This is a genomic window from Providencia sp. PROV188, assembly GCF_027595165.1.
GTDB lineage: Bacteria > Pseudomonadota > Gammaproteobacteria > Enterobacterales > Enterobacteriaceae > Providencia > Providencia lanzhouensis.
This window is the reverse complement of record NZ_CP097291.1, coordinates 1,499,458-1,614,800: the sequence shown is the minus strand read 5'-3', so window position 1 is coordinate 1,614,800 and position 115,343 is coordinate 1,499,458. Positions and strand designations below refer to the sequence as shown.

Sequence of the window (115,343 nt, the reverse complement as noted above, 5' to 3'; positions counted from 1 at the left end):
TTCTATATTTTCTAACTCGGTACAATTATCCGATGGCATCATCATTAAAATTGATGACCGTTATTACCGTATTCATTTAAGCGTAGATCAACAAACTTACAGCTTAGAAAAAGTTTGGTTAACAAATCCCGAAATTAAAATCATAAAAAAATAAGGCATAAAATGATTATTTATACACCTATTATTATAAAGCTTGGATTAGGGATCCTATGCCTGATTGTTCAAATAAACCTCATGGGCAAAGGAAATTTAGCCCCTTCATCCGCAATGGATCAAGTTCAAAACTATGTTCTAGGCGGTATTATTGGTGGTGTCATTTACAATGAATCAATAACAGTACTGCAATTTATACTCGTGTTAATCATATGGACTTTACTTGTTTTTGCCCTTAAATTTTTAAAAGAGAATAATCCCTTTATTAAACGAATTATTGACGGCAAACCTATAACCTTGGTACATAATGGCAGCGTTAACGTTAAAGAATGTCTAAAAAACGGTGTTTCCGCTAATGATTTGATGTTTAAACTAAGATCAAATGGCATATACGAAATAGAGCAACTAAAACGCGTTGTTCTCGAACAAAATGGGCAATTGACTATTATCCAAAGTGGCGATGAGAATATACGTTATCCAATTATCGTCGATGGCTTAGCTAACCATGACTTACTCGAAATCATCGGCAAAGACATTGAGTGGTTAGAAGACAATATTTCGAAACAAGGTTTTAATAAAATCAGTGAAGTATATTTAGGTGAGTATTTGTCTGGTAGGATTAATTTATATGGATATGAAAGAAAGAATAACGCAGATTAAGTTAGATTCGCACCTTGTATAGCACTAACAGAACAGTTACCGCTTTTGGTATTTGGGTCATGCCCTGAAACCAAAATTGCTCGAAGCCTTGTCTTGCGGCTGTTTCATTGATAAATCAGGATATTGCCCTATTATCATCCTACTTAACTTACCTTCAAATCGGTAAGAGTATGACCATTAGATAGAACCTTTTTTGCTTACTAGTATCGAAAGCCCCCTACCATCTGCTATCATTACCGGCTTAGAGATTTCTTTACCATGAATGTTTTTTAGCTTTTTGTCTGTGAGTTTATTAATTTCTGACATATCAGTCTTATCCAATGTCTAGAATCTTATACAAAGTCTTATACACGAGTCAGTATAAGACTGGGTTAATTCAGAAAAAACGAGAACGACAAAAAACAAAAAAGCATATATATTTCAAAAATTTAAATAGCAATCAGAAACAAGAAAGAACAACCGAGAATGACGACTAATAAAGAACAATACAACTTAAACAAACTCCAAAAAAGAATCCGCCGTGATGTTGGGCAAGCCATCGCCGATTTTAATATGATCGAAGAAGGCGACCGTATCATGGTCTGCCTGTCTGGGGGGAAAGATAGCTATACTCTGCTGTCTATTTTGCAAAGCCTGCAAAAAAGTGCCCCAATTTCATTCTCTTTGGTCGCTGTTAACTTAGACCAAAAACAACCAGGCTTCCCTGAACACATCTTGCCAGCTTACTTAGACGAACTCGGTGTTGAGTATAAAATTGTTGAAGAAAACACCTATGGCATCGTAAAAGAAAAAATTCCTGAAGGAAAAACCACCTGTTCCCTGTGCTCTCGTTTACGTCGCGGCATCTTATATCGCACGGCGACAGAGTTAGGTGCGACCAAAATAGCGCTCGGTCATCACCGTGATGATATTTTACAGACCCTATTTTTAAACATGTTCTACGGCGGTAAATTAAAAGGTATGCCACCAAAATTGATGAGTGACGATGGCAAACACATTGTTATCCGCCCTCTCGCCTATTGCCGCGAAAAAGATATTGAGCGTTTTGCTGAAGCAAAAGGATTCCCTATCATCCCTTGTAACTTATGTGGATCCCAGCCGAATTTACAGCGCCAAGTCATTAAAGAGATGCTACGCGATTGGGATAAACGTTACCCAGGGCGCATTGAAACTATGTTTAGAGCGACTCAGAACGTTGTATCATCTCACCTATGTGATACTGAACTATTTGATTTTAAAAATATTTCACATGGTGATGCCGTGATCAATGGTGGTGATATGGCTTTTGACCGTGAAGAATTGCCTGCTCAGCCAATGATTGATGAAGATGATCAACCAGACTACAGTGCTGACCGCTTAGATGTGATTGAAGTTAAGTAAGATAATAAAAATTGGTCCGCTACCTCTGGGCAAACTCAGGGGTGGCATCAGATTTTATGCAAAAAAAAGCCGATGTAAAATACATCGGCATTACAGTGGTCAATTATTCTGTATAAGAACTCAATATGAGAAAAACTACAATTATGGAGCACAACGTTCATCGCTCAACGTTGCATTCACCTGCGGGAGTAATATTGCCTTAAAACCCTATACCCTTTATTGATTTATCTCAAACTAGCACCCATTATCCAGAACAATTCACCTTTCTTATAGCCATCGACTTCTTTTTAACCACCAAAATACCGTAGCAATTAAGCAGGCGAGTAATAAACAGAACGCACTAAAGGCAAACTTGAATTCATTTCCAGGGATACCCCCTAAGTTCACACCAAATAAACCGGTTAAAAATGTGGTTGGTAAAAATATCATCGCCATTAATGACATGGTATAGATTCGACGATTCATCATTTCCGTCATCATATTCGTAATTTCATCAGACATAATGGCGGTACGTGCAATAAAACCATCTAAATCTTCAATACAGCGCCCTAATCTATCTGATATTTCTTGTAAACGACGTCTGTCATTATCATCTAGCCATAATAATTTTTCAGCGGTTAATCGAGAAAACATATCCCGCTGCGGTGCCATATAACGGCGCACGACAATAATTTGTTTACGCAGTAAGGCTAATTCCCCACGCTCAGGAATTTCGCCATGTAATATCAAATCTTCCATTTCAATAAGACGTTCGTGAAGAGAGTCGGTGAAATCACTAATTTCATCGGTCATTGCATCCGTGACATCGGCAAGCCATTCACCGGTACTCTGCGCACCGACGCCTTGTTTAAGATCATCAATAACAGAATCTAATGAGTGAACACGTCGGTGACGGCATGAAACAATCAAACGGCTATTCATAAAGATACGAAATGCCACCAATTGCTCTGGGCGCTGCCCTGCGGTGTTATTCAGGGTTTGTAGTGTCAGCAGAACGCCATCACCAATACGCACCATCCGCATACGATTCATTTTACCCGTCAATGATGACTTCACTTGGTCATTAAACAAATCAGTCTGTTGGATCCAGCTAGACGTCTCTTTATTTTTATAATCGTAATGCAGCCAAAATGGAGATTGCTGTGTTGCAGTGGCATTTAAATCGATAGGAAGAACACCGCCATCTCCATCTAACTGAAAGGCATGAACGGGGTTAGAGTGTTGAAATTGCGATCCATAGGTCGACGCCATGCAATTATCTCCTTAAATTGAAAAGTAAGGTATTTTTAGTTGATTAAAGGGAATATTGCAATGATTTCAATAACAAAATCAAAATACAAAGTTTAAGTAGGTGTTAAGCAAAGGAAAATAAAAGCATAAAAATAAGATGTTATGCAAGATTTATAGCCCAATGAAATTTCTCAATTTTTGCTAGAGAGATCCCATTTGATTGACACAAATTAGCAATAAAACCGCAAAGTTTTTTCCTATTATTAGCGCTGTAGTGTTTATTCCTTTTTGGTCCTCCTTCTGACTCTCCAGTGGAAGGAGTTTTTTTTATTTTGGGTCTCCCAAAATTTAGCCAGCACACCTGCACTGGCTAAATTTCATTCTTAATGCTTAATCATATAGAAGCTATGGCTGTATGCCACATCCTCTGGATTTTCAATCGGATAACCTTTTAACCACGGTTTAATCAAACGCGCATTCGTATATTGATAGATTGGTGCAATTGGTGCTTCTTTTGCAATAATGGCTTCCGCTTGGTTGTAATACACATTACGCTGCGCATCATTCGTTTCAATGCTAGCTGAAGTCATTAGTGCGTCATATTGCGGATTATTAAACTTAGGAATATTGCCACTGTGTTGAGAAGTTAGCAGTGATAAGAATGTAGATGGTTCATTAAAATCACCAATCCAAGAAGCACGGATTACATCAAAATTTCCGGTGTTACGGCTATCAATATATGTTTTCCACTCTTGGTTAACTAACTTAACTTGCACCCCGAGTTTTTTCTTCCACATGGAAGCAATCGCAATAGCAATTTTTTGATGGTTTTCCGAGCTGTTATACAGCAACGTTAATTCCAAAGGATGCGCTTCACTGTACCCAGCCTGCTTTAATAACGTTTTGGCTTGTTGGTCTAACTCTTTTTGTTTATGAGTCTGATACAGCCCTTTTTCCGGCTTAAAACCTGCCGTCACATCAGGTGTAAAATAATTAGCGGGTTTTTCCCCTGTCCCTAAGACTTTGCTAGCAATCAATTGGCGGTCAATTGCCATTGATAATGCCTGTCGAACCCTGACATCATTGGTCGGCGCGCGCTGGGTATTAAATGCGTAGTAATAGGTACCGAGTTGATCCGGCGTAAAAACTTCGTTAGGAATATCTTGTAATAATTTTTGATAGCGCTGCTTAGGAAAGGATTCCGTGATATCTAAATCCCCAGCCAAATAACGATTAGTCGCGTGAGATTCTTGGTTGATAGGGACAAAAGTCACTTTGGTGATCACCGTATTTTTATGATCCCAATAGTGCGGATTTGGTGTTAATACGATTTTCTCATTAACAACACGGTCATTAAGTTCAAATGCACCATTTCCAACTAAATTACCGACTTTAATCCAGTCTGTGCCATATTGTTCAACGGTTCCGCGATGAACAGGAAATAAGCTGAAGTTTGCGGTTAATGACGGGAAATAAGGAACTGGCTTATTTAACACAATTTTCAGCGTGTGTTTATCGACAGCTTCCACCCCTAACTGTTCTGGTGGCAACTTACCATCGATAATATCCTGCGCATTATTAATTCCCGCTAATGCTGCAAACCAAGCAAATGGCGAAGTATTGGCTGGCGTGACTAAACGACGCCAACTATAAACGAAATCGTCAGCGGTAACAGGCTCACCATTCGACCATGCCGCTTCAGGGCGTAACTGAAAAATCCAAGTTCGATTGTCATCAGTGTGCCAATTTAGTGCGACACCCGGTATCGGCTTTCCATGATTATCTTGATTAACTAGGCCTTCAAACAAATCACGCATCACTTGAGCTTCAGTCAACCCAACAGATTTTATCGGATCTAATGATGCTGGCTCATCTTTCAGATGGCGTACAACTTCTTGATTTTCAGCTAAAACAGTACCAGCAGGAACCGTCGCACTGATAACCGGTGTAGAAAGGAAAAGTGATGAAATGAATACAGCTAAAGAGGTCAATGAACGTTTATGCATATTATTATTTCTATCTATTAATCAAAAAGAGGATCGCTCAGCGTTATTCGCTAAGCTTTGATGAATTAACCCATTACAAACTGCTAAATTGATATTTGACATGCCAAGGCATTAGCCGTGATAGGCGAATAACTCATTGACTTGATTGTCAGTTTAAAATTAGCTTTCACTTCATCATATAACAAGTAAAACACGGCACAAAGCGCTCTTTTTATCGTGTTGAATATGGTATTTTAGGATGATACATAATAAAAAACATAAACTCTTAATAGGGCTTATTACTTGTATAATGCAGCGTAACCTTCTTACTTATCATGCCGAGAAGGCAACAATGCAATTCGGTCAATAATAGGATTTAAAAACAGAAATCTCAGAATGTGAAACTGGTAATAATTTGATTTTAAAAATCATTTAATATTTTCATCTTCTGTAACTCAACCTATAAACGGGAGAAAAACACATGTCACAGACAGTAAAACTCAAAGGCAATAGCATTTCACTTGCAGGTACTTTTTTACAAGCTGGCTCACAAGCTAAACCTTTCACTTTAGTTGCTAAAGATTTAAGTGAAGCAACCTTAGAAACATTCCAAGGCAAACGCAAAGTTCTGAATATTTTCCCTAGCGTAGATACCGGTGTTTGCGCCGCTTCTGTGCGTAAATTCAATCAATTAGCCAACGGTTTAGACAACACTGTTGTGTTATGTATCTCTGCTGACTTACCTTTTGCTCAAGCTCGTTTTTGTGGTGCAGAAGGCTTAGACAATGTGGTGACATTATCTTCATTCCGTAGTGATTTTGCCCAAGATTACGGCGTTGAAATGACCACCGGTCCATTAAAAGGTTTAACGGCTCGTTCCGTCGTTGTATTAGATGAGAATGACAAAGTGATTTACAGCCAATTAGTGCCTGAAATTACTGAAGAACCTGATTATGACAATGCGCTAAATAGCCTGAAATAATCGTATATTATGAAGAACCACAATCACCGATGCTTTCGGTGATTGTGGCTTCATTTGATAGGGGTTGAGGGGTTATCAATCATGCTTTTAATCAACATAAGCCCAAAATAGTGGTTTATGATTTTTCGCATTGACCACATTTGTAAAAATCATATTTCCTTTCATCATACTCACTAACGAATGCGACAACGTGCTTAATATCCGTTGAGCCTGCTCTTGGGTCACAGGGCAACAAGACGTGAGAATATCAATAATCAAATCCCTTGGTTTAACGCCATTTTTGACTAATACATCCCACGTAAAACGATTTTTTTTCGCTAAATAATTCGCAGCTGCCTTATTCATTAAATAAAGTTCTGCGGCGGTATTCGCGGATTCAAACATATCACCTTGGTAGTGACATTTAGACATATATTCACGTAGCTTGAAATTGACAATAAAATTAATCGTAAATTGTTCCATTGCAACTCCTTAAAGGTATAAAACCCGCGTTGCTAATATTAATAATCAATGCACAACTTAAGCATTTTTTTATCGTTAATTTAAAAATTGAAGCTTTGCTCACCATTTTTATAGCAGAAAAAACAACCAATCCGCAATGATCAGGACGTCGTTTTACGATGAAAAATATGTAAATTTAGTTTAATCGAGTAAGCTCACTCCATTCTTTTAACTGATTTTGAATGAGTGAGCTTATTTATCTGGCATGTTTCATTGGAACTAACTGAATGGGCGTTAGTCAGGAAAATATCTTATTTCGAGCGAAGTGCCTTTATTATTTTGAATAAATTGGAGGTACGTTTCTCCCCCTGGAAAACTTTGCTCAATTTCTAGTTTTTTGTCCCCACTCCATCGATAAATAATAGACGGACAGTTATCATCCGAGCAAATCACTTCTTTGTTTTTGTTTGGTTCTAACTTAGCTTCTAAAAACTTTTTATCATCACCAAGCAGATTACGATATTCTTGATAAGCACTTAGTAGCGAGCTATTAGGGAAATGACACTGAGTTAATGCGCCATTTTCATACACATCTTCCATGGATTGCTCTGCATTTTTACAGAGTTTATCAATCAACTTATTATTCGGCTTTTCTTGTGCAACAGCACTAATACTCACACTCATTAATACGCTAAGTAGACCCAATTTAAACAGCTTTTTCATCATGTTAATCTTGCTCTTTCTTGGCACTGAGCCCGTATTCTCGCAATTTGTTCGCAATAGCGGTATGAGAAATATCTAAACGTTTAGCCAATTTACGCGTACTCGGATAATCACGATATAATCTCGCCAACACCGAGGCTTCATAGCGTTTGGTTATTTCATCCAGTGACCCATTTAATGTATCTAAAGCAATCGCAGGCGCGTTAACTGCATCAGGAAGTTGAATATCATCAACATCCAGAATATTGCCACTAAATTGCGACAGCCCCTGATATAACGCATTGCGTAATTGTCTAACATTACCCGGCCAATAATAAGAATTGAGTGATTCAATTAATGCCGGTGAAATTTTTGGCTCATCAATGTTCAATTCTTTGGCAAAATTAGACACAAAGACTTTCGTGAGCGGTTTAATATCTTCGCTTCGTTCTCTTAATGGTGGGATCGTGAGAGTTATAACATTCAAACGGTAATAGAGATCTTCACGGAATTTTTTCTGTTCCACTAACTCAGGTAAATTTTTCTGTGTCGCACAAATCACACGCACATTGACTTTGACTTCATGCTCTTCGCCAACACGTCTGAAAGTTCCATCGTTCAGAAAACGTAATAGTTTAATTTGCATTTGAGGGGACATTTCAGCAATTTCATCCAGCAAGACGGTACCGCCATTAGCTTGCTCGAAAAAGCCTTTTTTCCCTTCAACCGCATTTGGATAAGCCCCTGCTGCATAACCAAATAACTCACTTTCAACGACATCATCAGGCATTGAAGCGCAGTTCAATCCTAAAAATGGCGCATTACCACGAGCACTGTGTAAATGGCAGGCTTTTGCCAGAATGTCTTTACCCGTTCCAGTTTCCCCGACAAGCAGCAACGGTTCATCCAGCATAGCAACACGTTTAGCTCGCTCAACGACTTGGATCATCGCAGGACTGACCGCCACAATCTGGCTAAATCCACGGTTTTCAATATCAACTTCAGCCACTTGCTTACGTTGATTTTCAAGAATTGCCACGGATTTGAGTAAGATCACCGCACCTGTACAGTGAGATTTCCCATCTTCATCGGCGAGAATAATTGGTGTGACCTGCATTAAATAATCGCTGCCTTTGACCGAAATGCGTTCGGTGTAAGGTTCTGGTGACTCACGTTCAAACCAGCGGTGTAAACCATGGTTAGGGATTAACTGGGAGAAGGATTTCTGTTTGATTTTAGTTTCATCAACCCCAAAAAGTTGCAAGCTCATTGGGTTAACCAGCTCAATATTCAGTTTATTATCAATGGATAAAACTGGCTCAGGGAACGAATTCAGTAAAGCCCACACTGCTTTATGCTCACGTTCGGATGGCATAAAGTAGATACGACGAACATCAATTACCCCGTTTATGCGGCGGATCTCTGCCATTAGCGTACTGAAAACCTGAAAGTCTACAGGTGCAAAGTTCAGGTAAATTCGACGTTGAGCTGAAATTTCAATGCCTTTTAAGTCAATGTTTTGTAGAACTAAAAGATCAAGTAATTCACGCGTTAAACCGATACGGTCTTGGCAGGTCACTTCGAGGCGCATGATGAAACCTTTTGTAGAGAACATAATTACTCATATTTTAGCGTTAAACAGGACAGTAATACAGAGCCGTGTCACATATTGTTGACACTCGTCTAGTTTCTAATAAATATCAGCAACATTTCTTTCTTTAATATGAGGATTGTTGATTAATTCGGCAGGGTATTACCCTTTTAGACATGACTGGCAGAATGATTAAAACTGTCAACTCATCCTGCCAGTCAAATTTACAGCTTATGGATTCTCTTTTTTTGAGGGAATGGCATTTTTCAGCTGGCCAATTAATTGACGGCGAAAATCACCCAATTTCGGTTTGTCTTCTATCCAAGGTAATGGACGGCATAGCTCCATCGCCTTAATGCCTAATCGAGCGGTCAGAAGCCCAGCGCCGATTCCTTGTGCCGCGCGTGTCGACAACCGTGCGGTAATATCCTGAGATAACCAATCCATCCCGACTTCACGAATAAGTTCAGAAGCGCCAGCAAATGCAATATTAATCAGCACCATACGGAATAAGCGGATCCGACTATAGTAGCCCAGTTCGATGCCATAAATGGCTGCAATGCGGTTGATTAAACGAATGTTGCGCCACGCGATAAATGCCATGTCAACAATCGCCAATGGGCTGACCGCTATCATCAAGGCAGATTCTGCTGATGAACGGCTGATCTCTTTACGCGCTTGCTCATCCAGGATCGGTTGAACTAATTTACTATACAGTTCAATAACCTCGCGGTCATTATGCGAATCATGAACCGTGGCTTGCCAGCTTTGTATCGCAGGATGTTGCATCGGTAATGCAGACTGTTTGGCGAGCTTTTCACAGAATGCTTTACCCTGCCCCATGCCGTGGCTATGAAGCAATTCACGTGCAAAATCACGCTCCTCTGCACGTTCTCTGAGCCGATACAAGCGACGCCATTCGCCGATGACCGAACCCACACCAGCGACCACAATTAATCCCCCCGCTGCTGCGGTGCCTAACGCTGTCCAGTCTTGGGTTATCCATGATTGATGGATCCAAAGCCCTAATTGAGCGACAACGCTCACCCCAAAAATGCCTGCGGCAGCACCAACTAGCTTGCGCCAGAAACTGCGTTTAGGTTTTAAGGCCTCGTTGATAAGACTTTCAACTTCGCCATCTTGGCTATCTTGTTCTTCTTGTATATCAACCGGCACAAATTTTTCAAACGCTTTCTCATCAAAGGTTTGCGCTTGTTTTAATGGCTCCATGGCTGGCTTATCGGCTTTAACGGCAAAGTCTACGCGCTGTTTTAGAGGTTCACTCATTTCAGTTTATCTCCTAACAAAAATTCCAAAGCACTGTCCATGCGAATATGTGGCAACGGTTGATCTAACGGTGTTGGCCGAGGGCGGAAATTTTCAAATTGAAAGCCTTGCTGTTGCCAAAACTGTTCATTAGGTAAACGCTTAGGGACATCCCCTGGGTAGAACGTTAAGGGTTGCCCATCGCTGAGTCGCTCACCTTTTAAAGCAGGTAATTTTTCACCCTTATAGTCCACAATACCGCTTTCCGTCGCTTGAATAGACGCCAGCCCTACACAGTCCATGCTGATCCCTTCAAATGCTGCATTTTGCCAAGCATCTTGGACTAACTGCTGCAATAATGAGACTAAGTTTGCATGTTGATCGGGTGTGACGTGATCCGATTTACTGGCGGCAAAAAGTAGCTTATCAATACATGGAGAAAACATGCGTCTGAGCAATGTGCGTTTTCCATAATGAAAGCTGCGCATTAACTGCGTTAGCGCCATTCGCATATCATTGAAGGCGTCTGCGCCACTATTTAAAGGCTGCAAACAATCCACCAGCACAATTTGTCGGTCAAAACGCTGGAAATGATCCTTATAAAACCCTTTCACCACATGGTCACAGTAGTATTGATAGCGACGCTGTAATGCGCCGATATTGGTGTTTTTATCCGCTTGCGTTAACTGTTTTTCACCATATTTTTCGATGTTTGGCCATGGAAAGAATTGTAATGCAGGCGCTCCAGCTAACTCTCCAGGTAAAACAAATCTACCAGGTTGAATAAAGTGCTGTCCTTGTTGCTTACATTCATGCAGATATGCGGTGTAAGCATTGGAAATTTCAGCTAAGAGATTTTCATCGACAGGAGCTAATGGATCACATTTTTGGCAAAGTTGTAGCCATTCATTCGCGAGCTCCCCACGCTTACCTTTAAGTAGCACTTTCATTTGGCTAGACCATGTTAAATAATTCAGATCTAGCATCGGTAAGTCCAGTAGCCACTCCCCCGGGTAATCGACAATTTCTAAGTACAGGGAGGAGTTATCGACAAAATGGCGAACAAACGAATCATTTGAACGGTAATGAATTTTCAAGCGAATTTCGCTCACTCCACGGGTAGGCGTCGGCCATTGCGGCGGGTCGCCATAAAGCGATGCAAGTCCTTCATCATAAGCGAAACGCGGAATTGACATATCGCGCTGTGGAATGCGTTTTACCCCTAGGATCCGTTTATCTCTCGCCGCTGAAAATAGCGGAAGGCGCGCCCCCGTGGTGGTGTTAAGAAGTTGGTTAACGAGAGAGGTGATGAATGCGGTTTTTCCACTGCGACTTAATCCAGTGACAGCAAGCCTTACATGGCGGTCAACGCTACGGTTCATTAAGTCAGTTAATTCATTTTGTAGCCGTTTCATAATGCTCCTAGTTCTCGCTCTCCCAATAAAAATATAAAGGGAATACAGTCATTAAACTCTATTCCCATTTATGTGATGGTGCAAATCAGTTGTTATAGATGACGAAACTTGCTGTTCACGGCATAAGTGTCCGAAGTGACATAGCGCTCCATTTGGCGCAGTTTCATTTCCCCAGCTTGTAGCTGAGCATCAATTTGGTTTAATAGTGTTGTCACTTCTGGTCCAATATCCTGTTCGCTTCGGTAACCGCTTGGCGCAGCTTCCACAAAGAAACACATCACCACATAGACAATCAAGGTCAATCCAAAACTCATAAACAGGGCAAGTACAGCTAATGCTCTGACCAAAGCAACCGGTAACTCTAAATATTCAGCGAGACCGGAACAAACACCACCAAAAACACGTTTATCCGTTAAGCGATATAACTTGCGGTTGCGTAGATTAGTCATTATTTTTGCCTCCAATTTGGGTGCTCGGCATCTAAAATATCTTCCAGCGTTTTGATGCGCTGCTGCATACGCGATGACTGCTCTGCCAATTGCATCAAACGTTGCACTTCATTTTCAGTAAGCTGACTTCCCTGCCCATTATTTTTCTTACTATAATGGAGCCACAACCAAATCGGCAGAACAAAAATGACAAAAATGATTAATACGAGAGACAGTAAAACGTAGCCCATCACATTTCCTTATTTATGGTTATTTAGCCTAGCGCACTGGCGCAATGAAATCACTGCGCCTTGCGTGTTGAATATTATTCGTCTTTATTGATTTTAGCTTTAAGCGCGGCTAACTGTGCACTAATTTCATCATCCGCTTTTAACTCAGCAAATTGCTGTTCTAAAGAGCGTTGTTTACCAATACCGTAGCTTTGCGCTTCGCCTTCCATATGGTCAATGCGACGTTCAAACTGTTCAAAACGCGCCATTGCTTCATCCAGTTTACCACTGTCTAACTGGCGACGAACATTACGGCTTGATTGTGCCGCTTCTAAACGTACGGTCATTGATTGCTGTTTTGCACGCGTTTCTTGCAGTTTATTTTCTAATTCCGTGATTTCGCCTTTTAAGCGAGTCAGCGTTTCATCAACAATAATCAGTTCATGTTTTAGCGTATCGACCATGGCACTGACTTTTTGTTTTTCAATCAATGCTGCGCGAGCTAAATCTTCTTTATCTTTGATTAATGCCAGTTCCGCTTTTTCTTGCCATTCGGCAATCTGTTTTTCGCCCATTTCGACGCGGCGCTCTAAACTTTTTTTCTCAGCTAAGGTACGTGCTGAGGTGGAACGGATTTCCACTAACATGTCTTCCATTTCCTGAATCATCAGGCGGATCATTTTCTGCGGATCTTCAGCTTTATCAAGCAGTGAAGCAATGTTGGCATTAATGATGTCGGCAAAACGTGAAAAAATACCCATAATTTATATCCTCTTGATGGATGTTATCTTTCTGTAGAGCCTCAACCCGATGTTGGCGTCCAACCAATACGTGATGCTCCATGAATATAAAATTGAAATTATTAAACCGATAATTATTTCAATCAAAATCTTTTACAACTCTAAGATAGCAATTGGCGTGCCAACTTTTTCAGAATGGCATAACCAACTAATAAATAACAAAAATATTATTTCGATATCTATCGACGGTTATTTGTACTATAGTTAACTATAGGTAAAATTAACCAAAACTTGGTAAAAATAACCATGAAAGAGACTAACAATACTATTCTTGGTGTATCGAGTAATTTCCTTGATGTCCTAGAACGTGCTTCCGAACTTGCTAAGCTAAATAAACCTGTCCTTGTTATTGGCGAACGAGGAACAGGTAAAGAGTTAATCGCGGATCGCCTTCACTATCTATCTCCCCGCTGGCAAGAGCCTTTTATCTCCTTAAATTGCAGCGGACTCAATGAGAACTTGCTGGATTCTGAATTATTTGGACATGAAGCAGGATCGTTTACTGGGGCCCAGAAACGCCATCAAGGTCGCTTTGAACGTGCAGATAAAGGCACATTGTTCCTTGATGAACTGGCAACCGCGCCGATGTCTGTACAAGAAAAACTGTTACGTGTGATTGAATATGGCGAATTAGAGCGTGTAGGCGGAAGTCAGTCATTAAAAGTCGATGTTCGTTTGGTCTGTGCCACTAACGCCAACCTTCCAGAATTGGCTCGCCAAGGACTTTTTCGCGCTGACCTGCTAGATAGAATTGCCTTTGAAGTGATTCGCATGCCGCCATTACGTGAACGTGTTCCTGACATTCTGTTATTGGCTGAGCACTTTGCCATTGGTATGGTACGTGAGCTAAAGCGTGATTATTTCACTGGGTTTTCTGACAACGCCCAGCAGACACTGATGCACTATTCTTGGCCAGGTAATATTCGCGAACTGAAAAATGTTGTCGAGCGTTCAGTTTATCGGCATGGGGAAAGTGACTTACCAGTGGATACGATTATTTTAGATCCCTTTGGTGAGAAACTAGCAGAGCTTCATGAGATACCCGCAGCATCATCAGAAAACTCCAAATTAGCACCCGTTTTTCCCTTTGACTTACGACAATGGCAATTAGAATCGGAAAAACAATATGTTGAAGAGGCGCTACGCCAAGCCAATTTTAATCAGCGTAAAGCAGCTCAATGCCTATCACTGAGCTATGACCAATTTCGAGGATTAATTAAAAAACATCATATTAGCTTGGAAAGCTGATTTTTATGCAAAAAAAAAGCCAGCACCCGAGCTGGCTATATAACTAAAACACTGAAAGCAATAAAACACTGGAAGCAATGTGAGCAATGTCATGCCTTGTCTGCTAAAGCTAAGCACTCAAGAGACTGAGTTAATGATAATAGTTATTAGTATCATTTGTAAAGCATTTTAATGCGATTATTTCTCATTAAGATTAAATTAAAAATAATAGCAACCATTACAATTAGATACAACCTTGTTGATTCTCATTTACAGTTAAAAATCTTCACTACCCACAGCGCTATGTACAAAATATCACCACAAATTTTGCTTATACCCTGTTACCCTATTTTTACGCTACAATAAGGTAATTCAGGTCAACGATATTAGCTCTATGCGCCTTTTAACTCTTTGGTTTTTATTTACTGTTTCTCTTTCAACATTGGCAGAGCAAACAGACATAAGCTACAAAGACACCATTGCCAATGATGTCCCAGCCGATATTCGCCAAAATGGCTTTATTTACTGCGTCAATGGCATTGTCACCACATTTAACCCACAACTCGCCAGTAGCGGGTTAATTATTGATCCCCTAGGCGCACAACTGTATGACCGCTTACTGGATGTTGACCCCTTTACATATCGCCTGATCCCAGAGTTGGCTTCCCGCTGGGAAGTTTTAGATAATGGTGCGACCTATCGGCTACATCTGAGAAAGGACGTTAAGTTTCAAACCACACCTTGGTTTACACCAACGCGTAATATGAATGCAGATGATGTGGTATTCAGTTTTTCCCGCATGTTTGAAACCAGCAATCCTTACCATTTCATTAATGGCGGGCGCTACCCCTATTTTGACAGTTTGCAATTTGCGAGCAGCGTCGAAAGTATTAAAAAACTGAATAACTACACCGTTGAGTTTCGATTAAAATCCCCAGATGCCTCATTTTTATGGCACTTGGCGACTCACTACGCGCCCGTTTTATCTGCCGAATATGCGGATGAGCTTTCGGCTAGCAATCGCCAAGAGATGATTGATTGGCGCCCTGTAGGTACTGGACCATTCTATTTTGATGATTACCAAGCTGGACAGTTTGTCCGTTTATTGCGTAATAAAGATTACTGGAAAGGTGAACCACGCATGGAAGAAGTGGTGGTGGATATGGGAGCGGGTGGTACAGGACGCATTTCTAAGCTGCTCACTGGTGAGTGCGATGTCCTCGCCTACCCAGCCGCAAGTCAGTTAAAAGTGCTACGTGATGACCCTCGCCTGCGTATTTCCATGCGTTCGGGAATGAATATTGCGTATCTTGCGTTTAATACAAGCAAGCCGCCTCTCGACCAACTCAAGGTTCGCCAAGCAATTTCTTATGCCATTAATAATGAGCGACTCATGCAGTCCATTTATTATGGTACCGCAGAGACGGCATCATCGATTCTCCCCCGTGCATCTTGGGCATTTGATAATCAAACAAAAATAACCGATTACAACCCTGAACTTGCCAAACAAATGCTGCAGGAAATGGGGTTAGAAAAATTAAAATTGGAATTATGGGTCCCTGTCTCCTCTCAGTCTTACAACCCTAGCCCATTGAAAATGGCGGAATTAATTCAAGCAGACCTAGCCCAAGTGGGTATCGTCATGAGTATCCGTTCGGTGGAAGGTCGCTTCCAAGAAAATCAATTAATGGATCGCTCCCATGACATGACATTAGCGGGCTGGACAACGGACAGTAATGACCCTGATAGTTTCTTCCGCCCACTGCTCAGTTGCGCTGCCATTGGCTCACAAACCAACTTAAGCCATTGGTGTGATTCTAAATTTGATGACGTTTTGCATAAAGCATTACTGACACAAGAGCTGGCAGACCGCATTGATTACTATCATCAAGCACAACAAATTCTCGCGGAAGAACTGCCTATATTGCCATTAGCTTACTCGCTGCGTTTACAAGCTTATCGTTTTGATATGAAAGGATTGGTGATCAGCGCGTTCGGCAATACTTCATTTGCTGGCGTTTATCGCGAAATGCAGGAGCCGAAAAAAGCACCACCTCGGCAGCAGGAGCCGCAACTATGATCATCTACTCACTGAGACGATTTCTGCTATTGCTGGTGACGGTCTTCTTTTTATCACTGGTCAGTTTCAGCTTAAGCTACTTCACGCCCAATGCGCCTCTTAGCGGTGCATCACTCATTGATGCATATATCTTCTATTTTGATGGCTTACTGCATTTCGATTTCGGCGTCTCTAGCATTAACGGAGAACCTATCACCGACCAACTAAAAGACACATTCCCTGCCACCATGGAATTGTGTATTCTCGCCTTTTTATTTGCGTTGTTTGTCGGGATCCCGCTAGGGATGATTGCCTCATTTTGGCGAAACAAACCCGTTGATATTGCGATCAGCACTTTCGCCCTATTGGGCTTTTCCGTGCCTGTATTCGTTTTAGCGTTAATACTAACCCTATTTTTCTCGCTTCACTTAGGATGGCTGCCCGTTTCTGGGCGAATCGACCTACTTTATAACCTAAAGCCAGTAACAGGCTTTGCCCTTGTGGATGCGTGGCTTTCGGATTCGCCATACCGTAAAGATATGATTATCAATGTGTTAGAACATATGATCCTGCCAGTACTCACACTCGCCTTAGCGCCAACCACAGAAGTCATTCGCTTAGTCCGTATTAGTACGGATGAAGTGGCTAGCAGTAACTATGTTAAAGCCGCTGCTACTCGTGGGCTTTCTCGCTTTAAAATTATTCGCCGCCATATTTTTCATAACGCAATACCGCCAATTATCCCGAAATTGGGGCTACAATTCTCCACGATGCTAACATTAACCATGGTGACAGAATTAGTATTTAACTGGCCGGGATTAGGTCGCTGGTTGGTCACTGCAATCCGTCAAGGAGACTACTCAGCGATTTCTGCTGGCGTGATGTTAATTGGCGCATTGGTGATCACCGTGAACGTGTTATCCGATATTTTAGGCGCAATGATGGACCCGTTAAAACATAAGGATTGGTATGTCCTCAGATAATTTTTATCGTGAACAGAAAATGCCATCCCCGACACGGGTGGTGTGGAATATTTTCTCCTCCGACATACTGGCAATGATCGGCTTTTTTGGGGTGATTTTTTTAATCGTCCTCTGTTTTGCGGGCCCTTATTTAGCACCTTATGCCATCGACCAACAATTTTTAGGTTACCAAATTACGCCACCATCATGGTCACACTATGGTGAAGTGGCTTTCTTCTTTGGTACGGATGATTTAGGACGTGATATTTTAAGCCGTCTCTTAATTGGTACTAAATCCACATTCGGCTCAGCCTTGTTGGTCACTGCGATTGCGACAATAATCGGCTTAGTGTTAGGTTGCCTTGCGGGTATGACCCGTGGACTCAAATCCGCTGTCTTTAACCACGTTTTGGATACCTTGCTATCGATTCCTTCTCTACTATTGGCGATCATCGTGGTAGCATTTATGGGTGCCAGCTTAACCAATGCGATGCTTGCGATTTGCCTCGCGCTGATCCCCCGTATGGTGCGTACTATCTATGTTGCCGTGCATGATGAGCTAGATAAAGAGTACATCGTGGCGGCACGTTTAGATGGCGCATCAAACATCTTTATTTTGTGGTACACGGTACTGCCAAATATCACCCCTATTTTGGTCACTGAATTAACCCGCGCCCTCTCCATTGCAATTTTGGATATTGCGGCATTAGGCTTTTTAGATTTAGGGGCGCAACTCCCATCATCTGAATGGGGTGCGATGCTAGGCGATACGTTAGAGTTGATTTATGTGGCACCGTGGACAGTCATTTTGCCCGGCGTTGCGATTATGTCGAGTGTCTTATTTGTGAACTTACTGGGTGATGGACTGCACCGAGCGATTAATTCGGGGGTGGAATAATGCCATTACTTGATATTCGTAATTTAACTATTGAGTTTATGACTGCTAATGGTCCCGTCAAAGCCGTTGACCGTGTCTCCATGACCTTATCTGAAGGAGAAGTTCGTGGCTTAGTGGGTGAATCTGGGTCAGGTAAAAGCTTAATTGCTAAAGCCATTTGTGGGATCACCAAAGATAATATCCGCGTGACTGCTGACCGTTTTCGCTTCCAAGACATTGACCTATTAAAACTCAGTCCACGTAAGCGTCGTCGCCTGATTGGTCATAATATTTCGATGATTTTCCAAGAACCGCAATCCTGTCTTGATCCTGCTGCCGATATAGGAAAACAGCTGATTCAATCTATCCCAGGCTGGACATACAAAGGGCGTTGGTGGCAGCGTTTTAATTGGCGAAAACGCCGCGCAATTGAATTATTGCACCGTGTGGGTATCAAAGATCACAAAGACATTATGCATAGTTATCCGTACGAGCTGACGGATGGTGAATGCCAAAAAGTGATGATCGCCATTGCGATTGCCAATCAACCTCGCTTGTTGATTGCGGATGAGCCCACCAACGCGATGGAATCCACCACGCAGGCACAAATTTTCCGTTTATTAGATAAATTAAATCAAAACAATAATATGGGAATTTTGCTGATCAGCCACGATATGGAAATGATGTCTAAATTGGTTGACCGAATTAATGTCCTGTATTGCGGTCAGACTGTAGAAAGTGCCACACCGAATGATATTTTGCAGCGCCCCCGCCATCCTTATACTCAGGCACTGATTCGCTCTATTCCTGATTTTGAAAGCCCGATCCCTCATAAAGGTCGTTTAAATACACTCCCAGGAGCTATCCCTTCATTGGAGCACTTACCGATTGGCTGCCGTTTGGGACCCCGTTGCCCTTACGCACAACGAACCTGTATTGATGCACCACCACTACGCAGCATTAAGGGGCATCTGGTTGCCTGTCATTATCCATTGAATACCGAGGAACAACCCTAATGGAAACGTTACTTGAGGTACGTAACCTGACAAAAACGTTCCGTTTTCGTGAAGGGTTATTTCGTCGCCATGAATTACAAGCCGTCAAGCCGCTGAGTTTCAACCTACAAGCAGGGCAAACTTTAGCCATCATCGGCGCTAATGGTTCAGGGAAATCCACGCTTGCTCGTATGTTGTCTGGGGTAACGGAGCCTTCTGGCGGAGAAATTTTGATCCGTGGCCAACGGTTAAATTTTGGGGATTATAGCTACCGAAGCCAACGTATTCGCATGATATTTCAGGATCCAAGTACTTCATTAAACCCGCGCCAGCGTATTGGTCAAACCCTGGAATTGCCCTTAAAACTGAATACTAACCTTACTGGTATTGAGCGGGAAAGACGCATTATCCAGACATTACGCCAAGTAGGATTACTGGCCGATCACGCAGAATATTACCCACACATGCTAGCATCGGGTCAAAAACAACGGATCGCCCTCGCCCGCGCGTTAATTCTGCAACCAGAAATTATCGTGGCTGATGAAGCACTTGCCTCGCTAGATATGTCGATGCGTTCGCAGATAATCAACTTAATGCTCGATTTACAAGCTAAGCAAGATATCGCTTATATTTACGTCACCCAACATTTAGGCATGATGAAGCATATAAGTGACAAAATGCTCGTGATGGATAAAGGCGAAGTCGTTGAGCGAGGAAATACAGCGGAAGTTTTAGCGGCTCCGCTTCATGACGTGACGCGTCGTCTGATTGAAAGCCATTTTGGGGAGCCATTATCCATTGATGCGTGGCGACAAGATTTGTAATGTTCAAAAGACGGGGAAATAGTCTCCGTCTTTAACAAAAAGTTCGTGGCTAGCGCGCTATGGATACACAACTTTTTATGTGTTTGAGATGCACCACAATCGTGAAAGTCACGATCACCAGTAACGACCATGCCCCCCATTTCCCCGCATGTACCATTGACCATGCTCCGATTTGATTCGGATATTGCCAAACACCAAAGAACGTTCCGAAGTTTTCCGCCAGCCAAATAAAGAACCCTATCAGCATAAATGCAAGCAATAGCGGCATTTTACGTTCTTTATCTAATGGAGTATAAAACACCACACTGCGAGCATACAAACCAAATATAAACGCCGTTAAGTACCAGCGATAATCATCAATATAGTGATGGCTGAAAAAGTTAATATAAATGGCTAAAGCCACTAATGTCGCCATCCAATAAGGTGGATAATGTTCAATTCTGACATTAAAAAAACGCCATGATTGGATGATATAGCTACCAACTGCCGCATACATAAACCCAGTAAACAGTGGAACTCCCCAAAGTTTGGTATACGCCTCATCAGGATATTGCCATGAACCAATTGTCGCAGAGGTTTTGAATAACTCCATCATAAAGCCCACTAAATGGAATACACAAATGGCTTTTAGCTCATCCCACGTTTCTAACTTTGACCATACTAAAAATGCTTGAAAAGAGACTGCGAAAATCAGCAAAACATCATATCGAGGAATACCTAGAATCCCTTTCGCTGGCACTAGGAATAAAGCCAAAAAGAAGAATCCAGCAAACAGACAAGAACGAGCGTTAATTAAACCAAAAAACCAAAATTCCAGAATAAAGCGTTTTAATCCTTTACTACTATTCGGTTTATGAGCCATTAAGATGGCATCTAGCTTGGTTAAGTAATTAAGATTGTTAAAAATGGATGCCATTTTGACAGCTCATAAAATGTGACTAAGGATTGAGAGAATAGCTCAATGAGAGACAAAATTATAACAGAATCCTCTCAGAGACCTCTCCTGTAACATTCTTAATTTTAATGAATTATCAATTAAATAGATAATTCCCCAAAGAAATACTCGTCTATCGTAAGCTTGCCATATATTAGTGTGATTTTAGATATTGAGAGCCATCCCGCATCCTTTGGCAATTCTCTTTTTAAATCTGGTGTATACTTGGAAGAACAATAACGATGACCATTCTATGACTTAGGAGTTTTATGATGAAATTGTATTACGCTCCCGGTGCCTGCTCACTTTCTCCTCATATCATTCTGCGTGAAGCAGGATTAGATTTCAGTATTGTTCGTGTTAACTTAAAAGAGAAAATCACAGAAACGGGTGAAAACTTCTTAGAAATTAACCCTAAAGGTCAAGTTCCTACTCTTGTTTTAGATGATGATGAGCAATTAACTGAAGGCGCTGTGATTGTCCAATATATTGCAGATCAAAACCCAAATAGAAACTTGATTGCCCTGCCTGGTTCAATGAAGCGCTACCATCAGCTAGAAGCACTAAACTTCATTTCTACTGAGTTGCATAAGAATTTTGGCCCATTATTTGCGCCAAATACCCCTGAAGAATATAAAGATGTTGTTCGCGCAAATTTACTGAAAAAATTCCAGTATGTGAATGATATTCTGAAAAATCAGCCTTATTTTGTCGCTAAAAGTGATTTCTGTGTTGCTGATGCGTATCTGTTTACCGTCACCAACTGGACTCGTTTAGTTGGCGTTGATATCAGCGCATTAAGCCATCTGAATGAATATTGTGAGAAGATTGCGAAGCGTCCAAAAGTACAAGAAGCATTAGAAGCAGAAGGGTTACTGAAAAAGTAATCTATTGTATGAAATGCATTTACAAAAACAGCGCCATTCGGCGCTGTTTTTTATTACTATATTTAATAAGTTACTACTATGCTCAATCAGTCTAACTGAGTAGAGCAGAATTTATGTTGGGGGCTAACCATCAAATCTTGGGCTGCAACTAACTGAAGTTCATACTCACCCATTTCTTTGGTTTTCAGCATCACTTCATAGACTGCTGCTGCAACATGCTCTAAGCCTTTATCAAGTGGCTCACCTTTTAAGATATTGACCAACATTAAACCACTCGTTAAGTCGCCGACTCCCACAGGCTGTTTTTCACCGAAATCCACTAATGGGCGACTAACATGCCAACTGTGTTCCGCAGTGACTAAGATCATTTCAAATCGGTCTGCACGATAGCCAGCACGGCTTAAATGCTTAACTAATACAGTTTTAGGACCTTGCTGACATAATTGACGTGCCGCTTGAACCGCTTGCTCTACCGTCGTGATTTTTTCATTCGCTAAAGTTTCTAACTCTAATAAGTTAGGTGCAATCACATCACTCGCCGCTAACGCTTGTTGGCAAAGAAACTCAGCGACACCTGGTGCAACGATGCATCCCTTCTCTGGATGTCCCATCACTGGGTCACAAAAATAGAGTGCCTGCGGATTCGCCGCTTTGACTTTTTGGACAATCGCTAGAATATCATTACCTTGCTCAGCAGAACCAATATAACCACTTAACACGGCATCACAGATTGCCAGTTTATGGATTTTTGCTAATCCTTCGACAATATCTGTCAAATGCTGAGCTGGAAATACTGAGCCCGTCCATTGTGGATACTGAGTATGGTTGGAGAATTGCACTGTATTAAGTGGCCACACATCTACGCCCATACGGCACATAGGGAATGCAGCAGCACTGTTTCCTGCATGGCCGAAAACAACATGGGATTGAATTGATAATACGCTTTTCATTGGAAACCCAGAGAATTGTTATGTCGAATGAAGAGAAATCAGTGAGTAGCCATTTGCCAATATGAATAGCCCGGAGATTTCCGGGCTATATATTACAAAGGTTCGTCAGAGCTATTTCCAGTTAACTAAGCAGTCATTTTTCTTACCGCGGCGGATAAGTGTATAACGACCAAATAAACGGTCAGCATCAGTGAATACATACATTGGTTCAGTTTGTTTCTGACCATTCACAGATACTGCATTTGAGCTGATTGCCGTTCTTGCTTGACCACGAGAAGGTACCAGTTCTGAATCAACTAATGCTTGCTGGAGATCTGCACCATCTTCTAGGGTGATGCACGGCATACCGTCTTGAGCTAACTGTTCAAAGTCAGCTTCAGTTAAATCAGATACTGCGCCAGAGAACAAACTTTCAGTAATGCGTTTTGCAGCCGCGAGACCCGCTTCACCGTGAACTAATTTAGTTACTTCTTCTGCTAATACATACTGTGCACGAGGCGCTTTACCGCTATTTTTATCTTCTTCTTCCAATGCGTCAATTTCACTTAATTCCATGAAAGTAAAGAATTTCAGGAAACGATAAACGTCAGCATCTGCTGTGTTAATCCAGAATTGGTAGAATTTATATTGGCTGGTTTTCTTCGGATCTAACCATACTGCACCACCTTCGGTTTTACCAAACTTGGTACCGTCTGTTTTGGTGATCAGTGGAACAGTTAAACCAAACACTTGGTTTTGATGCAGACGACGAGTTAAATCAATACCTGATGTAATGTTACCCCATTGGTCTGAGCCACCAATTTGTAACTCAACACCCATTTCTTTATTCATGTTCGCAAAATCGTAACCTTGTAATAGGTTATAGGCGAATTCAGTGAAAGAGATACCTACATCATCGCGGTTTAAACGCTGTTTAACAGACTCACGGTTGATCATTTGGTTAACGGAGAAATGTTTACCAATATCACGTAAGAATGTCAGCACATCCATTTTGCCAAACCAATCATAGTTGTTAGCTAGGCGTGCACTGTTATCACCACAATCAAAACTAAGGAATGGTGAGACTTGGTTACGGATTTTTTCTACCCACTCTTGAACGGTTTCTGTGGTGTTTAATTTACGTTCAGTAGCTTTAAAGCTCGGGTCGCCAATAAGGCCCGTTGCGCCACCGACCAACGCCACAGGCTTGTGCCCGGCTAGTTGGAATCGTTTTAAACACAGCAAAGGAACCAGATGTCCCAAGTGCAAGCTATCGGCGGTAGGGTCGAAGCCACAATAGAGAGAGATAGGGCCCTGCGCCAGTCTCTCTGCTAACGCATCCTCATCCGTTACCTGGGCAACGAGGCCCCGCTCTTGCAATTGTTTAATCAGGTTATTGCTAGACATCAATGACTCCATCGGTTGAATTTTGTCTATCTATTTTAATGTAGAAAATTGACAAAATAAGGCTTAGCTCAAAGGCTCGCCAGTATGATTTGTCAATTTTCTTAAACGAGGCTATAGCATAAAGCGCATATCAATTAAGCGCCAGCTAAAAAACCATTTATTACGGGGCTAATCGGTCAATTACCCAGCCATCCGCTTCTCTTTGGTATAGAAAGCGGTCATGCAGGCGGTGAGCGCCACCTTGCCAAAATTCGACACTGTTAAAAACAACGCGATAGCCCCCCCAAAAACTCGGTAATGGAACCTCACCATTTTGAAATTTCTGCTTAAGCTCTAAAAATTTCCCTTCTAAGATTCCACGCGCCGAAATCCGTGAAGATTGAGCTGATGCCCAAGCGGCGATTTGGCTATCTTTTGGGCGGCTATGGAAATATTTCAGTACTTCAATCGGGCTTAAACGCTCAGCAACACCTGTAAAATGAACTTGGCGTTCCAATTGATACCATGGAAAATGCAAACTGATTTTATTGTTATGCTCTAAATGCTGTGCTTTACGGCTTCCCAAATTGGTATAAAAGACTAATCCGTTTTCATCGAAGTGCTTTAATAATACGATCCGTTGATAAGGCTGCCCTGTTTCATCAACTGTTGCCACACACATTGCTGTCGGGTCAGTTAATCGCGCTTCACAGGCTTGCTTTAACCAGCGCTCAAACAATGGAATAGGATCTGGCGTTAAATCTTTGCGTCTCAATCCACCTTTTGTATATTCACGTCGTACCGCAGCAAGATCGATCTCTTCAAGTTCGTTCATTTTACTGTCCTTTCAAGCGGTTATTTTATATCAACATTCGCGGGGTATATCGCACCTAATATACTGTCTCTGCTTGCGCCCGTTACTGATGCAAGGCTACCTGATAAGCCTGAAACTGTGCGAGCGGCAAGCCAAGCAAATGCCAGTGCTTCCATATCATCACCACTCAGCCCATATTTATCACTTGGCGCGACTTCAATCCCCGGCAGTAATGTTGCTAATCGCAACATTAAGAATTTATTTTGAGCGCCGCCGCCACAAACAATTAATCGCTCGCAGCCACCACATAACTTAACTTGATCCACTATAGATACGGCAGTCAATTCACACAATGTTGCTTGAACGTCTTCAGGAGATAGCAATTTAAAATGCGCCAAATGCTGCTCTAGCCATTGCATATTAAAATATTCACGCCCAGTACTTTTAGGAGCTGAACGTTTAAAATAGCTATCATTAAGCATCGCATTTAATAATGCCTGATTCACCGTTCCCGTTTTTGCCCATTCACCATCTTTATCATACGCTTGTTGCTTGTTACGCCAGACCCAAGTGTCCATTAACATATTACCAGGCCCTGTGTCATAGCCTTTTACATATGCATTTGGCAGCAATGCAGTAACATTAGCAATCCCGCCAATGTTAATCACTATACGTTTTTCAGTCGGATGCCCTAATACGGCTAAATGAAATGCAGGAACTAGCGGAGCACCTTGTCCACCATAAGCCATGTCTCTGCGGCGAAAATCCCCCACAGTCGTTATTCCCGTTAATGCCGCTATGCGATTGTTATCACCAATCTGCATAGTAAATGGTGTTTCACTATCAGGTTCATGCCAAACCGTTTGCCCGTGACAACCAATCGCAATAATATCTTCGGGAGATAGACCCGTTTGATGAAGCAGCTGATTAATGGCATCGGCATATATTGTGCCAAGTTCTCTGTCTATTTTTCCCAATTCAGAAAGTGTTGTTTCTTGCCCTTGGCAAATATTGAGAATGCGCTTTTTCAGCTCAATCGGAAATGCGGCGCTCAAGCTAGCTTGCTCTGCAACAAACTTATCATTAATTGCAGCTAATACGACATCAACACCATCTAGGCTGGTTCCTGACATAACACCGATATAGCGACCCGATTTAATCATCATTATTCCCTTTAACGTGTCTATTCACTCAATGAGATAAACTAGGAAAGATTGTGCTTTTAGAGAAAAATTTGTCAACTGATCGATTCAATTTCTCGTAGCGCTTCGCAGGAATAATAAATAATTGATAGAAGAGATGAAAATAGTGAGCAAAATAGCAACAATGAGTCACTTTGCTATCTCTCATTTTTTTAAATTTGATTTATAATGGTTCATTCTGTAATTATCTGCTACACCTTAAGGTGAGTAGTTTTTATTACAGGTGAAAATCCCCTATTTAGCCTTTGCCATAAATTGATGTTCTAAAATAGTCAAAAAATAGATGATTCTTTAGCAAAGGGTGCCTTGAATTGGGATTTTGGGTGGAATTTGAGATATTTTACCTAGTGTTGATGAATTATTTAATTCAAAATTAGTAGTCTAGGCTCTGTTATCTAAAACAAATTTTTGATGTTGTTGTGCTTATGGTAAGAACAAATCTTCGATGCTACGTTACTGCCACGAACAGCAAGTCTCATAGGAGTTATTATGCTTAAGAAAGTTTTTGTAGGTGTTGCTGCGGTTGTTGCGTTATCTGGCTGTGTCAATACAAGTACGCTTTCTGGTGATACTATTTCAGCTCAAGATGCTAAACAAGTCCAAACTGTGACTTATGGTACCGTACTCAATGCACGCCCAGTTACCATTCAAGCGGGTGAAGATGGTAACGTAATTGGAGCAATTGGTGGTGCAGTTATCGGTGGTCTATTAGGCAATACCGTCGGTGGCGGTACTGGTAAAACGCTAGCAACAGCAGCTGGTGCAATCGCGGGTGGTTTAGCGGGTCAACAAGCACAAGGTGCCCTAAATAAAAGCCAAGGTGTGCAGCTTGAAATCCGTTTAGACAGTGGTAAAAACATTGTTGTGGTTCAGAAACAAGATCCTGCCGCTTTCCGTGTAGGTCAGCGTGTTATGATCGCAAACAGTGGAAATACAGTGACTGTGTCACCTCGATAATTTGACATAAGCTCAAGATAAAATGCGTTCACCGACTAATTAATCGATGAACGCATTTTTTATTTAAATCATAATTAGCGTTTTACTTTTTAGCTTATTAATAATGCTTTTTATCGAATCTGAGCTCTTTACTATCTTTTTGTCTATGAGTTCCATTGCGGGAATTTATTAAATTTTTGTGATTGATATCATTCAAGTAAAATCTAATTTATACAATTTGAATTCTCTATCTTTCTTGAGCCACATTTTTTATTCATATTTCTACACCTTAATATCCCATATATCTAAAAATTAACTCATAGTAGTGAAATACAAAGCCGCCTCACATAATAAAACCATGTAACTAGATAGAAGTACATATTATGTGAATGGTGGCTATAATTATTAGATTAATATATATTTATGCGAATTACATTCATAGAATGAAAAATCAATTATAAAATACAATTATTAGTCTATGAATCATTCTGTAAGCGTAGAATATTTTTCTCCAATCTTAGCAGTAATAAAGATAACTGACTTAGTTCATCATGACTAATATTACTTAAAATTTCTGTCCGAGTATTATTAATCACTTGATCAACCGTTTTGATGAAAGGCTCCGATTCCTCTGTGAGTTTGATTCTCTTAGCACGTCGGTCATTCGCACATGTATGACGAGAAATGAGCCTTTTTTCTTCTAATTGATCTAATGTTCTGACCAAGGAAGGTTGCTCAATACCAATTGCCTTTGCCAATTGAATCTGCGACTGCTCGGGCGGTAACTGGCTAATATTATGCAGTGTTACCCAATGTGTTTGCGTGAGTTTAAGTGGTTTGAGGCGATAGTCAATCAATGCTCGCCACATACGGACTACACGAGATAATTCAGTTCCAATTTGAGATTCCAATTTACCCTCCTTTATATAATTATAATGTCTAAAAAATATACCAAATACATATTATTTTTTGAATTATATATTAACTCCCTTTTATCTTTACAACCTTTTATTGAGCCAATACCTCATAAATACCTATATATAGTGAGCATCAATAAATCATTGAGTGATATACATCTTACTTTCCTCCATGATTTTTCATATAAAAACAATATAATCACTTAATAAGACAACCTATCAATTATCTTATTAATAAGAATAGCCTTACTCTTCTTTCGAATCTATCTATTTTAACCCTTATAGTAATTACAACTAACAATAAAAAATGCAATATCAAATAAACCCTTAAAAAACAAAGTAATATAGTTATTCTTAAAATTATGTCATTTACAGTTGATTTAAATGAACTTCATCATCATTTTGAATAAATAAAATTTTATTGAAATGTAACTATTGGAATTAATCTAAATGAATTAATTTTTGATTGAATTATCTTATTTTTAATAGTTTGATTATCAATCAAAATAGAGGTTGTTGAGGATCATTCATCTCTTCTTGAGCCACTTTCTTATTATTTAATCTTAAAAATCGCTGGCGACATAAACGGATGACATGACGTTTTTCTGCGTTAGTTAGCTGCAACCAACCAAAACGTTCATCTCGGGTTCGATAACAACCACGGCAATATCCCTGCTCGTTGGTCTGGCATATCCCACGGCAAGGGCTTGGAATATCAAAAAACTCAAGTTGTTCTGCCATCGTTAACCACCCGTAATATAAACATAAAATTATGATATACTCCCTCGAATTGAGTATAGCCATGATATGACTAAAAAATAAACCTCAATCGCTGTATTTAGTCATATTGCCACGTTATATTAATAGATAAATCGATTCGACTTTAAGCATTATTGCCTGAAGAATTTATAGGGAAACTACTATTATGCGCTTACTACATACCATGCTCCGTGTTACCGACATGCAACGCTCCGTTGATTTTTATACCAAAGTATTAGGTATGCGCTTACTGCGCACGAGCGAAAATACAGAATACAAATATTCTTTAGCGTTTGTCGGTTACAGCGATGAAAGTGAAGGTGCTGTTATCGAGTTAACTTATAACTGGGGCGTAACAGAATATGACTTAGGTAATGCTTATGGTCATATTGCATTAGGTGTTGATAATGTTGCTAAAACCTGTGAAGACATTCGTCAAGCAGGTGGAAATATCACTCGTGAAGCTGGTCCAGTCAAAGGTGGTACAACCGTTATCGCATTTGTTGAAGATCCAGATGGCTATAAAATTGAGCTCATCGAAAATAAAAGTGCGAGCAAAGGATTAGGAAATTAATCCCTCACATACATTTTATATTTTAGGTGGTGATAACCATCACCTAAAATATCTTCAGTATCTACCTGCAAAAATGCATTCCCTTTGGCATAATGAAAGCCAACCAGAAACTGTAAATTGAAAGCCTAATGTCTGAAAAAAATAACCCTAACTCACTGGTTAACCGCTTCCGGGGTTACTACCCTGTCGTTATAGATGTTGAAACTGGTGGGTTCAACCCTAAAACTGATGGTCTATTAGAGATAGCGGCCATTACACTCAAAATGGACAAAGATGGCTGGCTAGCCATTGATGAAACGCTGCATTTTCATGTAGAACCATTTGAAGGTGCGAATTTGGAGCCCTCTGCACTGGAGTTCACAGGCATTGACCCCACGAACCCCCTACGTGGTGCAGTGAGTGAATATGAAGCATTACATGCCATTTTTAAAACAATTCGAAAAGGTATGAAGAATACCGATTGCAATCGCGCGATCATGGTGGCTCATAACGCAAATTTTGATCACAGCTTTGTTATGAATGCGGCAGAACGCTCTGGGTTAAAACGTAACCCATTTCATCCCTTCGCAACCTTTGATACCGCCGCACTGAGTGGATTAGTTTTTGGACAAACCATTCTTGCAAAAGCTTGTGTCACCGCAGGTATTCCATTTGATGGCAAGCAAGCCCACGGTGCCCTATACGATACTAACCGTACCGCGCTATTATTTTGCGAGTTAGTCAATAAATGGAAAAAATTAGGTGGATGGCCACTACCTAGTGAGCCTCAATAACCTCGCCCCCTAAAAACAAAAAAACCGTATTAGTTTTAGGCTAATACGGTTTTCATCAATATAAGCATTAAAGCCTATTCAACCATTTAATTACTCAGTGATGGTTTCATCTGCTGGACGGTATTTGTCTGCAGTTTCTTTGATCAGAGCTTGTAATTCGCCGCGTTGGAACATCTCAACGATAATGTCACAACCGCCAACTAACTCACCATCAACCCATAACTGTGGGAATGTTGGCCAATTAGCATATTTTGGTAGCTCTGCACGAATATCTGGGTTTTGTAAAATATCAACGTAAGCAAAACGCTCACCGCAAGAAGACAGAGCTTGAACAGCTTGAGCAGAAAAACCGCAGCTAGGCAGTTTTGGAGAGCCTTTCATGTATAATAAGATTGGATTTTCTTTAACTTGGCGCTCAATTTTTTCGATAGTTGTCATTTTATATCCTAAAACGTGGGTGCTGATTTTGCAGTCACTGAGCCACTTTGAATCATTTGCAAGGCAACTCATTAGACAGAACACATTGACCGGTGTAATCGCCGGCATAGTCAAAACATCGCAAATTGTTCCGTGATTGTTTCATACAATATGCCAGTTTTATAAGGTGAATACTATAGCACTCCTATTTGCTGTACTCAAAAGGTGAAAAGCAAATAGCAACGTTTTCTTTTTACTATAAAAAATTCACTCTGGGTGTTTTTGCCGTGTAATCATGAGAGTTATTTGTTAATATATTAGCAAATTAATAACACTTGATGTATTTCCCTGCTCTTCAATGACAATAACGACACGCAGTGGAATAATTATTATGCAACTTACTAACAATTAAGGCATAAATAGCATCATGGAACAGGTTTTTTCTTACTGTAACCTGTATTCTGTTATGATAAATCATGACTTACAATGCGGCGCAATAGCTCACCACGGCTCGACGTCACTACACTAGAAGTAGATTAATTAATAGAAGTACATTTAATTTCGCTCATTTTACGAGCAAACACCCTAAACACTGAATAAAAGCAATCAAGGAGTACGCAATGTCTTTTGAATTACCAGCTCTACCTTATGCTAAAGATGCTTTAGAACCTCATATCTCTGCTGAAACCTTAGAATACCACTACGGTAAGCACCACAACACTTATGTTGTTAACCTGAATAACCTGATCAAAGGCACTAAATTTGAAGGTCTGTCTTTAGAAGAAATCATTAAAACTTCTGAAGCTGGCGTATTCAATAACGCGGCTCAAGTTTGGAACCACACTTTCTACTGGCACTGCTTGGCTCCAAATGCAGGTGGCGAGCCAACCGGTAAAGTTGCAGAAGCTATCAACAAAGCATTCGGTTCATTTGCTCAGTTCAAAGAGCAATTCACTGATGCCGCAGTTAAAAACTTCGGTGCAGGTTGGACTTGGTTAGTGAAGAAAGCAGATGGCAGCCTGGCTATCGTTAACACGTCTAACGCGGCAACACCAATTTCTGGTGACGATAAGCCAGTTCTGACTGTTGATATCTGGGAACACGCATACTACATCGACTACCGTAACGCACGTCCAAAATACTTAGAAAACTTCTGGGCGTTAGTTAACTGGAAATTTGTTGAAGAAAATCTGGCTTAATTTTAGTTCAGATCTAAAATGACTAAGGGCGAGTATAATACTCGCCCTTAATTATTTCTCATCCTTAGTAGATAGGATGGAAATGAAATCAGAAAATGTGCACAGCAAACAAAATAATTACAGCTAAAGAGCCAAACGCAGCTAGCAATCCATATTTAAAATCTGTATCCATGAGACCCTCTCATATAAAGAAATTGAATTATCAAATAACCATAAAATAAAAAGGTTATTTCAGTATACATGCACAAAAACGTAAAACCAGTGTCTATATCACATGTTATAACATCAATTATTTCTTTCGTTTTTGCGCTAGATCAGACAAAATCGACAACAAATCGCTAAATTATTGCCAGCAAAGGTACTATGCATCAATATGCAGGTAATTATTTAACTAGAATTATTTTAGAGACCAAGTTTTGGTTAGGAGTTTTTTCTTCTCATGGCAACAATTAAAGATGTGGCGAAACGTGCGGGCGTCTCTACCACAACCGTCTCCCATGTTATCAACAAGACGCGTTTTGTCGCTGATGATACAAAAACAGCCGTTTGGGCCGCCATCAAAGAGCTCAATTATTCTCCGAGTGCGGTTGCGCGTAGTTTAAAAGTCAACCACACCAAATCAATTGGTCTGTTGGCAACATCAAGTGAAGCCCCCTATTTCGCAGAAGTGATCGAGTCTGTCGAGAATAGTTGCTATGAGAAAGGCTATACTCTAATTTTATGTAACTCTCACAATAACTTAGGTAAGCAAAAAGCGTACTTGCAAATGTTGGCACAAAAACGTGTCGATGGGCTACTTGTGATGTGTTCAGAATACCCTGACACCTTGATAGGTATGTTGGAAGATTACCGAAATATCCCAATGGTCGTCATGGACTGGGGTACCTCTCGCGGGGATTTCACTGACAGTATTATTGATAACTCTTTCCACGGTGGTTACTTAGCGGGTCGTTACCTTATTGACCGTGGTCACCGTGAAATTGGCGTGATCCCTGGCTCTCTCGAAAGAAATACAGGTATTGGGCGTTTAACCGGCTTCAAAAAAGCCATGGAAGAAGCCAAAGTCACATTAAAAGATGAATGGATTGTTCAAGGGGATTTCGAGCCAGAATCAGGCTATAAAGCGATGATGCAGATCCTCAGTAACAAGCACCGCCCAACGGCAGTCTTCTGTGGTGGAGACATCATGGCGATGGGGGCAATCTGTGCGGCTGACGAGATGGGATTACGTGTCCCTCAAGATATTTCCATTATTGGTTATGATAACGTGCGTAATGCACGCTATTTCACGCCTGCATTAACCACAATTCACCAGCCAAAAGAGCGTTTAGGTCAAATGGCGTTTGCGATGTTGCTCGATCGTATTGTGAATAAACGCGAAGATGCGCAAACGATTGAAGTTCATCCGCGTTTAGTTGAGCGCCGTTCCGTGGCTGACGGTCCATTTATTGATTATCGCCGCTAAGTCTACCTCAGCACATTAGCTCGCAAACCACTCCGCGTTGAGCGTTTCGCTATCACCAAGATAGTCAAGAAGCCATCTCAACGCTGGAGATGTATCATTCTCAACCCACGTTAAGCAGCAAGGGCTTTCAGGAAACGGCTGTGCTAATTTCAGCTCAACAAGCTTGCCTTCTGCACACAATGGCGCTGCACGGTGCTCAGGAACCATTCCCACACACAGGCCATTTTCCAAACACGCTAAACCACTTTCCCAGTAAGGCACAACTAAGCGACGTTGGTTATCCAGCGCCCAAGTATCTCTTTTCGGTAAGCTTCTTGAGGTATCTTCTAAGCACAAACTTGGATATTCACGCATTTGATCATCTGTCAGTTTGCCCTGAATTTTTGCTAATGGGTGATCGGGGCTCGCAACACAACGCCATGACATAAAGCCCATATCACGGAAGCTATAGCGCTCTCCAATTGGTGAAGCACGGGTCGCTCCAATCGCAACATCCACACGTCCATCGGCTAAAGCATCCCAAACTCCATTAAACACTTCAGGGTGGATATACAGTTCAATATCAGGGAAATGACGATAAAAATCCAAAATCAGCTGTTCCGTACGCTGCGGTTTTACGATGCAATCAACAGCAATACTGAACTGTCCGCGCCATCCATTGGCGACTTGTTGGCATTGATGTCGAGTATCAATCATTTTTTTGATAACACTTCGACTTTCTTTAATAAAGATAGCCCCGGCTTCCGTCAATACCACATCACGGTGACGACGTTCGAATAGCGGAACTGCTAACCATTCTTCGACTTGTTTTACTGTGTAGCTGATCGCTGAAGGGACTCGATGCAGCTCATCCGCAGCACCACTAAAGCTTCCCGTTCGAGCAACTGCGTCTATGACTTCAAGTGCATGAGCTGACCACATTTTCTTTCCTTTCAAATTATTTGATAGCAGAGTCCAAATATTACCGTTTCACAACGTAAAAAAATAGCCTATACAATAAGATAACTATCAACATTATTTTAAATATAGATTAAGCAAAAACTATGACAAATACTGCGACAAAAAACTCCTCTGGATTTTTGATTTATCTTGCTGGCCTAAGCATGCTGGGGTTTTTAGCCATCGATATGTATCTGCCTGCCTTTGGTTCAATGCAAACAACCTTAAATACGACTGAAGGCGCTATCAGCGCATCATTAAGTATCTTTCTAGCGGGCTTCGCGTTTGCCCAGCTATTATGGGGACCCCTTTCAGATAAATTAGGACGCAAACCTATCCTCATTGTTGGGCTTTCGCTGTTCATTATTAGCTGTCTAGCAATGATTTGGGTCACCGATGCCACTCAGTTATTAATCCTTCGATTCTTGCAGGCCGTTGGCGTTTGTTCTGCTGCGGTTTTATGGCAGGCCCTCGTTATCGACCGCTATAACGAAGCTGATACCCAAAAAGTATTTGCCTCTATTATGCCTTTAGTGGCGCTTTCTCCTGCATTAGCACCACTTTTAGGTGCCTGGGTGCTTGAACACAAAAACTGGGAATTTATCTTCATCGTGCTGATGATGGTGGGCGTTTTACTCCTGCTACCGACTTTGATGCTAAAAAAAGTGGCACCGAAAGTCATCGCAGAAGAAAACCAGCCACAAACCAAAGTTTCCTTTGCTACCTTGCTAAGCTCCCCTGTTTTCAGTGGTAACGTACTTGTGTACGCAGCATGTAGCGCTGGCTTTTTTGCATGGCTAACGGGTTCGCCGTTTATTCTACGCAATATGGGATTTAACCCTGCGGATATCGGCCTGAGTTATATTCCTCAAACACTGGCATTTATTGTCGGGGGATACGGCTGCCGCTTCGTATTAGCTAAAGTTCGCGCTGAAACGTTGTTCCCAATCTTGCTAGCGGGTTATGCCGTTAGTATGATTATTCTCTTTGTGATGGCGATTTATACGCAGCCAACATTAACCATGATTTTGGTTCCATTTTGCTTTATGGCAGCAATGAACGGAGCATCATACCCAATTGCAGTCGCCAAAGCCCTCAATACGTTCCCATCTGCTAGTGGTAAGGCTGCTGCACTACAAAATGCGTTACAGTTAGGGTTATGTTTCTTAGCCAGTTTATTAGTGTCTGCTCTTACATTTGACCCTTTACTCGCTACAACTGGTGTGATGGCATTTACTGTAATCCCAATGATTATAGGCTATTTCATGCAGCGTTGTGCCAGCAAATCCAATAATGCGATTAAGCACACTGAATATCAGCATGACTAATCGTTAGTTAACATTATTTTTTGGCATCATAAAAATCAGTTCCGTTACTATTATTAATAACGGAACTGATTTTTAATAAATACGTTATTTGGTTAATATATCGTTTATAGAGTTAATTTTTTCCCTATAACACGCTATTATTAGCATATTCAATTATGACGTTTTGAAGAGCTATGCTGAAACAGTATTATCCTCCTGATGAATTAAAAGAATTTGTTAGTTCAGTTTTGATTATCAAGAAATTTACTGATGCTATTAAGATCTTCCCAGGCACAGGTGCTGAAATATGGGTTTCGACTGAAAATATCAGTATGTCGACTCACGAACATACATCCGTCAATCCATTTCAGTTAATCATCCCCAGAGTCAATATATTTACGGCTATCCCGAATAATGCCAGCGTGATGGTTCTACGTATTCGCCACGATGCCCTACGTTTTTTACTTCCCCAACGCACGTTAAATTATACGGATATCCCTACTCCGCTTAGCCAAGTTTGGAGTGATAACTGGTTTAAAGCATTGGCCAATTCTTCTTTTAAAGAGTTGAATTCGTGTTTTTATGTCACTAAAGCAACAAAAAAAAACCATTTTATTGACCAAGTTATCGATTCCCTTTATCGCAATCCAAATAAAAAAATTACCGAAATTGCCGATGATATTGGCTACAGCGCACGCTTAGTTCAAAAAGAGTTTTTAAAAGAATTTGGGATCACGCCAAAACGGTACCAGATCAATTGTCGCTTAGAGCAAGTGATGAAAACCATGGTAAAGGAACAAGATACTTATCGTTGGTTTGAAACGGGTTATTATGATCAATCCCACTTTTATCGCGATTTTAAGCGTTACTTTACCATGACACCGTCGGCGTTTTTAAAGTCAAATTATTCGCTTTTTTACAATACAAAAACAAAGTCTCCATTAAGATAGTTCTGAGTACATAAGGAGAATGGTATGAGTATTGTTGTATATGCCCAAATCACTACCGAAAAAAAGGACGGGTATTTAACGAAGAAAATCGTTAGCGAAATTGCCAAACGCAGCCGGATGGAAAAAGGATGTTTGCAGTATGACCTGATGGCAAAAGAAAATGGCTACATTGTGTTTGAAGAGTGGGAAAATGCACAAGCATTAGAAATGTATCAAAAAAGCGCTCATTTCAAACAACTTGTTGACGCGATTGAACGTGACAATGCCATTTTTTCGGTCAATTTTAGTGAGAAGTAATAGAATATTCCGGTGAATTTATTACCTACCGATTCAACAGATTATAGCTCTGCATAGAGCTATAATCTTATCAGGTCAAAACTAGATTGACGATTTTTCGCTATCTACTGAGTCATCACTCTCTTGTTTCTGCTTCAATAACATTTCTTGTTCTTTCTGATGCAAAACACGCTCAACAGTATCAACAATAGCTTGAGTTTGTGGGTCAATCTCAATGTTGACTTTATGACCCAGTCGTTTGCTACCCAGTGTTGTTCTCGCCAACGTTTCTGGGATCAAATGCACGCAGAAACGGTTGTTGATAACATCTCCGACCGTTAAGCTGATTCCATCAATCGCCACAAATCCCTTATGCAAGATATACTTCATCAAGGCTTTATCATAAATAGATAGCCAAACTTGATGATTATCTTCAGAGGTGAAAATCTTACTAATTTCTGCAGTGGTTACAATATGACCCGAAACCACATGTCCGCCAATTTCATCACCATATTTCGCAGCACGTTCAATATTAACCACATCCCCTTCTTTTAAGTCACCTAAATTAGTGAGGCGCAATGTTTCTTTGATTAAATCAAAGCTAACATTCTCCCCCTCAATTTTAGTCACCGTTAAACAGCAACCGTTATGCGCAACGGATGCACCGGTTTCTAAACCCACTAATAATTCTGGCGTGAATTTCATGACATGAGTACGGAAATTAGCTCTTTCCGTGATTGAGATAATTGGAGCGGTTCCTTGAACAATGCCTGTAAACATAATGACTCTCAGTGCAGTGAATTAATGAACTCAGTTTACCTAAGAATTTTCAGAGATCTATCTTATTTGAGTGGTTATATTTATGCTGCCATCACAAAACATTTAAACGGTTTCTATACTAATCTGCTGTTTTATTATTCTTATCTATAACTATGTTGGATTGGTTACATAAAAGAGATAGAATAAGGGGTTAGCATTAACTATCTGATTTTTTAGTAAATCATAGATTTTCATTCCGCTTTTTTCTTTTTTTAATTCGAAACTTATTGTGAAGGTGTATGCGTGCAGAAATATATTACAGAAGCGCGTAGCTTGTTGGCTCTCGGTATCCCTATCTTCTTTGCCCAATTTTCCCAAACCGCCATGGGGTTTGTGGACACCATCATGGCGGGAAGTGTTAGCGAAATCGAAATGTCAGCTGTGGCTGTTGGTTTTTCTATTTGGTTGCCTGCTATTTTATTAGGGCAAGGTATTCTCATGGCGCTCACGCCAATCATCGCTCAAATGAACGGTTCAGGTCGCAGAAACCTAATTGGCGACCAAGTTCAACAAGGCTTGTGGCTAGCCTTTATTTTAGGCGTTAGTATCATGTTACTGTTATATAACAGTAAATTGATCATTAGCAACATGCCTCATATTGACCAAGAGTTAGCCGATAAATCGGTTCGTTTCCTACACGCGATTATGTGGGGAGCCCCAGGTTACCTATTTTATCAAGTGTACCGTAGCCAGTGTGAAGGGTTATCAAAAACCAAACCTGGCATGGTTATTGGCTTTCTTGGCTTGATGGTCAATATTCCAGTGAACTATATCTTCATTTATGGTCACTTTGGAGCACCTGCCTTAGGTGGTGTTGGTTGCGGCGTGGCGACAGCAACGGTGTATTGGGCAATGTGCCTGATGATGAGATGGTATGTTAAACACGCACCAAATCAGAGAGATATTCGCCCTGCTCAGCCATTAGGCGCACCAAATCCAGATATCCTGAAACGCATTATTGTGCTCGGAACACCGATTGGATTAGCGCTGTTTTTTGAGGTTACCCTGTTTGCGGTTGTTGCCCTATTGGTCGCTCCTTTAGGCGTTGTTGCGGTCGCGGGTCACCAAGTAGCGCTTAACTTTAGTTCTGTGATGTTTATGTTCCCATTATCAATGGGTATCGCTGTCACCATTCGAGTTGGCTATAACTTGGGACGTCAATCTACCGATGCCGCAAAAGTCTCTTCCTATACTGGTTTAGCGGTAGGATTAAGTTTAGCTTGCTTAACGGCCATCTTTACCAGTACGTTCCGCGAACCTATCGCCATGATGTATAACAAGAATCCTGAAGTAGTTGTTTTAGCATCTAGCTTGATGCTCTATGCAGCGCTTTATCAGCTTTCAGATTCTATTCAAGTCATTGGTGCTGGTGTGTTACGTGGGTATAAAGATACTCGCTCAATCTTCTTTATTACCTTTACAGCATATTGGATTCTAGGTTTACCGTCTGGCTATGTTTTGGCGTTAACCGACTTCATTACCGAACCGATGGGGCCAAAAGGTTTCTGGTTAGGATTTATTATCGGGCTCACCGCGGCGGCTATTGGTATGGCAACACGAATTTTGTGGATCCATCGCCAACCTGACAGTGTCGTTTTATTACGTTCAACGCGATAATTGGCGTAATTTTCAGCATTTTATGGTAAGGCGGTAAATGTTTTTCTGCGAATAGTTTTAAATACGAGCAAACTCTCGCAAAATTACATTTTCCCCTTGCCAGATTGACAGCAGAACGTTAATATTCGTCCCCGTCGTTAGAGCAGTAATAATTGATATGCGTCCGTAGCTCAGTTGGTTAGAGCACCACCTTGACATGGTGGGGGTCGGTAGTTCGAGTCTACTCGGACGCACCATTTAAATTCATCACTAGCGACAAACAAAGTTTCACCTCAGTGCGTCCGTAGCTCAGTTGGTTAGAGCACCACCTTGACATGGTGGGGGTCGGTAGTTCGAGTCTACTCGGACGCACCATTTGAATTTGTTATCAGTGACAAACCAAAGCTTCATCTCAGTGCGTCCGTAGCTCAGTTGGTTAGAGCACCACCTTGACATGGTGGGGGTCGGTAGTTCGAGTCTACTCGGACGCACCATTCTACTTATTCCGAATCATTATTTATCCTGAGCCCTACTTACCCTGATTAAAGTGCTTTTTTCAAATATCATATTTATCTTGATTGTGATTTTGTTTTCCCTTATTTTGTTGCGCAACCCACTTTCAACTGAAAATCTCGCTGTTGTTTGATCTTAATTACTTCTGCATCAAATTTAGCAAAATTTGATTTGTCTCACAGTTTGATGTTGTTTATAATAACCCCACAAGCTGAAAGGTTTCAACAAAGACAAATCAGCATGTTAGCTTTAATGAAAAATGTCATCTACACTATAATAAGAGTCAAAAAGTGACGTTTTTTAAATAACCAGATTTTGAATACCAGACTGTCGCCTATTCTTATAAATGAGTTGCGCAACATAGACTATCTTGCGCATTAAGCATCGGCGGCAATACCGATTTCCTTTATAACCATTAGATAGACTGCCATGAAAAAAACCAAAATTGTTTGTACCATCGGTCCAAAAACCGAATCAGAAGAGAAATTAACTCAGTTATTGGATGCAGGCATGAACGTCATGCGCCTTAACTTCTCCCACGGTGACTATGAAGAACACGGTCAACGTATCAACAACCTCCGCTCTGTCTGTGCAAAAACCGGTAAACAAGCAGCTATTCTGCTGGACACTAAAGGTCCAGAAATCCGCACCATGAAACTGGAAGGCGGCAATGATGTTTCTCTCGTTGCAGGTCAAACTTTCACTTTCACAACAGATACTTCCGTTATCGGCAACCAAGAACGCGTTGCAGTCACTTACCCTGGCTTAACCAAAGACCTGAAAGTGGGTGACACCGTTTTAGTGGATGATGGTTTAATCGGGATGACCGTAACCAACATCACTGCAACTGAAGTCATTTGCCAAGTATTAAACAATGGCGATCTTGGTGAGAAAAAAGGTGTTAACTTACCGGGCGTTTCTATTGGCTTACCTGCTCTGGCAGAAAAAGATAAAGAAGACCTCGTTTTCGGTTGCCAACAAGGTGTCGACTTTGTTGCCGCTTCATTTATCCGTAAACGTTCAGACGTTGAAGAAATTCGCGCTCACCTGAAAAAACACGGTGGCGAGAATATTCAAATCATCTCTAAAATCGAAAACCAAGAAGGTTTAAATAACTTCGACGAAATTCTTGAAGCCTCTGACGGTATCATGGTTGCTCGTGGTGACTTAGGGGTTGAAATCCCGGTAGAAGAAGTTATCTTCGCCCAAAAAATGATGATTGAAAAATGTGTTAAAGCTCGCAAAGTCGTTATCACTGCGACTCAAATGCTAGATTCAATGATCAAAAACCCACGCCCTACCCGCGCAGAAGCTGGTGACGTTGCAAACGCCATCTTAGACGGTACAGATGCTGTTATGCTGTCTGGAGAAAGTGCGAAAGGTAAGTATCCAGTTGAAGCTGTGACTATCATGGCAACTATCTGTGAACGTACTGACCGCGTTATGCCAACGCGTATTGAAAATCAAAAACCAACCCAGCGCTTACGTGTGACTGAAGCTGTCTGCCGTGGTGCCGTTGAAATGTCTGAAAAACTGGACGTGCCATTAATCGTTGTCGCAACTTATGGTGGTAAATCCGCAAAATCAGTACGTAAATACTTCCCTACCGCACCGATTCTGGCTCTGACAACTAACGAAGAAACTGCTCGCCAGTTACTGTTAGTGAAAGGCGTTATTCCGATGATCGTGGGTCCTTTCGAATCCACAGATGATTTCTATCGTGAAGGAAAACGTGCAGCGTTGGAAAGTGGTTTAGCGGTTGAAGGTGATGCCGTCGTGATGGTATCCGGAGCATTAGTACAAAGTGGTACAACAAATACCTCATCAGTACATGTTCTGTAGTTGTCTTGCATCACAGTTGTCCTGCATAATCTAGCGTGACATTAACCCTATTGCTTCACGGCAGTAGGGTTTTTTATTATCTGGAATAACTGAAATTTAGCAATCCGTGCGAAACATAATTTCAATAAGTTACGTTATGATCCGCGAAGATATAATTCACCCAGATTTTGATTACAAAGCATTTACAAAATAAATCATAAAACGATAACCATTCGCTCAAATTTCAAACTAAATAACCCTTAATTGAAATTTTTATTCGTTTTCACCCTGTTAAATATAAAGTATTTCTAGCAAAACTTTGAATTACGTACTAGCATAAGACTTAGTAAGTACCATACCCTAATTTACATTAGGTTGTTTTAAAGGGATAGAGGTAGCTTTAAGATAACGCTCTTAAGTCTATTTTTTGGTTACTTGCTTTTATATTTTCAAGATAAATCAATCTAGAGGGTAAAATAATGATTCGTACTAAAATTGTACTGGGCTCTATCGTATTAGCTTCAGCATTACTGGCGGGTTGTTCTAACAGCACTGAAGTGCAAAAGCTCTCTTCAGACGTGCAAACTCTGAACGGTAAAGTTGACCAACTGAGCAACGACGTTCAGTCTCTGCGTTCTGATGTACAAACTGCACAAGAAGAAGCAGCTCGTGCAAACCAACGTCTGGACAACCAAGTACGTACTTACAAAAAATAAGTCCGGCTTGATGTTATCTAGAAAAGCTTAATAGCTGAATTATTGTTGAGGGCCTATTTTATAGGCCCTTATTTTTTACTTCAAAACTCATTTAAGGTAGGCAGTCATTAGCTTTTAAATGACTGATATTTGGCAGGAATTGAAGACTTCACTTCTCCTTCAAACACAGGTTGTGGTTGAGTAATCGTGAATGGCGCAATTGGTTTTAATTGCTGATAATCGCGTTTCATCGATTCTGAATCATCCCCAACATTAACCCTTACTGGCAATCCTGAACGTCTAGACAACTCTGCTTGAACTTTTGCTTTATCAATGCCTGGGTTACTCGCTAAAAACGCTTGGAAATCTTCAGTCAGCTTGATTGGCATTGTCTGTGGGTCATCACTGTCTTTACGTGACAATGGCTGATGCACCTCAATGTAATAGCTACCATCTGGCTCTTTTGCATATTTAACTGGCTGATCGATAACTTGAACGCGCGTTCCTTTTGGTACGTTAGTAAACAGTGCTTTAATATCATCTGGGCGTAGACGAATACAGCCAGAGCTAACACGCATACCAATACCAAAATTGGCGTTAGTACCGTGGATCAAGTATTCACCACGACCATAAGACAGGCGTAAGGCATACAGCCCCATCGGGTTTTCTGGACCAGCAGGTACCACCGCCGGGAGTGTGATACCCTGCTGTGCATAATGTTTACGGATATTGGTGGTTGGTGTCCATGTAGGGTCTTTAATCAATTGGCTAATGGACGTCACCATTTCAGGTGTATCTCGTCCTAGCTGACCAATACCGATCGGATACACAGCCACTTTATGGCTATTTTCAGGGTAATAATAAAGACGCATTTCCGCTAAGTTAATCACGATACCGGTACGCGGTGTCGAAGGTAATAACATTTGAGCAGGAATAATCAGTGGCTTACCCACTTCAGGTAAATAAGGGTCTGTTCCTGGGTTCGCCTCTAACATCGCCAACAAACCAATCTGATAGTCGCTTGCGATAGCTTCCAGTGGGCGCCCATCGTTAGGCACCACATAGGTGATATTTTCCCCGATCAGGCGTGTGTTGTTATTGGGTAATGGATAATCTTTAGCCTGCGCTGGTGCCAGCACCGCACTCATGACAAACAGACTTACCGCCGTCAAAACTCTTTTCATACCTACTCCAAGGAAAATAAGATTCATTACAAAATTCAAACAATATCGCTCATAATAGCAACTATCTCGAATATCTTTAATACTTAATAAATATTTTAGTCTGCTAATAATTTGAATGTGAGCTAACTTTGTCTCGTCATTGTTAGTTTAGCAATAAAATACAGTGAGTTACTTAGGTATATTTTCTAGGATAAAAATAATAGGAAGAAAAGAAAAGTGTGGGAAATTCCGACAATTTCCCACTGAGTACTTAAAGAAGTTGGTGAGCTCGCGCTAAAATCGACTTAATCATGCCATTTAAACCTTGAGTCCGAGAAGGCGTAAGATGCTGCTCAAGCGCCAATTGCTGGAAAAAGTGTTTTACATCCACAGCAAGGATCTGTTCAGGTGTTTTTCCTTGAAAGAGAATAATCACAATCGCCACTAACCCTTTAACAATAGCGGCATCACTATCTCCGGCAAGAACAACATGACCATCCGGTTGTTTTTGCATATCAATCCACACTTGGCTTTGGCAACCTGCTATCAAGTTATCATCCACCTGTTGAGCTTCAGATAACGCAGGTAATCGCCCGCCCAGTTCAATCATATACAAATAGCGTTCTTCCCAATCTTGGCAACGTGCAAAATTGCGTAATAGCTTCGCTTCATCGGGTAACGCCGACATAATATTTCCTTCTCTCTATCTGCTACAATCTCTATTTGCTGCAATACGGTGACTTCGATATACCATCGGTATCTAGCCAAGTAATTGTTTAACACGCAGTAACGCATTATACAAAGCATCGATATCCTGCTTAGTCGTATAAACACCAATAGATGCCCGACACATCGCAGGAACTTGATAATGTTCCATTAATGGCATAGCACAGTGGTGCCCAGTACGAATAGCAATCCCATATCTATCCAGAAATGCCCCAACATCATAAGCATGATGTTCACCTAAATTAAAGGCTATCACGCCTTCACGTTGGTCATTCCCATATAAATGAAGGGAAGGCACTTGCTTAAGCAAATCCGTCGCATATTGCATCAATTGCTTTTCATACGTAAAAGTTTCGCTTAATCCTAACTCATTGAGATAGTCTAAAGCTGCGCCTAACCCAATGATACCACTAATATTTGGGGTGCCAGCTTCAAATCGCCATGGAATGTCCGCAAATGTGACTCCTTTTTTCAGGCTGACTTGGCGGATCATCGCCCCACCCCCTTCCCAAGGCGGCATTTTTTCAAGCAATGCCTTCTTGCCGTAGAGGATCCCAATACCGGTTGGTCCATATAGCTTATGGCCTGAACAAACATAAAAATCGCAATCTAGCGCTTGTACATCCACCTGTTGATGCATCGCCCCTTGTGCACCATCCACGAGGATGGTCAGCCTATTTCCATACCTCCCTGCAATTTCACGCGCTTGTGAAATCAATTTTTTCACCGGATTAACGGTACCAAGCACATTGGAAATATGAGTGAAACTGAAGAGTTTTGTACGCACATCGATGAGTTGTGCGAGCTGAGTGGCATCGAGGGTACCATCCTCAAGGATAGGCAGGATTCTGACTTCAAAGCCACGCTCTTGCGCCAACATAAACCAAGGAACAATGTTCGCATGGTGCTCCATTTCAGTGATAATAATATTATCACCTTGCTGGATAAACTGGCGCCCAAAGCTATTAGCAACAAGGTTAATCCCTTCCGTCGTCCCTTTGACAAACACTATCTCTTCAGGGGAGGCCGCATGCAAAAAATCCGCGGCTTTTTGGCGAACATTTTCCACCAGCGTGGTGGCATTCGCGCTTAACGTATGAACCCCACGGTGCACTGCCGCGTATTGATGCAACGTAAATTGACTCTCTGCATCCACAACCTGCTGAGGCTTTTGAGCACTCGCCGCACTATCTAAATAGACCAATGGATGGTTATTCACGGATTGCGCTAAGGCAGGAAAATCCTGCCTGACCGATTCAACATCAAATAACATCGGTTTACACCTCCGCTAAGCGTTGATGAATATTCGCCATCACGGCCTGTTTTAACCCATCGATGGTAATAGATTCGGTTAATTCAGCTGCGAATGCATTGATAATCATCTGTTTAGCAGCTTGACTATCAATCCCTCTAGAGCGTAGATAAAAGAGTTGCTCATCATCGATGCGCCCAACCGTTGCCCCATGACCACACTTCACGTCATCAGCATAGATCTCCAGTTGAGGCTTCGTGTCAATTTCCGCTTTTTCACCCAGTAACAGAGTATTGTTAGTCATTTGACCGTCTGTTTTCAGCGCGTTAGGGTCAACTTTGATCATCCCGTTGAATACCGCTTTGCTGCTATCCATGGCGATCACTTTATGCAGCTGTCGGCTATTACAATAACCCGCATTGTGTTCAAGATAGCTGCGTGTGTCGGCAATTTCATTACCTTGCGGCAACAACAGGCTGTTTAACTCGAATTCCGTATTTTCACCGTCAAGACGGCTACTTGTATGATGACGGGTTAGCCCTGCACCTAATAAAAAGCAGCTACTTTTCACTTGGCTATCACGCCCCACCACAATGTCATTATGAGCAAAGTGCTGCGCCTGTGGGTTTTCTGTCATCAGTTTGAAATGGGTAAACTGAGCGTTATCACCCACTTCAACCGTTAAACGCCCACCAGTAAGATGCGCTTGGTCATCTAAACTGACAAAGTGTTCAATCACTTGAGACTGGCTATTGTTCCCCAGAGTCAAATGATAGCGATATTGGCTCATGTTCATTGAGCTTGGATCATGGCTACCACTGGAGATATTCAGTAAATAGAGTGGCTTAGTCGCAACTTTATTGGCAGCTAACTGGATGATAAGCGGTTGAGCCGCTAGGCATTCCGTTAAATGTAAGAAAATCTCGCTGTTCACCGCATCTGGTAGCCAGTCTTGGCTATCGAGCAGAGAAACTTGAAATTCCCCCGTATCGACAGAGCTCAGTTCCGCATTGTAGCGTCCATCCACCAACACAACACGATAGGCATCGATAGCTAATGCGAGTGCGTCACTTAGCGGTGCCTGCTGTTCTTGTGAGCTAAAACGGTAGTGGGTATTTAACACGCTGTTTAACGGAGTATAGTGCCAGTCTTCATGACGAAAAGCGGGCAGCCCTACGTGTTTAGCAAGGCTCCAATGGGTTTGAGCGTGCTGAGATTTTCCACCTAATCCTTGCTCATATAGCGTTTCAAAACGGCGCATTGCCTGCTGATTTAAAGCATCAACCGCAGCGCGTTTTTCCGCTCTTTCACTGTTGGTCAATAAGCCAGCCATAGCCTTGCTCCTCCAGTTTTTTCGCTAAACTGAAATCACCGGATTTGATGATTTTTCCTTGATACAGGACGTGAACAAAATCAGGTTTTACATAGTCCAAAATTCGCTGATAGTGGGTCACGATAATAAATGAACGCTCTGGTGTACGTAGTGAATTCACGCCATTGGAGACGATTTTTAGCGCATCGATATCTAAACCCGAATCGGTTTCATCTAAAATACATAACTTAGGCTCTAACGCTGCCATCTGTAAAATGTCATTCCGTTTTTTCTCTCCACCGGAGAAACCTACGTTAACTGAACGAGTAAGCAGGTCTTGTGGCATATCCAACAATTCGATTTTATCTTCGATAAAATCTTGGAAATCAAAGCGGTCTAACGCCTCTTGCTGGCGATATTCGCGCACCGCATTCACTGACGTTTGCAGGAAAAATTGGTTACTCACACCCGGAATTTCAACCGGATATTGGAATGCAAGAAAAATCCCTTCACCCGCGCGTTCCTCTGGATCTAACTCAAGTAAATCCTTACCGTTGAATGTCACTTCACCACTATCAATTTGGTAATCTTCACGGCCTGCTAGGGTTGCGGACAAAGTACTTTTACCCGAACCGTTTGGTCCCATAATCGCATGAACTTCACCCGGTTTAATTTCCAGAGACAGCCCTTTTAAAATTTCATTACCTTCTACACTTACATGTAAATCTTTAATACTTAACATATCAACATGCCTTTAGCGCTCAAGCGCAACTAAACTCGGTTAGGATCAGCCCACACTGTGTTCTAAGCTGATAGCCAATAATTTTTGTGCCTCAACGGCAAACTCTAGTGGCAATTCTGAGAAAACATCTTTACAGAAGCCGTTAACAATCATTGAGATAGCGTCATCTTCGCTGATCCCACGTTGCAAGCAATAAAACAGCTGGTCTTCACCAATGCGCGACGTTGTCGCTTCATGTTCTAATTGCGCGGTATTGTTCTTCACTTCCACATACGGGAAGGTATGAGCGCCACATTGGGTACCAATCAGCATGGAGTCACATTGGGTAAAATTACGAGCGTTATGGGCACTCGGAAGTATTTTGACGAGCCCACGATAACTATTTTGGCTTTTACCTGCCGAAATCCCTTTTGAGATAATCGTTGAGCGGGTATTTTTGCCAATGTGGATCATTTTGGTGCCCGTATCCGCTTGTTGGTTACCGTTGGTCAGCGCGACAGAGAAAAATTCCCCAACAGAGTTATCCCCTTTTAAAATCACGCTTGGGTATTTCCACGTAATGGCAGAACCTGTTTCGGATTGTGTCCATGACATTTTGGAATTTTCCCCTTCGCACAGGGCACGCTTAGTCACGAAATTGAGAATTCCCCCCGTTTCGCTATCACCACCCGAGAACCAGTTTTGAACTGTCGAGTACTTCACTTCGGCATCTTTATGGATAATCACTTCCACAACAGCTGCGTGCAATTGATAGCTATCCCTCACTGGTGCTGAACACCCTTCGATGTAACTCACATAACTGCCTTCGTCGGCAATTAATATTGTGCGTTCAAATTGCCCTGTTTTTGCCGCATTAATACGGAAATAAGTCGATAACTCCATAGGGCAACGCACCCCTTTCGGGATGTAAACAAAAGTTCCGTCCGATGCCACGGCTGCATTCAGTGCAGCAAAAAAGTTATCGTGACTCGAGACGACGCTACCTAAATATTTTTGAACCAGCTCAGGGTATTCTTGAATAGCTTCGCTGAACGAGCAGAAAATGATCCCGTGCTTGGCTAAATCGCCACGGTAGGTTGTTGATACAGAAACGGAGTCAAAAATCGCATCTACCGCCACTTTACTGCCTTCACGGACAGGCACACCAAGCTGATTGAAGGCATCTTCCACTTCGCTCGTCAGGTAATTCGCTTCTTCCGCAGCGCCTGTTGATTGTGTCGCGCCTGGCTGTGAACCACAGGCATCATCACACGACCCGCAAGATGGCGCGGAATAATAGCTATAATCTTGGTAATCCAAATTTGGATAATGGGCTTTCAGCCAGTGTGGCTCTTCCATGCCTTTCCAGTGATTAAAGGCATCAAGACGAAATTGCAGCATCCACTCAGGTTCATTACGCTTCGCAGAAATAGCACGAACCACCTCTTCATTTAGCCCTTTTGCCATCTCATCGGTGGCAACTTGGGTAAAAAAGCCTTCTTTATAACGTTTTTCATCAAGCCAGCTTTGAACATCTTCGCCAACTTCTACATTGCTCTGAGACATAATCTAGCTTCACAAGTTAAACGCCGAAGCTTTCACCACACCCACAGGCATGTTGAGCTTTCGGGTTATTAAATTTAAAAATATGGTTAAGCCCTTCTTGGACATAATCCACTACCGTGCCATCAATGAATGGCATTGCTTTTTTAGGCACATACAAGTGTGCGCCATCGAGTTCAAACACTAAGTGGTCATCGGTTGGGTTTTCAATCATCTCGAAGACGTATCCAAAACCTGCACATCCCGACTGTTTCACGCCGAGGGATAGACCTTTACTATTCGGTGTTTGAAGAACTAACTTATTGATCTGTTTAGCGGCACTTGGGGTTAGGCTGACGCCCTGCCATGAATTTTCATCCAATGAAAATGTTTCTACACCACCAGTCATATTGACCTCACTTTTCTTATGGTTTTTCAGCCTGTTATCAGCGATTTCTTCTCTATATGACATGGTAATGATTACCCATATGACTTCAACCATTTGTTTTAAGAGGTTATAGCGATGAGAACGGTTTACTGACAGGATTTTAGTTTATGGAAATATCTAACCAATTAATAATTAAGAAATAAATCTCATTCATGATAATGTTTTTTATGTATTATTGAGTACATAAAAATAACACAAATTAATAAAGTGATATTCGGTTTAGTACCACATTCATTGAATGAGAATGAATAAATTAGATAAGTTATAAAGAATTGATATGAAAGATAAATATAGGATTGATACCCTCAAATAAACTGAGGGTATCAGAAGAAACAAACTGCTGATTATTCAAACAATACGGCAGTTGTTAAACGGGAGGTGCAACACAGTTGGTTTTTCTCGTTAAAAATTTCGATATTCCACACTTGCTGACGGCGCCCTAGATGAATCGGTTTGCATACACCTCTCACCACACCTTCTCGCGCTGCACGAATATGGTTTGCGTTAATTTCCACACCAACTACACGTTGATCACCTTCACTGCATAGGTAGCCTGCGATTGAACCTAAGGATTCAGCCAATACAACCGAAGCACCACCGTGTAGCAAACCAAAAGGCTGTTTGGTGCGATGGTCGACTGGCATGGTACCTTCAAGGTAGTCATCACCAAAGCCTGTAATTTCAATCCCTATATGGCCTAACATACAGCTTTCAGCCATTGCCGCCATTTGTTGCAAGTTAAATTGACGCTTCCAAATCATGAAACAATCTCCAGTAAGGCTTGAATTGGGTGTTTGATTGCCGTTTTTTCCATTCGTTTTACTTGGCTACGACAAGAATATCCCGAACTTAAGCAGCGTTCTAGGGGTAGTTTTTCTATCGCAGGTTTCCACGATAGATTGTAAATACCTTTTGAATTCTCAAGGTTAGCGACTTCATGACCATAAGTTCCCGCCATTCCACAGCATCCAACACTCACATTAGTGAGTTTACGCCCGTAACGGGAAAACAGTGCAGCCCATTGGTTGGCGCTATTGGGTAATGCCGTTGATTCGGTACAGTGACCAAAGAGATACCAAGGCTGCTCATCAGTTCCGTCATTTTTGGTTTGTTCCGGTAATGAGATTAGCCATTCATGAGCCAGCATTACCGTAAATTGGCATTGCTCCTCACCTAAAATTTCATGATATTCATCGCGATAACACAGTACCAATGCAGGGTCGACACCCACCATCGGTAATTGCAGTTTAGCAACACGATTTAAAAAGTCTGATGTTTTACGTGCAGTTTTCGCAAAACGGCTTAAGAAACCTTTGATATGTTGTGCTTTGCCATTCGGTGAGAATGGGAGTAACACAGGCTTATAGCCTAACTTTTCGATCAGACGAACAAAATCCACCACCACTTTTGCATCATAGTAGCTAGTGAACGGGTCTTGCACCACGAGCACATGTTTTTCGCGCTGGCTAGCAGACATTCCTTCAAGTTGTTCTAATGTCAGGGAGGTCGCTGCATGCCCTGATAACTCCTGTTTCAGCGTCGGTTGAGAAAATAACGGTAAATCCACCATACCAATAGTGTGTTCGCTCAGTTTCTGAACCACCGTTTGACGCAAGAAGAAGTTAAAAACGCCCGGTGCTTTTGACATTAACGGAGCACTAGCTTCCACATTCGCCACAATATGGTCACGAACTGGTCGCAAGTAACGGCTATGATATAGCGCAAGAAATTTTGCCCGGAAAGACGGCACATCAATTTTAATGGGGCACTGAGTCGAGCACGCTTTACAGGCTAAACACCCAGACATTGACTCTTTTACTTCATGGGAGAAATCATAATCCCCTTGCTTCGCCCGCCATGAGTTACGCGTTTTTTCAATCAACCCACGTAACGATGGAGACTCGCTTTTCACGCCTTTTTCAATTTGCTCTGCTGTAACGCCCTGCTCCGCCAATAAACGCAGCCATTCTCGAACTAACGTTGCACGACCTTTCGGTGAATGCACGCGCTGGCGGCTAATTTTCATCGATGGGCACATTTGACTTTTTACATCAAAGTTGAAACAAAGCCCGTTGCCGTTACAATCCATCGCACCTCGGAACTCTTGGCGTATTTGAATTGGGATTTGACGATCGTATGTGCCGCGTTTGGTTGCATCCACCTGTTTCATTGGGGCATCGATACCCGCTGGTGGACAAATTTTTCCGGGGTTCAAACGGTTATAGGGATCAAATGCCGCCTTAATATTACGCAGCTCACCGTAAAGCACTTCACCAAAGAATTCTGGGCTATATTGCGCTCTGAAGCCTTTACCGTGTTCCCCCCACAGTAAGCCGCCATATTTTGCAGTCAAAGTAACAATTTCATCCGAAATTTGCTTCATTAACATTTCTTGCTGAGGGTCGCACATATCTAATGCTGGGCGAACGTGTAAAACACCTGCATCCACATGACCAAACATCCCATAATTTAGTTTATGGCTATCCAGTAGCGCTCTGAATTCCTCGATATAATCCGCAAGATGCTCCGGTGGTACACAGGTATCCTCAACAAATGGGATGGGTTTCGCGGCACCTTTGCTGTTACCCAATAATCCCACTGCTTTTTTGCGCATATTATAGATACGAGTAATATCAGCAAGGTCATGACAAACTTGGTAGCCAATCACGCCCGCTTGCTGACTCGCCATCAATTCATCAAGGCGCTGGCATAAGCTATCAGTCAAACGATTGATTTCATCTGCATCATCGCCACTAAACTCAACAATGTTCAGCCCAAGCATCTCTTTATTCGGTACATCGGTGATCAGCGATTTTACGGAGTGCCAAACAATATCTTCTTTCGCAAGATTCAAAACTTTCGAGTCGACAGTTTCTACCGAGAGTGCTTGCGCCTGCACCATAAATGGTGCGTTACGCAATGCGGATTCAAACGAATCATATTTGACGTTCACCAAACGGCGCACTTTCGGTAGCGGCGTAATATCCAACGTGGCTTCCGTAATAAACGCCAGCGAGCCTTCAGACCCTGTTAAAATTCGCGTTAAATCAAACTGAGTAAGGTCATCATTAAAAACATGGCGTAAGTCATAGCCCGTTAAAAATCGGTTTAGTTTTGGAAATTTTTCTTCAATTAACGGACGTTGCTCTAAGCAGCGTTCAAGTACAGTTTTATAGATACGCCCTTCGACTGAATCCTCTAACGCAATCGTTTGGGCGAGTTCGATAGGCATAGCGCGAGTATCAAGGCAAGCGCCACCCAAAACCATCGCTTTAACCCCTAAAACATGGTCTGACGTTTTGCCATACACTAATGATCCCTGTCCAGAAGCATCTGTGTTGATCATCCCGCCCAATGTCGCACGGTTACTTGTGGATAGCTCCGGAGAGAAAAAATAGCCATACGGTTTTAGAAATTGGTTGAGTTGGTCTTTAATCACGCCAGCTTCAACTTTTACCCATCCCTGTTCTGGGTTGATTTCTAAAATTCGATTCATATAGCGGGACATGTCCACTACAATCCCTTCGGTGAGTGATTGCCCATTAGTGCCCGTTCCCCCGCCGCGTGGCGTGAAACTTAATTCACGGTATTTGTCTTGCCCTGCGACGCGCGTAATGATTTGTACGTCAGCGCTGGAACGCGGGAAGATGACAGCTTGTGGTAATAGTTGGTAAATGCTGTTGTCAGTCGCCATGGATAAACGCTCAGCGTAGCTGGTGCCAGTATCACCAGTAAAACCTTGCTGTTGTAGCTCGTGCAGAAATTGGATAGCTAACTGACTAAGATGTGGTGCTTCAGATATACGCGGGATCATTATTAATCATGACTCTTGTTGTTGAGTAATCGCATTTGTCGTTATGTACTATCTTTAGTTTAAGTAGCACAATAGGCACAAGGTTTATTGGAGTGTTCCCTCGCAGCCTGTAAAGATAGCGCATCTGCCGGTGACATTGTCAGTAAAACCATATCACAATATCGTTTCTTTTAAGCATGAAAAATAATTACACTATTTTCACCTGTAAAAGCCCTAACCCCACAGAATTTTCATTTGTTAAGGATTGATCATTAATGGAAAAATCGCAAAAACGTTTGGATTTACCCAAACTCGTCCTTGGACTGCTCTCCATTATCTTTATGATAGCGACCTGTTTTTGGGTCTTAAGCCCATTTATTTTAGGATTCGTATGGGCGGGGATGATGGTGATTGCTACTTGGCCAATTCTCTTACGACTACAAGCACGCCTATGGAATAAGCGCTGGCTTGCTTCGCTGACCATGGTTCTACTGATCTTCCTTCTTTTTGTTATTCCAACCAGTATTTTGATTGGCAGCATTATTCAAAACAGTGCGCCGCTTATCGAATTGGCGAAGTCACCGGCCAGTATCACCTTGCCGGATTTAGAGTGGCTGAATCAAGTGCCTATGGTCGGAGAGAAACTGTATTACGCTTGGCACAGTTTAGTAGCAAGTGGTGGTAATGCGTTATTGGCTAAAGTACAACCTTATTTCGGTCAAGCCGCAGGATGGTTTGCAACGCAGGCCGTTAGTGCCAGCCGCTTCTTATTCCACCTCGTATTGATGCTGCTGTTTAGTGGGCTGCTCTATTATAAAGGCGAGCTGGTGACAATCGGTGTTCGTCACTTTGCTGTACGTCTTGCGGGCATCCGCGGCGATGCGGCTGTGGTACTTGCAGCACAATCTATTCGTGCAGTCGCACTTGGCGTAGTTGTTACTGCGTTAATTCAAGCCATTGTGGGTGGGGTTGGTCTTGCTCTATCGGGTATTAGCTATGCTGCCATTTTAACGGTCTTGATTTTTATCTGCTGTGTTGCACAACTTGGCCCACTATTAGTCATGGTACCTTCCGTTCTGTGGCTATTTTGGACGGGAGATACTACCTGGGCAATTATTCTCGGGGTTTGGGCGGCAGTGGTTGCCACTATGGATGGAGTGCTACGACCTTGGCTAATTAAAATGGGTGCAGATCTTCCTATGGTGCTTATTTTAGTGGGAGTTATCGGCGGTATCTTATCATTCGGTATGATTGGCTTATTCATTGGTCCTGTGGTGCTGGCTGTCTCGTATAGCCTGCTCAAAGCGTGGATGAATGAAGTGGCACCACCAAGTGAAAATTTAGAAGCCACCGAAAAATTCCTTGAAGAAGAATTCTTAATGAAGAAATAAATTTCATTTAATTCGAGAAAACATGTTTCATTTTGGACATGTTTTCTCGACTATCTATTCTCATTAATATTTAGAAACAATATTTAACACACTACTGTTAGTTTTTATCTTTAATTATGTTAATATTCTCCACATCGAATGAATAATCATTTGGGAACAATAAGTAATATGGTATTAAGAGTGTTCCGAGTGATTAACTTATTTAAACAGTTTAATATATCCCTGTTAATATCTCTTCGATAACGAATTAATAAGTTATGTTATTTAATTTCTAACGTGACTTACTTAACCAAATTGCTGTGTGTAGTCTTTGCCTGTCAGCCCATGATAGGCTTTTTTTTTATCTCTATCTCCCCCACACTCCGCTTCTCTGTTGCATAGTTAATATAATATTCCAATTACTCTCTCTATACGTAATTACGCATAATTAGAGTAATGGATTTAATGGTTTTAATTATTTAATAACTTTTTATTTAACATTAATAATGAATCCATTTATGAGACTATAGTTTTATTTTGCTGAAAATCTGAATAATATATTATGAATATTTACGTAAATTAAACTTACATTGAGTTTAATTCTATCGCTGTAATAGGTTGTCTCTATATATAAACAAAGGTCGGCAAATAATAATTATTTACCGACCTTCTTATAATGAACAATCTAAAAATGAATAATTAAATTATTGATTTCCAGCGATTGTTAGCCAAGTGTGCACTACTGTGTCTGGGTTCAACGATAAGCTATCAATGCCCTCATCCACCAGCCATTGTGCGAAATCTTGGTGGTCTGATGGGCCTTGCCCACAAATACCGACATATTTGTTCTGACGCTTCGCAGCCTTAATTGCCATTGACAACATTGCCTTAACCGCATCATTACGTTCATCAAACAATTCAGATACAACACCAGAGTCTCTATCAAGACCGAGGGTTAACTGAGTCATGTCGTTAGAACCAATGGAGAAGCCATCGAAATGTTCAAGGAACTGATCAGCTAGCAGTGCGTTAGATGGGATTTCACACATCATAATCACTTTTAAGCCATTCTCACCACGTTTCAGGTCATGTTTTGCCAGCTCAGCAACCACCGACTCGGCTTGTGCTACTGTGCGAACAAACGGAATCATAACTTCAACGTTAGTCAGACCCATCTTATTACGAACGCGTTTAACGGCTTCACACTCCAGTGCAAAACATGCACGGAAGCTATCTGACACATAACGCCCCGCCCCACGGAAGCCCAACATAGGGTTCTCTTCCTTCGGCTCATATTTATCGCCACCAACGAGGTTGGCATACTCATTGGATTTAAAGTCAGATAAACGCACGATCACGCGTTTTGGCCAGAATGCTGCAGCGAGTGTTGAAATCCCTTCCGTCAGCTTGCTAACGTAGAATTCAACAGGGTCGTCATAGCCGACCATCATATTGCGGATTTCTGCTTGTAATTCTGGCGTCTGAGCATCGAACTCTAGCAGTGCTCTTGGGTGAACACCTATCATGCGGTTGATGATAAATTCGAGTCTCGCTAAGCCGACACCTTCGTTTGGTAAACACGCAAAATCAAATGCACGGTCTGGGTTACCGACGTTCATCATGATTTTGACGTTCAAATCAGGCATGTCGTTCACTTCTGAACTGTGGATTTCAAACGCCAATTTACCGTCATAAACAAAGCCAGTATCCCCTTCAGCACAAGAAATAGTGACATCTTGGTCTTCTTTCAGGCGTTCAGTTGCATCACCACAACCAACAACGGCAGGGATACCAAGCTCACGCGCGATGATCGCCGCATGGCAAGTACGACCGCCACGGTTTGTTACGATAGCAGCCGCTTTTTTCATGATAGGTTCCCAATCGGGGTCCGTCATGTCCGTCACTAATACGTCACCCGGCTGAATTCTATCCATCTCACTTAAGTTATGGATGACTTTAACCGAACCTGCGCCAATGCGATGACCGATTGCACGACCTTCAACTAAGACCTGCCCTTGGTCTTTCAGTTTATAACGCTCCATAACCTGTTGGTTAGAACGAACGGTTTCCGGACGCGCTTGAACAATATATAGACGACCATTATGACCATCTTTTGCCCATTCGATATCCATTGGACGACCGTAGTGTTTTTCGATCTGTAAAGCTTGACGAGCCAGCTCTTCCACTTCGTGATCGGCTAAAGAGAAACGATTGCGTAGTGCTTCTGGCACATCTTCAATCTTCACTTGTTTACCGTGCTCTTTACTGTCGGCATAGACCATCTGCAATTTTTTAGAGCCTAATGTACGACGTACAATCGCAGGCTTATTATTTTGCAGGGTTGGTTTATGGACATAGAACTCATCTGGGTTTACCGCGCCCTGTACCACCATCTCGCCGAGACCATATGCGGAGGTAATAAACACGACTTGGTCAAAACCAGACTCAGTATCGATAGTAAACATAACGCCGGAAGAAGCGAGGTCAGAACGCACCATTCGTTGTACACCCGCAGATAACGCGACGCCACGATGGTCGTAGCCTTGGTGTACACGATAAGAAATAGCACGGTCATTAAACAGCGACGCAAATACATGTTTAATGGCAACCAATACCGCATCAATCCCTTGAACGTTGAGGAATGTCTCTTGCTGCCCAGCAAATGAGGCATCAGGCATATCTTCAGCGGTTGCTGATGAGCGAACAGCGAATGACGCTTCGGCTTCACCTTCAGATAATTGAAGGAAAGCTTCACGAATATCCTGCTCTAATGCTTGCGTCAATGGGGTATCAATCACCCATTGGCGGATCTGAGCACCGGCTGCCGCCAGTTGGTTCACATCATCAATATCCGTTTCATCTAGCAGGTTGTAAATACGCTGGTTTACACCGCTCTGCTCCAGAAAATCATTAAACGCCTGTGCGGTTGTCGCAAAACCGTTTGGTACGGATACACCAAGATCGGACAAGTTGGTGATCATTTCACCGAGGGAAGCGTTTTTGCCTCCAACACGGTCAACATCGTTCATCCCTAATTGGTTATACCAAAGTACATTACACGGAGTAAGGCCATTTGTGGACATTGAAAGCGATCCTTTTATAGCAATTTAGTGACAGACAACAAATCGTAAAAAATCTCGTTGGCGAAAATTCGCCTCGCGAATAGACTAGCACAGACGTTATGGGAAGATGGACTGGTGAATCGTTCCATCAATTAATAAAATTTTTTTGTTCTAAAAATTGTTCAAAATTTGTCTATACTTCCCCCCATAAATGATTTTTAAATGTTTATTCACTTACAATATTTTCCAAAACTCAGAAAAAATACGATAAAAAGAAGCCAGTTATGAGCGAATTAAATTCTATGAGTAAAAATGCCAGCCAAGTTCAACGTACCGTTTTTTTCATCTCTGATGGCACCGCAATCACAGCTGAAACGTTAGGGCACGCCGTCTTATCTCAATTTCCATTATCCTTTATTTCTTACACTTTACCGTTTGTTACCACGCAAGCACGAGCGCTTGAAATTAAACAAAAAATTGACACTATTTATGCTGAAACAGCCCTTCGTCCACTGGTGTTTTATTCAATAATTTCCTCAGAAGTGAAAGAAATCATCACTCAAAGTGCAGGATTTTGTCAGGATATTGTGCAAAGTTTGGTCGCCCCAATACAGCGAGAAGTCGGGTTAGAACCGGAGCCAAAACTCAATCGTACTCACGGGTTATCCATGCAAAATATGAACCAATATGATGCCCGTATTGCAGCAATTGAATATACCCTCGCTCATGATGATGGTATTTCATTACGTAACCTTGAACAAGCTCAAGTAATCTTAATTGGCGTCTCTCGCTGCGGTAAAACACCAACAAGCTTATATTTAGCGATGCAATTTGGCATACAAGCCGCCAACTACCCATTCACTGCCGATGATATGGACAATTTACAGCTGCCTGCCGCATTACGTCCCTATACCCATAAACTTTTTGGTTTAACTATCAGCCCTGAACGCCTTGCCGCAATTCGTGAAGAACGCAGAGAAAATAGCCGTTACGCCTCGCTTCGCCAGTGTCGTATTGAAATTGCTGAAGTAGAAGCGCTATTTAGACAGAATAAAATCAATTACTTAAATACTACCAACTACTCTGTTGAAGAAATTTCAGCCAAAGTGATTGATACGATGGGATTACAGCGTCGTATTTTTTAGCAAAATAAAATATAAAAAATTATTCATTCAACCCAAGTTGGTGGTTTGAATTTGAGCCAGTTTCGTTTATTGTGACCTTAGTCACTAATACGGCTGTACAAAAAGGCTCAGCCGAGTAAAAGTTTTGAGAAACAAAATGCATAAAACAGATGAGTTACGAACTCAGCGAGTGGACAGTTTAATTACGCCACAAACACTCGCTGAGGAATTTCCGATATCCCAAGCAATCGCCGATAACGTGACAGCGTCACGTAAACGAATTGAAAAGATCCTATCCGGTGAAGACCCGCGTTTGCTGGTGATTGTAGGTCCTTGCTCTATTCATGACATTGATGCCGCAATTGAATACGCTAATAAGCTAAATACGTTACGCCAAAAATATCAAGATCGCTTAGAAATTGTCATGCGCACCTATTTTGAAAAACCGCGTACCGTTGTGGGCTGGAAAGGTTTAATTTCTGACCCGCACCTTGATAACTCATGCCAAGTGAACACCGGCATTCGTTTAGCGCGCAAGCTTTTGATTGAAGTTAATCAATTAGGATTAGCAACCGCTACTGAATTCCTCGACATGGTGACAGGACAATATATTGCGGACTTAATTAGCTGGGGAGCGATTGGCGCTCGTACCACCGAAAGCCAGATCCATCGTGAAATGGCATCAGCGCTCTCCTGCCCTGTTGGTTTTAAAAATGGTACCGATGGTAATATCAATATCGCTATTGATGCTATTCGTGCCGCCAAAGCGCAGCATATGTTTTTATCACCAGATAAGAGCGGACAGATGACAATCTACCAAACCAGTGGTAACCCTCATGGGCATATCATTATGCGTGGTGGCAAGAAGCCTAACTATGAAGCGCAGTACATTTCACAAGCTTGTGAAAAATTAAATGAGTTTGGTTTAGCTGAGCATTTAGTGGTGGACTTCAGCCATGGTAACTGCCAGAAAATTCATCGTCGCCAATTAGATGTAGCGCAAGATATCGCTCAACAGATTAAGCAAGGCTCAACAGCAATTAGTGGTGTGATGGCAGAAAGCTTCTTAAAAGAAGGTAATCAAAAAATCTGTGCAGACCAGCCTCTAGTTTATGGTCAATCAATTACCGATCCATGTTTGGGTTGGGAGGACACTGAACAATTGATTGAAATACTGGCTGACGCAGTTAACTTCCGCTTTAAATAACCTTTTCATCCAAAAATGACACCTGCGCTTTAGCTTATTTTCAATCTAAAGCGCTTATTTTCATTTACCCTCTAAATAACTCACTGCAAACACATTCATCTAAAGAAATAATTAACTATTTATTTTGAAAAACTCAGTATTATTAACCAAAAAATACTTGATGCCGCCATTTTATTATCGATAATGATTCTCGTTTTTAACTATAAGCCACCTCTGATATTTTTTATTATCTCGGTAGCCAGAATCATATTACTCAGGAAAGGATTTCCTAATGGCGTTTACATTGAGATCAGCATCAACTTCAGATGCTTCACACAGCAAAGTATTTTCTTTATCAACATTAGCCGTCGCCCTTGCTATGACTGGATTCAGTACCTTAGCCGCTAACGACGTGATCCACGTAACCACTACCCCTCTAAATAACGAAAAATTTGCCGTTGCCGAACAATTTGAGGTCATTGATACTACGGCACCAGAACAACAAACTGCCTCATCTGCTCTCGATTTGTTAAAGGGTCAAGCGGGCATTTTTGTGACTGGAGCAGGTAGTACCTATGGGCAGTCAGTGCAGATGCGAGGCTACGATTCACGTGGCGTAAAAATTATGGTGGATAATGTTCCCCAAGATTTTTATTCGGGCTTATTTGATGCCACCTTCATTGATCCATCATTGATCAGCAAAACTTACATTCATAAAGGCGCGTCTTCTGTACAACATGGAAGCGGCGCACTGGCTGGAACTATTTCCATCAAAACGTTAACGCCATCGGATATTCTTAAGCCCGACCGAAAATTTGGTGGTCGTTTATTCGGTGGAATGAATCGCAATGACCCCAGTTATCATGCGGGAGCCACGCTTTTAGGGCGTTTAGGTCCACTAGATAGCGTAATCAGTTACACCCAACGGAAAAAACAGCTAGCTGGATCGCCTGTTTCCAATAAGTATGACCATCGAGAATCAGTGCATAACTGGTTATTCAAAACAACGTGGTATGCGCTTCCTGCCTATTCTATCGGTTTGCAGTACAAAGAATACCGCAATGATGCCATTGACTTGAAGCAACCCGAGGTCATTGACACCCGTCAACCTAAATTTAAAAACTCCCCTCATCAGAGGGAAACCATACAAAAAGACATTATCATTGATCAAAATTTCACACCTGATAATCCATTGAATTGGCAGGCAAATTGGTCACTTTATTACACCAACCTTCATCTTTCACAATTAGATTTACAGAAAAAATCAAACATTTTTACGTCATACAGTTATGACACTGAAACGCGTAATCAATACACCTATGGAAGTCAGTTTTCTAATGACTTTTCTATTCATACGCCACGTATAAGTCACCATATTCAAAGTGGAATTGATTATGTTCAGCAACATCAGAAGTCTAATGAATACGCTATAAGCTACCCTCCAGCCGAGATTTCGAATGCTTCTGCGTGGTTAATCGATGATGTAAGCTTAAAAAGCGTGCCTGTGACTTTGTCTGCGGGAACCCGTTTTACCCATTACAAAACTGCACGTGAAAATGTTGGCAAACAGCAGCACAATAATTGGTCATCGCGTTTTGCCGCTACCGTCACACCAACGAGTTGGGTCAAATTACATTCATCCTATGCCGAAAGTTATCGTGCCCCACGTCTCTCTGAACTCTACAATAACTCTAACCATTTTACTGTTCCCCTACTCGGTCTTGTCTCTGATTTCCGCCCATCACCCGATTTAAAACCGGAGACAAATAAAACGGTTGAGGCTGGATTCACTTTCAGTTTTGATAATTTTGTTTTGCAGGGTGATGAACTGCAAATTGGCTCAACTTATTTCCATACAAAGTCAAAAAATCACATCGTGACCAGTGGTGATTTTAAGAAGGTCAGTGGAAACTGGTTCCCATCGCAAATATTCTTGGAGAATATTCCATCTGCGACGATATCCGGGTTTGATAGCCACATTCGATATTCAAATGAGTGGTTTGACTTCAATATCAACCACAATATCACTGACGGGCGAGAAAATGATACGCATTATTCCCTATCGGCCATTCGCCCTGAAACACTGATAATGCGTTTCAATGCACCAATTGCAAACAGTGACGTCAACGTGGGTTGGTCCGGTGAATTTACCGCAAAAACTAAATTCATGGGGAACTCACAATATCAATCATCGAACCAAAATACAGAGAACGGGTTAGATCGCAAACACCGTGAAGTGATTCAATATGCAGGTTATGGCGTACATGACTTTTACGTAAACTACAAAGCCGACCAATTTGTCAAAGGGCTAAATACCACCCTGACCCTGAAGAATGCGTTTGATAGAAACTATGTCTCTTCTATGGGCGTACCACAGGAAGGTCGTAATTTTTATTGGAATGTGAATTATCAGTGGTAATTAATAAGTAACTACATATTGAAATCAGGTTCATTTACCCCAATCTTAAATTTCATGGGTAAATGAACCTTTCAATACATCGCACTATTGTTAAGAAAACAATTTACCTCGGAATTTCCTGTTAATTGTTATATTACCTTGAGTTATTTTGTTCATAATAACATCAAATAAAATTTCAATAATTTACTTGGTTAATAAAATAGAACAGCACCAACAATAAATTTGAATAAGTCTATTAACAGCCTAAATAAAGCTATTTTTATCCAGAAAAATAATCATAATCAATTGAATTAAAAGATAAATTAACATTCATCTATGTATGTTTAGTTTTTCGCATTTCAATGAAAACTATCGTAACAATAGTTATTCTCATTCAAAAACCGCACGATTAGCCTATCGATATATCGGAAAAAAAGGAAGAATAGACCATAATTTCATGAGTTATTATTAGTTATTAATGAACAATAGCCTACTAGAGTAGGAGGTAGATATGTCAGAAAGTGTAGTCAATGAAATCATTAGATGGCTTGAAAGCCAATTACAACGCAATGAAGGCATCAAAATCGATACTATCGCGGATAAAAGCGGATATTCGAAATGGCATTTGCAGCGTGTATTTAAAGAACTTAAGGGCTGCACGCTAGGCGAATATGTTCGTAAACGTCGCCTGCTAGAAGCCGCTAAATCATTACGTGAAGGCAACTTACCTATTCTAGATATCGCGTTGCAATATGGCTTTAGCTCTCAAGCCACATTTACGCGTATTTTCAAGAAACATTTTGATACTACCCCTGCTAAATTCCGTCAAGCGGGTGAGTTACCAGAATGCAAAACTTTTATGACTTGCAATTGCCATCATTAAGCGCACATTAGATTTTCGTTACACCCTCAAACACCCATTCCAACGAAATCTATATTTTGAGCCGATAATCATCGGCTCTTTTTTTATCTCAGTTCGTTAACGAGCCAGTTTTCTAAATCTGCAAACTGTTCCGTCAACGCGGGCCACAGCGTCTTCATTTGTTTCATTAACTGACGGATGGTTTCCGTTTGGTAAACTTGCCCCACCAATTGCTGACTTAACCATTCTAATGGCGATGGATCGAGACTGTCGGTGAAAAATTGGCAGCGCGTGATCACGCCTTTTTCAATATCAAAATGAAACTCAATACCGCCCCATGGGAATCGGGTATCCGCCATGTGACTAAAAGCAGGCGCTTGCCCAAAGTTCCATTCCCAGCTACTTTGCTTCGCAAATGTCTCTGCAAAATTAGGTAAATCAGGGAGTTTTTCCGGTGAAATATATTCCGGTTCGACGGTTTCACCATAATAACTAAAGAAGCTATTTATGATCCCTTCGCACACTTTTTCATGAGAAATATCCGGTACTAGCTCATTTAAGTTGGCAACGCGAGAACGTACTGACGTAATCCCTTTGGCTTGCAGTTTTTTAGGATCAGGATTGAGGTAATTTGCTAAACGACTTAAATCGGTATTAATCAGTAAAGTACCGTGGTGAAAGCCACGATCTTTAGTTTCACGGTAGGCTGAGCCTGAAATTTTTCGTGGACCATTTTCAGTTTCGAGTACTAAATCATTACGCCCAGAAATTTCAGCGTGGATCCCGACTTTTGCCAGCCCATCCACAATAATTTGCGTTGAAATGGTTTTATCATATTCCGGTTTCCCTGCCATAAAGGTAAAACAGGTATTGCCTAAATCTTGAAATACAGCCCCGCCACCACTGCTACGACGCGCTAATCGAACATTATCTTGTTCCATTTTACGAGTGTTACACTCTTTCCATGGGTTTTGAGCGCGACCGATGACCACCGTATCGGCATTCCGCCATAGGAACATCACGCGTTGATCAGCTGACATTTGACGAAAAATGGTTTCTTCAACCGCTAAATTAAACCAAGGATCGAAGGATTCAGAAATAAATAAACGTAATGTAGACATTCGGCTATCCTAAAAGCAAAACTTGCTCCTAAGATAGCATAATCACTGAAGAATTAATGAGGAATGAAGCGAAATTAGATGCGCCGTGCCTGCCAAAACACTTTTCGCCAATAGCTATTATCCATCGATGAACGCATCACACCTTTACTAGTAGATGCATGGATAAATGTGTTATCAGTATCGTAAATCCCAACATGCAGACCGTTTTCCCCTGATCCCGTTTTAAAAAATACAAGGTCACCCGGCATTAAATCCGATTTATCAATACGCGTACCTAAACGCGTTTGGTCAACCGTCGTACGCGGGACTTCAATCGCAAAGCGATCACTGAATGTTCGATAGACAAAACCCGAACAATCCACACCATTTTGGCTCATGCCGCCATAGTGATACGGCGTGCCATACCACTGGCTTAGCTGGTCTTTGAGCTGCGCGATAGTCATTATGGGATCAGACAATTGGGTTTTCATTGGCGGTGCTGACGTCCGTTTTACGGATGAAGAGCAGCCAATCAACACGAGGCAACACAGCAATGGTAGGTATTTGAGATTCACTATCATAGCGTACCTTATAGATAACCAGCGGGCATAGATAACCCCAAAATAATAACCTTAAGTGATATCTTAATACGCGAGACTATAATGTACAATGATCAACAGTGCAGCGCATAAAAAATAAACACCTAAGGCTAATTATCTGATGCTATTTAGCTTTTTTCGTTAAAGGCTTAGAAGGTCGACTGATCAGCCATACGCCTAGCAGAATAAATGCAATCCCCGCCGCTTTTAACGCCGTTGCGGGTTCATTGAACCATGGCAACACCACCGCCAATATGTAAACGAAAACATAGCTGAGGCTGATAAGCGGGTAGGCTTTATTAAGCGCGATATATTTTAACGCAAATAGCCAACACAGCATCGATAACGCATAGCAGACTAACCCGACAAAGATAACCCCTAAACTTGCCGCATTATCTGCCAGCCATTCTAGCTGCAACCAGTGCCAACCTAGAGAGAACGATGGAAGCTCAACAACTCCCGCTTTCAGGCTGAGCTGTGCGACGGTGACTAATAGCGCACTACCGAGTACCCATAAGTATCCTTTATTCATACACTTATACTCATCAGTAGTATTCCCATCATGATTGAGGCAACCCCGAGCCAGTGGTTTAGCCCCGTTTGCTCATGGTAGACAAATTGCCCTATCAATGTGACCAAAACGAAATTAATACTGAGCATCGGGTAGGCAATACTGAGTGGCATTGTTTCCAATAACTTTAGCCAAAACAGCATTCCCAATCCCAACATTAATACCGCCAGCACCAGCCAACGAATGGCGGATGCGGCTTTATTATGTTTGTCTCCTTGCCAAACGACGACCGCTTGCTTTTGGGCTATTTGCCCAATGCAAGTCAACACACTGACAAGAAGTAATAGAAGTAATTGCGCTATCATTGTTTATGGTAAACCACTATCGCCATACGGGAATTCTTAATGACTTCATCCGGCTTCGGAATGTCTGGCAACCCTTCTTTTTTACCTAACAAGAACACCACGGTGACCTGCCCTTCTTGGCGAGCTTTTGCCAGCCATGCAGCAAATTCATCCGGTTTAACCAAACGATGCGCACTGTCTGGGTATTCCAAGCCATAAGTTAATTCACCGCTGCTATTATAGAGATAAATATTGGAATTTTTGGTTTCCCATGCCAGCCCCGCAGCTACGCCGACGTTACTTGCCATCAAATATTGACTGTTCATCAAGAGATCATGATTTTGATGAATAAAATTCTGCGGTAACTTCGAATCAATAGTGTTATTTGGTAATGCACTACCAATACATAAGCTGACCGCCAATGAACAAGATGCCGCCCACAGCCAATATTTCGCATTTAATACGGTACAGAGATAGCCGATGATCGCCCAAATTGAAAACGCCACAACCCCCAGCACCATTTTTGACCATTCATCATGCTCATATAGGGGCTTTTTGATCACACTGCTGACGATAATCACCGCTATCACGGCGGCAATCCCGATAACAATGTTAATAATTCCGTTGGCTTTCAATGCCTTCATGGTGCCATTACGTACACAATCCACACCATATTTCGCCATTAGCAGCGCCAATGGCGCCATAAACGGCAGCATGTAAGTCGGTAGTTTTCCGCGTGAAATACTGAAGAAAATCACCGGAACTACAAACCAACATAGTAAAAAGAACATATCTGGGCTAGATTTACGCTCTTTCCATCCTTTAATTAATGAGCCAGGTACTAAGCCCATCCACGGAATAGCCCCAAGCAAAATAATCGGAATGTAGTACCAGAATGGCGCAACGTGCTGAGCATCATCCGCCGTAAAGCGTTTCACATGCTCAATCCAAAAAAAGTAATTCCAGTAATCCGGTTCTTGTTTGGCTATGGCCAATGCCCACGGCAAGCTGATGATCACCGCAGTAATAATCGCTAATGGACCATATTTAAGCATTTCAAGGAAACGTTTTTGATACAAGGTGATAGGTAGCATCACAATGACAGGAATAGCTAAAGCTAAAAAGCCTTTGGTCATAAACGCCATACCACAGGCCAGCCCAAGAGCTCCCCATGCGGCGAGTTTGGTCTTAACCTCTCGAGCTTTCATCGCCCATAAGCAACAAAACATACTGGCGGCTATCCATAACGATAGCATCGGGTCAAGAACGCTGTATGTCCCTACTGCAAACACCAAGAACATCGAGATGTAGATGAAGCTTGCCACATAGGCAACATGGCTGTTACGCCACATCATTTTTGCCATGCGGTAAACCAGCAGAGTGCTCAATAAAATACAGAAGACAGAACCAAAACGAACTGCAAAGTTTGTGTCACCAAAAATCATTTGGCTAATATTGTTGATCCAATACCCCGCTACTGGTTTCTCAAAGTAACGAATATCCAGCATGTACGGCACTATCCAGTCACCGCGTTGTAGCATTTCGCGACTGATTTCCGCATAACGGGTTTCATCCGGCTGCCAAAGTAAACGACTGTTTAACGGCAACAAATAGGTCAAGACAAAAAAAAGAGCCAGCAGAGAGGCTCCTACTTTGCTCGCTCGGTTATTCAACATGGGTATTTTATTCCTCTTCTTGGCAGCCCAGCCAACCTTCTCGTCCCGGGAATGGGGCGCGAACCACTCTTCCTTTTGGAAGCGTATTGATGTCTTCAGGCAACAATTCACTCAATGTACAGAATTGGATTTCTTCTTGCTTAATTCGTTCCAATAATTGTGAAAATTGTTGTGACTTTGACATTCCTTCCACTTCCGTATGGATAGTGTAAACCGGAACACCTTGGTCATCTTTTATTGCTTGAAGAATAAAATCATTAAATTCTTCGCCTGTTACTACTGTACCGACGACTTCATCGTAGGTCGGCAACGTCACTGGAATTTGTACTGTTCCCAACGAACCATCGCGTAGAATAGGTCTAAATGGGAATTTTCCACGGCAGTCACTATTGTAGTCGAAATCAAACCTTTGTTTAACTTCGAGTACACGCTCGTCACCACGCCACCCTGCAACCGCAGAACAAGTGACTCGTTGACCTGTCGCGTGCTGCAATGCATCGACACCCAATTTCACTTGTTCAGTGAGTTGAGCTTCGCTCCATTTAGCCACTTTGGCTTGCCATCCTTGATGATCCCATGCATGTAAGCCGACTTCATGCCCAGCATCCAAGGTTTGTTTCATCAAATAGCCTAAATCTTTGGCGATTTTTTTACCTGGCCACGCAGTACCCGCCAGTAAAATATCTAAACCATACAAAGATGCCGCATTCGACCGTAGCATTTTCCACAGAAATTTAGGACGCAAAAGGCGCCATAAATGGCGCCCCATATTATCGGGTCCTACACTGAAGAAAAAGCTGGCCTGAATATCATGCTCTTTGAGCACTTTAAGTAATTGAGGAACCCCTTTCAATGTACCTTGATAGGTGTCCACATCGATTCTCAAGCCAACTTTTTTCATTATTTTTTGCTTTCCAGCTCTTCTACAGCACCCTGTAAGAAGAAGTCTAATGTTTCTTCAATGGTATCTTTCATGTCGATAGTCGGAACCCAGTCAAGTAAACGACGTGCGTTTTCAACACTTGGTTTACGATGCTCGACGTCTTGGTAACCTTGACCATAGTAGCTAGCGCTTTCGATTTCACGGAAGCCAGCAAATGGAGGGAACTTGCTACGAGCTGGGTGTTTTTCGAAGCTTTCTAACAGCATTTCCGCTAACTGACGAATACTTGCTTCGTTAGTTGGGTTACCGATGTTGATGATTTGACCATCACATTTGCCGTCTTTGTTTTCAATGATGCGGAACAGTGCTTCGATACCATCTTTGATATCTGTGAAGCAGCGTTTTTGTGCACCACCATCGACTAACTTGATTGGTGAACCTTCAACTAAGTTCAGGATCAACTGAGTAATCGCACGTGAGCTACCAATACGCGCAGAGTTCAGGCTGTCTAAACGTGGCCCCATCCAGTTAAATGGACGGAATAAGGTGAATTTCAGACCTTCTTTCGCGCCGTATGCCCAGATTACTCGGTCAAGTAACTGTTTAGATACAGAGTAAATCCAACGTTGTTTGTTGATTGGACCAACGATTAGGCGAGATTCGTCTTCATCAAACTCTTTATCATCACACATACCATAAACTTCAGAAGTTGATGGGAAGATGATGCGTTTGTTGTATTTCACGCAGTAACGAACAACTTTCAGGTTTTCTTCGAAGTCTAATTCGAATACACGCAGTGGGTTACGGGTATATTCGATTGGCGTAGCGATAGCAACCAATGGCAGAATAACGTCACATTTTTTGATGTGGTATTCAATCCACTCAGTGTGGATGCTTACGTCACCTTCGATGAAGTGGAAGCGTGGGTTACCGATGAAGCGTTCAATTGCAGATGAACCAATATCCATACCATAGATATCGTAGTTGTCATCTTGTAACAGACGCTCAGTTAAGTGGTTACCGATAAAGCCGTTCACACCTAAGATCAGAACACGTTTACGACGCTTAACTTGCGCAGTTGGTTTAGCACCAACACGAACGTCAGTGACGATGCCCATTTCATTAGCTAGACGGTTGCCTTGCATGTATAAACCGGTTTCGCTTTGACCACTCACGATTTCCAGTGCGCCTTGACCACATGCGATACGCAGTGGGTCGCTAGATAATACGGTACCCGCAGCTTTACCTTGGTTATCGTCTAATACACGAGCACGCCATACGATCATTTTACGTGCACCTAAATAGGTGAACGCGCCTGGGTATGGTTCAGTCACTGCGCGGATCAGGCAGCTAATTTCTTTCGCGCTACGGCTCCAGTCGATTTGACCGTCATCAGCACAACGACGACCGAAGTAGCTTGCTTGGCTCTCATCTTGAGCAACAGTTTTATAGCTGCCCGCTTCGATTAATGGCAGAGTTTTATCTAACAGAACTTCTGCTGCTTCACGAACTTTCGCGTGCAGAGTCAGAGCAGTATCAGTATCCGTGATAGCCACTTTTTCTTGCGCTACGATGTCGCCAGCATCAGCTTTAGCGACCATTTTGTGCAGCGTCACGCCTGTTTCGCTTTCACCATTTAACAGTGCCCAGTTGATTGGTGCACGACCACGGTATTTAGGCAGTAAAGAACCATGCAGGTTGAAAGCGCCTTTCGGTGCTAATGCTAACAGTTCTTCGCTTAACATATCGCGATAGTAGAAAGAGAAAATCACATCAGGTTTCATCTCACGAATACGTTCAATCCACAGTGGGTGGTTAACGTTTTCTGGAGCGAAAACAGGAAGTTCCATATCTGCACTGACACGAGCTACAGAAGAGTAAAAGTGGTTTTCATTTGGATCATCAGTGTGTGTAAATACTGCCTGAATATCAAAACCCGCTTTCTCAAGCGCTTTTATCCCTACACAGCCAATATCATGATAGGCAAAAACAATAGCTTTCATTAGTTTTCTTCCTGATTTTTGTCGGTTTTAAGGTCTGCACCGACGACTTTTTGAATAAAATAACGAGGTCTCGCGCGCACATCATTATAGATCCTACCGATGTATTCGCCCAATAATCCCATAGCAACAAACTGCGCGCCGATAAACATAAAGAGTATCGCAAACAGTGTAAATACGCCGTCAGCTGCCCAGCTCGCACCGAACAGTAAACGTAAAACAATTAACAACACTGCCAGCACAAAGCCACCAGCAGCGATAATGCTACCAACCACGCTTAACAGACGCAGAGGCGCAGTCGTTAAACAAGTTAATAAGTCATACATTAAATTAATCAGCTTCATAAAGCTGTATTTTGAATCACCAAACTCGCGTTCAGCATGCGCTACATCAATTTCGATGGTTCTACGCGCAAATGTATTCGCTAAAATAGGAATAAAGGTGCTGCGCTCATGGCATTGAAGCATCGCTTCAATGATATGACGGCGATAGGCACGCAGCATACAACCGTAGTCACCCATTGAACGACCAGTCGCCTTGGTGATCATCGCATTGATCATTTTTGATGCCGTTTTGCGGAACCATGAATCTTGACGGTTAGCACGACGAGTTCCAACAACATCATAGCCTTGGGCCGCTGTTTGCACTAAACGAGGGATCTCTTCCGGTGGGTTTTGTAAGTCCGCATCAAGAGTGATAACTAAGTCGCCATCCGCTTGATTGAAACCCGCCATGATCGCAGAGTGTTGACCATAGTTGCGGTTTAAAATGATCGCAATGACATGGTTATCTGGATTTTCAGCCGCCTCAACCAACATTTTTGCAGAACGATCGCTACTTCCATCATCAACCAAAATTAACTCATAAGCTTGAGTCAATTGTTTACAGGATTTAATCGTACGTTCTAACAGCTGAGGCAGACTTTGCTCTTCGTTATAAACAGGGATTACTACTGAGACTTTTTTAATCTCATCAAATTCATCAGCTAATGACACTATTTTGACTCCAAAAGGACTGTATTAATCGCACTCACTACCCGTTCAACATCCGCGTCAGTCATGTCTGGGAACAGAGGCAATGAGCAAAGCGTTGCACTATTCCATGTTGATTCTGGTAATGACAGCTCTGGGTATTTTTCGCGGTAATATTTTTGCGTATGAGCTGCACGGAAATGTAATCCCGTACCAATATTATGCTCTTTCAACTTCTCCATAAATGCATCGCGGTCAATGCCACATACAGACTTATCAACACGCACCATAAATAAGTGGTTGGCGTGTAAATGTGGGTATTCTGGCACAGATAACATCTGTAATGGAGAGTCTTTCAGTAACTCACGGTAGCGTGCCGACAGTTCCGCTCGACGCTGGTTTAAATACTCAACGCGGGATAATTGTACTACTGCAATCGCCGCATGAATATCAGATAGGTTATATTTGAAACCCGGCTCAACCACTTCTGCTTGTGGTTTACGACCTTGCATTTGGCGATCAAACGCATCGACGCCTAAACCGTGGAATTTTAATGCACGAACACGCTGAGCAAGTGCATCGTCATCAGTGGCAACTAAGCCACCTTCCGCACAAGTCACATTTTTGATTGCATGAAATGAGAAAATGGCCGTGCCCTTCTCACCAATCCACTCATTTTTATAACGTGTTCCAACCGCATGAGCCGCATCTTCAATGAGGAAAACGCCCGCTTTTTGTGCGATGGCACGTAGGGCATCTAAATCACAGGGGGCACCAGCATAATGAACAGGGATTATTGCCTTCGTTTTGCTCGTTAAGGCTTTTTCTACTGCTTCTGGCTGAATCATGAGGGTATCACGATCAACATCAATCATAACTGGCGTTGCACCTAGCAACTCAATCATATTGATAGTTGAAACCCATGTTTGTGACGGAGTGATAACCTCATCACCTGGACCAATACCCAGCGCCATCAAAACAACATGCATACCAGCAGTTGCCGATGCAAGGGCAATCGCATGCTTGCAACCATAACGTTTGCAAAAATCTTCTTCTAATTGATGATTCTGTGGGCCTGTCGTGATCCAGCCTGAACGCAGAACGTTTTCTACTGCCTTAACCTCTTCATCCCCGATTGCTGGTTTTGAAAACGGAAGGAAATTGCTCATATTGTTTGTAGCCTAGTTTCATTATAAATAGGATATTCTAGTTAAAATTACTTTAACCGAACCTCAACACCAGTCATCATTACTGCAATCATTGCCGTGATACGGGCAATAAGAACACGATTAGCTAATTAGTATGATCGTTAATTTGCCATACTTTATTCAATGAGCTCTGATTGAGTTTTATATCAGCCATAAATACATCTGACAAATGACTTTCTGTCATGACATTGTCAGGCTCACCTGCATAGATAATTGTGCCTTTCTTCATCATCCAAATTCGACTTGCATTTTTATAAGAATGACTAAGATTATGTCCACTCATTATAACTGTTCCTGCGCAATGACAAAAACATTTCACCCATTTATCTAGCATTCCTTGCTGAATAATATCTAAATTGTTTATTGGTTCATCAAATAAGATTATTTTTCCGCTCAAACAGTCCCTATCCCATACCTGCAAAAATACAGCAACTATCCTAATTCGCTGCCATTCCCCACCAGATAATTGGTTAATAGGCTTAGATAATAATGGAGAAAGCTGGAAATCTTCACATAATTCGCTAAAAATCATGGGCGGAACGACATGCTGCTCAATAAACAAGGATAAGTATTGAAACACTTTTAAACTCGGTAAAATTCCTGTTTGCTGTGTGAGATACGAACGATACCTTGCAACATCCTGAACAGCATAATCTTTCAGATTGACACTATTAAATAAAATCGTTCCTATGTAAGAAGTGCAGCCAATCAACGCTGAAAGTAACGTACTTTTTCCTGCCCCATTGGCACCTAATAGGTGTATCTGCTCCCCTGCAAAAACGGACTGGTTAATATCCCGTAATCGGTTTTTCACACTCAGATTTTGCGTTTCAATTATCACTGTTTTATTCATATTACTGTCGCCATGTATGATTTTTGACGAGAAGGTAAATAAAAATAGGAGCACCCAAGGTCGCGGTAATCACGCCAATCGGAATTTCAGCATTGTCTATCAGTAATCGGGACAACAAATCTGCAATTAATAAGCATAGCGCCCCAGCAATTGCACAGGCTGGTAATAAAAAACGGTTATCGGTGATCCCACTTAGCCTTAATATGTGGGGGATCACTAATCCTATAAAACTAATTGCCCCCGCAATTGCCACACTGAGCCCAATTAATATTCCGGTAATGATAATTAATATTAATCGCCAGCGATGCGTAGAAATACCCAATTGATAGGCTTGAATATCCCCCAGTAATATATGATTTAAAATTTTTCCCTGAGTTATTGCCCAAAATAAAAACGGTAGGCAAGCAATGACCAATCCTATTTGACGCCAATCTACACCACTGAAGCTGCCCATCATCCAATACAGTAATTGGCGTAAATCTAAATTACTGCTCATGTAGACCATCCATGTCATACACGCACCGCTGATCACGCCAAGCGCAACGCCAACTAATAATAAGCTGGCATTATTCAAATGTTGATGGCGAGCAAAATAGAGTAAAATACCGGTGAGGACTAAAGCACCGAGAATGGCACTTATGCTAACTAGCCAATAATAGGTAATACCCGATGAGAGCAATACGGTAAAAACAACCGCCACTCCAGCACCATTACTGATCCCTAGCAATCCAGGCTCCGCTAATGGATTCTCAAATAACGCTTGCATGATGGCGCCTGTCACCGCCAATGATGCTCCAATGGTGATCACCGCAAGGAGCCGAGGTAAGCGAATTTGCCAGACAAATAATTGTGCTGAATCATCCATCCATTGGCTTGGCCAATACCAAATTTCCCCTGCACTGAGCGATAGCATTGCAATGATAAAAAGACTCAGTAACAACAGCATTATCAACCCCATATCGGATTGAAATTGTTGTTTTTGTAATTGTTTCAAGGAAATAGTCATTACATTTACAATAATTATCTTTTGTTAAAAAAATAAGCGCGTTTTATATAAGAGAGAGCATAAGAAAAAATTTAAACTGCTGCCAATTTTAATTTTACTTCTACTTCTACTTCTACTTCTACTCTTAACCATAATAAAGGTTTACATATGAAACCAAACACAGTTAGCTCCTTTTCTAAACCGCAACTCTCTGCAAACAACATAAAAGAGACTGACCAAACTGAGAATAAGGCTAGCAATCACTTTAAAACATCGCTAAAAAAAGTAACTCAATCGTTTGTTAGCTTTTTTTCTTTATTTTTTAGTTCCCAAAGCAAACAAACCAGCAAGAAACAAATCGTTTTAAGTGAACCCTTTGTTATGATTAGCCAACCAAACAAAGATACACCCGCTCGCACCGTTTCCTTTGCAGATGAAACTTCCGCAAAAAACTTATCACCTCAAGATGAAATCATTCCCCAAGATGGTTTAACAGGGCATACCGTAGCCGATGCTGCACGAGCCGCTGCATTACACATAATTGCACAGCATAAAGCCCAGCGAGCAGAAAAAATACGAAAAAACGAAATAACTAAGTTACAACAAAGCAATGTGGAACTTATTAATAATTATGATCGTCTCTCTGACATAGATAGAGAGAAAAACCGTGCCATTAACCTGCTAGGTAGTACAATTCTTAAGCATAACGAGTATTCAAAAAGTGAAGGTATATTTCGTACTGAAGGCAGCAAAAATGCCGTCAGCGAACTCGTTAATAAGATAAATGACCCAGAAAGTGCTCATTACCATCTTACACAACTAGAGCACTATCCTTTAACAACATTAGCCAGCGCGTTTAAAAAAATAGCAGGCGAATCACTCAGAAAAACGAGCAACATTGACTTCAAATCAGATATTTCATTTGATGACTTACAAGCCTGTGCTGATGCAGTAAAAAATAAAGAAGATGTGACCCAACAAATTAAAAGTAATGAACAATTAAAAAATAGAGCCCTTTCGATTTTAAAAAACTGTGACAATAGGATCTACAGCGCATTAAATCGCCTGGCACCACCACCATTAACATTACAGCTTGTTACTCGCTTTTGTGCTCTTATTTCCAATAATGAAGCATCTCATAAAATGTCCATCAGAAATTTAGCTGTGATTTTCGCACCACACTTGATAAACACAAGCAACACACCGCAACATAATAGCCAGGATTCTCTTACTGAGCTCCGAAAAGAAGCTGAAGCGACTAAACTAGCTGAGAACTATATTGCTGCGTTAATCCATCAAGAGAAAAATATGTTTCACCACATTTAAAAGTGTGTCTATTACTTAAAAACAAAAGACCGCCTAGGCGGTCTTTTTTATTACTCTGCTATTCAGAGAATAGGATTACTCTTTTGGCGTTGCTTTTTCCACACGGCTTTTTAATTTTTGGCCTGGGCGGAAAGTAACAACACGACGAGCAGTGATTGGAATATCTTCCCCAGTTTTAGGGTTACGACCGGGACGTTGATTTTTATCACGTAAATCAAAGTTACCGAATCCAGATAATTTAACTTGCTCACCGTTTTCTAAGGAAAGGCGAACCTCTTCAAAGAAAGTTTCAACAAGGTCTTTCGCATCACGTTTGCTAACACCCAGTTTTTCAAACAAATTTTCTGACATTTCAGCTTTAGTAAGCGCCATAAGTTTAGTCCCTCAAGGAGGCTTGGAATCGCTGTTTTAACGCAGCAACACACAGATCAACGGTCGCGGTAATCTCTTCTTCTTCCATGGTACGCTGAGTATCTTGGAAGACGAGACTGATAGCGAGACTCTTATAACCCTCTGCTATCCCCTCACCACAATACACATCAAATAAGTTTATGCCAACTATATGATTTATGCCAACTTTTTTACATTCTGCTAAAACTTCGGCAGCTGCTACAGTTTCTGGCACAACCACAGCAATGTCACGACGGTTCGACGGATAACGCGAAATCGCTTTCGCTTCTGGAATAACACGCTGTGCGATTGCATCAGTACGAACTTCAAACACGACTGTACGACCATTTAAATCGAGTTTACGTTCTAGTTCTGGGTGAACAACACCGATAAAGCCAATATGTTCATTTTCCAGATAAATCCCAGCACTTTGCCCAGGATGTAGTGCTGGATGTGCTTCAGATTTAAATGTAATTTGATTTAGTTTTCCAGTCAATTCAAAAACAGCTTCAAGATCACCTTTTAAATCAAAGAAGTCAACAACTTGTTTATCTAATGACCAATGTTCATCGAATTTGTTGCCCGTGATCACACCCGCCAGCATGTTTTCCTGACGAATACCATATTCTGCTTGATTATCAGGCGTAAAGCGCAGACCTGTCTCAAATAAACGAATTCTGTTTTGTTGACGATTTTGATTATAGACCACAGTGCCTAATAAACCAGTCAGCAGAGACAAACGCATGGCGGACATATCAGCTGAGATTGGATTTGGCAGAGAAAGTACTTCTTCCTGCGGGTGTAATAGGCTCTGAATTTTAGGGTCTACGAAGCTGTAAGTAATCGCTTCTTGATAACCACGGTCAACTAACATCGCTTTAATACGTTTCAGCGGTAAATTAGCTTCTTTATGGTCAGTCATAATCAAATCAGCACGCAGCGGTACATCTGGGATATTGTTATATCCGTATACGCGAGCGACTTCTTCAACTAAATCTTCTTCGATTTGCATATCGAAACGCCAGCTTGGTGCCACCACATCCCAGCAATCTTCTGAAACTTGGACTTGGCAACCTAAACGTTTCAGGATATCGGTCACCGTTTCGTCTGCAATCACGTGACCGATTAAACGGTCTAATTTTTTACGCGTCAGCTTAATATTTGCTGGTTTTGGTAAATGTGCTTTGCTAGAAACGTCAATGATTTCACCGACTTCGCCACCACAAATATCGACGATCAATGCTGTTGCACGTTCCATCGCTTTAAATTGCAGCTGCGAGTCAACACCACGTTCAAAACGGTGTGAAGCATCAGTGTGCAGACCGTAATTACGAGCACGGCCTGTGATAGCCAATGGTTCGAAGAATGCACACTCTAATAAAATGTTCTTGGTTTCAGTGTTAACACCGGAGTGCTCACCACCAAAGATACCCGCGATACCCAAAGCTTGAGTTTCATCGGCAATAACCAGCGTGTCAGATTTCAAAGTCGCTTCAGTACCGTCTAGCAGTACTAGCTTCTCTTCATCTTTCGCCATACGCACAACGATTGCGCCATTTAAACGATCTAAATCATAAGCGTGTTGTGGCTGACCTAATTCCAACAGAACATAGTTTGTGATATCAACCACAGCATCAATAGAACGAACACCGCCACGACGTAGTTTTTCTTTCATCCACATTGGCGTTGGTGCGCTAACATCGATATTTTTGATAACACGACCTAAGAAACGTGGACATGCAGCAGGCGCTTCAACACGGATTGGGAATGTGTCTTTAATTGTGCTTGCCACTGGGCTGATTGCAGGTTCAACTAAATCTAATTTATTGATAACCGCGACATCACGCGCCACACCTAAGATACTTAAGCAATCTGCACGGTTTGGTGTAATGCTGATTTCAATCGCGTGATCATCTAATTTTAGGTATTCACGGATGTCAGTACCGATAATAGCGTCTTGCGGTAACTCAATAATGCCACTGTGATCATCAGAAATACCTAGCTCAGAGTATGAGCACAGCATGCCTTCAGACGGTTCGCCACGTAATTTCGCTGCTTTAATTTTGAAATCACCCGGCAATACAGCGCCGACGGTTGCAACGGCAACACGTAAGCCTTGGCGGCAGTTTGGTGCGCCACATACGATATCTAATAAGCGATCGCCGCCAACATTCACTTTCGTGACACGCAGTTTATCTGCGTTAGGGTGTTGTCCACATTCAACAACTTCCCCCACAACAACACCATGGAATTGACCGGCAACGGTTTCAACGCCATCAACTTCCAGACCAGCCATGGTGATTTGGTCTGATAATTCTTCACTGCTTACCGCCGGGTTCACCCATTCGCGTAACCATAGTTCACTGAATTTCATGAGATAGACCCGCCTTATTTAAACTGTTTGAGGAAACGAAGATCGTTTTCGAAGAATGCACGAAGGTCAGAAACGCCATAACGCAACATGGTTAAACGCTCCATTCCCATACCAAATGCAAATCCAGAGTAGACCTCAGGGTCAATACCAACATTGCGTAATACATTAGGGTGCACCATACCGCAGCCTAATACTTCCAGCCATTTGCCGTTTTTACCCATAACATCAACTTCAGCAGAAGGCTCAGTGAACGGGAAATAGGATGGACGGAAACGAACTTGAACTTCTTCTTCAAAGAAGTTGTTCAGGAAGTCATGAAGTGTGCCTTTTAAGTTGGTAAAGCTAATGTCTTTATCAACAATCAGACCTTCAGTTTGGTGGAACATTGGGGTGTGAGTCTGGTCGTAGTCATTACGATAAACGCGACCTGGTGCAATAATACGGATTGGTGGTTGCTGACCATTCATCGTACGGATCTGCACACCAGATGTTTGAGTACGTAATAAACGTTTTGCATCAAACCAGAAAGTATCGTGATCAGCACGCGCTGGATGATGAGCAGGAATGTTCAGTGCATCAAAGTTATGGTAGTCATCTTCGATTTCAGGCCCTGTCTCAACAGAGAAACCTAATTCACCAAAAAATTCTTCAATTCGCTGAATGGTGCGAGTTACTGGGTGTAATCCACCATTTTCCATACGGCGACCCGGTAATGAAACGTCGATTTTTTCTGATGCTAAACGTGCATTCAGAATATCGGCTTGCATTGCATCTTTACGGGCGTTCAGTGCATCTTGAACTTGGACTTTAGCTTCATTAATCACAGCCCCTGCTGCTGGGCGTTCATCCGCAGGCAGATCACGCAACGTTTTCATCTGGAGTGTGAAGTGGCCGCTTTTGCCTAAAAATTCAACACGCACTGACTCTAACGTCGCAACATCTTGGGCCTGTTCAATGGCTGCTTTTGCCTGTGCAACCAATTCAGCGAGATGTGGCATTGTTTCCCCTTTATGACCACTCGGTCTTTTGCTAGTTATTCACTAAATTTATCATCACAATCATATTAATAAGATGTGAATACCTGACTGATTTTACTGTATTTTCTATCAAACCAAAAACAAAAAAGCCTCCTAACGGAGGCTTTAGCGTAACTTTTCGTTTCTATTCTACTCGCTATACGCAAAAGCCCCCGAGATTCAGGTGCTAAAGTAAAAAAAGAAACGAAAAATTACGTTGTTCATTAAAATAGTCTCAAAAACACAAGGTTAAGGTTACTAATATAGACTGAAAGTATTAACACAAGCTGATTTTTAATACAAACATTATAAATGAAAAGAGGAAGTTTCCTTCCTCTCTTCAAGCAAACATTAAGCTAAAGCGCCTTTTGCTTTTTCAACTAAAGCAGTGAATGCTGCTTTATCGAAAACTGCGATGTCTGCTAAGATCTTACGGTCGATTTCAATTGAAGCTTTTTTCAAGCCATTGATGAAACGGCTGTAAGACAGACCGTTCTGACGAGCCGCAGCGTTGATACGCGCGATCCACAGTTGACGGAACTGACGTTTACGTTGACGGCGGTCACGGTAAGCATATTGACCAGCTTTGATTACCGCTTGAAACGCTACGCGGTAAACACGTGAACGTGCACCATAGTAACCTTTCGCCTGTTTCATGATTTTCTTGTGACGTGCACGTGCGATTACACCACGTTTTGCGCGAGCCATAGCTATCTCCTATCGTCTTTATTCTTAATTAACTAAATGTTTACTTATGCGTAAGGCAGGCAAGCAACAACCAGACCCAGATCGCCCTTAGATACCATTCCTTTCGGACGTAAATGGCGTTTACGCTTAGTAGACTTTTTAGTCAGAATGTGACGAAGGTTTGCATGCTTACGCTTAAAGCCACCGCCTGCAGTTTTTTTAAAGCGCTTTGCTGCGCCACGTACAGTTTTAATCTTTGGCATTTCTTTTATTTCCAACTTCGCATTGTGATTAACTACGAATTAATTAGGCGAATAATACTCACATTACTGTGAAACTATTACTTGGTTGCCTAACTATTTCTTCTTCGGTGCCAGCACCATAATCATTTGACGCCCTTCAATCTTCGAAGGGAATGATTCAACAGATGCTAACTCTTCCAAATCAGATTTGATGCGATTAAGCATTTCCATACCGATTTGCTGGTGAGCCATTTCACGACCACGAAAACGCAGTGTTACTTTCGCTTTATCACCATCTTCTAGAAAGCGAATCAGGTTGCGTAGTTTGACCTGATAATCACCTTCATCTGTACCAGGGCGGAATTTAATTTCCTTCACCTGAACAACTTTTTGTTTCTTTTTCTGTTCTTTTTGAGACTTGCTCTTCTCATAAAGGAATTTGCCGTAATCCATAATACGACAAACTGGCGGTTCAGCATTTGGGCTGATTTCTACGAGGTCAACACCTGCTTCTTCAGCTTTTTCAAGCGCTTCACGCGCGCTCATGATGCCTAACTGTTCGCCGTCTAAACCGGTTAAACGGACTTCAGGAACACGAATTTCATCATTAATACGATTTGGTCGTGTTGATGGGATTCTTTTTCCGCCTTTAATACTTCATTCCTCCAACTGGATAAAGAGATTTGCTACATTCTCTAAAGCAAGCGCCTCGGTAATGCCTTTTTAAACAACTTATTACCCAAACGCGATATTCTTTTTTAGCTTTAACTCGAACAAGGCGAGTTTTACAAAGCGATTCGACCGCGGATTTTACTGCTTATTGTGAGATTACTCAAGCAGATATTCAAATTATTCACTAAGGATCATGTAAATAACTGGGTCTATCAATAAAAAAACGCGAGTGAGGTGCAATCCCCACTCGCGTTCTTAATCATGACCTATTATTTTTTCTTAGGTCCCATCACCATAATCATTTGGCGCCCTTCAATACGTGAAGGGAATGATTCGACGACGGCGAGCTCTTCCAAATCAGCCTTGATGCGGTTAAGCATTTCCATACCGATTTGTTGGTGAGCCATTTCACGACCACGGAAACGCAGTGTGATTTTCGCTTTATCACCATCTTCTAAGAAACGAATGAGGCTACGTAATTTAACTTGGTAGTCTCCTTCATCTGTTCCTGGACGGAATTTAATTTCCTTCACCTGAACAACTTTTTGTTTCTTTTTCTGCTCTTTCTGAGATTTACTCTTCTCATAAAGATACTTGCCGTAATCCATGATTCGACAAACTGGTGGCTCTGCGTTTGGGCTGATTTCAACTAAATCAACACCAGCCTCTTCCGCTTTGGCAAGTGCGTCACGCACACTCATTACACCAAGTTGTTCACCGTCAATGCCAGTAACACGAATTTCAGTTGCACGGATCTCTTCGTTAATACGATTCGGACGTGCTGTTGGGAGTTTTTTTCCGCCTTTAATACCTTATTCCTCCATCTGATTGAGCTGACGACTGCGAATTTCTTCCTGTAGTTTAGTCATGAATTCGTTAACATCAAGGCTGCCTAAATCTTTACCACGACGGGTACGAACAGACACTTTACCTGATTCAACTTCTTTCTCACCACAAACCAACATGTAAGGAACACGACGCAGGGTGTGTTCGCGGATCTTAAAGCCGATTTTCTCGTTACGTAAGTCCGCTTTCGCACGAATGCCAATACTTTGCAGCTTGCTAACTAATTCTTGAACATAGTCTGCTTGACTATCTGTAATGTTCATCACAACAACTTGTTGTGGTGCTAACCATGTTGGGAAGAAACCAGCATATTCTTCCGTTAAGATACCGATAAAGCGCTCTAATGAACCCAGAACCGCACGGTGGATCATAACTGGCGTAATACGCTCATTATTTTCGCCAACATAAGAAGCATTTAGACGACCCGGTAAGAAGAAGTCTAATTGTACAGTACCGCATTGCCATGCACGATCAAGGCAGTCATACAGTGTAAATTCAATTTTCGGGCCGTAGAATGCACCTTCGCCCGGCTGGTATTCGAACTCAATACCTTTCGACTTCAGCGCATTGGCTAAGTCTGCTTCTGCTGTATCCCACATATCGTCTGTACCGATACGTTTTTCAGGGCGAGTAGACAGTTTTACAACGATTTTTTCGAAACCGAAAGTGCTGTAAACGTCATAAATCATCTCAATACAGCTAGTCACTTCGCCCAAAATTTGATCTTCAGTACAGAAGATATGGGCGTCGTCTTGGGTAAAGCCACGTACGCGCATTAAACCATGCAGTGCACCTGATGGCTCATTACGATGGCAGCTACCAAATTCTGCCATACGCAGTGGTAAATCACGATATGATTTTAACCCTTGGTTAAAGATCTGAACGTGACCTGGGCAGTTCATTGGTTTAACACAATATTCACGGTTCTCAGATGAGGTTGTGAACATTGCATCTTTGTAGTTTTCCCAGTGACCTGTTCTTTCCCACAATACGCGGTCCATCATAAATGGGCCTTTAACTTCTTGGTAATTGTAGGATTTTAGTTTGGTACGTACAAAAGTTTCCAGTTCACGGAAAATTGTCCAACCATCGTTATGCCAGAATGCCATACCCGGCGCTTCTTCCTGCATATGATATAAATCTAATTGCTTACCAATTTTACGGTGGTCACGCTTCGCCGCTTCTTCTAAGCGCAGCAGATATGCAGCAAGCTGCTTTTTATCTGCCCATGCAGTACCGTAAATACGTTGCAGCATTTTATTATCGCTGTTACCACGCCAGTATGCCCCTGCCACTTTTTGTAATTTAAAGTGGTGACAGAAACGCATATTTGGTACGTGTGGACCGCGACACATATCAATATATTCTTGGTGGTGATATAAACCTGGGCGATCATCTTGGCTAATATTTTGATCCAAGATTTCAACTTTATAATCTTCGCCACGGTTTACGAATGTTTCACGAGCTTCTGCCCAAGAAACACGTTTTTTAACCACATCATAATCTGTTTTGGCAAGCTCAAGCATACGCTTTTCTAGCTTGTCCAAATCTTCCTGGGTCAGCGTATAGTCAAGGTCAATATCATAATAGAAACCGTTGTCGATAACTGGACCGATTGCCATTTTGGTATTTGGCCACAATTGTTTAATTGCATGACCTAATAAGTGAGCACAAGAGTGACGAATGATTTCTAGACCATCATCATCTTTACTCGTGATAATTGACAGGTTTGCGTCATGCTCGATCAGTTCACAAGCATCTACCAGCTCACCATTAACACGACCAGCTATACATGCTTTTGCTAGACCGGCGCCGATATCGCGAGCCACATCCATGACAGAAACTGCATGGTCGAATTGACGCTGACTTCCATCAGGAAGAGTAATAACAGGCATTAAAAAATCCTTATCAGCAGTGGTGACCCACACGAAAGATCACTTGCTTGATTATTCCAAAGTTTATAAATCAATACGTTACTGACGATTTCTCACTTCACTATGCGAGATAGGTACATAATTATGTACACATTATATAAGCTAAAGCAGATATAATTGATAACGCAATTATGCACATCGCTAGCAACTCAACTCGTAATCATAACACAGACATATTTTATGGCGATAGCCAGTTGTTGATTATTGTAGCGCTAAAATTACTGATGCTCAGGGCTCATTAACGTTTAATCCGCCATCATAATAAGAATATTATGATCATAGCCATTGCAATCCGTTCTCACTGCATATTCAGGTAACCATTCAATACGTGATTTTGAACGCGATAATGAAATATTTAGGGTTGTGGGATGCTCTAACGCGGTAATTATTACTTTTTTCATCTCTCACCACACTTTTTCACGATAAATCGTTAAGGGGAGAAAAATATCATTCCATCATCCTGTGAAAAAAGACAAAAAGGCTACCCAACATGACTTTGAATAGCCTTATTACAACAAAACGTTACCAACAACCGCGATGGTTACCGCGCCCACCCTATCCACCATCACGATATGGGCGGTTATATTGTTTGTCTTCTTCGTTTCGAAGTTGCAGTGATAAGTCATCAAGCTCTTTCACCAGCGTTTTTACTTTCGGGTCATCATCTTTGGCGCCAGCATCGTACAGTTTGTTCAATTCAAAACGCTTATCATCAAACTCTTTCGCTAACTTAGCGATTTCATTGTTTTGGCGATAATTGTTCTGATGGTAATTGTTTTGATAGCGGTGATCATAGTTTCCATTGCAGTAAGGGCATGCTACAGCTGATGCCGAATACAGTAATACTGAAGAAACGATAGCACCTAATAACACTTTTTTGTTCACGGCAATAACCTCACAAGTCTATGGGTTATACCAGTTTATATGTACAAAAAGGAAACCGCCTTGAAAAATATCAAAATTCGCATCGAAAGCTAAATTAATAGATAATAATAGCAATAACTCAACATTAAATAGGTGATATCACTTATAAAAAATAAAAAACCAACAGATTAAACCAATATGAATTATAGCCAGCGTCGTGTTTGCTGAGTATAAGTACGCCACTCCTCTTTAAAACGTTCAGATAAGAATTTTTCTTCTTGGGGAATGGTGTATAAGTCAGTAATTAACCAAAAGACCAAACCTGAAACCAAAAAATAAGGTGAATGCGAAAACAAAGCGAAGCTTAAACTCATCGAGGTAAAAGCAAGATATAACGGATTACGAGATAACCGATAAGGGCCCCTAGTAATAAGAGAAGATGCGGGGCTAATAGGATTTGGTGAGGTTTTTTGCTGAACAAAATAATATAAACTTGCGCCAATCCAGCCGAAAGCCTCTAAGGCAATCAGGATGCCGATAATCCCCATCCAACCAGAAAAACTCCAGAAAAAGCCCTCTTTGATATGCAGATAATAAGCAGCAAATCCATTAAGTACTAACCAATTCACAAATGGAAGTTTAAATATGCTCATCACAGATCCTAAATTGATATTCATATGGTAAGCATATCATGGATAAAACGATAAGAATTGGCACCGATATCAATAATATTCAATAACACAGTGTAAATGAATACTCTGTTATTTTATGAACGGTATCCTAAAGAAAAAACGCTTTTTAGACCTTCAAGATTGGCATACTCTTGTTGGCATACAGAATTACGCACATCGCTGGGTAAATTATTTAATCTGGCTTGAATATTAGCAATTTGCTCTTCTAATCCATTCATTCCCTTCACTTCAACAACGTCTGCATTTGCTTGCAGATAATCTGCAAAACTTCTTAAATTATTTTCTAAATTATCACACGCATTATTCGCCAATCCGTTTTGTACCATAAAGGAATTAACTGAATCTGGTAATAATTGAGAGAGCGAAGGAAAAATAGATTGTTTCCACGTTTGTGGGAACAGGATCAGCACAGCGGCAATAGCCAAAACAAGCAGCATTGATGAAGTAACTAATGGTGACAGTAACTTTCTCATTGGCTATCCTAAAATTCTATTTAACATGAAATTTAGAATACACAATAAACCGTAAAGCAGTTTTTAAAATAAAAAAGAGTTTGTAAAGAATATTCCAATTATATTACCAAGAAATAAGATTATCGTCTGACAATAATCTTTTAACGAATTTACATAACCTGTCAGTAAAACAGATAGCACTGTATATACTCACTAACAAATGAACATAAACCCCCTCTAGCAATAATGCCCTTGACCTTTTTATCTCACATAAAAAGGTTTTTTTTTGCTCAAAATATTGAATGTTTTTAATCCAGTGACATACCCCTTTGTTATTCAACAAATAATTACACTTATTCACACATGAATCGGGATGTTATCCACAGTTAATGTGAACAACTTTGTCATTCATTAAGTAAAAACATTACGCAATCTCACGTAAAAAAATCTCTTTGTCCTAAATTTGGTGGGAGAATACCCTTCTGATTCCACAAATTAGTAACAATGTTTGTTATAGTTCCAACGAGAAGCCATTCTAGATTAATTTGGAGGGTAATTTTCGACATGCAAGATATTTTACAACTTTTTCAAGCCGTTAGCCTTGGCTTAGTTTTACTCCTTCCACTGGCTAACCCACTGACCGCCATTGCCGTGATGCTCAGTATTTCCGCCAACATGACCAAAGAACAACGTGACCACCAATCACTGCTGGCTGCAATTTATGTCTTTTGTATCATGCTCGTTGCTTTCTATGCTGGCCAATTAGTCATGAACACCTTCGGAATTTCGATTCCTGGGCTACGTATTGCAGGTGGGCTTATTGTTGTTTTTATTGGTTTTGGGATGCTATTTCCTAATTCAGATAATAGTGAAGATAACAATAATGTCTCCACTGACGATTTAAGTGTTCCCAAAAAACGTCAAGGTAACCAAAATATCGCATTCGTCCCTCTCGCAATGCCAAGTACTGCAGGCCCTGGTACCATCGCGATCATTATTAGTTCCACCGCTTCTTTGCAAGGGGATATTGGTTTTGCGCCATGGGTTATCACTGTCGCACCCATTATTGTTTTTCTGATCGCCAGTGTGATTGTTTGGATTGGGCTACGGGGAGCGACGTCAATTATGAAATGGCTAGGGAACAGTGGGATTGATGCAATTGGGCGGATAATGGGTTTTTTATTAATTTGTATGGGAGTGCAATTTGTCATCAACGGTATCGTTGAAATTATCGCGCAGCTCCCACACTTAATGACGGAATATCAGTAATTCACCGCTAATGCATTATACGCATTCTTAACTTTCCACAAATAACGTGGAGCCTGCGGCGCGGGGTGTTTAGACTGAACATGTTGATAAAACTCTTCTGGTGATAAGTTATTTATCATCGCAATAGCTTTAGTTTTATCATTATCAAATGTTCTTAGTAATGCCCCGGCCCCATTCACGTAAGCCACAACGGTCGCATAATACATAGTTTGCGGGTGGCTAATACCCGCCAAATGTTGTTCTTTGAGAATACGAATATAGGTTGTACCGATATCAATATTCTTACGTGGATCTTTTAAATCGTTAGAACTTGGTTCACCAGAACGCCCTTGATAACGATATGCATCACGCCCTGCTGTTGACGCTTTAATTTGCATTAAACCAATGGCATTAGATTTACTCACCACTTCTGGTCGGAAGTTAGATTCTACTTCAATAATGGCTCTAATCAGTGTTTCATCCACACTATAACGATTCGCGGATTCACGAATAAACTCATCATATGGAGTTCGTGGATAACTAGTATTGGCTGTCGTATTTGGCATTTGATTGCGATTATCTAGCATTCTTGTTCTGTTCGCTGTTTTATTGGGATCACTTGAGCAACCTGCCAATAGCAAAAGTACAAGCGCACTGCCGACCATTTTTTTCACTGTTGTATCCTCTGCAAATTAAAACACCAAAAGAATAGCTAATCTTTAGAAAAATAATACATTTTTTACTTAACTTTTACTTCTGGACGTGTTTTAGTCATGTTAAATAATAATGATAGCCAGCAACTCATCGATTACAAAAATACCCCTTTTACCATTTAACGGGATTTTTCATAATTGATATTGATAATCATTATCAGTTGGGATATAAATACTATCAGCCTGAAAGACCATACTCATTGTAGAGTCAAATAGGTCAATATAAATGAGAAAATACATTCAAGCCCAATAACATACTTATTTAGATTAACCATTTAATGAGATTAATTTAGTTCATAGAACTCGCGACCCAACGTTAGGATCTATTTTATGACAAACTGTTTATTCCGATTATCAACGCTATTACGTACCACATTCATTGCATTAGCTGCCGTTTTATTTGTCAGCCAACCTGCTTTGGCTAAAAAATTTAAAGTGGTCACCACATTTACTATAATACAAGATATTGCTCAAAATGTAGCCGGTGATGCCGCAATTGTCGAATCCATCACTAAACCGGGTGCAGAAATCCACGGTTATCAACCGACACCAAAAGATATTATGAAAGCCTACGATGCTAACCTTATCTTATGGAACGGAATGAATCTGGAAGTTTGGTTCCAGCGTTTCTTTGAAAACCTTAAAGATGTGCCTGCAGTTGTCGTCACTGAAGGCATTGAACCTATGCCAATCCGTGAAGGGGAATATAAAGATAATCCTAATCCTCACGCTTGGATGTCACCTGCTAACGCACAAATTTATATCGAAAATATCCGTAAGGCGCTGGTGAAATATGACCCAGAAAACGCCGACATTTATAATGCTAACGCGAAAAAATATTCCCAAGAAATTGCGGCGCTTGATGCACCTTTACGTGAACGTTTAAATCGTATTCCTGAAGATAAGCGTTGGTTAGTGACCAGTGAAGGCGCATTTAGCTACCTCACTAAAGATTATGGCTTTAAAGAAGTCTATTTGTGGCCAATCAATGCTGAAGAGCAAGGCTCACCAATGCAAGTTAAAAAAGTGATTGATACAGTTCGTGAACACAACATTCCCGTTGTTTTCAGCGAAAGTACCATTTCAGACAAGCCAGCTCTGCAGGTCAGTAAAGAAACTGGCGCGAAATACGGCGGAGTATTATACGTCGACTCGCTATCAACCGCTGAAGGCCCTGTACCAACATACATAGATCTGCTGAACACAACCGTCGATACTATCGCAAAAGGATTTTCACAGTAAATGAGCCATACAAATCAATTTGAACATCCGACTCTGGTTGTTGATGACGCAACTGTCACTTACAACAATGGTCATACCGCGATTTATGATGCAAGTTTCAATATTCACGGTGGCTCCATTTGCGCCCTTGTGGGCGTGAACGGAAGTGGTAAATCAACACTGTTTAAAACCATTATGGGATTAGTCACACCATCGTCTGGTAGTGTGACCCTCAATGATCAGCCGATTAAAGCGGCATTAAAAGAGAATGTGATTGCCTACGTTCCACAAACAGAAGAAGTGGATTGGAATTTTCCAGTGCTAGTTTCTGATGTGGTGATGATGGGGCGTTATGGCAAAATGGGCTTCTTTCGTATTCCTAAAAAGGAAGACAAAGAAGCCGTAAAAATGGCTTTAGAACGCGTAGATTTAGCGGGTTTGGAGCATCGCCAAATTGGTGAACTTTCTGGTGGTCAGAAAAAACGGGTGTTTTTGGCTCGCGCCCTCGCCCAGCAAGGTAAAGTTCTATTACTCGACGAACCCTTTACAGGGGTCGATGTAAAAACAGAAAATGCCATTATTGACCTACTCCGCAGTCTGCGCGATGAAGGTCATTTAATTCTAGTCTCAACCCATAACTTGGGAAGTGTGCCTGAATTTTGTGACCATGTGATTTTAATAAACCGCACAGTGTTGGCGAGTGGTCCAACAGAAACCACCTTTACTCAGCGTAATCTGCAAAAAGCATTTGGTGGCGTACTACGTCATATTAACCTGTCTGGTCAAGAGCTTCACGACGATGATGACCCACGCTCTGTCACGGTAATTACTGATGATGAACGCGCCGCCGTCTTCTATGGTCACGATCACGATGCACCGGTTAGAAAAAATCAGCCTAAGGAATCTGAATGATTGAGTTGTTACTGCAACCCTTTGAGTACAACTTTATGGTTAAAGCCATATGGGTGAGTGCCATCGTCGGAGCGGTGTGTGCTTTCTTATCAGCTTATTTAATGCTCAAAGGTTGGTCGTTGATGGGAGATGCCCTCTCCCACTCTGTTGTGCCCGGTGTGGCGGGCGCTTATGCGCTTGGATTACCTTACGCTGCGGGGGCTTTTTTTACAGGTATTCTCGCCGCCCTCGCCATGACATTTGTTAAACATCTCACCCGCTTACGGGAAGATGCCGTTATCGGCTTTATCTTTTCCACCTTTTTTGCGGCGGGGTTATTAATTGTTTCGTTGAACCCAACCTCAGTAAACGTGCAAAGTATTATCTTCGGTAATATTTTGGGGATCGCCGATGCTGACGTGCTTCAAGTCGAGATTATCATTGCCGTTTCATTTATTGTCCTGATGTGCCTATGGAAAGACTTACTGGCCGTGTTTTTTGACGAAAGCCATGCGCGTTCCATTGGCTTAAACCCACTACGCCTAAAAATCATTTTCTTCACCTTATTAAGCGCATGTACCGTTGCCGCACTGCAAACCGTTGGAGCGATATTGGTCATTGCGATGGTGGTTACGCCAGGTGCCACTGCCTATTTACTGACAGATAAATTTAAAACATTGCTGATCATTTCCGTCTCTATCGGTACTGCCACCAGCGCAATTGGTGCCTACCTCAGCTACTTTTTAAATGGGGCAACGGGCGGGCTAATTGTTACGTTCCAAACAGTAATTTTCTTACTGGCATTCTTCTTTGCTCCAAAACACGGGCTGTTTGCCTCTCGTCGCAAAGCCCGTAGCGAAGTCGCTGACTTGCATCACCGTAAACAGCAAGGAGCCACCCATGAGTGATTTTATGGACTTACTGATGGATCCTTTCGCATTTCCATTTATGCAAAAAGCCTTGATTACGGCGATTGTTACGGGAACCGTCTGCGCTATTTTATCCTGCTTTTTAGTCTTGAAAGGTTGGTCATTAATGGGAGACGCCATCTCCCATGCAGTATTACCCGGAATTATCATTGCATCACTCATTGGCATTCCGCTTGCTATTGGGGCTTTTGTTTCGGGGCTATTTTGCGCCGTTGCTACCGGCTATTTAAAAGAGAACAGTCGAATAAAAGAAGACACCGTCATGGGTATTGTCTTCTCGGGTATGTTTGCTGTCGGCTTGGTAATGTTCGCAAAAATTGATACTGAACAACATCTTACCCATATTTTATTCGGGGATATTTTGGGGATCACCGACGAAGAGTTTAAACAAATCTTACTGTTTGCGGGGATAACTATTGCGATTATCTTACTCAAACGTAAAGACTTTATGCTGTACTGCTTTGACCCAAATCAAGCACGTGTTATCGGCTTGCCGGTTAAATGGCTACATTACGGATTACTTTCTCTATTAGCTTTAACCATCGTGGCATCACTGCAAGCTGTCGGGATCATTCTGGTGATTGCAATGTTGATTTCACCGGGGATCATCGCCTTTGTTCTATGCCGTAGCTTTGGTTGGATGTTGGTGATAGCAATTATCGCTTCAGTCACCTCCAGCGTGCTGGGTACGATTGTCAGCTTCCATATTAATGCGACAACAGGCCCAACGATTGTTGTGATCCAAGCGGCCTACTTTGTTATCGCCCTGCTCTATAGCAAATTAATCCTCGCGCGCCGCAAATCCCATAGCACACGCCAAGATTTGCATACTGCCTAATGATATAAAGCTGAATACGGTGAAAACCTATTCAGCTCAGGCCATTGACAAACCCATCAGGTTTGGAAATGGCTCGTTTGGGTTGTAAAATTAACGAGGAAAATCAATTTATTGATTTTCGCCTGATAACACAAAGAGGGAAAAACCACGCTTTTATCCCTCTTTGTCATCAACCTCAGCTGAATACGGTGAAAACCTATTCAGCTTTTTCTTTCTTCTATTCGACTCTCTTTTATCTTGAAGTTTGCTCTATATAAAAGAAGAAACGCGATATCCATCCATTATCGCCGAAATCAATCCTCTCCCAATTCTTGAACAAAATCAGCCATCAATCATTTCGAAATAAGGCGTAATTATTAAACAATGATCACTGTTAATTCCTAAATTGACGCTATAGTATGGTATGAGTGAAGACCAAATCACAGCGAGGTGGATCATGTGGCAAGCGATGAATCGTTTATTAATTGAACACTTTGGTGAGGCAGAGCTGCGAAATAAAGTGATTCTCTCTGGTGGGGATATTCATCACACCTTAAGAATCGATTATGGTGAGCATACGGTGTTCGTAAAACAAAATCGCCGCGAGTTTCTCCCTCTTTTTAAACAAGAGGCAGAGCAGCTTGAAATGCTAGCGAAAAGCCAAACCATCACCGTTCCCAAAGTCTACGGCTTGGGTAGCAACAAGCACCACAGCTTTCTTCTCCTCGAATATTTCCCGTTAAAACATTTTGATAGCACCAATGCCTGGCATTTTGGTCAACAATTGGCGCGATTACATCAATGGGAAGAACAGCCGAGCTATGGGTTCGACTTTGATACTATGCTCAGTACCATTGTTCAGCCTAATGGGTGGGAAAAGCGTTGGAATGCATTCTTTGCAGAAAAACGTATTGGTCTTCAATTACAAATTGCATCTGAGAAAGGCATGGTTTTTGGTGATATTCAACAACTCGTGGATATTGTTAAACACCGCTTATCCGGTCATCAACCTCAGCCCTCTTTATTACATGGGGATCTGTGGCCTGCAAATTGTGCGGTCACCAACCAAATGGATGGCGTACTCTATGACCCTGCTTGTTATTGGGGTGATCGGGAATGTGATATCGCCATGTTACCATTATATAAAGAAATTCCGATTCAAATTATTGATGGGTACCAAAGTGTTTGGCCATTACCAGCGTGCTTCTTAGACAGGCAACCAATCTATCAACTCTATTTCTTACTCAATCAAGCCAATATGTTTGGTAATGAACAGAGCTATCTGCACGCTCGCAGCATTATTGATAATTTACTAGACGACGAATAACTACGAGTCAAATAGACGGAAATAAGAGATGCACAGCGACGGAGTAAATACCGATGCTGTGCATTTTCATGATGGGAAAACATCAACATGACGGGCACTATCAACATAATGAAAAGCGGCCACATCATGAAAAACTACCAATTCAGAAGTTTCAATGCAAAATAAATGGCGATCCCTAAAACAATCGGCCAGAAATACATCAAAAAGAACTGTTTGAAAATAGTATGTCGAGGAATAGTGACTTTGGCTTCTAATTCTTCTTTGGTCACTTCACTGCCTTTTGCATTTTCAAGAATGACATGATCTTCAATACTTTCGCGAATGAATTTAATTTGTCGATACATGCGTAAACCTGAAGCACTTAAAGCAAGCCCCACAAAGATGAAAATAAAAATAACAAAAAATCCGATGCAGCTACCTGAAAAACCATGGCTCACTTCAGGGACTGGTGAATTATTCCAAAATACATTGAGAAACGGCGTACTTTGTCGAGTCATCTCCGCCATTAATTTAACAAAATCATTGGCAACTGCATTAATTCCTTCGCCTTGAATTCCTTTCAGAGCCGCTAATTTAATTAGCGATGTCAATGTGGAAATTAACGCCACAAAAAATACGATCCAGCCCAAAATACGTTTGCCAATCGCAAGAGAATTTGCCTTGTGGTAATTCATTACAACTATTCCTTAAAGTGTTTTTCTACGCTAATCATAGCCGATAATATTTGCTGGCTCCAAATTTCTATAAAAAAATGATAGTTAAAAACCGAGTTTCGGATTATTCAAAAATTGAATTGAATTCACATCAATAACTAAACTCAAATTTCTAATAAAATCATGTGATAGCACATATATCTCTATAACCCCAAGTCATAGCTTGTTAGAATCGTTTCAGAAACCAAAATGACTGTGATTAAAGTACAGCGACAATCCCCACCCTCTTTTTAAGCGGGTATCTAAATGAATGGAGTTTGCTATGTATCATAAATTACCTATCCAATCTGTCATCTTTGACATGGATGGTTTGCTGATTGACTCGGAACCTTTTTGGGAACAAGGGGAAGATGAAGTTTTTGCAGAGTTAGGCGTCGATTTGTCCATTAAGCACACTCTTCCTGACACTCTAGGTTTACGTATCGATCACGTTGTTGAACTTTGGTACAACGCATCTCCTTGGCAAGGTTGTAGCTTAGAAGCAACAAAGCAGCGTATTATTGACCGCGTTATTGGTTTAGTGGAAGAAAAACGCCCATTACTGCCTGGTGTACAGCATGCACTTGAACTGTGCCGCTCAATGGATCTAAAAATCGCTTTAGCATCTGCATCTCCAGATTATATGCTAGAAAAAGTGCTTAACTTATTTGATATCCGCCATTATTTTTCTGCCGTCGTTTCAGCAGCAGACTTGCCATTAAGTAAACCTCATCCCGAAGTTTATTTAAAAGCAGCCGCTGAGTTATCCACCAAGCCTATCCATTGTGCTTCTTTAGAAGACTCCTTTAATGGAATGATTTCTGCAAAAGCGGCAAGAATGCGTTCTATCGTCGTGCCTGATAGTAAGAATTTCAATGACCCACGCTGGGGTTTGGCTGATGTTAAAATCGCCTCATTGAACGATTTACGCCCAGAAAATTTACGTTAATCTTAAATAAGTTAACGGAACTCGATTTCCCTTACGTTTTTCACGTAGGGGAAATTTAAAAAAGTATAAAAATCTACGGTTATTAACTAATAAATAAGAGTTTTTTTAACTCTCCCCCACTACCATATTTCCTACAAACCCTTTATACTGCCCGCCTACTGTATAGATAAACAGATGGTATTTTATCCACCATGACTGCTGAAGGGCATCTGCTTTTTTCCGTCGCCTCACTTGTAATGGCTCATAAATTGCAAATTACCCCAGAGTTCGCTCAGGGTGATTGGTTGCATATGGTGCCAGGAGTGTTGCTAGGTGCCTTATTGCCGGATATTGACCATCCTTCATCTATTCTCGGGCGGCTTTTTCGTATTATTTCACTACCTATATCAAAACTGTGTGGGCATCGAGGATTCACTCACAGTCTGATCGCTTGGCTAATCTTACTGATCAGCAGCTACCAATGGCTACCTCACTATTGGGACTTACCTAGCGACCTTATCCAAGCATTTTTATTAGGTTATATGAGCCATTTAGTGGCTGATATGCTGACTCCATCGGGGGTTCCCTTTTTATGGCCTCTGCCAACACGTTTTTGTTTTCCCATCTTACGCGGCAAGTCCAGTAAACGCGGAGAACGCTTTATTGCTGTGCTTTTGACCGTCTGTGCTGTCTTAATTCCAACAGCCCATCCCGCTGATTGGTTCCAGCAAATTGAAAACGCACTAAATTATTTTAATAATCAGATAAATATACACTTACCGACAAAAAGCTCACTTTTGTAATATACTGTAAGCATTAATCAACCTAAATTATAACTTTTGATTATAAGTAATGACTAACTTCAACTGATATCATATAACCAGTTGTTAGAAGAAATGAAATCCTTATACCTATTAAGGATTAACAACAAGAATCATTATGTAAAATAATTACAATTTGGAGTGCGGAATGAATATTCCTCTGATTATCAATGTGCTCGTTTTCGTAGCACTTTTAATACTGTTAGCAAAACTCGGATCGAATGGTTGGAGCCTGTCCAAAAAAGTTTTACTGGGTCTCGTATTCGGTGTTGCTTATGGTGTCGGACTTCACCTTGTGTATGGTTCCGGTCACCAAACGGTAAAAGACTCCATTCTTTGGTTTAATATCGTCGGTAATGGTTACGTTCAACTGTTACAAATGGTGATTATGCCTCTGGTGTTCGCCTCTATTCTGAGTGCGGTCGCTCGACTTCATAAGGCATCTTCTTTAGGGAAAATTAGCTTTTTAACCATTGGCACACTGCTGTTTACCACAGCCATTGCTGCTTTAGTGGGTATCTTGATCGCAAACCTGTTCGGCTTAACCGCTGAAGGTCTGGTTCAAGGTCAATCTGAAACTGCACGTCTAGCGGCCATTGAAACAAATTATATTGGTAAAGTCTCAGATTTAACGGTTCCTCAGTTAATCCTGTCCTTTATCCCGAAAAACCCGTTTGCTGATTTAACGGGTGCAAGCCCAACATCTATCATTAGTGTGGTTATTTTTGCAGCCTTCTTAGGGGTAGCTGCGCTGCAACTGTTTAAAGATGATAAAGAGCGCGGTGAAAAAGCATTAGCGGCTATCGATGTGATGCAAGCATGGGCAATGAAACTCGTTCGCTTAGTCATGCGTTTAACCCCATACGGTGTGATGGCGCTGATGATCAAAGTGGTCGCAAGCTCTAACTTAGCCGATATCATTAACTTAGGAACTTTCGTCGTCGCATCCTATGTCGCGCTAGCTATTATGTTTGTGGTTCACGGCATCTTAGTGGCGACAACGGGCTTAAACCCAATCAAATTCTTTAAGAAAGCAGGTCCAGTACTGACATTTGCATTCACTAGCCGTTCGAGCGCAGCCAGTATTCCACTGAATATTGAAACGCAAACTCGTCGTTTTGGTGTACCAGAATCTATCGCAAGCTTCTCGGCGTCTTTCGGTGCAACTATTGGCCAAAACGGTTGTGCAGGTATCTACCCTGCGATGTTAGCAGTGATGGTCGCTCCAACCATGGGGATCAACCCATTTGATCCACTATGGATTGCAACCTTAGTCGGTATCGTGACTATCAGTTCTGCCGGTGTTGCCGGTGTGGGTGGCGGTGCAACCTTCGCCGCACTGATTGTACTGCCAGCAATGGGATTACCAGTCACGTTAGTTGCGCTGTTAATTTCGGTCGAACCTCTGATTGATATGGGTCGTACTGCTCTGAACGTAAGTGGTTCAATGACAGCAGGTACTGTTACTAGCCAGTTAATGGGTGAAACAGACAAGTCAATCTTCAATCAAGATGACGATGGTGATTTAAAACACGTTTAATCACCCTAATCTCCTAACACTCATTGAAACCTGCCCGTCAAACGGCAGGTTTTTTTGTGTTTGTTATTTTCCGCGTTCGACATTTTATCAAACTGCAACAGATTGAAATTTTTTACTTTATTTCGACTTGATAGGAAATACTGGGTTTTTACTCTAAAAAATATTGCCAATACGTAAAGCTGCATAACATAATAGTGACTGAGCAACATTTTCTTAGGCCTCCTGCCTGTGTTGCGTCTCCCGTTTCCTACGGGAACTATCAACTTCATTGTTAGATTTTTTATATGACCAATATAATTCATATACTAAAAACTGATCCTTCAGATAATCCCTGTGTTAGCTGTGGTGCTTGTTGTGCTTACTTTCGTGTCTCATTTTACTGGGCAGAAGCTGAGGCTGGCGGTGGTTCAGTTCCTCAACATTTAACAGAGCAAATCACCCCTTTTATGAGCTGCATGCAAGGTACAAACCAAAAACCTAATACCCGCTGTACTGCACTTGGTGGCACCGTCGGGGAATGTGTTTCTTGCTCTATTTATGAACAGCGCCCTACGCCATGCCGAGAATTCGAACAATCGTGGCATAACGGCATTCACAATGAAGCCTGCGACCGTGCTCGCGCAGCCTATGGTTTACCTCCTCTCGAGCCACAGCAACCGCAAATCGCGTGCTAACCGTCAATGACCCAGAGATTTTTCTGGGTTATCTTCTTTACCTTCACATAATCTTCTCTACGTAAAATAATCTCATTATTTTCAATAAAATGTGCAAAGAAAGGATAAAACGTGCAGGAAATATGGAGCTTCAGTCAAAGCAGGTAAAAGCCATTGCGAGGGAAATCTAATTGATGAATTATCCTCTCATCACGTTAATGAGGAGATAAAAGATGAACAAATTAAACCAAGGTTTACTTGCTGCCGTTTTACTGTCTGTCGGCTTTGCCGCCGCAGCCGCTAATGTTGATATGAATAAATCACCACGCCATCACAGCGGAAATCATCATAATATGGTGTATAGCGTGACTGAACAAACCACCAAACCTAATGAAACCTTGAAAAAACTGGCAAACGATACACCTAAAATTGAAGATGGCAAACGCTACATGGTGAAAATGTCTGTCGTGGAAGTGCCTGAATTCAAGCCAGCACAACCGATGCCAATGCCGGTTCCTGCTACGGCGCCCGTAGCTAAATAAGAATGAGTCAACCTAAACCATAGGCTGTGCCTGTTACACTGATAACATCAACCTTTTGGCATTGTTAGTTATAAATCAGTATCTTAATGGACACAATAACGTTTAGGTATATCCCTAATTTTAGCCCCTAATGCCATAGGGGCTTTTTTTTAACTAAAATAACCCGCGTAATACCGCTGTGACTATCGCAGCCGACAAAACAATCACAATAAATGGCTTGCGGTGCCAAGTCAGAATACCTGCCACCACCACCCCAATTATTTTCGGTAAATCCGATAATTCATTGCCTGAAAAGAGCGTTGAAGTCATCGCGACTGAAAATAAAATCACAATAGCAGCAGCTGAAAATAGGGCTTTATTTTGTTCTGTTAAATTGACCCGCCCTTTTAGCAATGCGCCGGATGCCCGCATTAAGTACGTCCCAACCGCTAAAATAAAAATCCCACTGACGATTAACCAAGGATGTTCCATCATCATGATTTCCTTATATAGATAACTAAACTCAACAAGGCCAGTAAAACGGGGATCCCCGCCGGTAATACCGGTGTTGTTACCACAGCAACTACAGCCCCGACTATCGCCGCGAGTCTTAAGCGCTTATCTTTCAACGCGGGTAAACTCAGCGCTAAGATAATGGCGGGAAACATGGCATCCATCCCTAGTGCATGGGTATCTTGAATAAAGCTTCCTAGAATTTCTCCGATGACCACACCAACAGGCCAACAGATTAAAATTCCTAATCCGCATAACCAAAATGCGGCGGTTTTCTCGCGTTCGCTGTCTTGTGCCAAGCCAAAAACCACACTTTCATCATTCATAATGTGATATCCCAGCAACGATTTTGCCCCTTTTCCCGTTAGTTCACTGACGGCAAAACTGAATGGAATATGGCGCGAGTTGACTAATAGCCCAGCTAAGGCAGCTGACAGAGGGCTTCCCCCTGAAAATACCACGCCAATAAACAGAAACTCGGATGCACCCGCTAGCACAAAAATGGACAGCATCAACGGCACCCACCAATCAAAACCTTGTGAATGAGCTAATGCACCGTAGGAAATTCCCACAATTAAGTCTGCAATACACACCAGTGCAATATTTTTCACTGTGCTATTATGGAGAATAGAAAACTGAAATTTAGATGTCTGCATAGAACGACCGTTCGATATAAAAAACATTCGTTCATTATGTCGTTGCTTTAGGCTAAGTGCAATCAAATAGGATGTTAAAGTTGACCTTATTCACGCCCCCTATCGAATTAATCTCAAAATCATTGGCTTGTGAAAGGCAAAAAAGTGGGCTTTCTCTCTCTGAACTTGCGCGTAAAGCGGGGATCGCCAAATCCACACTATCCCAATTGGAATCCGGTAGCGGCAATCCCAGCATTGAAACCCTATGGGCATTATGTGTTGCGCTGGATATTCCATTTTCACGTTTAATTGAAGAAAAACGCGCAGCAGTGACTGTGATCCGCCATGGTGAAGGTACCCCTGTGAGCGCAGAGCACGCAAACTATTTGGCCTATTTACTCTCTTCTGCACCCCCTAATTCTCAACGGGATATTTATACAGTTGTTGCACAGCCCGGCCGAGATCGCGTTTCAGAACCCCATATGCATGATGTCACTGAGCATATTATTTTGATGTCAGGCAGAGCATTAGTTGGGCCACTCGACAACCCTGTTGAGCTCAATGTCGGTGACTATATTCACTACCGAGGTGATGAACCCCACATTATGCGCGCACTTGAACCAAACACCATGGCAGTCATGGTGATTGATAAACAGAATTAATTAGCCCAATACGCTGGAGGATTTGCTGTGAATTACTATCAAGAAATAACAAACAAAGTCGCCTTATTGCTAGATGAAAACTCCGTTCATAATATGAATGAAATGCTAATGCAGCTTTCTCATGATGATAAGCTAACCCAAGAACAACGCTTTGAGCTGCAACAACGCCTTAGAGACGCCATTTTTGTTCACCATAATTCGTAATTAACGTTTAATTAAATGGGATTTGGCGGTTAATATCTCGATTTAATATACAAAAGAAAAGCCTGAGCAATCTATTTATTACTCAGGCTTGATTTAATAATCTATTATCATGATGTGAAACCCTAACAGCCTATTTTCTGCACTAAGTCCCATTATTTTATTAGAACTTATCTTGCTGTAAATAAGACCATGCATATTGCGCATACAGTTCTGCACCTGACGCCATCACATCTTCATCGATGTTAAAACAGCCATGGTGATGCGCCCATTGGGTATCTTTTTCTGGGTTACCTGAACCTAATAATGCAAAACAGCCCGGAATGTTTTCCATATAAAAGCTGAAATCTTCCCCACCAGGGGTTGGTCTTTCTGCCATTAATGCATTTTCACCAAATGCTTCGCTGATCACCGACTGCGCCAGTAATGCACTGCGCTCTTCATTAATCACTGGCAGCGTACCGTAGATATAATCCACTTCAGCAGTGGCGCCGTACATCGCGGCAGTATGTTCGGCGTAACGGCGGATTGCCGCTTCAATGCGAGTACGGGTTTCAATATCAAAGCAACGTACCGTTCCATCTAGCACTGCATTCTCTGCAATCACATTGAATCGGGTGCCTACTTCCATTTTGCCAATAGTCACAACGGCTGAGTCTAGCGAGGAAGTTTCACGGGAAACCACCGCTTGCAAATTCATCACAAATGACGAGGCAACGATTGCGGCATCAACGGTCGCTTCCGGCATCGAGCCATGTCCACCTCGCCCTTTAAATTTCACGACCAACAAGTCCGCAGAAGCGAATGTCCCGCCAACATTACATGATATTTTTCCTGATGGCGTCGTAGACCAGATGTGCATACCAAACACGTTGTCCACATTGTCCACTGCACCTTGTTTCACCATCGCTTTCGCACCCTGCGCTATTTCTTCAGCCGGTTGAAAAATCAGACGAATATTTCCTTTTAACTCATCACGCACTTCATATAACGCTTTGGCTGCGGTTAATAACATCGCGGTATGCGCATCATGCCCACATGCGTGCATCTTCCCTTGATTTGTCGATTTATACTCAAGGGAATCATTCAATTCCTGAACAGGTAATGCATCGATATCCGCACGTAAGGCGACCGTTTTTCCGGGTTTACCGCCTTTAATGTCCGCAATAATTCCGGTAGGTTCAGTGAGGCGATACTCAATACCAATTTTTGCCAATTCTTCAGCAATACGCTTCGTGGTTCTCACTTCCTCAAAAGGTAATTCTGGATGTGAGTGAAGGTCACGACGAAAAGCAATCATCGCTTCTGTGTGTTTTTTAATGGATGCTGTGATGCTGTTATTGACCATTTTTCTGTCCTTTTTCTATTCTTTTCGCTTTCTTAAACTATTATTTTTCAGCGTGTTAAATTTTAATATTCTATTTATCGTTATGCCGCAACAGGCACAATGTAGGCGACCATAATCCCCGCTAATACCACGGAAACCATTGTGACAGAGATAAAACCACCAACTAACATTGGTCCTAACATATGGCTAGTTAAAATCTGGCGCTCTTTTTCGTCTTTGGTCAGTGCGTTAATGGCTTCATTGGTAATGATATAATCCGCGGGGAAACCATACAGCGCCGTCAATGAGACTGCGAAAGCCATCTCTTTTGATACCCCTAGAATTTTTCCAACAATCCAAGACGCGATAAACATGCCGATGACCGCTGCCACAATCAACACTACCATTGGGTAGACTAATCTCAACAACATATCCGGTGTCGCATGATTTAACGTATCAAAGATAAATAGCATTAATGCCATGATAGCAAAGCCAAAACCGTTCGCTTTCTGCAGAGGCTGCCTTTCTAAAAAGCCCATCGACGAGGCAATAACACCAAATAATAAGCACAAAACAAACGGACTGATGCTCACATAAGGTGCAGCAACGGTAGAGACTAGATAGGCGAGATATCCCACCACCACTAAGCGTAAAAATTGGAAATAGCTGGTGTTATAGTGGCTCGGAATTCGCTTGAACATGCGAGGCATTGCACTTTCAGATGCCAGTGTTTTGACTTCGACATCATCCGAACCGTCAACGGCCAATGACTCTTTCCAAGTACCATTGCGATACTGCTCAAGCACTCGGCGACCTTCACGTTTCAACATGATGGCCGTGAGTGGATAACCGGCAAAACCTTGCATCACATAAATTAAGATGGCAAATACTGAGAGATCCACCAGCCCAGCTTCCGCAGCACCTTTTGACATAATTAATGAAGAGACGATGCCACCGACTAATGGCGGGATTGCCACTAATACTGTATTTAAATCAAATAACGCCAGACCTACTCCATAAATAAAGACAATAATCCCCAAAATACCGGATAACGAAATTAAAATAGTCTTCCATTGGTGTAATAGTTCTTTCAATGAGAGCAATGTACCCATATTGGTAATGAGTAAATACATCAACATCACGGCGACAACCTTTGGTATTCCCGCAATGCTCACAATATCTTTAGGAAAGAATGTCCAATAACCTAAAAGGAATAATACAGCGCAAACAAACACCGATGGGATCCATGCTTTTGTTCGTACTGCTATGGCATCCCCGATGTACAGTATCCCGACAATTAATAACAGAGCTAACATTTGTGACATAAGTTTTCCCCCGTATTTATTATTTTTATTTACTTCTGTTTTAGTTATTTAATCTATTAATTTTGATATGTCAGATTTATTCATTCAAAACAAAGAACAGAATAAAGCAAAATAGAACATATCCATCCAAGCCATTACATTTAAACAACAATTTCATCATAACATTGAATAAACAGATGTATAGATTAAGTTACAGTGTAAGGCTAAAAATACACTAGTGAAAAACTGTAGATTAAAAAGTCATATATGAGGGAAGATAATGAAAATGCAGAGCGATAGTTTCGTATTCAGCTCCGTTTTTAATAGGATATGTTTTATGCTTTATATTCGATGATAATTCATACTTTTTCAGCTTAGGGAAAACGATAAATTTATAATCTATTGTCCTGAAATATATTTTTATGCATTCACAATTTTGATGCAGTTATATCACGATAAAAATTCATCATGATCACCATTGGTAACATATTCTGCTTTATTTCGTGATTCTCTTTTTTTGCTCAAAATAGAAACAAAAATAGCCTATTCACACTTAGGGATAGGCTATTAATCGTACGAAAATAATCGGTGGAAAATAAATACTTAATTAAAATCTATTATCCTTGAGAAAGCATGTTATGGCACAACATACCGAGCAGCGTAAATAATAAAGCCCCGAGAACATGAATCGCGATCGTGCTAAATGCCACCACCAATTTCCCTTCTTGCAGCATCACCAACACCTCCAACGAAAATGTTGAAAACGTCGTAAACGCCCCACAAAAGCCTGTAACAATAAACAGTTTGTAAGCAGGGTTAATATTGGCGCTCGCAAAGTAAGAGACAGCAAAACCAATGATAAAGCCGCCAACTAAATTGACGAAAACAGTACCAAATGGAATGTGAGGGTGCAGATTATTCAGTTTTAAGCCAATCAACCATCTTAACCAGCCACCTAAAACGGAACCTAAAGCAATAGAAATGAGGGATGCATACATTACCACTTTCCTTACAAGTTAGATGGGAATAAATGCAAGGAAAATCTCCTGCAGACATTTATGCCCTAAATTCGGGCACATAACCTACGCGCCCATTCAAATGAAAAGGTTTACGTAGGCATCATCAGTCCACATCAAGGACGGTTAAACTAGGAGGAATGCCATCTCCTAACGAGACGTTGATTAAAATAATAAGGCAACTATTTTCTTCATGCAAATCTAATTTGCCAAACCTATTCCAGATAACGCGGTGTCTATTTACCCTAAATTGGCGCATAATATCCGTAATATCGATAATAGAATTAGATGGATTAGGTCAAATATGGAAACAAAACAGCCTTTATTACAGCTTAAGAATATCGGTTTTCAGGTTGGTCAGAAGATAATTTTAGATAATGTGCAGATTGACCTATACCCAGGTGAATTTAAATTGATCACGGGTCCTTCTGGTTGTGGCAAAAGTACATTATTAAAAATTGTCTCTTCACTCATCCCGCCAAGTTGCGGTGAAATTCTATTTGCTGGCGAAAATATCAACGCAATTGCACCAGAGAAATATCGTCAACAAGTCTCCTATTGCACTCAAACGCCCACACTCTTTGGTAATACCGTGTATGACAATCTCTTTTTTCCTTATCAAATACGGAATAAACCATTTGATAAACAAAAAATCCTCGATGATTTAAGCTATTTTTCACTACCTGATACCATCCTAGAAAAAGGCATTAATGAGCTTTCAGGCGGCGAAAAACAGAGAATCTCATTGATCCGTAATTTACAATTCTTGCCGCAAATTTTATTACTGGATGAGATTACTAGTGCCTTAGATGAACAAAATAAAATCAAAGTGAATGAGCTTATTCATCAATTAGCGGTCAAGAATAATATTGCCGTCCTCTGGGTGACTCATGACCAAGATGAAATTGGCCATGCTGACGATATTATTACCCTTCCCGTACACCATAGCGAAAAATAGGAATTAATCGTGCATCAACCTACTATTTCCAATGAGTCGCTCGCATTTTCTATCATGTTAGTCTTAGTGGCTATTTTTATTAGCCATAAAGAGAAGCTCTCTCTTGAAAAAGATATTATTTGGAGTACGTGCCGCGCCATTGTTCAGCTATTAATTGCGGGTTATATCCTCAAATATATTTTCCACGTTGACCATAAGGCACTCACTGTTTTATTGGTGCTATTTATTTGCTTTAACGCCGCCTGGAATGCGAAAAAACGCAGTAAATACCTCGATAAACTATTTCCAACCGCATTAATTGCGATTACTTCAGGCACATTTTTAACCTTGCTAGTATTAATTCTCACTGAAGCTATCGCGTTTACCCCAATGCAAGTGATTCCAATTACAGGGATGATTGCCGGGAATGCCATGATTGCCGTCGGACTCTGCTTCAATAACTTAGGACAGCGCTTTAATAGCCAACAACAGCAAATTCAAGAAATGCTCAGCTTGGGCGCCACACCTAAAATTGCTTCTGCCTCGATTATTCGTGAAAGTATTCGAGCGTCATTAATTCCTACGGTGGATTCTGCCAAGACGGTTGGGATAGTGAGCTTGCCCGGTATGATGTCAGGGCTAATTTTTGCGGGGGTCGATCCTTTGCAGGCTGTTAAATACCAAATTATGGTGACATTTATGCTATTAGCGACGGCAAGTCTCTCCACGATTTTGGCGGGGTATTTAACCTACGTAAAATTTTATAATCAGCGCCATCAATTGCGTTTAGATGCTTTAAATAAAAGCATTAAATAAAAATATTAAGTAGACCAAATCAGGCTTAACATTTCTGCTTTAAGCCTGATTTTATTTTATTCTGTTTTTCCTATCATGACAGGCATCACCTCAATCAGCTGAGGCTGGCTTTCTCCCGATTCTATCAAGGCGAAAATTTGCTCTAGCATAGCGGGAACATCCTGTTTAACCATCTCAATATCATTCCCAAGTAATGCAACAAATGGATCCCAGTCAAAACATCCCATCGGCGGCTGATGCGCACCCGTATGACCTTCTTTCATTAACCACCTCATCACCCCTTCCAATGAAATGGTCGAGTTGACAAACAACCCACAAAGTTCAATGTCTGGAGGTGTTCCTTTTTGTAACAACGAATGCTGGGAAGAATATATGGAGAGTGCTCGTTCGGCTTTTTCTGGTGCATAACCACAAGTCAAAATATGGTGTTGAGGAACCTCTATATTCAAAGAATTGTGAGCATCGATAAACCCTCGAATTCGCTCTCGAGTGTTATGCTCCTCTTCCCGTCCCCCCACAAACACCAGCGATTCTGAGGATGCGGCTCGTTGCTGCCTTTTCTGTAAAATATTGAGCGTTAACTGCTTTGCACCTTGATAGTTATCGGAAATCACCGAAGGAGCCAATGTACCAGGTAAGTCCAAATTGAGTGTCGGCACACCTGATGCGTGGCAGATTTGCGTAATTTTATCAGGATCGGTTGCCCCCGTTGAAATCAACCAATCCACTTGATATGAAAGCATTGCCTTTGCGGCTTCTAACTCTAATTGGGGATCACGGCGTGTACAGGTAATGATAGGAAATAACCCGCGTTCACGCGCCATCTCCTCAAAATGCTCCACAATCGACCCAAAATAACGGTTATCATATTTAGGAACCAACATCCCAATAATTTTGGATTTATTACTGCGTAATAGACTCGCTTGCTTATTCACCGAATAGTTTTGCTCTTGCGCTATTCGCATGATTTTTTCAGCTAATTGAGCACTAATACGCCTTTTTTGCCAATTTCCATTTAATACAGCGCTAACGGCACTGGCTGAAACCCCTGCCAATTCTGCAAGGTCATAGATCGTGGTTTTCTTGTTTTGTCTGATCTTGCTCACAAATTTATGCCTCCATTTTTTCCTAGCTTGACACCAAAGCGTAAAAGTCGCAATACTGCTCCATCGATTGAGCGACATCGAAATTAACCTAGAATCGAGTTGATATGGCGATTTGCCTGCATTCTCACTCACTGAATACATTCCGCCAAATCCCCTCGTAACTTATTAAAATTAAATTAATTTCTAATACTCAGTTTGACTTCCCTATTGATTAACTAACTTATCCGGAGTGAACATCATGGCTATCTCATTAGAAAACAAAGTTGCCGCCATCACAGGTGCGGCTTCTGGTATTGGACTTGAGTGCGCACGTACCCTACTCAAAGCTGGCGCGAAAGTTGTTTTAATTGACCGTGCCGAAGAGCGATTAAATCAGTTAGTTGCCGAATTAGGCGACAATGCTATTCCTCTGGTTGTTGATTTAATGAAACCAGAACAAGTGGATGGCATGTTAGACGCCATTTTAGCCAAAGCGGGTCGCCTAGATATTTTCCACGCTAACGCAGGTGCTTATATCGGTGGTCCTGTCGCAGAAGGCGACCCAGATGTTTGGGATAAAGTATTAAACCTCAACATCAATGCCGCATTTCGCAGTGTACGCGCCGTTCTCCCACACTTTATTGAGCAAAAATCAGGGGATGTCCTGTTTACTAGCTCAATCGCAGGTATGGTGCCCGTGATTTGGGAGCCTATCTACACCGCGTCTAAATTTGCAGTTCAAGCGTTTGTCCATTCAACTCGCCGCCAAGTATCCCAACACGGAGTTCGCGTTGGGGCAGTATTACCAGGTCCTGTTGTCACTGCATTACTGGATGACTGGCCAAAAGAAAAAATGGAAGAAGCATTAGCTAATGGCAGCTTAATGCAACCTATCGAAGTCGCTGAAGCGGTTCTCTTTATGCTGACTCGTCCAAGAAATATCACCATCCGTGATCTTGTGATCCTGCCAAACAGTGTTGACCTCTAGTTTTTACCGATAACCATAAAGATTGTGAGAGGACATATGAACAGCCCTACGCAAAGTAAAAATGACGACGTCGTCATTGGTATTGATGTCGGTACAGGCAGTGCCCGTGCAGGTATTTTTGATCTGCATGGCAACATGCTTGCGTCAGCTAAACACGATATTACGCTCTACCGTGATGGAGCCAATTTCGTAGAGCAATCAAGTAACGAAATCTGGAATGCCGTTTGTTATTGTGTGAAACATGCAATGGCAAATGCCAAGATTGATGCGAAACGTGTCGCAGGAATTGGTTTTGATGCGACCTGCTCTCTGGTTGTTTTAGATAAAAACCAGCAACCTATTTCTGTCAGCCCGAGTGAGGATCCTGAACGCAATATTATTGTTTGGATGGATCACCGCGCCACAGAACAAGCTGAGCGCATCAATAGCCTAAAACATCCAGTATTGAATTATGTTGGGGGGAAAATTTCTCCTGAAATGGAAACCCCAAAAATTCTTTGGTTAAAAGAAAATCGCCGCCAAACTTATGATAATGCGTGGCAATTCTTTGATTTAGCAGACTTCCTAACGTGGAAATCAACAGGCTCTTTAGCGCGCTCTACATGCACAGTAACCTGTAAGTGGACTTACTTGGCACATGAAAAACGCTGGGATGCTGATTATTTTCGCCAAATTGGTCTCGCTGAATTAGCGGACGAAAACTTTGCTCGCATTGGTCAAGAAATTGTCGAACCAGGCACACCAAACGGAAGCGGCTTAACCGCCCAAGCGGCTGAACAAATGGGACTGTTGGTTGGGACGCCAGTTGCCGCAGGGATGATTGATGCTCATGCTGGTGGAATTGGTACAGTTGGGGTGAATGGTGATGCTACTGCAAATATGGCATATGTTTTCGGTACGTCTTCCTGCACGATGACCACCACCCAAGACCCGGTGTTTATCCCTGGTGTTTGGGGACCTTATTATTCTGCAATGGTCCCGGGAATGTGGCTCAACGAAGGGGGACAAAGTGCTGCCGGTGCGGCAATTGACCAACTACTTTCGTTACATCCGATGGCTACACAAGCCAAAGTGATGGCAAAAGAGCAAGGCAAACCATTACCCGTTATGCTGGCGGATAAGGTATTAGAAAAATCAGGTACCCCATCTCAAGCAGTTGAATTAGCTAAAGGTATTCATATTGTTCCTGAATTTTTAGGCAATAGAGCCCCCTTCGCCGATCCCCACGCGAAAGCCATCATAGCGGGCTTAACCATGGATAACAGCTTTGATAACTTACTTGCCTTCTATACCGCTGGCGTTTGCAGTATTGGCTATGGATTGCGACAAATTATTGATGCTCAGGCGCAATCAGGCGCCGTTATCCAAAACATCGCTATCAGTGGTGGTGCTGGTCAGCACCCTCTGATCCGCCAACTTCTAGCGGATACCTGTGGTGTTCCTGTGATTTCAACTCAAGCGGATGAACCAGTATTACTGGGCTCTGCTATTTTGGGTGCTGTCGCAGGAGGTGTTTGTGAGAATGTTGCACAAGCAATGGCTCAATTTGCAAATATTGATTTAACATATCAGCCTAATGAGCAATTTAAATTACATCATCAAACTCGGTTCACTTCTTTCCAGCATTTACAACAATGTGCTAGAGAATTGAAAGGTTAAATATTGTATTTCAGCATATTATCAAGGGAATAAGTTTATCTTATTCCCTTTTTTATTAGGGAGAAATTAAATAGGTTTATTTAATCAAATAAAATACATTAATATAATTTAATTGAGCGAAATCGCCTATATTATTAATAGGGAAATCCAATGATAAACAATTTTAAGAATTACATGATACTTTATTTTAACACTTTCACTCACCGAACAAAAAACACACAAAAAGCCCGTGAAATATAGGGGGAAAGCAAAGCTACTTAGCAGCAAAACCCAAAATAATGACTATATTCATATATTTTAATATGATAGAAAATTATTAACATTTAAATAAATTAGATTATGATTTTCATTCTGCAATGTTCTTTCAGTGAAATAAATCGCTAACATAATGATATAATGTACAATGCTATTTAACCTTTAATTTAAAAACCAAAAACTAAAATTATCCGACTAATTTTGATAAAATATTTATATTAACTTGTGTACTATTCCCAGCATCGAAAATAAGTTAAAAAATCGAAAACCGATATCAGGTTGAAAAACCAAAAACGGGTCAAAAAAACAAAACAGGGCTCACAATGACAAATACTCAACTACTGTTGTTGGCAACCAACAACATCAAAAATAATACCGAACTCAGCCATTCTCAAGAGTCCTATGTTTATCAATTTTACTATGAAAACGTCGCCAATAAATTCTCGACAATTAAAGAATTTATGTATGAATTCATTATATTAACTAAACCCGCCTTAGAAAATGAAGCGGATTTTCACGCATTAAGCTCACGCATTTACGCCGCTATTGAAGAGTACTTAGGGATAGCTCAAGTCCGTTATATTCAGCGCCAAAAATTACTGCAAAAGTAAGTGATTCTAATAAAAACAGACCTCAAATAGAGGCCTGTCCACTATCCCAATAACTACTGTTCTTGTAACTCAAGTTCTGCAATAACCGGCAAATGGTCACTGACTTTTGACCATTGAAAGTCTTTACTGTCTGTTGGAATTGTCATGGTTTTCACATCCCAAACCTGACCTTTATAGGTAAAGATATGGTCGATATCTATGGCAGGGTTAACAGCAGGCCATGTGCGATAATTCACCCCTTTTTTCTCAACTGGATCCCAAAAATAGCTGATTTCCTGAATAGGTTGCTCTTTTGCGGTTGAGTTAAAATCCCCTGCGAGGATTTTGATGGAGGCAGCAATATTATCAAAACCTGTTTCGGTATCACCAATCGTCGCATCGAGAATATGGCGAACTTGACCTATGCGGATGGTAGGATCTTTCTGCCAGTCTAAGTGAGTTCCCATGATAATAATGGGTGAGTCAAAACCAGGTTTTGTAATTTGTGATAATAATACCACTCGCTGCTCTGCTCCGCCTGATGGTAAATTCACGACTTGGGATTTCTCAATTTTATATTTTGATAAAATTCCTACACCATATTCACCACCATCAAAATCGAGTGCCTTACCAAACGCAAAATCCATTTTGTTTGCTTTGGCAATTTCCTCTAGTTGGTTCACTTTCTTACTACGTGCAGTTTTATTGTCAATTTCAGTTAAGACAATAACATCCGCATCAATCTTAGCGATCGCTTTGCTCAATTCATCTAAATTAGCGACATCCGCCGCCAACTCATTTTTACCAATATTATAAGTAGCAACTTTGATCGTTGGTTTATTTGCAGAATACACCTTATTCGGCGTTCCACCATTTTGTACCATTAAAACTTCAGAACCTGTTGTTGCCGCTGTCGCACCACACGAAACTAAAATTGCGGCAGACACGAGTGTTTTTATTGATTTCATAATGTACTTATCCCCAGTGTAATAACTATCTCAAGTTAAACAAAGCATCTATCTCTGCGTAAAATCCGAACATGCACGATAGATATAAGGAGGAAATTAGCACAGAAGAATAAATAAACAGTGACCTCTACAGCATTCTTATTTCGAGATTAAAAATAACTTTTGACCTTTACGTGATTCTGTGACCGAATACACAATATAGTGCAACAAATACATTGATTTCTAGCCACTTTGTCTTGCCTCAAATTTATAAGGGAAGACAATTTCATCCTGAACATCGGCAAAACTTTCTTCCGTATCCCCTAACCATTTTAAGAGTTTTTTCGCGGTCTCTCGCGCCATTTTACTGTAATCAATGCGCACTGATGTGAGCGATGGATGAATATGATCACAATTTTCCGACCCTTCAACGCACACCACTGCCAACATCTTCGGAATTTTGATTAGGCGCCGCTGACATTCAAACATGACCCCTAACGCTATCATTTCATGGCTACAAATCACGGCTTCTAATTCTGGTTGACGGGTCAACATTTCACTAATCGCCTGCCGACCAAAGTCCATGGTGGCCACATACGGCGTCGTAATACTTTGCTCAGCACTTAAGTTATTCTTTAACAGTGTGTTATTCCAACCACTCAGTTGTTGCCCCTGCATTTTGCTGTCCATTTGTGCACCAATATAACCAATGCGCTGGTGACCTTTTTGCAGCAAATAGTGTGTAAGAAAACTAACCGCTTCACCTAAATTGTTTTTTATATTGAGTGTAAAGCGATGAGCAGGATCCCCCGTCACGTTAATTACGGGGATAGGTAAATTATTCAGAGTCCCCAAGGCACTTTCAGAATTCATTGCACCAAAAATCACTAATGCGGCGGGGCTACTTTGCAACAGCGTGAGTAACACCTCAGACTCTTTTTTATGCTGATAATCGTGACTACCAATCACCACTTGATAATTATTTTTGTTCAAGACTTCTTGTAAAGCTTGCAGAAAAACTGAGCTTGCACTGTCTCGTAATGATGGGATCAATACTGCAATGGTTCGGCTTTGACCTGACGCTAAAATGCCAGCAGCGGAATTGGGAATGTAACCGAGCTCCTCAACAGCTTCATTGATTTTCTCCCTCAATTTATCCGAGACTAACTCCGGTGTACGCAAAGCACGCGATACCGTCATTGAACCGACTCCCGCATATTTCGCGACGTCTTGTAATGTGACTCTGCCTGTATTCTTTCTTTTTCGGGTTTTCTGCATGAAATTACTTTGTTTCGTCTAAACTTATTATTCAACGACGATAACTTATCACAGCTCCGATTTGTTAATTAACTGCCAAATGCACTAAAAATGATTTTATTAACGATATTTAGCCAAAATGATAGCGCTATCACGAAAATGAATAATTCAGCTAGATAGCGCTACCATAGATCACTACTATTCATTCCATTACTAAAACATCTAATAGAATTTCTTTTTTACCAGGAGCCAAACCAATGCTAACTACGTTACTAACCCCGAATGTGGTTCAGGTGGTTGACAGCGCCAATGACTGGCGTGATGCAATAAAAATTGCCTGTAATCCCTTAATTAATAATAAGTTCATCGAACCTCGTTATATTGATGCCATCATTCAATCCCACGAAAAAATCGGCCCTTACTATGTATTAGGCCCAGGTATTGCAATGCCACATGCCCGCCCTGAAGACGGAGTTAACCAGTTATCTCTTGGTTTAACCGTCATCAAACAAGGGGTTGAGTTTGGTTCAGAAGGTAACGATCCAATTAAGTTATTGATTGTTCTTGCAGCAACAGACAGCAACAGCCATATCGGTGCGATTGCAAAACTGGCTGAACTTTTTGATAACCAAGAAGATATTGATAGCATCATGCAATCAGAAAACGTAGATGACATCCTTAACATCATCGCTAAATATGAATAATTGAGTCATAGGTAAATATTATGAAAATCACTGTTGTTTGTGGAAATGGTTTAGGTACAAGTCTAATGATGGAAATGAGCATCAAGACAATTTTAAAAGACCTACAAGTTGCGGCTGATGTTGACCACGTTGACTTAGGTTCAGCCAAAGGTACTGTCAGCGATATTTTTGTCGGCACTACAGATATCGCAGAACAATTAGTTGCTCAACAAGTTGGCGGTGAAATTGTTGCTCTGGAAAATATGATTGATAAAGTCGCGATGAAAGAACGTCTGAGCGTGGCTTTACAGAAACTCGGCGCGATGTAACCGGAGGCTTCATGGAATTCTTTCGTTTTCTGATGCAAGATGTGCTTTCTGAACCGGCGGTACTCGTCGGCCTGATCGCACTTATCGGTCTGATTGCTCAAAAGAAACCTGTTACTGAATGCATTAAAGGCACCATCAAAACCATCATGGGTTTTGTAATTTTAGGCGCCGGTGCAGGGTTAGTTGTCAGTTCTTTAGGTGATTTTTCCGCAATTTTTCAACACGCATTTGGTATCAATGGCGTCGTGCCGAACAACGAAGCAATCGTGTCTATTGCACAAAAAAGCTTCGGTCGTGAAATGGCAATGATCATGTTCTTTGCGATGTTAATCAATATCTTGATTGCTCGCCTGACCCCATGGAAATTTATCTTCCTGACAGGTCACCATACTTTATTCATGTCCATGATGATTGCGGTTATCTTAGCGACCGCAGGTATGGAAGGAACTATGCTCGTTGCTGTCGGTTCACTAATTGTTGGTTTCTGTATGGTGTTTTTCCCTGCGATTGCACACCCGTACATGAAAAAAGTCACCGGTTCTGATGATGTAGCAATTGGTCACTTCTCCACGATATCTTATGTGTTAGCGGGCTTTATCGGTAGCAAATTTGGTAATAAAGAACATTCTACTGAAGATATGAATGTGCCAAAAAGCTTACTGTTCCTGCGTGATACACCTGTCGCTATTTCGTTCACTATGTTCATCATCTTTATCATTACTTGTTTGTTTGCAGGCAGTGATTTTGTTCGTGAAGTGAGCGGTGGTAAAAACTGGTTCATGTTCTCGTTGATGCAATCTATTACTTTTGCAGCGGGTGTTTACATCATTCTGCAAGGTGTGCGTATGGTTATTGCCGAGATCGTTCCTGCATTTAAAGGGATCTCTGATAAATTAGTGCCAAATGCAAAACCTGCATTAGACTGCCCAGTGGTCTTCCCTTACGCACCGAATGCTGTGTTAGTTGGCTTCTTAAGCAGCTTTGCAGCGGGTGTATTAGGCATGTTTGTTTTGTATGCACTGAACATGACGGTAATTATTCCGGGAGTTGTACCACACTTCTTCGTAGGTGCGGCGGCTGGGGTATTCGGTAACGCTACGGGTGGACGCCGTGGTGCTATCCTTGGTGCCTTTGCTCAAGGTCTGTTAATTACCTTCTTACCTGTATTCTTACTGCCAGTCCTCGGCGACATCGGTATTGCAAATACGACCTTTAGTGACGCTGACTTCGGCGCTATCGGAATTTTATTAGGTATTATCGTTCGATAATCCTTCAACCCTCTGAGTTTATACTCAGAGGGTTTTCCATCATTCCTGCACTGCCTAACTTACTTTCCCAGCCAAGCACCATCCTTAAATAAGAAGTCCTGCAATAAAAGTAAATCATCCGGCGTAACATGGATCACCCCTTCTCCTGGGATATCAATTTCTGCAATCATAAACAGCGCCAATGTTGTCAAAGATGGCAGAATAACAATAAGCCAGTTTTTACCTTTTGTTCCTCGAATGTTATAACCTATCAAGACATTCGAGCAGACAGCGAAAAATATCAGTAAGAACCAAGCAGCATTCGGGATTTGGTGTCGCCAGCTAGCCATAGTTTTTTGTTGAGAAACATATAAATCACCAAACGCCGATAAAACTGAAGAGACCACAGGGTTCGGCGATTCTTGAGCCTGTTTCACACCGATTTCCCAGAGTTGCCCTTGTTTAGTCAGAGATGTCATCCGCCATTGGCTGTTTTCATCACTCACTCCCGATTTAAAAAACTCGATGCGCGCTTCAAGATATTGTTGAATAAGCAATGAGGCTTCTGCTCGTTCATCACCGCTGAGTAATTGTGCTCGTTGATAAGCATTTCCAATCGCAATTGCTTCGTTTTCTTCTGTTTGCTGGCGGTTGTTATAACCATTGATGGAAATCGATAATACAAAGCCAAT

Annotated in this window: 115 protein-coding genes, 3 tRNA genes, 1 riboswitch and 1 other annotated feature (2 of these 120 only partly in view); of the genes, 52 read left to right on the top strand and 66 right to left on the bottom strand. The window is 41.5% G+C overall.

Translation table 11 applies throughout. The annotated features are described in order from the left end of the window. From M5X66_RS07255 to ttcA, 3 genes are all read left to right on the top strand, one after another. Positions 1–154 carry the 3' portion of a DUF3290 domain-containing protein gene (locus M5X66_RS07255; RefSeq protein ID WP_036953459.1) on the top strand. The gene continues 293 nt to the left of window position 1, outside the view, so only the last 154 of its 447 coding nucleotides appear in the window; its start codon lies beyond the left edge, outside the window; it ends in the stop codon at positions 152–154. 8 nt (positions 155–162) lie between these two features. Beyond that, positions 163–813 carry a DUF421 domain-containing protein gene (locus tag M5X66_RS07250; RefSeq protein WP_036953461.1) on the top strand — a complete coding sequence of 217 codons (651 nt, stop codon included), beginning with the start codon at positions 163–165 and terminating at the stop codon, positions 811–813. Between the two features lie 465 nt (positions 814–1,278). After that, positions 1,279–2,193: a tRNA 2-thiocytidine(32) synthetase TtcA gene (ttcA, locus tag M5X66_RS07245; protein ID WP_036953463.1), complete on the top strand. Its 915-nt coding sequence runs from the start codon at positions 1,279–1,281 to the stop codon at positions 2,191–2,193. 267 nt (positions 2,194–2,460) lie between these two features. On the opposite strand, the gene zntB is transcribed toward ttcA, so the two are convergent. After that, a complete protein-coding gene (zntB, locus tag M5X66_RS07240; RefSeq protein ID WP_036953465.1) occupies positions 2,461–3,444 on the bottom strand; it encodes a zinc transporter ZntB in 984 nt (327 codons plus the stop codon). Positions 3,445–3,806: 362 nt separating this feature from the next. After that, a complete protein-coding gene (locus M5X66_RS07235) occupies positions 3,807–5,429 on the bottom strand; it encodes a peptide ABC transporter substrate-binding protein (RefSeq protein ID WP_154599986.1) in 1,623 nt (540 codons plus the stop codon). A 460-nt stretch (positions 5,430–5,889) separates the two neighbouring features. On the opposite strand from M5X66_RS07235, the gene tpx reads away from it, so the two are divergent. Next, the gene (gene tpx / locus M5X66_RS07230; protein ID WP_036953469.1) at positions 5,890–6,390 is read left to right on the top strand and encodes a thiol peroxidase; all 501 of its coding nucleotides are present in this window, start codon (positions 5,890–5,892) and stop codon (positions 6,388–6,390) included. 87 nt (positions 6,391–6,477) lie between these two features. On the opposite strand, the gene M5X66_RS07225 is transcribed toward tpx, so the two are convergent. The 8 genes from M5X66_RS07225 to pspA form a co-directional block, all read right to left on the bottom strand. Further along, the gene (locus tag M5X66_RS07225) at positions 6,478–6,852 is read right to left on the bottom strand and encodes a hypothetical protein (RefSeq protein WP_036953471.1); all 375 of its coding nucleotides are present in this window, start codon (positions 6,850–6,852) and stop codon (positions 6,478–6,480) included. Between the two features lie 273 nt (positions 6,853–7,125). Continuing rightward, positions 7,126–7,557: a hypothetical protein gene (locus tag M5X66_RS07220; protein ID WP_230083173.1), complete on the bottom strand. Its 432-nt coding sequence runs from the start codon at positions 7,555–7,557 to the stop codon at positions 7,126–7,128. Position 7,558: 1 nt separating this feature from the next. Continuing rightward, positions 7,559–9,124 carry a transcriptional regulator TyrR gene (gene tyrR / locus M5X66_RS07215; RefSeq protein ID WP_036953551.1) on the bottom strand — a complete coding sequence of 522 codons (1,566 nt, stop codon included), beginning with the start codon at positions 9,122–9,124 and terminating at the stop codon, positions 7,559–7,561. 231 nt (positions 9,125–9,355) lie between these two features. Further along, positions 9,356–10,411, bottom strand: coding sequence for a YcjF family protein (locus M5X66_RS07210; protein ID WP_270103968.1), 1,056 nt, complete (start codon positions 10,409–10,411; stop codon positions 9,356–9,358). Further along, positions 10,408–11,805 carry a YcjX family protein gene (locus M5X66_RS07205; RefSeq protein WP_270103967.1) on the bottom strand — a complete coding sequence of 466 codons (1,398 nt, stop codon included), beginning with the start codon at positions 11,803–11,805 and terminating at the stop codon, positions 10,408–10,410. Before M5X66_RS07205 ends, M5X66_RS07210 begins: the two co-directional genes overlap by 4 nt. A 92-nt stretch (positions 11,806–11,897) precedes the next feature. After that, positions 11,898–12,254 (bottom strand): envelope stress response membrane protein PspC, encoded by a 357-nt coding sequence (gene pspC / locus M5X66_RS07200; RefSeq protein WP_036953477.1) that lies wholly within the window; start codon positions 12,252–12,254, stop codon positions 11,898–11,900. Continuing rightward, entirely contained in the window at positions 12,254–12,484 is a 231-nt protein-coding gene (pspB, locus tag M5X66_RS07195) for an envelope stress response membrane protein PspB (protein WP_036953478.1), read from the bottom strand. Before pspB ends, pspC begins: the two co-directional genes overlap by 1 nt. 74 nt (positions 12,485–12,558) lie before the next feature. Beyond that, entirely contained in the window at positions 12,559–13,224 is a 666-nt protein-coding gene (pspA, locus tag M5X66_RS07190) for a phage shock protein PspA (RefSeq protein WP_006660058.1), read from the bottom strand. A 285-nt stretch (positions 13,225–13,509) separates the two neighbouring features. Here pspA and pspF point away from each other — a divergent pair, with 285 nt between their 5' ends. The 6 genes from pspF (at position 13,510) to sapF (ending at position 20,207) form a co-directional block, all read left to right on the top strand. Beyond that, a complete protein-coding gene (gene pspF, locus M5X66_RS07185) occupies positions 13,510–14,511 on the top strand; it encodes a phage shock protein operon transcriptional activator (protein WP_036953481.1) in 1,002 nt (333 codons plus the stop codon). A 373-nt stretch (positions 14,512–14,884) separates the two neighbouring features. Next, positions 14,885–16,570, top strand: coding sequence for an ABC transporter substrate-binding protein SapA (sapA, locus tag M5X66_RS07180; protein ID WP_036953483.1), 1,686 nt, complete (start codon positions 14,885–14,887; stop codon positions 16,568–16,570). Further along, positions 16,567–17,532: a putrescine export ABC transporter permease SapB gene (sapB, locus tag M5X66_RS07175; RefSeq protein ID WP_036953485.1), complete on the top strand. Its 966-nt coding sequence runs from the start codon at positions 16,567–16,569 to the stop codon at positions 17,530–17,532. Before sapA ends, sapB begins: the two co-directional genes overlap by 4 nt. Then, entirely contained in the window at positions 17,519–18,409 is an 891-nt protein-coding gene (sapC, locus tag M5X66_RS07170) for a putrescine export ABC transporter permease SapC (RefSeq protein ID WP_036953488.1), read from the top strand. Before sapB ends, sapC begins: the two co-directional genes overlap by 14 nt. Further along, the gene (gene sapD / locus M5X66_RS07165; RefSeq protein ID WP_036953491.1) at positions 18,409–19,404 is read left to right on the top strand and encodes a putrescine export ABC transporter ATP-binding protein SapD; all 996 of its coding nucleotides are present in this window, start codon (positions 18,409–18,411) and stop codon (positions 19,402–19,404) included. The genes sapC and sapD overlap by 1 nt, the downstream gene beginning before the upstream one ends. After that, positions 19,404–20,207, top strand: coding sequence for a putrescine export ABC transporter ATP-binding protein SapF (sapF, locus tag M5X66_RS07160; protein WP_036953493.1), 804 nt, complete (start codon positions 19,404–19,406; stop codon positions 20,205–20,207). Before sapD ends, sapF begins: the two co-directional genes overlap by 1 nt. A gap of 49 nt (positions 20,208–20,256) precedes the next feature. On the opposite strand, the gene M5X66_RS07155 is transcribed toward sapF, so the two are convergent. Continuing rightward, on the bottom strand, positions 20,257–21,123 hold the full coding sequence (locus tag M5X66_RS07155; protein WP_036953496.1) for a DUF817 domain-containing protein: 867 nt from the start codon (positions 21,121–21,123) through the stop codon (positions 20,257–20,259). Between the two features lie 290 nt (positions 21,124–21,413). Between M5X66_RS07155 and gstA the strand changes: the two genes are divergently transcribed. After that, positions 21,414–22,028 (top strand): glutathione transferase GstA, encoded by a 615-nt coding sequence (gene gstA, locus M5X66_RS07150; RefSeq protein WP_036953499.1) that lies wholly within the window; start codon positions 21,414–21,416, stop codon positions 22,026–22,028. Between the two features lie 86 nt (positions 22,029–22,114). On the opposite strand, the gene pdxY is transcribed toward gstA, so the two are convergent. From pdxY to anmK, 4 genes are all read right to left on the bottom strand, one after another. Further along, the gene (gene pdxY, locus M5X66_RS07145; protein WP_154599988.1) at positions 22,115–22,978 is read right to left on the bottom strand and encodes a pyridoxal kinase PdxY; all 864 of its coding nucleotides are present in this window, start codon (positions 22,976–22,978) and stop codon (positions 22,115–22,117) included. Between the two features lie 111 nt (positions 22,979–23,089). After that, positions 23,090–24,364 carry a tyrosine--tRNA ligase gene (tyrS, locus tag M5X66_RS07140; RefSeq protein WP_036953505.1) on the bottom strand — a complete coding sequence of 425 codons (1,275 nt, stop codon included), beginning with the start codon at positions 24,362–24,364 and terminating at the stop codon, positions 23,090–23,092. A gap of 160 nt (positions 24,365–24,524) precedes the next feature. Beyond that, positions 24,525–25,178: a pyridoxamine 5'-phosphate oxidase gene (gene pdxH, locus M5X66_RS07135; RefSeq protein ID WP_036953508.1), complete on the bottom strand. Its 654-nt coding sequence runs from the start codon at positions 25,176–25,178 to the stop codon at positions 24,525–24,527. Positions 25,179–25,198: 20 nt separating this feature from the next. After that, the gene (anmK, locus tag M5X66_RS07130) at positions 25,199–26,323 is read right to left on the bottom strand and encodes an anhydro-N-acetylmuramic acid kinase (RefSeq protein WP_270103966.1); all 1,125 of its coding nucleotides are present in this window, start codon (positions 26,321–26,323) and stop codon (positions 25,199–25,201) included. A gap of 525 nt (positions 26,324–26,848) precedes the next feature. On the opposite strand from anmK, the gene M5X66_RS07125 reads away from it, so the two are divergent. Beyond that, positions 26,849–27,316 (top strand): glycine zipper 2TM domain-containing protein, encoded by a 468-nt coding sequence (locus tag M5X66_RS07125; RefSeq protein ID WP_036953512.1) that lies wholly within the window; start codon positions 26,849–26,851, stop codon positions 27,314–27,316. A 455-nt stretch (positions 27,317–27,771) separates the two neighbouring features. Here M5X66_RS07125 and slyA read toward each other — a convergent pair whose 3' ends face one another. Together slyA and M5X66_RS07115 are read right to left on the bottom strand one after the other, a co-directional pair. Further along, entirely contained in the window at positions 27,772–28,206 is a 435-nt protein-coding gene (gene slyA, locus M5X66_RS07120) for a transcriptional regulator SlyA (protein ID WP_036953515.1), read from the bottom strand. Positions 28,207–28,713: 507 nt separating this feature from the next. Then, a complete protein-coding gene (locus M5X66_RS07115) occupies positions 28,714–28,953 on the bottom strand; it encodes a DUF1289 domain-containing protein (protein ID WP_036953518.1) in 240 nt (79 codons plus the stop codon). 184 nt (positions 28,954–29,137) lie between these two features. Between M5X66_RS07115 and gloA the strand changes: the two genes are divergently transcribed. Together gloA and rnt are read left to right on the top strand one after the other, a co-directional pair. After that, positions 29,138–29,545, top strand: a complete 408-nt coding sequence (gloA, locus tag M5X66_RS07110; protein WP_036953521.1) for a lactoylglutathione lyase — start codon at positions 29,138–29,140, stop codon at positions 29,543–29,545. 128 nt (positions 29,546–29,673) lie between these two features. After that, positions 29,674–30,318, top strand: a complete 645-nt coding sequence (rnt, locus tag M5X66_RS07105; protein ID WP_036953524.1) for a ribonuclease T — start codon at positions 29,674–29,676, stop codon at positions 30,316–30,318. A gap of 90 nt (positions 30,319–30,408) precedes the next feature. Here the strand turns inward: rnt and M5X66_RS07100 are convergent, their stop codons facing one another. Then, the gene (locus tag M5X66_RS07100; RefSeq protein WP_036953526.1) at positions 30,409–30,756 is read right to left on the bottom strand and encodes a Grx4 family monothiol glutaredoxin; all 348 of its coding nucleotides are present in this window, start codon (positions 30,754–30,756) and stop codon (positions 30,409–30,411) included. Positions 30,757–31,355: 599 nt separating this feature from the next. Here M5X66_RS07100 and sodB point away from each other — a divergent pair. Then, complete coding sequence (gene sodB, locus M5X66_RS07095) at positions 31,356–31,934, top strand: superoxide dismutase [Fe] (protein ID WP_036953529.1); 579 nt, start codon at positions 31,356–31,358, stop codon at positions 31,932–31,934. An 88-nt stretch (positions 31,935–32,022) separates the two neighbouring features. On the opposite strand, the gene cydH is transcribed toward sodB, so the two are convergent. Beyond that, on the bottom strand, positions 32,023–32,106 hold the full coding sequence (gene cydH, locus M5X66_RS18860; RefSeq protein WP_108479009.1) for a cytochrome bd-I oxidase subunit CydH: 84 nt from the start codon (positions 32,104–32,106) through the stop codon (positions 32,023–32,025). Positions 32,107–32,373: 267 nt separating this feature from the next. Between cydH and purR the strand changes: the two genes are divergently transcribed. After that, complete coding sequence (gene purR / locus M5X66_RS07090; RefSeq protein WP_006660078.1) at positions 32,374–33,399, top strand: HTH-type transcriptional repressor PurR; 1,026 nt, start codon at positions 32,374–32,376, stop codon at positions 33,397–33,399. 15 nt (positions 33,400–33,414) lie between these two features. Here purR and punR read toward each other — a convergent pair whose 3' ends face one another. Continuing rightward, positions 33,415–34,320 (bottom strand): DNA-binding transcriptional activator PunR, encoded by a 906-nt coding sequence (gene punR, locus M5X66_RS07085; RefSeq protein WP_036953532.1) that lies wholly within the window; start codon positions 34,318–34,320, stop codon positions 33,415–33,417. A 122-nt stretch (positions 34,321–34,442) separates the two neighbouring features. Here punR and punC point away from each other — a divergent pair, with 122 nt between their 5' ends. The 3 genes from punC (at position 34,443) to M5X66_RS07070 (ending at position 36,892) form a co-directional block, all read left to right on the top strand. Continuing rightward, a complete protein-coding gene (gene punC, locus M5X66_RS07080; protein WP_036953535.1) occupies positions 34,443–35,666 on the top strand; it encodes a purine nucleoside transporter PunC in 1,224 nt (407 codons plus the stop codon). A gap of 173 nt (positions 35,667–35,839) precedes the next feature. Beyond that, positions 35,840–36,595, top strand: a complete 756-nt coding sequence (locus M5X66_RS07075) for a helix-turn-helix transcriptional regulator (protein WP_036953538.1) — start codon at positions 35,840–35,842, stop codon at positions 36,593–36,595. Between the two features lie 24 nt (positions 36,596–36,619). Beyond that, a complete protein-coding gene (locus M5X66_RS07070) occupies positions 36,620–36,892 on the top strand; it encodes a putative quinol monooxygenase (RefSeq protein WP_036953541.1) in 273 nt (90 codons plus the stop codon). An 81-nt stretch (positions 36,893–36,973) separates the two neighbouring features. On the opposite strand, the gene M5X66_RS07065 is transcribed toward M5X66_RS07070, so the two are convergent. After that, entirely contained in the window at positions 36,974–37,651 is a 678-nt protein-coding gene (locus M5X66_RS07065) for a riboflavin synthase subunit alpha (RefSeq protein WP_154599989.1), read from the bottom strand. Positions 37,652–37,933: 282 nt separating this feature from the next. Here M5X66_RS07065 and M5X66_RS07060 point away from each other — a divergent pair, with 282 nt between their 5' ends. The 6 genes from M5X66_RS07060 (at position 37,934) to M5X66_RS07035 (ending at position 42,336) form a co-directional block, all read left to right on the top strand. Beyond that, positions 37,934–39,307, top strand: coding sequence for an MATE family efflux transporter (locus M5X66_RS07060; protein ID WP_036953546.1), 1,374 nt, complete (start codon positions 37,934–37,936; stop codon positions 39,305–39,307). A gap of 159 nt (positions 39,308–39,466) precedes the next feature. Further along, positions 39,467–39,543 (top strand) — tRNA-Val (locus M5X66_RS07055). A 41-nt stretch (positions 39,544–39,584) separates the two neighbouring features. Then, positions 39,585–39,661: transfer RNA gene (locus M5X66_RS07050), tRNA-Val, on the top strand. A 42-nt stretch (positions 39,662–39,703) separates the two neighbouring features. Then, a tRNA-Val gene (locus M5X66_RS07045) sits at positions 39,704–39,780 on the top strand. Positions 39,781–40,228: 448 nt separating this feature from the next. Beyond that, the gene (gene pykF, locus M5X66_RS07040) at positions 40,229–41,641 is read left to right on the top strand and encodes a pyruvate kinase PykF (RefSeq protein WP_036950412.1); all 1,413 of its coding nucleotides are present in this window, start codon (positions 40,229–40,231) and stop codon (positions 41,639–41,641) included. Positions 41,642–42,099: 458 nt separating this feature from the next. Next, a complete protein-coding gene (locus M5X66_RS07035) occupies positions 42,100–42,336 on the top strand; it encodes a major outer membrane lipoprotein (RefSeq protein ID WP_004263789.1) in 237 nt (78 codons plus the stop codon). A gap of 107 nt (positions 42,337–42,443) precedes the next feature. Here M5X66_RS07035 and M5X66_RS07030 read toward each other — a convergent pair whose 3' ends face one another. The 9 genes from M5X66_RS07030 to ydiJ form a co-directional block, all read right to left on the bottom strand. Continuing rightward, positions 42,444–43,499: a L,D-transpeptidase family protein gene (locus tag M5X66_RS07030; protein WP_036950414.1), complete on the bottom strand. Its 1,056-nt coding sequence runs from the start codon at positions 43,497–43,499 to the stop codon at positions 42,444–42,446. A gap of 250 nt (positions 43,500–43,749) precedes the next feature. Next, entirely contained in the window at positions 43,750–44,166 is a 417-nt protein-coding gene (gene sufE, locus M5X66_RS07025; protein ID WP_036950416.1) for a cysteine desulfuration protein SufE, read from the bottom strand. Positions 44,167–44,238: 72 nt separating this feature from the next. Next, a complete protein-coding gene (gene sufS, locus M5X66_RS07020) occupies positions 44,239–45,477 on the bottom strand; it encodes a cysteine desulfurase SufS (protein WP_036950418.1) in 1,239 nt (412 codons plus the stop codon). A gap of 4 nt (positions 45,478–45,481) precedes the next feature. Next, on the bottom strand, positions 45,482–46,789 hold the full coding sequence (sufD, locus tag M5X66_RS07015; RefSeq protein ID WP_108479013.1) for a Fe-S cluster assembly protein SufD: 1,308 nt from the start codon (positions 46,787–46,789) through the stop codon (positions 45,482–45,484). Further along, positions 46,764–47,510 (bottom strand): Fe-S cluster assembly ATPase SufC, encoded by a 747-nt coding sequence (sufC, locus tag M5X66_RS07010; RefSeq protein WP_036950422.1) that lies wholly within the window; start codon positions 47,508–47,510, stop codon positions 46,764–46,766. Before sufC ends, sufD begins: the two co-directional genes overlap by 26 nt. A 45-nt stretch (positions 47,511–47,555) precedes the next feature. Then, positions 47,556–49,055, bottom strand: coding sequence for a Fe-S cluster assembly protein SufB (gene sufB, locus M5X66_RS07005; RefSeq protein WP_036950424.1), 1,500 nt, complete (start codon positions 49,053–49,055; stop codon positions 47,556–47,558). Positions 49,056–49,071: 16 nt separating this feature from the next. Continuing rightward, the gene (gene sufA / locus M5X66_RS07000; protein ID WP_036950521.1) at positions 49,072–49,440 is read right to left on the bottom strand and encodes a Fe-S cluster assembly scaffold SufA; all 369 of its coding nucleotides are present in this window, start codon (positions 49,438–49,440) and stop codon (positions 49,072–49,074) included. 383 nt (positions 49,441–49,823) lie between these two features. Further along, entirely contained in the window at positions 49,824–50,240 is a 417-nt protein-coding gene (locus M5X66_RS06995; RefSeq protein WP_036950426.1) for a hotdog fold thioesterase, read from the bottom strand. Then, positions 50,237–53,293 carry a D-2-hydroxyglutarate dehydrogenase YdiJ gene (gene ydiJ / locus M5X66_RS06990; RefSeq protein ID WP_270103965.1) on the bottom strand — a complete coding sequence of 1,019 codons (3,057 nt, stop codon included), beginning with the start codon at positions 53,291–53,293 and terminating at the stop codon, positions 50,237–50,239. The genes M5X66_RS06995 and ydiJ overlap by 4 nt, the downstream gene beginning before the upstream one ends. 254 nt (positions 53,294–53,547) lie before the next feature. Between ydiJ and ydiK the strand changes: the two genes are divergently transcribed. Next, positions 53,548–54,663: an AI-2E family transporter YdiK gene (gene ydiK, locus M5X66_RS06985; RefSeq protein WP_036950431.1), complete on the top strand. Its 1,116-nt coding sequence runs from the start codon at positions 53,548–53,550 to the stop codon at positions 54,661–54,663. Positions 54,664–55,346: 683 nt separating this feature from the next. Here the strand turns inward: ydiK and ppsA are convergent. Further along, complete coding sequence (gene ppsA, locus M5X66_RS06975) at positions 55,347–57,725, bottom strand: phosphoenolpyruvate synthase (RefSeq protein WP_108479015.1); 2,379 nt, start codon at positions 57,723–57,725, stop codon at positions 55,347–55,349. Positions 57,726–58,006: 281 nt separating this feature from the next. On the opposite strand from ppsA, the gene ppsR reads away from it, so the two are divergent. From ppsR to M5X66_RS06955, 4 genes are all read left to right on the top strand, one after another. Beyond that, positions 58,007–58,849: a posphoenolpyruvate synthetase regulatory kinase/phosphorylase PpsR gene (ppsR, locus tag M5X66_RS06970; protein WP_036950523.1), complete on the top strand. Its 843-nt coding sequence runs from the start codon at positions 58,007–58,009 to the stop codon at positions 58,847–58,849. Between the two features lie 136 nt (positions 58,850–58,985). Beyond that, positions 58,986–60,035 carry a 3-deoxy-7-phosphoheptulonate synthase gene (locus M5X66_RS06965; RefSeq protein ID WP_154599993.1) on the top strand — a complete coding sequence of 350 codons (1,050 nt, stop codon included), beginning with the start codon at positions 58,986–58,988 and terminating at the stop codon, positions 60,033–60,035. A gap of 271 nt (positions 60,036–60,306) precedes the next feature. Continuing rightward, positions 60,307–62,433: a TonB-dependent receptor domain-containing protein gene (locus M5X66_RS06960; protein ID WP_154609741.1), complete on the top strand. Its 2,127-nt coding sequence runs from the start codon at positions 60,307–60,309 to the stop codon at positions 62,431–62,433. Positions 62,434–62,923: 490 nt separating this feature from the next. Further along, a complete protein-coding gene (locus M5X66_RS06955) occupies positions 62,924–63,295 on the top strand; it encodes a helix-turn-helix domain-containing protein (protein ID WP_006813273.1) in 372 nt (123 codons plus the stop codon). An 83-nt stretch (positions 63,296–63,378) separates the two neighbouring features. On the opposite strand, the gene M5X66_RS06950 is transcribed toward M5X66_RS06955, so the two are convergent. The 11 genes from M5X66_RS06950 to btuC form a co-directional block, all read right to left on the bottom strand. Next, positions 63,379–64,395 carry a lipoate--protein ligase A gene (locus tag M5X66_RS06950; RefSeq protein WP_154609740.1) on the bottom strand — a complete coding sequence of 339 codons (1,017 nt, stop codon included), beginning with the start codon at positions 64,393–64,395 and terminating at the stop codon, positions 63,379–63,381. Between the two features lie 74 nt (positions 64,396–64,469). Continuing rightward, complete coding sequence (locus M5X66_RS06945; protein WP_036950443.1) at positions 64,470–64,955, bottom strand: C40 family peptidase; 486 nt, start codon at positions 64,953–64,955, stop codon at positions 64,470–64,472. Between the two features lie 142 nt (positions 64,956–65,097). Continuing rightward, a complete protein-coding gene (gene arnF / locus M5X66_RS06940; protein ID WP_036950445.1) occupies positions 65,098–65,505 on the bottom strand; it encodes a 4-amino-4-deoxy-L-arabinose-phosphoundecaprenol flippase subunit ArnF in 408 nt (135 codons plus the stop codon). Further along, positions 65,502–65,849 carry a 4-amino-4-deoxy-L-arabinose-phosphoundecaprenol flippase subunit ArnE gene (gene arnE / locus M5X66_RS06935; protein ID WP_036950448.1) on the bottom strand — a complete coding sequence of 116 codons (348 nt, stop codon included), beginning with the start codon at positions 65,847–65,849 and terminating at the stop codon, positions 65,502–65,504. Before arnE ends, arnF begins: the two co-directional genes overlap by 4 nt. Then, positions 65,846–67,504, bottom strand: a complete 1,659-nt coding sequence (arnT, locus tag M5X66_RS06930; protein ID WP_036950450.1) for a lipid IV(A) 4-amino-4-deoxy-L-arabinosyltransferase — start codon at positions 67,502–67,504, stop codon at positions 65,846–65,848. The genes arnE and arnT overlap by 4 nt, the downstream gene beginning before the upstream one ends. A 7-nt stretch (positions 67,505–67,511) precedes the next feature. Beyond that, entirely contained in the window at positions 67,512–68,405 is an 894-nt protein-coding gene (gene arnD / locus M5X66_RS06925; RefSeq protein ID WP_270103964.1) for a 4-deoxy-4-formamido-L-arabinose-phosphoundecaprenol deformylase, read from the bottom strand. Further along, positions 68,405–70,390 (bottom strand): bifunctional UDP-4-amino-4-deoxy-L-arabinose formyltransferase/UDP-glucuronic acid oxidase ArnA, encoded by a 1,986-nt coding sequence (arnA, locus tag M5X66_RS06920; RefSeq protein ID WP_108479020.1) that lies wholly within the window; start codon positions 70,388–70,390, stop codon positions 68,405–68,407. Before arnA ends, arnD begins: the two co-directional genes overlap by 1 nt. Continuing rightward, positions 70,390–71,382, bottom strand: coding sequence for an undecaprenyl-phosphate 4-deoxy-4-formamido-L-arabinose transferase (gene arnC / locus M5X66_RS06915; protein ID WP_036950457.1), 993 nt, complete (start codon positions 71,380–71,382; stop codon positions 70,390–70,392). Before arnC ends, arnA begins: the two co-directional genes overlap by 1 nt. Continuing rightward, the gene (gene arnB / locus M5X66_RS06910) at positions 71,382–72,527 is read right to left on the bottom strand and encodes a UDP-4-amino-4-deoxy-L-arabinose aminotransferase (RefSeq protein ID WP_036950459.1); all 1,146 of its coding nucleotides are present in this window, start codon (positions 72,525–72,527) and stop codon (positions 71,382–71,384) included. Before arnB ends, arnC begins: the two co-directional genes overlap by 1 nt. 124 nt (positions 72,528–72,651) lie before the next feature. Then, entirely contained in the window at positions 72,652–73,419 is a 768-nt protein-coding gene (locus M5X66_RS06905; RefSeq protein WP_036950460.1) for a vitamin B12 ABC transporter ATP-binding protein BtuD, read from the bottom strand. A 1-nt stretch (position 73,420) separates the two neighbouring features. Next, positions 73,421–74,365, bottom strand: coding sequence for a vitamin B12 ABC transporter permease BtuC (gene btuC, locus M5X66_RS06900; RefSeq protein ID WP_442959374.1), 945 nt, complete (start codon positions 74,363–74,365; stop codon positions 73,421–73,423). 207 nt (positions 74,366–74,572) lie between these two features. Between btuC and M5X66_RS06895 the strand changes: the two genes are divergently transcribed. Beyond that, positions 74,573–75,730, top strand: coding sequence for a Rho GTPase-activating protein (locus M5X66_RS06895; protein ID WP_036950464.1), 1,158 nt, complete (start codon positions 74,573–74,575; stop codon positions 75,728–75,730). A 75-nt stretch (positions 75,731–75,805) separates the two neighbouring features. Here the strand turns inward: M5X66_RS06895 and ihfA are convergent, their stop codons facing one another. From ihfA to M5X66_RS06830, 13 genes are all read right to left on the bottom strand, one after another. Continuing rightward, positions 75,806–76,102, bottom strand: coding sequence for an integration host factor subunit alpha (ihfA, locus tag M5X66_RS06890; RefSeq protein ID WP_004263721.1), 297 nt, complete (start codon positions 76,100–76,102; stop codon positions 75,806–75,808). A gap of 4 nt (positions 76,103–76,106) precedes the next feature. Next, on the bottom strand, positions 76,107–78,494 hold the full coding sequence (gene pheT / locus M5X66_RS06885) for a phenylalanine--tRNA ligase subunit beta (RefSeq protein WP_036950467.1): 2,388 nt from the start codon (positions 78,492–78,494) through the stop codon (positions 76,107–76,109). A gap of 14 nt (positions 78,495–78,508) precedes the next feature. Further along, entirely contained in the window at positions 78,509–79,492 is a 984-nt protein-coding gene (pheS, locus tag M5X66_RS06880; protein WP_036950469.1) for a phenylalanine--tRNA ligase subunit alpha, read from the bottom strand. A 118-nt stretch (positions 79,493–79,610) separates the two neighbouring features. Next, positions 79,611–79,741, bottom strand: a sequence feature (Phe leader region). Continuing rightward, complete coding sequence (gene pheM, locus M5X66_RS06875) at positions 79,691–79,735, bottom strand: pheST operon leader peptide PheM (RefSeq protein ID WP_126437459.1); 45 nt, start codon at positions 79,733–79,735, stop codon at positions 79,691–79,693. It overlaps the preceding feature by 45 nt. Before the next feature lie 120 nt (positions 79,742–79,861). Next, on the bottom strand, positions 79,862–80,218 hold the full coding sequence (gene rplT, locus M5X66_RS06870; RefSeq protein ID WP_006659451.1) for a 50S ribosomal protein L20: 357 nt from the start codon (positions 80,216–80,218) through the stop codon (positions 79,862–79,864). 44 nt (positions 80,219–80,262) lie between these two features. After that, a complete protein-coding gene (rpmI, locus tag M5X66_RS06865) occupies positions 80,263–80,460 on the bottom strand; it encodes a 50S ribosomal protein L35 (protein WP_004263702.1) in 198 nt (65 codons plus the stop codon). Positions 80,461–80,553: 93 nt separating this feature from the next. Next, complete coding sequence (infC, locus tag M5X66_RS06860; RefSeq protein ID WP_071992133.1) at positions 80,554–81,093, bottom strand: translation initiation factor IF-3; 540 nt, start codon at positions 81,091–81,093, stop codon at positions 80,554–80,556. Between the two features lie 287 nt (positions 81,094–81,380). After that, positions 81,381–81,920, bottom strand: a complete 540-nt coding sequence (gene infC / locus M5X66_RS06855; protein WP_071992134.1) for a translation initiation factor IF-3 — start codon at positions 81,918–81,920, stop codon at positions 81,381–81,383. A 3-nt stretch (positions 81,921–81,923) separates the two neighbouring features. Beyond that, positions 81,924–83,852 carry a threonine--tRNA ligase gene (thrS, locus tag M5X66_RS06850; protein ID WP_270103962.1) on the bottom strand — a complete coding sequence of 643 codons (1,929 nt, stop codon included), beginning with the start codon at positions 83,850–83,852 and terminating at the stop codon, positions 81,924–81,926. 284 nt (positions 83,853–84,136) lie between these two features. Continuing rightward, complete coding sequence (locus tag M5X66_RS06845) at positions 84,137–84,292, bottom strand: hypothetical protein (RefSeq protein ID WP_154637390.1); 156 nt, start codon at positions 84,290–84,292, stop codon at positions 84,137–84,139. Positions 84,293–84,446: 154 nt separating this feature from the next. Continuing rightward, entirely contained in the window at positions 84,447–84,776 is a 330-nt protein-coding gene (locus M5X66_RS06840) for a hypothetical protein (protein ID WP_270103961.1), read from the bottom strand. Positions 84,777–84,958: 182 nt separating this feature from the next. Continuing rightward, positions 84,959–85,408 (bottom strand): methyltransferase family protein, encoded by a 450-nt coding sequence (locus M5X66_RS06835; protein ID WP_132494820.1) that lies wholly within the window; start codon positions 85,406–85,408, stop codon positions 84,959–84,961. A gap of 113 nt (positions 85,409–85,521) precedes the next feature. Continuing rightward, entirely contained in the window at positions 85,522–85,920 is a 399-nt protein-coding gene (locus M5X66_RS06830) for a hypothetical protein (protein ID WP_187129004.1), read from the bottom strand. Between the two features lie 543 nt (positions 85,921–86,463). Between M5X66_RS06830 and M5X66_RS06825 the strand changes: the two genes are divergently transcribed. Further along, positions 86,464–87,168 carry a MarC family NAAT transporter gene (locus M5X66_RS06825; protein ID WP_036950488.1) on the top strand — a complete coding sequence of 235 codons (705 nt, stop codon included), beginning with the start codon at positions 86,464–86,466 and terminating at the stop codon, positions 87,166–87,168. On the opposite strand, the gene M5X66_RS06820 is transcribed toward M5X66_RS06825, so the two are convergent. Then, on the bottom strand, positions 87,162–87,821 hold the full coding sequence (locus tag M5X66_RS06820; protein ID WP_036950490.1) for a transglycosylase SLT domain-containing protein: 660 nt from the start codon (positions 87,819–87,821) through the stop codon (positions 87,162–87,164). The two genes, M5X66_RS06825 and M5X66_RS06820, sit on opposite strands and share 7 nt — an antisense overlap. A gap of 369 nt (positions 87,822–88,190) precedes the next feature. On the opposite strand from M5X66_RS06820, the gene M5X66_RS06815 reads away from it, so the two are divergent. From M5X66_RS06815 to M5X66_RS06795, 5 genes are all read left to right on the top strand, one after another. Beyond that, entirely contained in the window at positions 88,191–89,102 is a 912-nt protein-coding gene (locus M5X66_RS06815; RefSeq protein WP_108479028.1) for a metal ABC transporter substrate-binding protein, read from the top strand. After that, the gene (locus M5X66_RS06810; protein WP_036950494.1) at positions 89,103–89,993 is read left to right on the top strand and encodes a manganese/iron ABC transporter ATP-binding protein; all 891 of its coding nucleotides are present in this window, start codon (positions 89,103–89,105) and stop codon (positions 89,991–89,993) included. It begins immediately after the preceding gene. After that, positions 89,990–90,880 (top strand): metal ABC transporter permease, encoded by an 891-nt coding sequence (locus M5X66_RS06805; RefSeq protein WP_108479029.1) that lies wholly within the window; start codon positions 89,990–89,992, stop codon positions 90,878–90,880. Before M5X66_RS06810 ends, M5X66_RS06805 begins: the two co-directional genes overlap by 4 nt. Beyond that, positions 90,873–91,739, top strand: a complete 867-nt coding sequence (locus M5X66_RS06800) for a metal ABC transporter permease (protein WP_270103960.1) — start codon at positions 90,873–90,875, stop codon at positions 91,737–91,739. The genes M5X66_RS06805 and M5X66_RS06800 overlap by 8 nt, the downstream gene beginning before the upstream one ends. Before the next feature lie 436 nt (positions 91,740–92,175). After that, complete coding sequence (locus M5X66_RS06795; protein WP_270103959.1) at positions 92,176–93,045, top strand: fructosamine kinase family protein; 870 nt, start codon at positions 92,176–92,178, stop codon at positions 93,043–93,045. A gap of 134 nt (positions 93,046–93,179) precedes the next feature. Here the strand turns inward: M5X66_RS06795 and M5X66_RS06790 are convergent, their stop codons facing one another. After that, positions 93,180–93,719: a YniB family protein gene (locus M5X66_RS06790; protein ID WP_036950502.1), complete on the bottom strand. Its 540-nt coding sequence runs from the start codon at positions 93,717–93,719 to the stop codon at positions 93,180–93,182. A gap of 301 nt (positions 93,720–94,020) precedes the next feature. Between M5X66_RS06790 and hxpB the strand changes: the two genes are divergently transcribed. The 5 genes from hxpB (at position 94,021) to M5X66_RS06765 (ending at position 98,221) form a co-directional block, all read left to right on the top strand. After that, positions 94,021–94,686 carry a hexitol phosphatase HxpB gene (hxpB, locus tag M5X66_RS06785; protein WP_270103958.1) on the top strand — a complete coding sequence of 222 codons (666 nt, stop codon included), beginning with the start codon at positions 94,021–94,023 and terminating at the stop codon, positions 94,684–94,686. Between the two features lie 191 nt (positions 94,687–94,877). Next, entirely contained in the window at positions 94,878–95,468 is a 591-nt protein-coding gene (locus tag M5X66_RS06780; RefSeq protein WP_036950506.1) for a metal-dependent hydrolase, read from the top strand. A 166-nt stretch (positions 95,469–95,634) separates the two neighbouring features. Then, positions 95,635–97,026 (top strand): L-cystine transporter, encoded by a 1,392-nt coding sequence (locus M5X66_RS06775; protein WP_036950508.1) that lies wholly within the window; start codon positions 95,635–95,637, stop codon positions 97,024–97,026. Positions 97,027–97,310: 284 nt separating this feature from the next. Next, a complete protein-coding gene (locus M5X66_RS06770) occupies positions 97,311–97,700 on the top strand; it encodes a YkgJ family cysteine cluster protein (RefSeq protein WP_036950513.1) in 390 nt (129 codons plus the stop codon). A gap of 212 nt (positions 97,701–97,912) precedes the next feature. After that, positions 97,913–98,221 (top strand): hypothetical protein, encoded by a 309-nt coding sequence (locus tag M5X66_RS06765; RefSeq protein ID WP_036950515.1) that lies wholly within the window; start codon positions 97,913–97,915, stop codon positions 98,219–98,221. 153 nt (positions 98,222–98,374) lie between these two features. On the opposite strand, the gene M5X66_RS06760 is transcribed toward M5X66_RS06765, so the two are convergent. Beyond that, positions 98,375–98,698 (bottom strand): AzlD domain-containing protein, encoded by a 324-nt coding sequence (locus M5X66_RS06760; RefSeq protein ID WP_270103957.1) that lies wholly within the window; start codon positions 98,696–98,698, stop codon positions 98,375–98,377. Continuing rightward, positions 98,695–99,369, bottom strand: a complete 675-nt coding sequence (locus tag M5X66_RS06755) for an AzlC family ABC transporter permease (RefSeq protein WP_154609733.1) — start codon at positions 99,367–99,369, stop codon at positions 98,695–98,697. Before M5X66_RS06755 ends, M5X66_RS06760 begins: the two co-directional genes overlap by 4 nt. A 71-nt stretch (positions 99,370–99,440) precedes the next feature. On the opposite strand from M5X66_RS06755, the gene M5X66_RS06750 reads away from it, so the two are divergent. Then, complete coding sequence (locus M5X66_RS06750; RefSeq protein ID WP_036950519.1) at positions 99,441–100,010, top strand: helix-turn-helix domain-containing protein; 570 nt, start codon at positions 99,441–99,443, stop codon at positions 100,008–100,010. 27 nt (positions 100,011–100,037) lie between these two features. Further along, the gene (locus M5X66_RS06745) at positions 100,038–100,214 is read left to right on the top strand and encodes a DUF2526 family protein (protein WP_108479034.1); all 177 of its coding nucleotides are present in this window, start codon (positions 100,038–100,040) and stop codon (positions 100,212–100,214) included. 160 nt (positions 100,215–100,374) lie between these two features. On the opposite strand, the gene M5X66_RS06740 is transcribed toward M5X66_RS06745, so the two are convergent. The 3 genes from M5X66_RS06740 to crcB all read right to left on the bottom strand — a co-directional run bounded on the left by M5X66_RS06740 (position 100,375) and on the right by crcB (position 103,840). Next, positions 100,375–101,559, bottom strand: a complete 1,185-nt coding sequence (locus M5X66_RS06740) for a M20 family metallopeptidase (protein WP_154609732.1) — start codon at positions 101,557–101,559, stop codon at positions 100,375–100,377. A gap of 80 nt (positions 101,560–101,639) precedes the next feature. After that, entirely contained in the window at positions 101,640–102,863 is a 1,224-nt protein-coding gene (locus M5X66_RS06735; protein ID WP_036983683.1) for a hypothetical protein, read from the bottom strand. 596 nt (positions 102,864–103,459) lie between these two features. Next, positions 103,460–103,840 carry a fluoride efflux transporter CrcB gene (crcB, locus tag M5X66_RS06730; RefSeq protein WP_006659423.1) on the bottom strand — a complete coding sequence of 127 codons (381 nt, stop codon included), beginning with the start codon at positions 103,838–103,840 and terminating at the stop codon, positions 103,460–103,462. Between the two features lie 108 nt (positions 103,841–103,948). Further along, a riboswitch (Fluoride riboswitch) is annotated at positions 103,949–104,018 on the bottom strand. 144 nt (positions 104,019–104,162) lie between these two features. Here crcB and fetA point away from each other — a divergent pair. Then, positions 104,163–104,816 carry an iron efflux ABC transporter ATP-binding subunit FetA gene (fetA, locus tag M5X66_RS06725; RefSeq protein WP_108479036.1) on the top strand — a complete coding sequence of 218 codons (654 nt, stop codon included), beginning with the start codon at positions 104,163–104,165 and terminating at the stop codon, positions 104,814–104,816. Between the two features lie 54 nt (positions 104,817–104,870). Next, on the top strand, positions 104,871–105,611 hold the full coding sequence (fetB, locus tag M5X66_RS06720; RefSeq protein WP_154600370.1) for an iron efflux ABC transporter permease subunit FetB: 741 nt from the start codon (positions 104,871–104,873) through the stop codon (positions 105,609–105,611). 56 nt (positions 105,612–105,667) lie between these two features. Here fetB and M5X66_RS06715 read toward each other — a convergent pair whose 3' ends face one another. Further along, positions 105,668–106,717, bottom strand: coding sequence for a LacI family DNA-binding transcriptional regulator (locus tag M5X66_RS06715; RefSeq protein WP_036953673.1), 1,050 nt, complete (start codon positions 106,715–106,717; stop codon positions 105,668–105,670). A 238-nt stretch (positions 106,718–106,955) separates the two neighbouring features. Here M5X66_RS06715 and M5X66_RS06710 point away from each other — a divergent pair, with 238 nt between their 5' ends. From M5X66_RS06710 to M5X66_RS06700, 3 genes are all read left to right on the top strand, one after another. After that, the gene (locus M5X66_RS06710; protein ID WP_036953676.1) at positions 106,956–107,684 is read left to right on the top strand and encodes an SDR family oxidoreductase; all 729 of its coding nucleotides are present in this window, start codon (positions 106,956–106,958) and stop codon (positions 107,682–107,684) included. Positions 107,685–107,720: 36 nt separating this feature from the next. Continuing rightward, positions 107,721–109,343 carry an FGGY-family carbohydrate kinase gene (locus M5X66_RS06705; protein WP_154609731.1) on the top strand — a complete coding sequence of 541 codons (1,623 nt, stop codon included), beginning with the start codon at positions 107,721–107,723 and terminating at the stop codon, positions 109,341–109,343. A gap of 578 nt (positions 109,344–109,921) precedes the next feature. Beyond that, on the top strand, positions 109,922–110,209 hold the full coding sequence (locus tag M5X66_RS06700; RefSeq protein WP_154634744.1) for a hypothetical protein: 288 nt from the start codon (positions 109,922–109,924) through the stop codon (positions 110,207–110,209). Between the two features lie 53 nt (positions 110,210–110,262). Here M5X66_RS06700 and M5X66_RS06695 read toward each other — a convergent pair whose 3' ends face one another. Both M5X66_RS06695 and M5X66_RS06690 read right to left on the bottom strand, forming a co-directional pair. Beyond that, positions 110,263–111,156 (bottom strand): endonuclease/exonuclease/phosphatase family protein, encoded by an 894-nt coding sequence (locus M5X66_RS06695; RefSeq protein WP_036953685.1) that lies wholly within the window; start codon positions 111,154–111,156, stop codon positions 110,263–110,265. A gap of 222 nt (positions 111,157–111,378) precedes the next feature. Beyond that, on the bottom strand, positions 111,379–112,413 hold the full coding sequence (locus M5X66_RS06690) for a LacI family DNA-binding transcriptional regulator (RefSeq protein ID WP_036953688.1): 1,035 nt from the start codon (positions 112,411–112,413) through the stop codon (positions 111,379–111,381). 236 nt (positions 112,414–112,649) lie between these two features. On the opposite strand from M5X66_RS06690, the gene M5X66_RS06685 reads away from it, so the two are divergent. Genes M5X66_RS06685 through M5X66_RS06675 form a run of 3 tightly spaced genes read left to right on the top strand, consistent with a single transcriptional unit; the run spans position 112,650 to position 114,672 of the window. Further along, positions 112,650–113,096, top strand: a complete 447-nt coding sequence (locus M5X66_RS06685; protein ID WP_036953691.1) for a PTS sugar transporter subunit IIA — start codon at positions 112,650–112,652, stop codon at positions 113,094–113,096. Between the two features lie 20 nt (positions 113,097–113,116). Continuing rightward, positions 113,117–113,404: a PTS sugar transporter subunit IIB gene (locus tag M5X66_RS06680; RefSeq protein WP_006659412.1), complete on the top strand. Its 288-nt coding sequence runs from the start codon at positions 113,117–113,119 to the stop codon at positions 113,402–113,404. An 11-nt stretch (positions 113,405–113,415) separates the two neighbouring features. Then, entirely contained in the window at positions 113,416–114,672 is a 1,257-nt protein-coding gene (locus tag M5X66_RS06675) for a PTS ascorbate transporter subunit IIC (protein ID WP_006659411.1), read from the top strand. Between the two features lie 59 nt (positions 114,673–114,731). Here the strand turns inward: M5X66_RS06675 and M5X66_RS06670 are convergent, their stop codons facing one another. After that, a protein-coding gene (locus M5X66_RS06670; RefSeq protein WP_036953694.1) for a bestrophin-like domain crosses the window boundary here: on the bottom strand, positions 114,732–115,343 show its 3' portion. The gene runs 195 nt beyond the window's last position; the window shows 612 of its 807 coding nt (coding positions 196–807); the start codon falls outside the window, past its right edge; it ends in the stop codon at positions 114,732–114,734.

Excerpts from the sequence above, each read along its gene's own strand:
- sufA (WP_036950521.1), bottom strand. The coding sequence starts at position 49,440 with ATGACTGGTGGTGTAGAAACATTTTCATTGGATGAAAATTCATGGCAG.
- M5X66_RS06680 (WP_006659412.1), top strand. The coding sequence starts at position 113,117 with ATGAAAATCACTGTTGTTTGTGGAAATGGTTTAGGTACAAGTCTAATG.
- tyrR (WP_036953551.1), bottom strand. The coding sequence starts at position 9,124 with ATGCGCCTCGAAGTGACCTGCCAAGACCGTATCGGTTTAACGCGTGAA.
- ttcA (WP_036953463.1), top strand. The coding sequence starts at position 1,279 with ATGACGACTAATAAAGAACAATACAACTTAAACAAACTCCAAAAAAGA.
- M5X66_RS06765 (WP_036950515.1), top strand. The coding sequence starts at position 97,913 with ATGAACAAATTAAACCAAGGTTTACTTGCTGCCGTTTTACTGTCTGTC.
- pheT (WP_036950467.1), bottom strand. The coding sequence starts at position 78,494 with ATGAAATTCAGTGAACTATGGTTACGCGAATGGGTGAACCCGGCGGTA.
- M5X66_RS06950 (WP_154609740.1), bottom strand. The coding sequence starts at position 64,395 with ATGTCTACATTACGTTTATTTATTTCTGAATCCTTCGATCCTTGGTTT.
- ihfA (WP_004263721.1), bottom strand. The coding sequence starts at position 76,102 with ATGGCGCTTACTAAAGCTGAAATGTCAGAAAATTTGTTTGAAAAACTG.
- M5X66_RS06825 (WP_036950488.1), top strand. The coding sequence starts at position 86,464 with ATGCAAGATATTTTACAACTTTTTCAAGCCGTTAGCCTTGGCTTAGTT.
- M5X66_RS06805 (WP_108479029.1), top strand. The coding sequence starts at position 89,990 with ATGATTGAGTTGTTACTGCAACCCTTTGAGTACAACTTTATGGTTAAA.
- M5X66_RS07100 (WP_036953526.1), bottom strand. The coding sequence starts at position 30,756 with ATGACAACTATCGAAAAAATTGAGCGCCAAGTTAAAGAAAATCCAATC.
- M5X66_RS06795 (WP_270103959.1), top strand. The coding sequence starts at position 92,176 with ATGTGGCAAGCGATGAATCGTTTATTAATTGAACACTTTGGTGAGGCA.
- ydiJ (WP_270103965.1), bottom strand. The coding sequence starts at position 53,293 with ATGATCCCGCGTATATCTGAAGCACCACATCTTAGTCAGTTAGCTATC.
- M5X66_RS07235 (WP_154599986.1), bottom strand. The coding sequence starts at position 5,429 with ATGCATAAACGTTCATTGACCTCTTTAGCTGTATTCATTTCATCACTT.
- M5X66_RS06740 (WP_154609732.1), bottom strand. The coding sequence starts at position 101,559 with ATGGTCAATAACAGCATCACAGCATCCATTAAAAAACACACAGAAGCG.
- M5X66_RS06955 (WP_006813273.1), top strand. The coding sequence starts at position 62,924 with ATGTCAGAAAGTGTAGTCAATGAAATCATTAGATGGCTTGAAAGCCAA.
- M5X66_RS07210 (WP_270103968.1), bottom strand. The coding sequence starts at position 10,411 with ATGAGTGAACCTCTAAAACAGCGCGTAGACTTTGCCGTTAAAGCCGAT.
- ydiK (WP_036950431.1), top strand. The coding sequence starts at position 53,548 with ATGGAAAAATCGCAAAAACGTTTGGATTTACCCAAACTCGTCCTTGGA.
- M5X66_RS06790 (WP_036950502.1), bottom strand. The coding sequence starts at position 93,719 with ATGAATTACCACAAGGCAAATTCTCTTGCGATTGGCAAACGTATTTTG.
- arnA (WP_108479020.1), bottom strand. The coding sequence starts at position 70,390 with ATGAAAGCTATTGTTTTTGCCTATCATGATATTGGCTGTGTAGGGATA.
- tyrS (WP_036953505.1), bottom strand. The coding sequence starts at position 24,364 with ATGTCTAGCAATAACCTGATTAAACAATTGCAAGAGCGGGGCCTCGTT.
- M5X66_RS06905 (WP_036950460.1), bottom strand. The coding sequence starts at position 73,419 with ATGAATAAAACAGTGATAATTGAAACGCAAAATCTGAGTGTGAAAAAC.
- M5X66_RS06675 (WP_006659411.1), top strand. The coding sequence starts at position 113,416 with ATGGAATTCTTTCGTTTTCTGATGCAAGATGTGCTTTCTGAACCGGCG.
- ppsR (WP_036950523.1), top strand. The coding sequence starts at position 58,007 with ATGAGTAAAAATGCCAGCCAAGTTCAACGTACCGTTTTTTTCATCTCT.
- M5X66_RS06945 (WP_036950443.1), bottom strand. The coding sequence starts at position 64,955 with ATGATAGTGAATCTCAAATACCTACCATTGCTGTGTTGCCTCGTGTTG.
- M5X66_RS07115 (WP_036953518.1), bottom strand. The coding sequence starts at position 28,953 with ATGGCAGAACAACTTGAGTTTTTTGATATTCCAAGCCCTTGCCGTGGG.
- ppsA (WP_108479015.1), bottom strand. The coding sequence starts at position 57,725 with ATGTCCACAAATGGCCTTACTCCGTGTAATGTACTTTGGTATAACCAA.
- sapB (WP_036953485.1), top strand. The coding sequence starts at position 16,567 with ATGATCATCTACTCACTGAGACGATTTCTGCTATTGCTGGTGACGGTC.
- M5X66_RS07205 (WP_270103967.1), bottom strand. The coding sequence starts at position 11,805 with ATGAAACGGCTACAAAATGAATTAACTGACTTAATGAACCGTAGCGTT.
- punC (WP_036953535.1), top strand. The coding sequence starts at position 34,443 with ATGACAAATACTGCGACAAAAAACTCCTCTGGATTTTTGATTTATCTT.
- sufD (WP_108479013.1), bottom strand. The coding sequence starts at position 46,789 with ATGGCTGGCTTATTGACCAACAGTGAAAGAGCGGAAAAACGCGCTGCG.
- rplT (WP_006659451.1), bottom strand. The coding sequence starts at position 80,218 with ATGGCTCGCGCAAAACGTGGTGTAATCGCACGTGCACGTCACAAGAAA.
- M5X66_RS06845 (WP_154637390.1), bottom strand. The coding sequence starts at position 84,292 with ATGAAAAAAGTAATAATTACCGCGTTAGAGCATCCCACAACCCTAAAT.
- M5X66_RS07250 (WP_036953461.1), top strand. The coding sequence starts at position 163 with ATGATTATTTATACACCTATTATTATAAAGCTTGGATTAGGGATCCTA.
- gstA (WP_036953499.1), top strand. The coding sequence starts at position 21,414 with ATGAAATTGTATTACGCTCCCGGTGCCTGCTCACTTTCTCCTCATATC.
- M5X66_RS06835 (WP_132494820.1), bottom strand. The coding sequence starts at position 85,408 with ATGAGCATATTTAAACTTCCATTTGTGAATTGGTTAGTACTTAATGGA.
- M5X66_RS06685 (WP_036953691.1), top strand. The coding sequence starts at position 112,650 with ATGCTAACTACGTTACTAACCCCGAATGTGGTTCAGGTGGTTGACAGC.
- M5X66_RS06705 (WP_154609731.1), top strand. The coding sequence starts at position 107,721 with ATGAACAGCCCTACGCAAAGTAAAAATGACGACGTCGTCATTGGTATT.
- rpmI (WP_004263702.1), bottom strand. The coding sequence starts at position 80,460 with ATGCCAAAGATTAAAACTGTACGTGGCGCAGCAAAGCGCTTTAAAAAA.
- M5X66_RS07220 (WP_230083173.1), bottom strand. The coding sequence starts at position 7,557 with ATGATGAAAAAGCTGTTTAAATTGGGTCTACTTAGCGTATTAATGAGT.
- M5X66_RS06775 (WP_036950508.1), top strand. The coding sequence starts at position 95,635 with ATGAATATTCCTCTGATTATCAATGTGCTCGTTTTCGTAGCACTTTTA.
- M5X66_RS07030 (WP_036950414.1), bottom strand. The coding sequence starts at position 43,499 with ATGAAAAGAGTTTTGACGGCGGTAAGTCTGTTTGTCATGAGTGCGGTG.
- pspC (WP_036953477.1), bottom strand. The coding sequence starts at position 12,254 with ATGACTAATCTACGCAACCGCAAGTTATATCGCTTAACGGATAAACGT.
- pdxY (WP_154599988.1), bottom strand. The coding sequence starts at position 22,978 with ATGAAAAGCGTATTATCAATTCAATCCCATGTTGTTTTCGGCCATGCA.
- M5X66_RS07075 (WP_036953538.1), top strand. The coding sequence starts at position 35,840 with ATGCTGAAACAGTATTATCCTCCTGATGAATTAAAAGAATTTGTTAGT.
- crcB (WP_006659423.1), bottom strand. The coding sequence starts at position 103,840 with ATGTATGCATCCCTCATTTCTATTGCTTTAGGTTCCGTTTTAGGTGGC.
- pykF (WP_036950412.1), top strand. The coding sequence starts at position 40,229 with ATGAAAAAAACCAAAATTGTTTGTACCATCGGTCCAAAAACCGAATCA.
- M5X66_RS06810 (WP_036950494.1), top strand. The coding sequence starts at position 89,103 with ATGAGCCATACAAATCAATTTGAACATCCGACTCTGGTTGTTGATGAC.
- M5X66_RS06895 (WP_036950464.1), top strand. The coding sequence starts at position 74,573 with ATGAAACCAAACACAGTTAGCTCCTTTTCTAAACCGCAACTCTCTGCA.
- arnB (WP_036950459.1), bottom strand. The coding sequence starts at position 72,527 with ATGAGCAATTTCCTTCCGTTTTCAAAACCAGCAATCGGGGATGAAGAG.
- M5X66_RS06710 (WP_036953676.1), top strand. The coding sequence starts at position 106,956 with ATGGCTATCTCATTAGAAAACAAAGTTGCCGCCATCACAGGTGCGGCT.
- pspF (WP_036953481.1), top strand. The coding sequence starts at position 13,510 with ATGAAAGAGACTAACAATACTATTCTTGGTGTATCGAGTAATTTCCTT.
- thrS (WP_270103962.1), bottom strand. The coding sequence starts at position 83,852 with ATGCCTGTTATTACTCTTCCTGATGGAAGTCAGCGTCAATTCGACCAT.
- sapF (WP_036953493.1), top strand. The coding sequence starts at position 19,404 with ATGGAAACGTTACTTGAGGTACGTAACCTGACAAAAACGTTCCGTTTT.
- arnE (WP_036950448.1), bottom strand. The coding sequence starts at position 65,849 with ATGATAGCGCAATTACTTCTATTACTTCTTGTCAGTGTGTTGACTTGC.
- M5X66_RS06815 (WP_108479028.1), top strand. The coding sequence starts at position 88,191 with ATGACAAACTGTTTATTCCGATTATCAACGCTATTACGTACCACATTC.
- sapA (WP_036953483.1), top strand. The coding sequence starts at position 14,885 with ATGCGCCTTTTAACTCTTTGGTTTTTATTTACTGTTTCTCTTTCAACA.
- M5X66_RS06695 (WP_036953685.1), bottom strand. The coding sequence starts at position 111,156 with ATGAAATCAATAAAAACACTCGTGTCTGCCGCAATTTTAGTTTCGTGT.
- anmK (WP_270103966.1), bottom strand. The coding sequence starts at position 26,323 with ATGATGATTAAATCGGGTCGCTATATCGGTGTTATGTCAGGAACCAGC.
- M5X66_RS07065 (WP_154599989.1), bottom strand. The coding sequence starts at position 37,651 with ATGTTTACAGGCATTGTTCAAGGAACCGCTCCAATTATCTCAATCACG.
- M5X66_RS06780 (WP_036950506.1), top strand. The coding sequence starts at position 94,878 with ATGACTGCTGAAGGGCATCTGCTTTTTTCCGTCGCCTCACTTGTAATG.
- M5X66_RS07155 (WP_036953496.1), bottom strand. The coding sequence starts at position 21,123 with ATGGCATCCATTTTTAACAATCTTAATTACTTAACCAAGCTAGATGCC.
- pspB (WP_036953478.1), bottom strand. The coding sequence starts at position 12,484 with ATGGGCTACGTTTTACTGTCTCTCGTATTAATCATTTTTGTCATTTTT.
- sufE (WP_036950416.1), bottom strand. The coding sequence starts at position 44,166 with ATGTCGGCGTTACCCGATGAAGCGAAGCTATTACGCAATTTTGCACGT.
- M5X66_RS06755 (WP_154609733.1), bottom strand. The coding sequence starts at position 99,369 with ATGCAGACATCTAAATTTCAGTTTTCTATTCTCCATAATAGCACAGTG.
- rnt (WP_036953524.1), top strand. The coding sequence starts at position 29,674 with ATGTCTGAAAAAAATAACCCTAACTCACTGGTTAACCGCTTCCGGGGT.
- M5X66_RS07225 (WP_036953471.1), bottom strand. The coding sequence starts at position 6,852 with ATGGAACAATTTACGATTAATTTTATTGTCAATTTCAAGCTACGTGAA.
- zntB (WP_036953465.1), bottom strand. The coding sequence starts at position 3,444 with ATGGCGTCGACCTATGGATCGCAATTTCAACACTCTAACCCCGTTCAT.
- arnD (WP_270103964.1), bottom strand. The coding sequence starts at position 68,405 with ATGAAAAAAGTTGGCTTGAGAATCGATGTGGACACCTATCAAGGTACA.
- sufC (WP_036950422.1), bottom strand. The coding sequence starts at position 47,510 with ATGTTAAGTATTAAAGATTTACATGTAAGTGTAGAAGGTAATGAAATT.
- M5X66_RS06770 (WP_036950513.1), top strand. The coding sequence starts at position 97,311 with ATGACCAATATAATTCATATACTAAAAACTGATCCTTCAGATAATCCC.
- sapD (WP_036953491.1), top strand. The coding sequence starts at position 18,409 with ATGCCATTACTTGATATTCGTAATTTAACTATTGAGTTTATGACTGCT.
- arnF (WP_036950445.1), bottom strand. The coding sequence starts at position 65,505 with ATGAATAAAGGATACTTATGGGTACTCGGTAGTGCGCTATTAGTCACC.
- tpx (WP_036953469.1), top strand. The coding sequence starts at position 5,890 with ATGTCACAGACAGTAAAACTCAAAGGCAATAGCATTTCACTTGCAGGT.
- btuC (WP_442959374.1), bottom strand. The coding sequence starts at position 74,365 with ATGCTGTTGTTACTGAGTCTTTTTATCATTGCAATGCTATCGCTCAGT.
- hxpB (WP_270103958.1), top strand. The coding sequence starts at position 94,021 with ATGTATCATAAATTACCTATCCAATCTGTCATCTTTGACATGGATGGT.
- M5X66_RS06700 (WP_154634744.1), top strand. The coding sequence starts at position 109,922 with ATGACAAATACTCAACTACTGTTGTTGGCAACCAACAACATCAAAAAT.
- M5X66_RS06760 (WP_270103957.1), bottom strand. The coding sequence starts at position 98,698 with ATGATGATGGAACATCCTTGGTTAATCGTCAGTGGGATTTTTATTTTA.
- M5X66_RS06960 (WP_154609741.1), top strand. The coding sequence starts at position 60,307 with ATGGCGTTTACATTGAGATCAGCATCAACTTCAGATGCTTCACACAGC.
- fetA (WP_108479036.1), top strand. The coding sequence starts at position 104,163 with ATGGAAACAAAACAGCCTTTATTACAGCTTAAGAATATCGGTTTTCAG.
- M5X66_RS06995 (WP_036950426.1), bottom strand. The coding sequence starts at position 50,240 with ATGATTTGGAAGCGTCAATTTAACTTGCAACAAATGGCGGCAATGGCT.
- M5X66_RS07070 (WP_036953541.1), top strand. The coding sequence starts at position 36,620 with ATGAGTATTGTTGTATATGCCCAAATCACTACCGAAAAAAAGGACGGG.
- pdxH (WP_036953508.1), bottom strand. The coding sequence starts at position 25,178 with ATGAACGAACTTGAAGAGATCGATCTTGCTGCGGTACGACGTGAATAT.
- M5X66_RS06800 (WP_270103960.1), top strand. The coding sequence starts at position 90,873 with ATGAGTGATTTTATGGACTTACTGATGGATCCTTTCGCATTTCCATTT.
- sufB (WP_036950424.1), bottom strand. The coding sequence starts at position 49,055 with ATGTCTCAGAGCAATGTAGAAGTTGGCGAAGATGTTCAAAGCTGGCTT.
- arnT (WP_036950450.1), bottom strand. The coding sequence starts at position 67,504 with ATGTTGAATAACCGAGCGAGCAAAGTAGGAGCCTCTCTGCTGGCTCTT.
- sufS (WP_036950418.1), bottom strand. The coding sequence starts at position 45,477 with ATGTTATTTGATGTTGAATCGGTCAGGCAGGATTTTCCTGCCTTAGCG.
- gloA (WP_036953521.1), top strand. The coding sequence starts at position 29,138 with ATGCGCTTACTACATACCATGCTCCGTGTTACCGACATGCAACGCTCC.
- sapC (WP_036953488.1), top strand. The coding sequence starts at position 17,519 with ATGTCCTCAGATAATTTTTATCGTGAACAGAAAATGCCATCCCCGACA.
- punR (WP_036953532.1), bottom strand. The coding sequence starts at position 34,320 with ATGTGGTCAGCTCATGCACTTGAAGTCATAGACGCAGTTGCTCGAACG.
- M5X66_RS06690 (WP_036953688.1), bottom strand. The coding sequence starts at position 112,413 with ATGCAGAAAACCCGAAAAAGAAAGAATACAGGCAGAGTCACATTACAA.
- M5X66_RS06750 (WP_036950519.1), top strand. The coding sequence starts at position 99,441 with ATGTTAAAGTTGACCTTATTCACGCCCCCTATCGAATTAATCTCAAAA.
- M5X66_RS06735 (WP_036983683.1), bottom strand. The coding sequence starts at position 102,863 with ATGTCACAAATGTTAGCTCTGTTATTAATTGTCGGGATACTGTACATC.
- pspA (WP_006660058.1), bottom strand. The coding sequence starts at position 13,224 with ATGGGTATTTTTTCACGTTTTGCCGACATCATTAATGCCAACATTGCT.
- fetB (WP_154600370.1), top strand. The coding sequence starts at position 104,871 with ATGTTAGTCTTAGTGGCTATTTTTATTAGCCATAAAGAGAAGCTCTCT.
- cydH (WP_108479009.1), bottom strand. The coding sequence starts at position 32,106 with ATGGATACAGATTTTAAATATGGATTGCTAGCTGCGTTTGGCTCTTTA.
- M5X66_RS06965 (WP_154599993.1), top strand. The coding sequence starts at position 58,986 with ATGCATAAAACAGATGAGTTACGAACTCAGCGAGTGGACAGTTTAATT.
- sodB (WP_036953529.1), top strand. The coding sequence starts at position 31,356 with ATGTCTTTTGAATTACCAGCTCTACCTTATGCTAAAGATGCTTTAGAA.
- purR (WP_006660078.1), top strand. The coding sequence starts at position 32,374 with ATGGCAACAATTAAAGATGTGGCGAAACGTGCGGGCGTCTCTACCACA.
- pheS (WP_036950469.1), bottom strand. The coding sequence starts at position 79,492 with ATGCCACATCTCGCTGAATTGGTTGCACAGGCAAAAGCAGCCATTGAA.
- M5X66_RS07035 (WP_004263789.1), top strand. The coding sequence starts at position 42,100 with ATGATTCGTACTAAAATTGTACTGGGCTCTATCGTATTAGCTTCAGCA.
- M5X66_RS06830 (WP_187129004.1), bottom strand. The coding sequence starts at position 85,920 with ATGAGAAAGTTACTGTCACCATTAGTTACTTCATCAATGCTGCTTGTT.
- M5X66_RS07125 (WP_036953512.1), top strand. The coding sequence starts at position 26,849 with ATGCTTAAGAAAGTTTTTGTAGGTGTTGCTGCGGTTGTTGCGTTATCT.